96 protein-coding genes, 3 tRNA genes and 1 other RNA gene (2 of these 100 running past the window's edge) are annotated in these 115,343 nt (G+C 64.6%); 56 read left to right on the top strand and 44 right to left on the bottom strand.

Going from position 1 to position 115,343, the window contains the following annotated elements:
* Positions 1–284, top strand: partial view of an anaerobic nitric oxide reductase flavorubredoxin gene (norV, locus tag pbN1_RS15455; RefSeq protein WP_210147531.1) — the 3' portion only. 2,485 nt of this gene lie to the left of the window's left edge; only the last 284 of its 2,769 coding nucleotides appear in the window; the start codon falls outside the window, past its left edge; it ends in the stop codon at positions 282–284.
* Positions 285–509: 225 nt separating this feature from the next.
* The gene (locus pbN1_RS15460; RefSeq protein WP_169202002.1) at positions 510–974 is read left to right on the top strand and encodes an Rrf2 family transcriptional regulator; all 465 of its coding nucleotides are present in this window, start codon (positions 510–512) and stop codon (positions 972–974) included.
* Between the two features lie 46 nt (positions 975–1,020).
* Here the strand turns inward: pbN1_RS15460 and pbN1_RS15465 are convergent, their stop codons facing one another.
* Both pbN1_RS15465 and pbN1_RS15470 read right to left on the bottom strand, forming a co-directional pair.
* A complete protein-coding gene (locus pbN1_RS15465) occupies positions 1,021–1,857 on the bottom strand; it encodes a DODA-type extradiol aromatic ring-opening family dioxygenase (RefSeq protein ID WP_169202003.1) in 837 nt (278 codons plus the stop codon).
* A 229-nt stretch (positions 1,858–2,086) separates the two neighbouring features.
* Positions 2,087–2,163, bottom strand: a tRNA-Met gene (locus pbN1_RS15470).
* A 234-nt stretch (positions 2,164–2,397) separates the two neighbouring features.
* Here pbN1_RS15470 and aroD point away from each other — a divergent pair.
* On the top strand, positions 2,398–3,180 hold the full coding sequence (aroD, locus tag pbN1_RS15475; protein ID WP_169202004.1) for a type I 3-dehydroquinate dehydratase: 783 nt from the start codon (positions 2,398–2,400) through the stop codon (positions 3,178–3,180).
* A 59-nt stretch (positions 3,181–3,239) separates the two neighbouring features.
* On the opposite strand, the gene pbN1_RS15480 is transcribed toward aroD, so the two are convergent.
* A complete protein-coding gene (locus pbN1_RS15480) occupies positions 3,240–4,136 on the bottom strand; it encodes a ketopantoate reductase family protein (protein WP_169202005.1) in 897 nt (298 codons plus the stop codon).
* 219 nt (positions 4,137–4,355) lie between these two features.
* On the opposite strand from pbN1_RS15480, the gene pbN1_RS15485 reads away from it, so the two are divergent.
* The gene (locus pbN1_RS15485) at positions 4,356–4,718 is read left to right on the top strand and encodes a YajD family HNH nuclease (protein ID WP_169202006.1); all 363 of its coding nucleotides are present in this window, start codon (positions 4,356–4,358) and stop codon (positions 4,716–4,718) included.
* 74 nt (positions 4,719–4,792) lie between these two features.
* Entirely contained in the window at positions 4,793–5,572 is a 780-nt protein-coding gene (locus pbN1_RS15490; RefSeq protein WP_210147532.1) for an alpha/beta hydrolase, read from the top strand.
* Positions 5,573–5,613: 41 nt separating this feature from the next.
* Here pbN1_RS15490 and pbN1_RS15495 read toward each other — a convergent pair whose 3' ends face one another.
* Positions 5,614–6,156 (bottom strand): hypothetical protein, encoded by a 543-nt coding sequence (locus pbN1_RS15495; RefSeq protein ID WP_169202007.1) that lies wholly within the window; start codon positions 6,154–6,156, stop codon positions 5,614–5,616.
* Positions 6,157–6,447: 291 nt separating this feature from the next.
* On the opposite strand from pbN1_RS15495, the gene pbN1_RS15500 reads away from it, so the two are divergent.
* The gene (locus tag pbN1_RS15500; protein ID WP_168953731.1) at positions 6,448–7,332 is read left to right on the top strand and encodes a universal stress protein; all 885 of its coding nucleotides are present in this window, start codon (positions 6,448–6,450) and stop codon (positions 7,330–7,332) included.
* A gap of 99 nt (positions 7,333–7,431) precedes the next feature.
* Here the strand turns inward: pbN1_RS15500 and pbN1_RS15505 are convergent.
* The 12 genes from pbN1_RS15505 to pbN1_RS15560 form a co-directional block, all read right to left on the bottom strand.
* A tRNA-Thr gene (locus tag pbN1_RS15505) sits at positions 7,432–7,507 on the bottom strand.
* Between the two features lie 97 nt (positions 7,508–7,604).
* Positions 7,605–8,762, bottom strand: a complete 1,158-nt coding sequence (locus pbN1_RS15510; protein WP_168953959.1) for an HD-GYP domain-containing protein — start codon at positions 8,760–8,762, stop codon at positions 7,605–7,607.
* A 73-nt stretch (positions 8,763–8,835) separates the two neighbouring features.
* A complete protein-coding gene (locus pbN1_RS15515) occupies positions 8,836–9,615 on the bottom strand; it encodes a Crp/Fnr family transcriptional regulator (RefSeq protein WP_011235970.1) in 780 nt (259 codons plus the stop codon).
* Positions 9,616–9,617: 2 nt separating this feature from the next.
* Positions 9,618–11,483 (bottom strand): nitric oxide reductase activation protein NorD, encoded by a 1,866-nt coding sequence (locus tag pbN1_RS15520; RefSeq protein ID WP_169202008.1) that lies wholly within the window; start codon positions 11,481–11,483, stop codon positions 9,618–9,620.
* 1 nt (position 11,484) lies between these two features.
* Entirely contained in the window at positions 11,485–12,555 is a 1,071-nt protein-coding gene (locus pbN1_RS15525) for a 4Fe-4S binding protein (protein WP_211161403.1), read from the bottom strand.
* Between the two features lie 3 nt (positions 12,556–12,558).
* A complete protein-coding gene (locus pbN1_RS15530; RefSeq protein ID WP_169202009.1) occupies positions 12,559–12,966 on the bottom strand; it encodes a hypothetical protein in 408 nt (135 codons plus the stop codon).
* A 41-nt stretch (positions 12,967–13,007) separates the two neighbouring features.
* On the bottom strand, positions 13,008–13,808 hold the full coding sequence (locus pbN1_RS15535; protein ID WP_169202010.1) for a CbbQ/NirQ/NorQ/GpvN family protein: 801 nt from the start codon (positions 13,806–13,808) through the stop codon (positions 13,008–13,010).
* Positions 13,805–14,110 carry a cytochrome C oxidase subunit IV family protein gene (locus pbN1_RS15540; RefSeq protein ID WP_169202011.1) on the bottom strand — a complete coding sequence of 102 codons (306 nt, stop codon included), beginning with the start codon at positions 14,108–14,110 and terminating at the stop codon, positions 13,805–13,807. Before pbN1_RS15540 ends, pbN1_RS15535 begins: the two co-directional genes overlap by 4 nt.
* Positions 14,111–14,123: 13 nt before the next feature.
* Positions 14,124–14,720, bottom strand: a complete 597-nt coding sequence (locus pbN1_RS15545; RefSeq protein ID WP_210147533.1) for a cytochrome c oxidase subunit 3 family protein — start codon at positions 14,718–14,720, stop codon at positions 14,124–14,126.
* Positions 14,721–14,909: 189 nt separating this feature from the next.
* Positions 14,910–16,292 (bottom strand): cbb3-type cytochrome c oxidase subunit I, encoded by a 1,383-nt coding sequence (locus pbN1_RS15550; RefSeq protein WP_169202013.1) that lies wholly within the window; start codon positions 16,290–16,292, stop codon positions 14,910–14,912.
* Positions 16,293–16,329: 37 nt separating this feature from the next.
* Positions 16,330–16,755 carry a c-type cytochrome gene (locus tag pbN1_RS15555; protein WP_169202014.1) on the bottom strand — a complete coding sequence of 142 codons (426 nt, stop codon included), beginning with the start codon at positions 16,753–16,755 and terminating at the stop codon, positions 16,330–16,332.
* A 339-nt stretch (positions 16,756–17,094) separates the two neighbouring features.
* Entirely contained in the window at positions 17,095–18,627 is a 1,533-nt protein-coding gene (locus pbN1_RS15560) for a fumarate hydratase (protein WP_169202015.1), read from the bottom strand.
* A gap of 247 nt (positions 18,628–18,874) precedes the next feature.
* Here pbN1_RS15560 and acs point away from each other — a divergent pair, with 247 nt between their 5' ends.
* From acs to pbN1_RS15590, 6 genes are all read left to right on the top strand, one after another.
* Positions 18,875–20,854 (top strand): acetate--CoA ligase, encoded by a 1,980-nt coding sequence (acs, locus tag pbN1_RS15565; protein ID WP_169202016.1) that lies wholly within the window; start codon positions 18,875–18,877, stop codon positions 20,852–20,854.
* Between the two features lie 198 nt (positions 20,855–21,052).
* Positions 21,053–21,250, top strand: coding sequence for a hypothetical protein (locus tag pbN1_RS15570; protein ID WP_210147762.1), 198 nt, complete (start codon positions 21,053–21,055; stop codon positions 21,248–21,250).
* An 11-nt stretch (positions 21,251–21,261) separates the two neighbouring features.
* Complete coding sequence (locus pbN1_RS15575; protein ID WP_169202018.1) at positions 21,262–24,018, top strand: sensor histidine kinase; 2,757 nt, start codon at positions 21,262–21,264, stop codon at positions 24,016–24,018.
* Between the two features lie 29 nt (positions 24,019–24,047).
* Positions 24,048–24,419, top strand: a complete 372-nt coding sequence (locus tag pbN1_RS15580) for a response regulator transcription factor (RefSeq protein WP_011235953.1) — start codon at positions 24,048–24,050, stop codon at positions 24,417–24,419.
* A 3-nt stretch (positions 24,420–24,422) separates the two neighbouring features.
* The gene (locus pbN1_RS15585; protein ID WP_169202019.1) at positions 24,423–26,588 is read left to right on the top strand and encodes a 3'-5' exonuclease; all 2,166 of its coding nucleotides are present in this window, start codon (positions 24,423–24,425) and stop codon (positions 26,586–26,588) included.
* 67 nt (positions 26,589–26,655) lie between these two features.
* The gene (locus tag pbN1_RS15590) at positions 26,656–28,740 is read left to right on the top strand and encodes a sodium:solute symporter family protein (protein ID WP_169118117.1); all 2,085 of its coding nucleotides are present in this window, start codon (positions 26,656–26,658) and stop codon (positions 28,738–28,740) included.
* A gap of 54 nt (positions 28,741–28,794) precedes the next feature.
* On the opposite strand, the gene pbN1_RS15595 is transcribed toward pbN1_RS15590, so the two are convergent.
* Positions 28,795–32,769, bottom strand: a complete 3,975-nt coding sequence (locus pbN1_RS15595; RefSeq protein WP_169202020.1) for an EAL domain-containing protein — start codon at positions 32,767–32,769, stop codon at positions 28,795–28,797.
* A 462-nt stretch (positions 32,770–33,231) separates the two neighbouring features.
* Between pbN1_RS15595 and pbN1_RS15600 the strand changes: the two genes are divergently transcribed.
* Positions 33,232–33,645, top strand: coding sequence for a CopD family protein (locus pbN1_RS15600; protein WP_169202021.1), 414 nt, complete (start codon positions 33,232–33,234; stop codon positions 33,643–33,645).
* Here pbN1_RS15600 and pbN1_RS15605 read toward each other — a convergent pair.
* On the bottom strand, positions 33,640–34,143 hold the full coding sequence (locus pbN1_RS15605) for a DUF2231 domain-containing protein (protein ID WP_169202022.1): 504 nt from the start codon (positions 34,141–34,143) through the stop codon (positions 33,640–33,642). The two genes, pbN1_RS15600 and pbN1_RS15605, sit on opposite strands and share 6 nt — an antisense overlap.
* Before the next feature lie 36 nt (positions 34,144–34,179).
* Here pbN1_RS15605 and coxB point away from each other — a divergent pair, with 36 nt between their 5' ends.
* Genes coxB through pbN1_RS15625 form a run of 4 tightly spaced genes read left to right on the top strand, consistent with a single transcriptional unit; the run spans position 34,180 to position 38,664 of the window.
* Positions 34,180–35,013 carry a cytochrome c oxidase subunit II gene (gene coxB / locus pbN1_RS15610; protein ID WP_211161404.1) on the top strand — a complete coding sequence of 278 codons (834 nt, stop codon included), beginning with the start codon at positions 34,180–34,182 and terminating at the stop codon, positions 35,011–35,013.
* Positions 35,010–37,517 carry a cytochrome c oxidase subunit I gene (ctaD, locus tag pbN1_RS15615; protein ID WP_169202024.1) on the top strand — a complete coding sequence of 836 codons (2,508 nt, stop codon included), beginning with the start codon at positions 35,010–35,012 and terminating at the stop codon, positions 37,515–37,517. The genes coxB and ctaD overlap by 4 nt, the downstream gene beginning before the upstream one ends.
* Entirely contained in the window at positions 37,517–37,864 is a 348-nt protein-coding gene (locus tag pbN1_RS15620; protein ID WP_169202025.1) for a hypothetical protein, read from the top strand. Before ctaD ends, pbN1_RS15620 begins: the two co-directional genes overlap by 1 nt.
* Positions 37,855–38,664 carry a cytochrome c oxidase assembly protein gene (locus pbN1_RS15625; protein ID WP_169202026.1) on the top strand — a complete coding sequence of 270 codons (810 nt, stop codon included), beginning with the start codon at positions 37,855–37,857 and terminating at the stop codon, positions 38,662–38,664. Before pbN1_RS15620 ends, pbN1_RS15625 begins: the two co-directional genes overlap by 10 nt.
* Before the next feature lie 38 nt (positions 38,665–38,702).
* On the opposite strand, the gene pbN1_RS15630 is transcribed toward pbN1_RS15625, so the two are convergent.
* The 3 genes from pbN1_RS15630 to pbN1_RS15640 form a co-directional block, all read right to left on the bottom strand.
* Positions 38,703–41,243 (bottom strand): NAD-dependent epimerase/dehydratase family protein, encoded by a 2,541-nt coding sequence (locus pbN1_RS15630; RefSeq protein ID WP_169202027.1) that lies wholly within the window; start codon positions 41,241–41,243, stop codon positions 38,703–38,705.
* A gap of 500 nt (positions 41,244–41,743) precedes the next feature.
* Positions 41,744–42,082 carry a 4a-hydroxytetrahydrobiopterin dehydratase gene (locus tag pbN1_RS15635; RefSeq protein ID WP_169118108.1) on the bottom strand — a complete coding sequence of 113 codons (339 nt, stop codon included), beginning with the start codon at positions 42,080–42,082 and terminating at the stop codon, positions 41,744–41,746.
* Between the two features lie 233 nt (positions 42,083–42,315).
* Positions 42,316–42,810, bottom strand: coding sequence for a methyltransferase family protein (locus tag pbN1_RS15640; protein ID WP_169118107.1), 495 nt, complete (start codon positions 42,808–42,810; stop codon positions 42,316–42,318).
* A 315-nt stretch (positions 42,811–43,125) separates the two neighbouring features.
* On the opposite strand from pbN1_RS15640, the gene pbN1_RS15645 reads away from it, so the two are divergent.
* Positions 43,126–43,386: a hypothetical protein gene (locus pbN1_RS15645; RefSeq protein ID WP_169118106.1), complete on the top strand. Its 261-nt coding sequence runs from the start codon at positions 43,126–43,128 to the stop codon at positions 43,384–43,386.
* Between the two features lie 184 nt (positions 43,387–43,570).
* Positions 43,571–44,257: an SOS response-associated peptidase gene (locus tag pbN1_RS15650; protein WP_169118105.1), complete on the top strand. Its 687-nt coding sequence runs from the start codon at positions 43,571–43,573 to the stop codon at positions 44,255–44,257.
* Between the two features lie 155 nt (positions 44,258–44,412).
* Here pbN1_RS15650 and ssrA read toward each other — a convergent pair.
* Positions 44,413–44,740, bottom strand: a transfer-messenger RNA (tmRNA) gene (gene ssrA / locus pbN1_RS15655).
* Between the two features lie 341 nt (positions 44,741–45,081).
* Between ssrA and pbN1_RS15660 the strand changes: the two genes are divergently transcribed.
* From pbN1_RS15660 to bcsC, 9 genes are read left to right on the top strand one after another with little or no spacing between them, the layout of a single operon-like run.
* Positions 45,082–46,662: a BcsE family c-di-GMP-binding protein gene (locus tag pbN1_RS15660; protein WP_169202028.1), complete on the top strand. Its 1,581-nt coding sequence runs from the start codon at positions 45,082–45,084 to the stop codon at positions 46,660–46,662.
* The gene (gene bcsF / locus pbN1_RS15665) at positions 46,659–46,853 is read left to right on the top strand and encodes a cellulose biosynthesis protein BcsF (protein WP_169202029.1); all 195 of its coding nucleotides are present in this window, start codon (positions 46,659–46,661) and stop codon (positions 46,851–46,853) included. The genes pbN1_RS15660 and bcsF overlap by 4 nt, the downstream gene beginning before the upstream one ends.
* Positions 46,834–48,471 carry a cellulose biosynthesis protein BcsG gene (gene bcsG / locus pbN1_RS15670; protein WP_210147534.1) on the top strand — a complete coding sequence of 546 codons (1,638 nt, stop codon included), beginning with the start codon at positions 46,834–46,836 and terminating at the stop codon, positions 48,469–48,471. Before bcsF ends, bcsG begins: the two co-directional genes overlap by 20 nt.
* Complete coding sequence (gene bcsR, locus pbN1_RS15675; RefSeq protein WP_169202042.1) at positions 48,468–48,680, top strand: cellulose biosynthesis protein BcsR; 213 nt, start codon at positions 48,468–48,470, stop codon at positions 48,678–48,680. The genes bcsG and bcsR overlap by 4 nt, the downstream gene beginning before the upstream one ends.
* Positions 48,677–49,405, top strand: coding sequence for a cellulose biosynthesis protein BcsQ (bcsQ, locus tag pbN1_RS15680; protein ID WP_169202030.1), 729 nt, complete (start codon positions 48,677–48,679; stop codon positions 49,403–49,405). Before bcsR ends, bcsQ begins: the two co-directional genes overlap by 4 nt.
* Positions 49,375–52,005, top strand: coding sequence for a UDP-forming cellulose synthase catalytic subunit (gene bcsA, locus pbN1_RS15685; RefSeq protein ID WP_210147535.1), 2,631 nt, complete (start codon positions 49,375–49,377; stop codon positions 52,003–52,005). Before bcsQ ends, bcsA begins: the two co-directional genes overlap by 31 nt.
* Positions 52,002–54,263, top strand: a complete 2,262-nt coding sequence (gene bcsB / locus pbN1_RS15690; RefSeq protein ID WP_169202031.1) for a cellulose biosynthesis cyclic di-GMP-binding regulatory protein BcsB — start codon at positions 52,002–52,004, stop codon at positions 54,261–54,263. The genes bcsA and bcsB overlap by 4 nt, the downstream gene beginning before the upstream one ends.
* Positions 54,264–54,267: 4 nt before the next feature.
* Positions 54,268–55,383: a cellulose synthase complex periplasmic endoglucanase BcsZ gene (gene bcsZ, locus pbN1_RS15695; protein ID WP_169202032.1), complete on the top strand. Its 1,116-nt coding sequence runs from the start codon at positions 54,268–54,270 to the stop codon at positions 55,381–55,383.
* Positions 55,371–58,895: a cellulose synthase complex outer membrane protein BcsC gene (bcsC, locus tag pbN1_RS15700; protein ID WP_169202033.1), complete on the top strand. Its 3,525-nt coding sequence runs from the start codon at positions 55,371–55,373 to the stop codon at positions 58,893–58,895. Before bcsZ ends, bcsC begins: the two co-directional genes overlap by 13 nt.
* Here bcsC and pbN1_RS15705 read toward each other — a convergent pair.
* Positions 58,888–60,690, bottom strand: coding sequence for a GGDEF domain-containing protein (locus tag pbN1_RS15705; RefSeq protein WP_169202034.1), 1,803 nt, complete (start codon positions 60,688–60,690; stop codon positions 58,888–58,890). The genes bcsC and pbN1_RS15705 overlap by 8 nt on opposite strands.
* 157 nt (positions 60,691–60,847) lie before the next feature.
* Between pbN1_RS15705 and pbN1_RS15710 the strand changes: the two genes are divergently transcribed.
* Together pbN1_RS15710 and pbN1_RS15715 are read left to right on the top strand one after the other, a co-directional pair.
* Positions 60,848–62,269, top strand: coding sequence for a DUF2868 domain-containing protein (locus pbN1_RS15710; RefSeq protein WP_244856979.1), 1,422 nt, complete (start codon positions 60,848–60,850; stop codon positions 62,267–62,269).
* Positions 62,262–63,644, top strand: a complete 1,383-nt coding sequence (locus pbN1_RS15715) for a DUF3482 domain-containing protein (RefSeq protein ID WP_169202035.1) — start codon at positions 62,262–62,264, stop codon at positions 63,642–63,644. Before pbN1_RS15710 ends, pbN1_RS15715 begins: the two co-directional genes overlap by 8 nt.
* Positions 63,645–63,699: 55 nt before the next feature.
* Here the strand turns inward: pbN1_RS15715 and pbN1_RS15720 are convergent, their stop codons facing one another.
* The 5 genes from pbN1_RS15720 to pbN1_RS15740 form a co-directional block, all read right to left on the bottom strand.
* Entirely contained in the window at positions 63,700–64,794 is a 1,095-nt protein-coding gene (locus tag pbN1_RS15720; protein ID WP_169202036.1) for an FUSC family protein, read from the bottom strand.
* 108 nt (positions 64,795–64,902) lie between these two features.
* Complete coding sequence (gene lpdA, locus pbN1_RS15725; protein ID WP_169202037.1) at positions 64,903–66,732, bottom strand: dihydrolipoyl dehydrogenase; 1,830 nt, start codon at positions 66,730–66,732, stop codon at positions 64,903–64,905.
* Between the two features lie 12 nt (positions 66,733–66,744).
* Positions 66,745–68,469, bottom strand: a complete 1,725-nt coding sequence (gene aceF / locus pbN1_RS15730) for a dihydrolipoyllysine-residue acetyltransferase (protein ID WP_210147536.1) — start codon at positions 68,467–68,469, stop codon at positions 66,745–66,747.
* A gap of 21 nt (positions 68,470–68,490) precedes the next feature.
* Positions 68,491–71,166, bottom strand: coding sequence for a pyruvate dehydrogenase (acetyl-transferring), homodimeric type (aceE, locus tag pbN1_RS15735; protein WP_169204278.1), 2,676 nt, complete (start codon positions 71,164–71,166; stop codon positions 68,491–68,493).
* A gap of 421 nt (positions 71,167–71,587) precedes the next feature.
* Entirely contained in the window at positions 71,588–72,766 is a 1,179-nt protein-coding gene (locus tag pbN1_RS15740; RefSeq protein WP_169203933.1) for an ABC transporter substrate-binding protein, read from the bottom strand.
* A gap of 252 nt (positions 72,767–73,018) precedes the next feature.
* On the opposite strand from pbN1_RS15740, the gene pbN1_RS15745 reads away from it, so the two are divergent.
* The 10 genes from pbN1_RS15745 (at position 73,019) to pbN1_RS15790 (ending at position 84,610) form a co-directional block, all read left to right on the top strand.
* Positions 73,019–75,727: a PAS domain-containing sensor histidine kinase gene (locus pbN1_RS15745; RefSeq protein ID WP_169203935.1), complete on the top strand. Its 2,709-nt coding sequence runs from the start codon at positions 73,019–73,021 to the stop codon at positions 75,725–75,727.
* Complete coding sequence (locus tag pbN1_RS15750) at positions 75,702–76,337, top strand: response regulator transcription factor (RefSeq protein WP_169203932.1); 636 nt, start codon at positions 75,702–75,704, stop codon at positions 76,335–76,337. The genes pbN1_RS15745 and pbN1_RS15750 overlap by 26 nt, the downstream gene beginning before the upstream one ends.
* 122 nt (positions 76,338–76,459) lie before the next feature.
* Positions 76,460–78,100, top strand: a complete 1,641-nt coding sequence (locus pbN1_RS15755) for a methyl-accepting chemotaxis protein (RefSeq protein ID WP_244856981.1) — start codon at positions 76,460–76,462, stop codon at positions 78,098–78,100.
* 107 nt (positions 78,101–78,207) lie between these two features.
* Positions 78,208–80,079 carry a thiamine pyrophosphate-dependent enzyme gene (locus pbN1_RS15760; protein ID WP_169203931.1) on the top strand — a complete coding sequence of 624 codons (1,872 nt, stop codon included), beginning with the start codon at positions 78,208–78,210 and terminating at the stop codon, positions 80,077–80,079.
* Positions 80,080–80,084: 5 nt separating this feature from the next.
* Entirely contained in the window at positions 80,085–80,693 is a 609-nt protein-coding gene (locus pbN1_RS15765; protein WP_169203930.1) for an indolepyruvate oxidoreductase subunit beta, read from the top strand.
* Between the two features lie 62 nt (positions 80,694–80,755).
* Positions 80,756–81,628 (top strand): bifunctional methylenetetrahydrofolate dehydrogenase/methenyltetrahydrofolate cyclohydrolase FolD, encoded by an 873-nt coding sequence (gene folD / locus pbN1_RS15770; protein ID WP_169203929.1) that lies wholly within the window; start codon positions 80,756–80,758, stop codon positions 81,626–81,628.
* Positions 81,629–81,632: 4 nt separating this feature from the next.
* Positions 81,633–82,127 carry a 5-(carboxyamino)imidazole ribonucleotide mutase gene (gene purE, locus pbN1_RS15775; RefSeq protein WP_169203928.1) on the top strand — a complete coding sequence of 165 codons (495 nt, stop codon included), beginning with the start codon at positions 81,633–81,635 and terminating at the stop codon, positions 82,125–82,127.
* Positions 82,128–82,281: 154 nt separating this feature from the next.
* Positions 82,282–83,442, top strand: coding sequence for a 5-(carboxyamino)imidazole ribonucleotide synthase (locus pbN1_RS15780; protein WP_169203927.1), 1,161 nt, complete (start codon positions 82,282–82,284; stop codon positions 83,440–83,442).
* Positions 83,429–84,484, top strand: a complete 1,056-nt coding sequence (locus pbN1_RS15785) for an L-threonylcarbamoyladenylate synthase (protein ID WP_169203926.1) — start codon at positions 83,429–83,431, stop codon at positions 84,482–84,484. Before pbN1_RS15780 ends, pbN1_RS15785 begins: the two co-directional genes overlap by 14 nt.
* A gap of 50 nt (positions 84,485–84,534) precedes the next feature.
* Positions 84,535–84,610 (top strand) — tRNA-Ala (locus tag pbN1_RS15790).
* 237 nt (positions 84,611–84,847) lie between these two features.
* Here pbN1_RS15790 and pbN1_RS15795 read toward each other — a convergent pair.
* From pbN1_RS15795 to pbN1_RS15810, 4 genes are all read right to left on the bottom strand, one after another.
* On the bottom strand, positions 84,848–85,315 hold the full coding sequence (locus tag pbN1_RS15795) for a hypothetical protein (protein ID WP_169203925.1): 468 nt from the start codon (positions 85,313–85,315) through the stop codon (positions 84,848–84,850).
* Complete coding sequence (locus tag pbN1_RS15800; RefSeq protein WP_169203924.1) at positions 85,312–86,685, bottom strand: recombinase family protein; 1,374 nt, start codon at positions 86,683–86,685, stop codon at positions 85,312–85,314. The genes pbN1_RS15795 and pbN1_RS15800 overlap by 4 nt, the downstream gene beginning before the upstream one ends.
* The gene (locus pbN1_RS15805) at positions 86,682–87,125 is read right to left on the bottom strand and encodes a DUF2924 domain-containing protein (RefSeq protein WP_169203923.1); all 444 of its coding nucleotides are present in this window, start codon (positions 87,123–87,125) and stop codon (positions 86,682–86,684) included. The genes pbN1_RS15800 and pbN1_RS15805 overlap by 4 nt, the downstream gene beginning before the upstream one ends.
* Before the next feature lie 89 nt (positions 87,126–87,214).
* The gene (locus pbN1_RS15810) at positions 87,215–87,589 is read right to left on the bottom strand and encodes a hypothetical protein (RefSeq protein ID WP_169203922.1); all 375 of its coding nucleotides are present in this window, start codon (positions 87,587–87,589) and stop codon (positions 87,215–87,217) included.
* A gap of 120 nt (positions 87,590–87,709) precedes the next feature.
* On the opposite strand from pbN1_RS15810, the gene tnpA reads away from it, so the two are divergent.
* Genes tnpA through pbN1_RS15825 form a run of 3 tightly spaced genes read left to right on the top strand, consistent with a single transcriptional unit; the run spans position 87,710 to position 90,019 of the window.
* Positions 87,710–88,015 carry an IS66 family insertion sequence element accessory protein TnpA gene (gene tnpA, locus pbN1_RS15815; protein ID WP_169204298.1) on the top strand — a complete coding sequence of 102 codons (306 nt, stop codon included), beginning with the start codon at positions 87,710–87,712 and terminating at the stop codon, positions 88,013–88,015.
* Positions 88,015–88,374, top strand: coding sequence for an IS66 family insertion sequence element accessory protein TnpB (gene tnpB, locus pbN1_RS15820; protein ID WP_011236213.1), 360 nt, complete (start codon positions 88,015–88,017; stop codon positions 88,372–88,374). The genes tnpA and tnpB overlap by 1 nt, the downstream gene beginning before the upstream one ends.
* 28 nt (positions 88,375–88,402) lie before the next feature.
* A complete protein-coding gene (locus tag pbN1_RS15825) occupies positions 88,403–90,019 on the top strand; it encodes an IS66-like element ISAzo19 family transposase (protein ID WP_169204297.1) in 1,617 nt (538 codons plus the stop codon).
* A 100-nt stretch (positions 90,020–90,119) separates the two neighbouring features.
* Here pbN1_RS15825 and pbN1_RS15830 read toward each other — a convergent pair whose 3' ends face one another.
* The 5 genes from pbN1_RS15830 to pbN1_RS15850 form a co-directional block, all read right to left on the bottom strand.
* A complete protein-coding gene (locus tag pbN1_RS15830; RefSeq protein WP_169204277.1) occupies positions 90,120–90,560 on the bottom strand; it encodes a hypothetical protein in 441 nt (146 codons plus the stop codon).
* 127 nt (positions 90,561–90,687) lie between these two features.
* A complete protein-coding gene (locus pbN1_RS15835; protein ID WP_169204276.1) occupies positions 90,688–91,446 on the bottom strand; it encodes a hypothetical protein in 759 nt (252 codons plus the stop codon).
* Positions 91,447–91,656: 210 nt separating this feature from the next.
* Positions 91,657–92,391 (bottom strand): IS21-like element ISAzo4 family helper ATPase IstB, encoded by a 735-nt coding sequence (gene istB, locus pbN1_RS15840; RefSeq protein WP_011236010.1) that lies wholly within the window; start codon positions 92,389–92,391, stop codon positions 91,657–91,659.
* 22 nt (positions 92,392–92,413) lie between these two features.
* Positions 92,414–93,973 (bottom strand): IS21-like element ISAzo4 family transposase, encoded by a 1,560-nt coding sequence (gene istA / locus pbN1_RS15845; RefSeq protein ID WP_210147763.1) that lies wholly within the window; start codon positions 93,971–93,973, stop codon positions 92,414–92,416.
* A 343-nt stretch (positions 93,974–94,316) separates the two neighbouring features.
* Positions 94,317–94,697, bottom strand: coding sequence for a hypothetical protein (locus tag pbN1_RS15850; RefSeq protein WP_169204015.1), 381 nt, complete (start codon positions 94,695–94,697; stop codon positions 94,317–94,319).
* A gap of 40 nt (positions 94,698–94,737) precedes the next feature.
* Here pbN1_RS15850 and pbN1_RS15855 point away from each other — a divergent pair, with 40 nt between their 5' ends.
* The gene (locus pbN1_RS15855) at positions 94,738–95,055 is read left to right on the top strand and encodes a helix-turn-helix domain-containing protein (protein ID WP_169204014.1); all 318 of its coding nucleotides are present in this window, start codon (positions 94,738–94,740) and stop codon (positions 95,053–95,055) included.
* A 14-nt stretch (positions 95,056–95,069) separates the two neighbouring features.
* Here pbN1_RS15855 and pbN1_RS15860 read toward each other — a convergent pair whose 3' ends face one another.
* From pbN1_RS15860 to pbN1_RS15880, 5 genes are all read right to left on the bottom strand, one after another.
* Positions 95,070–96,542 (bottom strand): YfjI family protein, encoded by a 1,473-nt coding sequence (locus pbN1_RS15860; protein ID WP_169204013.1) that lies wholly within the window; start codon positions 96,540–96,542, stop codon positions 95,070–95,072.
* Positions 96,539–96,769, bottom strand: coding sequence for a helix-turn-helix domain-containing protein (locus tag pbN1_RS15865; protein WP_169204012.1), 231 nt, complete (start codon positions 96,767–96,769; stop codon positions 96,539–96,541). The genes pbN1_RS15860 and pbN1_RS15865 overlap by 4 nt, the downstream gene beginning before the upstream one ends.
* A gap of 90 nt (positions 96,770–96,859) precedes the next feature.
* Positions 96,860–97,819 carry a hypothetical protein gene (locus tag pbN1_RS15870; RefSeq protein ID WP_169204011.1) on the bottom strand — a complete coding sequence of 320 codons (960 nt, stop codon included), beginning with the start codon at positions 97,817–97,819 and terminating at the stop codon, positions 96,860–96,862.
* Between the two features lie 623 nt (positions 97,820–98,442).
* Positions 98,443–98,967, bottom strand: a complete 525-nt coding sequence (locus pbN1_RS15875) for a DUF3489 domain-containing protein (protein ID WP_169204010.1) — start codon at positions 98,965–98,967, stop codon at positions 98,443–98,445.
* A 28-nt stretch (positions 98,968–98,995) separates the two neighbouring features.
* A complete protein-coding gene (locus tag pbN1_RS15880; RefSeq protein WP_210147537.1) occupies positions 98,996–99,232 on the bottom strand; it encodes a hypothetical protein in 237 nt (78 codons plus the stop codon).
* Between the two features lie 108 nt (positions 99,233–99,340).
* Between pbN1_RS15880 and pbN1_RS15885 the strand changes: the two genes are divergently transcribed.
* The 9 genes from pbN1_RS15885 (at position 99,341) to ssb (ending at position 111,010) form a co-directional block, all read left to right on the top strand.
* Complete coding sequence (locus tag pbN1_RS15885; protein WP_210147538.1) at positions 99,341–99,661, top strand: HVO_A0114 family putative DNA-binding protein; 321 nt, start codon at positions 99,341–99,343, stop codon at positions 99,659–99,661.
* A gap of 11 nt (positions 99,662–99,672) precedes the next feature.
* Entirely contained in the window at positions 99,673–102,927 is a 3,255-nt protein-coding gene (locus tag pbN1_RS15890; protein ID WP_169204009.1) for a helicase-related protein, read from the top strand.
* 3 nt (positions 102,928–102,930) lie between these two features.
* Positions 102,931–104,775 (top strand): DUF1998 domain-containing protein, encoded by a 1,845-nt coding sequence (gene drmB, locus pbN1_RS15895; RefSeq protein ID WP_169204008.1) that lies wholly within the window; start codon positions 102,931–102,933, stop codon positions 104,773–104,775.
* Between the two features lie 2 nt (positions 104,776–104,777).
* Positions 104,778–105,974: a DEAD/DEAH box helicase gene (locus pbN1_RS15900; protein ID WP_169204007.1), complete on the top strand. Its 1,197-nt coding sequence runs from the start codon at positions 104,778–104,780 to the stop codon at positions 105,972–105,974.
* A complete protein-coding gene (locus pbN1_RS15905; protein ID WP_169204006.1) occupies positions 105,974–106,570 on the top strand; it encodes a hypothetical protein in 597 nt (198 codons plus the stop codon). The genes pbN1_RS15900 and pbN1_RS15905 overlap by 1 nt, the downstream gene beginning before the upstream one ends.
* 108 nt (positions 106,571–106,678) lie before the next feature.
* Positions 106,679–107,797 (top strand): ISAs1 family transposase, encoded by a 1,119-nt coding sequence (locus pbN1_RS15910; protein WP_169204320.1) that lies wholly within the window; start codon positions 106,679–106,681, stop codon positions 107,795–107,797.
* Between the two features lie 186 nt (positions 107,798–107,983).
* Positions 107,984–108,940 carry a hypothetical protein gene (locus tag pbN1_RS15915; protein WP_169204269.1) on the top strand — a complete coding sequence of 319 codons (957 nt, stop codon included), beginning with the start codon at positions 107,984–107,986 and terminating at the stop codon, positions 108,938–108,940.
* Positions 108,941–108,948: 8 nt separating this feature from the next.
* Complete coding sequence (locus pbN1_RS15920) at positions 108,949–110,511, top strand: NERD domain-containing protein (protein ID WP_210147539.1); 1,563 nt, start codon at positions 108,949–108,951, stop codon at positions 110,509–110,511.
* A gap of 46 nt (positions 110,512–110,557) precedes the next feature.
* Complete coding sequence (ssb, locus tag pbN1_RS15925) at positions 110,558–111,010, top strand: single-stranded DNA-binding protein (protein WP_169204267.1); 453 nt, start codon at positions 110,558–110,560, stop codon at positions 111,008–111,010.
* Positions 111,011–111,565: 555 nt separating this feature from the next.
* On the opposite strand, the gene pbN1_RS15930 is transcribed toward ssb, so the two are convergent.
* Positions 111,566–112,639: an IS630-like element ISAzo30 family transposase gene (locus pbN1_RS15930; RefSeq protein WP_169204322.1), complete on the bottom strand. Its 1,074-nt coding sequence runs from the start codon at positions 112,637–112,639 to the stop codon at positions 111,566–111,568.
* 184 nt (positions 112,640–112,823) lie between these two features.
* Between pbN1_RS15930 and pbN1_RS15935 the strand changes: the two genes are divergently transcribed.
* The 3 genes from pbN1_RS15935 to pbN1_RS15945 all read left to right on the top strand — a co-directional run bounded on the left by pbN1_RS15935 (position 112,824) and on the right by pbN1_RS15945 (position 114,331).
* On the top strand, positions 112,824–113,096 hold the full coding sequence (locus tag pbN1_RS15935; RefSeq protein WP_169203537.1) for a hypothetical protein: 273 nt from the start codon (positions 112,824–112,826) through the stop codon (positions 113,094–113,096).
* A gap of 95 nt (positions 113,097–113,191) precedes the next feature.
* Positions 113,192–113,437 (top strand): hypothetical protein, encoded by a 246-nt coding sequence (locus tag pbN1_RS15940; RefSeq protein ID WP_169203536.1) that lies wholly within the window; start codon positions 113,192–113,194, stop codon positions 113,435–113,437.
* Between the two features lie 18 nt (positions 113,438–113,455).
* Entirely contained in the window at positions 113,456–114,331 is an 876-nt protein-coding gene (locus pbN1_RS15945; protein ID WP_169203535.1) for a hypothetical protein, read from the top strand.
* Here the strand turns inward: pbN1_RS15945 and pbN1_RS15950 are convergent.
* Positions 114,300–115,343: the 3' portion of an IS4 family transposase gene (locus pbN1_RS15950; protein ID WP_169203534.1), read on the bottom strand. The gene runs 282 nt beyond the window's last position; only the last 1,044 of its 1,326 coding nucleotides appear in the window; its start codon lies off the right edge, out of view — the gene reads right to left on this strand; its stop codon occupies positions 114,300–114,302. The two genes, pbN1_RS15945 and pbN1_RS15950, sit on opposite strands and share 32 nt — an antisense overlap.

The following is a 115,343-nucleotide window of genomic DNA, read 5'->3' on the forward strand; positions in this document are numbered from 1 at the left end:
ATCCCCTGTCGCTGGCGGCCCAGGCACTGGCGAAAACGCTCGCCGGCGAGCCTACCGGACTTCGCCTGCCTGCGATGCCGACGATAGTGAAAACGCCCGCGATGCCGATCCAGGTCGGCGGCGTGACGGTTGCCGATGGCCTTCAGTGGACGGTGGATGCCGATGAAACCGGCCTGACGGGCAAGGCGGTCAACGACGAGGGCGAATTGGTGGGCTACGTCGTGACCGGCAAGCATCTCGGCAACGGCATGGCGCTGCTGCAACAGTTGCCGGCACTGCTCTGAGGCCCGTTAGCGCTATCGACGATCGCTGCGTCGCCTTCGGTGACGAGCGGAAACAGAATGCGGGCGGCTCGAAAGGGCCGCTCGCTTCCTCATAAGCTGCATGCCAGATACACCTATCGATGGCCACGTGCTAATCTGTCGCGTACGGCCGATTGCCCGGTCCGTCCCGTTTGGGTCTGCCAGCGGGAGGGGGGTAGAAGTGCCGGGACATGCCGAGAGCCCGCGATGCAACTGACCCGATACACCGATTACGCGTTCCGTACACTGATTTTTCTCGGACTGCAAAAACCCGCCGAACTGGTAACGATCTCCATCGTGTCGGAGCATTTCGACATTCCCCGCAATCACCTCGTCAAGATCGTGAACCACCTGGCCAGGCTGGGCTACATCGAAGCCCTCAGGGGAAAAGGCGGCGGCATTCGCTTGAATCGTCCGGCCACGAAAATCAACTTGCGCAGCGTGGTCGAGGCCGTGGAAGAGACGCTGACGCCGATAAACTGCCACGAGCCTACCTGCAGGATCCTGCCGTCGTGCCGGCTCGTGGGCATCATGGACGAGGCGCAGGAAGCGTTCCTGGCAGTGCTCGGGAAATACAGCCTGAGTGATCTTCAGCAAGATCCGCAACGTCTCGAAAAATTGCTCAAGTGGTTTCCCTCGCACGAAAGGAGTGCGCACGTGGCGCACTCATGAACCGGGCCTCGAAGCGAATCCCGTGGGTAGCAATCGTGTCGTTGCTTCAGCCGAACCGAAAAGCGGAAAGCGTAGTTTCGAGCACGCGATCCGAGAAGACGCGCTGACCGCCGTCCTCGCCCGCGGCACCGGCGACCACCATCAGCGGCAGCAGATGCTCTTCGGCCTGCAGCGGGTGCGAAAGACGTGCCGAAGGCGCTTGCGCCCAGTCGACCAACGCCTGATGGCGGTGCTGCGGCGCCGCCTCGACCGCCGCCGTGAGCCAGCGGTCGAACTCGTCGGAGACGGGCCCGAAACGGGGATCGCCATAACCGCGCATGTTGTGAAAGCTCATGCCGCTGCCGACGATCAACACCCCTTCGTCACGCAGCGCCGCCAGCGCCTGGCCTGCCTGCATATGCGCCAGCGGGTCGAGATCCCGGCGCAGCGACAGTTGCACCACCGGGATATCGGCAGTCGGGAACATCAGCTTCAGCGGAATGAACATGCCGTGATCGAAGCCGTGGTGGGCGTCTATTTTCGCCGGGAGCTGCGCCTGGCCAAGCAGCGCGGCAATCTGCCCCGCCAGGCGGGGCTCGCCAAGGGCGTCATAGCGCAGTTCGTATGTGTGGGCCGGGAAACCGTAGTAGTCGTAGATCAGCTCCGGCCGTACGCCACTGGTAACGCTGAACACGGGCTCCAGCCAGTGCGCTGAAACGAGGACCACGGCCTGCGGGCGTTGCGGCAGGGTGCCGGCCACGCTCTTGAGGAAGCCGGCCATCGCGTCCCATGCCGTGGGCGGGTTCCAGTCCATGAAGAAGCAGGGGCCGGCACCATGGGGAACGAACAGGGTCGGCATCCGGGAATCGACGCGCGCGGGGACGGCTTGCGTAGTCTCTGACATATGCGCCACTCTCCTGGGGAAACGCCAACGCTGCAAAGTACCACTTGCGGTGCCGTACGGTTGAATCCTGCTGGGGTGAAACTCATGCGCAATTCATTTGCGCATCGTCAAAGCCGTAGTAGTGCCAAATATCGCGCAAATCGGTGCCAATTATCGCGCGCCGCTACACAGCGAAGCCAAAAAGCAAAAACCCAACCACCGCGAAGTGATTGGGTTTTTTGTACTTATTTGGTTGCGGGGGCAGGATTTGAACCTGCGACCTTCGGGTTATGAGCCCGACGAGCTGCCAGACTGCTCCACCCCGCGTCGGAGAAACAGAACTATAGTCGACTTCATAGATGCCGTCAATGAATATTGCCTGAAAAATGCCGAGACAAGCTGCGGCCCCGGCTACAAGGAACGGGCTGGCGACGCTATGCTGTCGGCCGGCCGGGTTTGTAGTGCGTGAACTGTGTTTTCGGAAATTCCGGCATCCCTCCGTCAGGGGTTCGGCGGCGTGCCGGAACCTGGACCTGTTTGAGATTTCAAGGGAATCAACCCATGGCAATGACGCGGTCGCTCGAAGTGAAAGGCCAGCCGGTGGCCGGCGGCAAGGAGCCGTTGATCTGCGCGCCGCTCGTCGGCAGAGACGAAGCGGCGGTGCTGCACGAGCTGGAGGTGATCGTCGCGAAGCGGCCCGATCTTCTCGAGTGGCGGGTCGATTTCTACTCCGGCATCTCCGACGTTAACCGTGTCGTCGAGCTCGCGAAGAAGATCCGCACGAGTTCGGCCGGCATTCCGCTCATCTTCACGCGCCGCTCGACCCGCGAAGGCGGCGAGACGATCGGCATCTCCGAGGAGCAGGTGCTGTCGATGTACCGGGCGGTCGCCCGTTCGAGCGCGGTCGACTTCCTCGACTATGAGTTGAGCAGCGAGCCGGAGCATTTCGAGCAGGCCGTCGCGCTCGCCTGCGAGACCGGCACGAAACTCATCGCATCGTTCCATAACTTCCAGAAGACGCCGCCGGCCGACGAGATCGTCGCGAAGCTCGTCGCGATGGAAGAAGCGGGCGCCGACATCGCCAAGGTCGCGGTGATGCCGCAAGGGCTCGAGGACGTGCTGACGCTGCTGCAGGCGACACTGGAAGCGCAGAAGAAGATTCGGCTTCCGGTCATCAGCATGTCGATGGGCGCCTATGGTTCGCTGAGCCGCCTGTTCGGCTGGGTGTTCGGCTCGTCGGTGAGCTTCGCGGTCGGCCAGAAGGCATCGGCGCCCGGGCAGGTGCCGATCGAGGACCTGAGGACGGTGCTCGAAGTCCTGCAGCGCTCGCTCAAGGGCGAGTAAGCCGGAGGCACGGAGGGACTTTTTACGCGTACGCGTCGTGACGCCGGCTTTCCGGTTCTTCAGCCGGCTTGCCGCGCTTCGAGCAGCTTGACCAGGCTGTGCAGGACGCGATTGACTGGCGTCGCAATGCCGAAGGCCTCGCCCTTGCGCAGCACGTAGCCGTTGAGATGGTCGATCTCGCTGCGTTTGCCGCGCGCGAGGTCCTGCGCGGTGGAGGAAAACTGCGTCGGCATCGTGCGGGCGATATGCTGCACCGCTTCCCACGGATCCCCCGGCACATTCACGCCTTCGGCCTGCGCGACGGTGAGGCACTCCCGCATGACGTCACGCATCACGTCTTCGACCCCTTCGCCGCGCACGAGGCGACCGTAAGGCAGTTGCGTGATCGCGGACAGCGCGTTGTACGCGCAGTTGAGGATCAGCTTGGCCCATAGCGCGCCCATCACGTTGTCCGAGATCTGCACCGGCACGCCGGCCTCGGCGAACAGCTTCGCCAGCGCCTCGCTCGCGGCCGTTGGGCCGATCACGAGCTCGCCGCGTCCATGGTGCCTGACGTGGCCCGGTCCGGCCATTTCGGTCGCGACATAGACCACCGCCGGCGCGACCTCGCGTCCGAGCAGCGCCTGCAGCCGCGATGCGTTGTCGACGCCGTTTTGCAGGCTTAGCAGCAGCGCGGCGGGTGCAAGATGCGGTGCCATTTCCGCCGCTGCATCGGCGGTATCCGTCGACTTCACGCAGCACAGCACGAGTTGCGCCCCCCGCACGGCGCCGGCGTCGGTGCTCGCGCGCATCGGTACACGTGCCTGGAAGGTCTGGGTATCGAGGAACAGCCCGTCGCGCTGCACCGCCTCGACATGCGGCGCCCGGCCGATCAGGACCACGTCGTGGCCCGCACGCGCGAGCATCCCGCCGTAGTAGCAGCCGACCGCGCCGGCACCCATCACTGCAATATCCATCCTGCTCGCTCCAAAGTATCGCCTCGAACTGCGAGGCGTGTCTCATCATGGTTGTCGTAGCCGCTCATGGTAACGCCATCGCGTGCGAGGGCAGATTGGGATGGGTGAGCATCTTTGCTCCAGACAAGTCGATCGCCGGTCGTGCCTGGGGTATTTGAATCGCCTCGCTTGCCGCGCGACAATGTGCGCCGGCACGGCCATTTCGTGGGAGCAGTCGAGATGAGCAAACCGGATCACGAGCGGCTCGACCGGCTCGTCGCCGAGGCGCGACGCGCCAGGGAGCAGCGCGAGCAGGGGTATCGTGAGCGGGCGCTCAAGATCTATCCGTGGATCTGCGGCCGCTGTGCACGCGAATTCACGCGCGAGAACGTGCATCAGCTCACCGTGCATCACCGCGACCACAATCACGACCACAACCCGTCCGACGGCAGCAACTGGGAGCTGCTCTGCCTGTATTGCCACGATGCCGAGCATTCGCGAGTCCTGGATTGCGCAGGGCGCAGCGCGGGGAGCGAGGAGCTTTCCCCGGCCACGCACCAGCCGTTCGCGGATCTGAAGTCGCGGCTGAAGGGGCGTACGTAGCGCAGTCACGCGAGGCGCAACGCGTTGGCTGGCGCAGGCCGGGCTCGCACGAGGCGAAAGGGCTCTCCCGAACGATGCTGCGGCTCGCCATTGCCTCTCTGATCATGATTGCCGGGGTCACCATGTTCCAGGACCGTTGGCTTTATTTCCCCGACAGGGCCACGCTGAGTGAGGTGGTGTCCGACCGGCTGCGCGCGTGGCCGACGCCCGAGGACTTTCGCGGCCTTATCGCCGAGCCGGCGAGCCCCGCGCGCGGCACGGCAATCGTCTTTCACGGCAACGCCGGCCATGCCGGCCATCGGGACTTTTACGCGGCCCTGCTCACAAGGCTGGGGCTGCGCGTGATCCTGGCCGAGTATCCGGGCTATGGTCCGCGTGGCGGCAGGGTAGGCGAACAGAATCTGGTCGCCGATGCCGAACATACCATCGCGCTCGCCTATCGCCTGCACGGCGGGCCGCTGCTGCTCATCGGCGAATCACTCGGCGCCGGCGTCGTGGCGGCGACGAGCGCGAGCCAGCGCGACAGGATTGCCGGGCTGCTGCTCATCACGCCCTGGGACCGACTCGAGAACGTCGCGACGTTCCACTATCCGTGGCTGCCCGTGCAGTGGCTGCTGTATGACCGGTATGACAGCGCCGCCCATCTGGCGTCGTTCGGCCGCCCGGTGCTGGTGGTGGTCGCGGAGCGGGACAGCATCGTTCCCGCCCGCTTCGGCGCCGCCCTTTATCGGGCGCTCGGGAATCCCAAGCGGCTGGCGGTGGTGGAGGGCGCGGAACACAACGACTGGGTCGATCATGTCGATGAGCGCTGGTGGCGCGACGCGATCTCGTTCCTGCTCGAGGAATCGCGGTGATCGACTCCCGATGTGCAGGGCGAGCACGTGCCCGCTTCGGGTCAATCCCCGTTATCGCGGTGAACGGAGTCCGGGTCCGGGCCGCCTGAATCCGGCAACAGCGTTTCGAGCCACGCGTTCGCGCTGGTCGTGGTCAGCTTGAACCCGGCGTCCACGCGCAGCACGGCCAGTTCCTCGCCGGTGGCATCAAACGCTGCGAGCAATGCATGCGGGTCGAATTCGTCGGGGATGATGTCGAGCGTGACGCTGATCCGTCCGGAGGGGGTGTTCACCGTGACCTTCTTGTGGAACATCGCGTGCCGTTGCTGCTCGTGGCGGCGCAGGACCTCGGAGGCGGTCTTGACGAGCGTGTTGAACGCGTTGACGTCGAGCGGCTTCGGGTTCTTCTTGTCGCGCCCCATCGTCCACGGTCCGACCAGGGCCGGCTCGGGTTCGCCGTCCATGATCATCTCCACGGCCCATCCTTCGTCATCTTCGTTCTTGATGACGCGTGCAGTCCATCCGTCGTCACGCCACAGCCGCGGTTCCTTGACCGAAGGCGGCGAGTCGTCCTCCGCCTCGTCGTTGAATGCATTCGATGTCATCGGCCGATTTTACGTCCTGCGGCGCCTGGACGCGCGGTTCCCGCCGCTGATTGGCTCACACCGGTCCTTCGGCCGCAGCCAGCCGTGCCGAGCGCATCATCAGTTTCTCCAATTCCGCGACGCGTCACGGTCGCGAGCAGCACGAATCTTGGTCGTCGGAACTCCATCGTGCCGACGTAGGGTAATATCGTGGCCAGGTATTGACGCACTGCAGCGAGCGCAGGCCATGTCGAACGCAACGACAGTTATGCTCGCCGTATTGCATCTCTTGCCGAATGGAGGGCCGCGGTCATGAATCCCGTCAAGCGGCTGCTAGTCGCAACCGATCTTTCCGCTCCGGCGCGTCACGCCGCCGACCGCGCCGCGCTCGTGGCCCGCGAAGTGGGCGCGCGCCTTGATCTCTTCCACGTCGCGAATGTCACGGCGATGGAAAAGCTTCGCCTTCTTGTTGCGGAGGTCCCGGCCGAAATCGAACAGCGGGTGCTCGATGCGGCACGGGAAGAAATGCGTGAGCTGGCGGCGAATCTGCTGAAACATCACGGTGTTGCGGCGGGCGTCCAGGTCGCATCGGGTCCCCTGTTGCCGGAAATCATCGGCCATGCCGACACGATATCCGCCGATCTCCTCGTGCTCGGGGCACGCGGCAGCAGTTTCATGCGACACCTGTTGATCGGCTCCACCGCCGAGCGGATGGTGCGCAAGACGCGGTGGCCGATGCTCATCGCCAAGCAACCTCCCCACGAGCCTTACCGGACCCTGCTCGTGCCGGTCGACTTTTCGCCGTTTTCGTTGCGCGCGCTGCGCAATGCACAAGCCGTCGCTCCCGGGGCGGACGTCGTGTTGCTGCATGCGTTCGAAGTGCCTTTCGAGAGCAAGCTGCGATTCGCGGGTATCGAAGACGAGCTGCTTGCCCGTTATCGCATCGCCGCCCGACAGGAGGCGCTGGGGAAACTGCGCGAACTGCGCGACGAAGTGGGGTTGCCGCCGGAGCGCACGCGCCTGATCGTCCTCCATGGCGACGCGTCGCGGAACATCATCGAGCAAGAGCAGGAGCAGGATTGCGACCTGATCGTGATGGGGAAGCATGGCGAAAGCGTGCTGGAAGATTTGTTGCTCGGGAGCGTCACCAAGCACGTGCTGGCCGAGTCCCAGGGGGACGTGCTGGTGTCGGTCTGAACCGCGGCTTGCAGGAAAGAAGCGGCGGAGAGGGCTCAGGTTTCCGGCGCAAAAAAGCAAAAAGCCCGACCATGGGGCGGGCTGATGCCTTCATGCTGCTGGTGCCGACAATCTGACTCGAACAGATGACCTACCGCTTACAAGGCGGTTGCTCTACCAACTGAGCTATGCCGGCGCGGGCCGGATTATAGCGCAACTGCGGGGGTGGAGACGGGTACCCCGATCTTCCGGGTGCGGGGCGATTCATTGCTCCGGGACGCGGCAGCGGGGATCTAGTGAGTCCGGGTGTCGTCCTGGAAGCGGCGGTAGATCTCTTCCACTTCTTCGCGGCAGTCGAGCAGGGCCGCGACGGTCGGCGCATAGAGCTTGGCGCCGCCCATCCGGGCGATTTCGTCGAAAGCGTTGTCGAGCGTCCAGGCCGTCTTGTAGCTGCGGGCGCAGGCGAGGGCGTCGAAGACGTCGGCGGTTGCAACGATGCGGGCTTCGAGCGGGATGGCCTCGCCCGCCAGTCCGTTCGGGTAGCCGCTGCCGTCCATGCGTTCGTGATGGGCGCTGACGATGTTTCGCAGCATGCCGATGTTCTCGAGGCCGGCGAGGCTGAAATCATTGATCAGCCGTTCGGCCATCTGGACGCCCATCGCGACGTGCTCGCGCATCACGTCCCGCTCGGCGTCATCGAGCCGTCCGGGTTTGAGCAGAATGCTGTCCGGGACTCCGATCTTGCCGATGTCGTGGAGCGCAGCGAACAGGAAAACATTTTCGATGTAGTCGTCGGACAGGCCGTGGGCCGGAGCGAGTTCCCGGGCGATCACGCGAGCGTAGCGCGCCATGCGGTCGAGGTGGGCGCCGGTTTCGAGATCGCGCACATGCGCGAACTGGCTTGCAAGCCGCAGGCCGCCGACGAGCATCTGCACTGTCGCGAGTTCCTGCGTGACGATCATGCCGATGAGATGGCCGGAGAGAAGCAGATCGGCGACAACATCGTCCGGGAAAGCGTCGCGCGTGCGCGAATCGAAGAACAGAAAACCGAGCAGCTGCTCGTTCCGCATGATCGGGACGGTCAGGCTCGACCGGTAGCCTTCGTGGAGCAACCAGCGGGAATGCGGCGAATCGGGGCTGATCGCAGCGCTCAGGTCGTTGAGGACTCGGGCCTTGCCACTCTGGGCAATGGCGAGAAGCGAAGGCACGTCGGCGAGCGGGCACTCGTAAGCTCGCAGCGAGGTGCCGCTGTCGGTGCTGTCGACGAACGTGCGCAGCCGTTTCAGGTCTGGGTCGTAGAGCGCGACCGCGAGGCGTTCGATGAGCGGATGCCGCTCGTGGATACGCTCATGCACCCCGCGCATCTTTGCGGCTACCGAAGAGAAATGCAGGTTGCTCGCCTGGCGAGCTGCCGAGGCGGCGAATTCCTGCCAGCTTACCGGGGCGTCCATAACCTTGACCTCGCGACCCATTTCGGGAATTGCTGCTTCGCTGCCGGGAACGCAGTGTCAAGATCGACAGGAGCTAGAATTGGCCCTGCGTCGTGCGCAGCTTCTCGATATCCGGGATGTGAATCGTGCGTCCCTCGACACAGATTAACCCGGCTTCAATCAGTTCGTGCAGGATGCGGGAGAAATGTTCCTGGGTGAGGTTCAGGCGCGACGCGATCGTGCCTTTGCTGGTCGGGAGGCGCACCGACACGTAGCCGTTCGTCCTCGGTTCGCCGTCGATTTCCTCCTGGCGCAGGAGGTAGCCGACGATGCGCTCGCGCCCGGAGCGCAGCGAGTAGGTCTCGACGTCGGCGATCAGGTGGTGCAGGCGGTGGGACAGGCCGGCGATGATCTTGCGGCAGAACACCGGATCGCGGTCCATCTCGTCGAACACGACGCTCTTCGAGATATGCAGCAGCTTGCAGTCGGTCAGCGCCTGGGCCATCACGACGTAGGGCTTGTCCATGAACATCACCGCCTCGCCGAACGTCTGGCCCGGAAGGATGATCTCGATGACTTTCTCGTGCCCCTCGGCGGACGTGAATGCGAGCTTGACCTGGCCGGCCAGCACCAGGTGGAAGCCGTGGCAGGGGTCGCCCTTGTGGAACACCACGCAGCCCCTGTCCACGTTCTGCTCGCGCACGCCGTGAGCGAAGCGGGCGATCTCGGCGGGACTGAAGCCGCTGAGGAGCGGCACGTGAACGAGCAGTCTGCACAAGCGCTCAGTCTCGGCGTGCTCTTGCCCGATCGCGGGGCACGCGGTGGAAGAGAGGGTTTCGCCCCGGGTTCCGGGCGAACAGGCAATACGCGGCATGATTACCGTGTCAGTTGAGCGTAGAACAGCGGAAGTCGCGCCGGCAGTTCCTCTGGCTTGCGAATCACCGCGTAACCGGCCGGGCCGAAGAGGTGCGGCAGGTAGCCCGCGCCCTCGCGGTCGATTGTGACACAGAACGGAACGAGGCCCTGTTTGCGCGCTTCGCCGACGGCGACGCGAGTGTCCTCGATGCCGTAGCGTCCTTCGTACAGATCGAGATCGTTCGGCTTGCCGTCCGACAGGATCAGCAGGATGCGCCGGGCGGCCTGTTCTGTTGCAAGCAGCTGGCTTGCGTGCCGGAGCGCCGCGCCCAGTCGGGTGTAGTAGCCCGGCTTGATCGCGCTGATGCGCCCGCGGATGCGATCGTCGAAGCGGTCGTTGAAGTCTTTCAGCCGATGAAAGCGGACCTGGCTGCGCTTGACCGACGAGAACCCGGCCATCGCGAAACGATCCCCCGTCGCGCCGAGCGCCTCGCCGAACAGCAGCAGCGCGTCGCGGATGACGTCGATGACGCGCGCTTCGCTCGACACCCAGCTGTCGGTCGACAGCGACAGATCGGCGAGCACCATGCAGGCCAGATCGCGTTCGCGTTTTTCGAGCGACAGATACAGTTGATCGGACGGATTGCGTCCGACCGCGCGGTCGGTCTGCGCGCGGACCACCGCGTCGAGGTCGAGCTCGGTGCCGTCGGGACGCGCTTTCAGCCAGCGCCGGCCGGGCTGCAGCGCGGCGAACTGCTGGTGCAGTCGCCGCGCGGTGCGCCGCAGCGGTTCGGGCAGCGGGCAGGGCGGGGCGTCGCGCGCGGCAAGCTCGGCCAGACGCACGTGATCCTGCAGCAGCACGCCTTTGCGGTAGTCCCATTCCGGCAGCGGGATGCCGGCGCCGAGCACGATGTCGTCCTCGGCTGCCGAAGGGAGGTCGAGATCGAAGCGCACTTTCGACGCGACGCGGTCCGTATCCTGCGCGAGCGACAAGTGATCGAGGTCGCGCGCGGCGCTGGCGGCATTCGGGTCCGGCTCGTCGTCGGTCGGGCGATTGACACGCAGGAACTCGGCGACCGCAAGCAGGCTTTCGGCGCGGAAGAAAATCAGCAGGCCGTTCTTTTCCTGCGGCATGTCGACCTGCTCGGCACGGTGGGCGTGGCGCTCGTTTTCATCGAAGGACGGCGGCCCGCCGTCGGCGGTCTGCTCGGGGTCGGCGCCGGTGTTGCGCCGGCTCGCGGCGGTGCCGGACAGGGAACCGGTGAGCCACAGCAACACCGGCTGCGCGGGGGGCGTCCCGGACGGGACCGGCGGCAGCGCGCGGACGGTGCCCGGCGCTTCGAGCGCCTGGCGAATCGCACGTTCGCGTTCGGCTTCGGCGGCGGGGAGTTTCTCGGGACGCGGGCGCGTCGGCAGATAGGCGGCGACGAGGCGCCGGTAGCGCGGTTCGATCCCTGGCCACGCGTGCAGCGCCGCGCAGGTCGCGAACTGGTTGCAGCGGAAGTCGTTGTCGGCCTCGTCCGGCCCGCCCGCTTCGATGCCGTCGTGCGCGGCCGCGAGCGCGGCGAGCCACAGGTAGAGGTCGCGGTTCAGCGAGCGCTCGGGAAAGGCGTCGATCTCCGGCGGCAGCCGCAGCGTCGAGGCGTCCATGCGCGCGCGGGCGGCCCGCTCGCCGGCGCCCGCGATGCGTTTCAGCAGACTGCGGCGCGCGCCATGTTCGTCCTCGGTGGCGGCGGCGACGCGCAGGCCGGGATCGCCGCCGAGGGCGCGGAAGAACACGCCGGCGGTGCGCTCGATCTCCTTCAGCTTGACGACCGCCTCGGGGTGATTGCCCAGCGCGGTGCGGGTGACCCAGCGGTGCCAGAGTTTGCCAACGGCTTCTTCCATCCTATCGTTCCTTGCCGGAGCGGAACCCGGCTTCATTCTGGCGTGCGGCTTCGCTGCTCACCCACGCGAGCAGCGGCCCCCGGGGGTTGTCGCGCTGGCTCTGCTCGCAGGCTTCGACGCACTGCGCGCACTGCGTGCAGGTGAACATCAGGCGCTTGATGTTGCGCGGGGTCAGCCGCAGCGGACAGACCGCGTCGCAGGCGGACTGCCGGTCGGGCAGGCAGCTGGCGCAGTCGACGGCGCGCTTTCTCTGGAAACCGACGACCATCGCGTCGCGGTTGCTCATCCAGGCCAGGCTCTGGAACAGGCCGACCGCGCAGGCGTAACGGCAGAAGAGGTGACGGGCAAAAAGGAATTCCATCGTCAGCACGACGGTCGCCGCGGAGAGGAAGATCGTCTGGTTGCGCGTGAACTCGCCGCCGAAGAGGTTGCCGTAGACTTCGGCCGGAGGCAGCAGGTAACTCAGAAACACCACCGACCACAGGAATGCGAAGAACACTGCGGCCGGCACGACGACTGCCCACCAGCGTGCATCAGGGCGCCACGGCGTGCCGTCGGCCTTCCACGGCGGCAGCGGCTCCCGGACCCACACGCTCGGTTTGCCCGATGCGCGCTGCATCAGCTTGTTGATCGTTTCGACGACCGAAAAATGCGGGCACAGCCAGCCGCAGTAAAGTCGCCCCCACTTCCACGAGACCCACAGGAAAGCGGCCCCGCCGACGAAGATCGGCACGAACAGCCGGAACATCACGTTCGAACCGGCTTCGAGGGCGCTGATGCGGCCGGCGACGAAGTCGTCGAGCCCCAGGCGCCATTCCATGCCGAGCAGCCAGGCATGGCCGGCGACGAGGTCGTAGCGGAACAGGTCGAGCACCGGCCCGAGGATGAACAGCGTGAAAAAGCCGATCTGGAACGCGATGCGCTTTTTCTGCGTGCGGTTGTGCCCGGCCGGTTTCGCCGCGGCGATCGGGATGACCCGGCGCGACGGCTGGCGCGCGGCCACCGGCTTGTCGGGCTGCACCGGATCGGGCGACGTCTGCGGTGAAAGGGGTGAAAACTGCGGGGCGTTCATGGTCTATTCGACGAGCTTCGGGCCGATGAGGGGAAAACGGTAGGGACGGGCGAGCATTGCGCGGTTCAGACCGATCACGCCGAACAGGATCAGCATGGCGTGGAAGCAGACGAAGTACAGCACCCCGACGACCCACGACCACGGGTTCGTGAAGCCGCCGAGCAGGAACACCGCGACGCTGACCCCAACCAGCATGCCGCCGCCCCACAGACTGGCGACGACGGTCTGCTTGAGGTGATTGCGCGCGAGCGCCGGAGCGCTGGACCGATGCCGCCACCACAGCACGACGAGGATGATGAATGCGAGGCCGGGGGCGATCATCAGGTTCACGAGGAACAGCGCCTCGGCCGCCACCGCGAGCGGCGGCCCGGGCATGTCTTCCTTCAGCAGATCGTGTTCCGGCTCTGGCATCGCGTCGATTCCTTGCGCTCGGACCGGCTGCCGGCCTGGTTTCAGCGGCCGAAGGTCGCCGCCACGACTTCCATCAATGCTTCGGCAACTTCGGGGTCGTCGGTCAGGCTCTCGACGATCGCCGCGCGACACGCGGTGACCGGATCCATGCCGTCGCGCACCAGCAGCGCCGCATAGACGAGCAGCCGGGTGCTCGCCGCTTCCTCGAGGTCCTGGTCTTTCAGCGTGCGCAACGCGTGCGCGATCGACACCAGGCGACGCGCGAGATCGGGCGCGCAGCCGGCTTCGCCGAGCAGGATCGATTCCTCGCGGGCGCTGGCGGGGAAATCGAAGCGCAGGCTGACGAAGCGCTGGCGCGTCGACGGCTTCATGCCTTTCAGCAGGTTCTGGTAACCGGGGTTGTACGAGACGACAAGCATGAACGACGGCGGCGCGGACAGCAGCTCGCCGGTGCGGTCGATCGGCAGGATGCGGCGGTCGTCGGCAAGCGGGTGCAACACCACCGTGGTGTCCTTGCGCGCCTCGACGACTTCGTCAAGGTAGCAGATGCCGCCTTCGCGCACCGCGCGCGTCAGCGGACCGTCGCACCACACGGTCTGGCCATCGCCGATCAGGTGGCGGCCGACGAGATCGGCGGCCGTCAGGTCGTCGTGGCAGGCGACCGTGTAGAGCGGCAGGCCGAGCTTTGCCGCCATGTGCGCGACGAAACGCGTCTTGCCGCAGCCGGTCGGCCCCTTGATCAGCAGCGGCAGGCGGTTTTTCCACGCGTGCTCGAACACGCTGATTTCATCGCCGGCCGGTTCGTAGAACGGAATTTCCCTGAGGGACGTTTCCATCTTCATGCGGCAAGTCCTTTCCAGTAGGCCAGGCCGATCATCGAGCAGACCAGGAGCATCCAGCCGAGCGCGATCAGCGGCCACATCAGCGGCGCACGGCGCAACGCCATGTAGTCGAGAATGATCAGGGTGCCCTTGGCGAACGCGATCGTCATCAGGAGGGCGGTGATCGCAGGACCGGCATCGGCGCGTTCGCCGACCGTCCACGTCAGCATCGTGGCGAAGATCAGCGCTGCCCAGATGATCGCGGCGCGATTCGGCGTGCCGTGGGACGAGGCGTGCCGGGGGGAGGAAAGCGAGGATTGCATTGTCTTGGACCTCTCAGCGCATCACGTAGATCAGCGGGAACAGGATCAGCCATACCAGATCGACCATGTGCCAGTACGCCGCGCCGGTCTCGATCCCGTTCATGTTGTCGGGACCGTAGCGCCCGGTTCGAGCGCCGTTCCACATCGCCGCGATGATCACCATGCCGAGGATCACGTGCATGAAGTGGAAGAACGTCAGCGACAGGTAGAACATGTAGAACGTGCTCGACGACAGGCTGATGCCGGCACCGATCTTCTCCGCGTACTCGAAGATCTTCACGACGACGAAACCGGCGCCGCACGCGAACGCTGCGGCCAGCCACGGCGCGGCGCGGCGACTGAAGCCGGCTTCGGCGACCTGCACGGCGCGCACGACGAAGAAGCTCGAGGTCAGCAACAGCACGGTGTTGATCGCACCGGAGGTGCGGTCGAGCGTGAGCTGTTCGGCGTTGAAGAGTTCGACGTGATTGGCGCGCGTGAAGGCGTATACGACGAAGAACACGCCGAACGCCAGCAACTCGGCGAGGATGAAGAACCATATCGCGAGGTCGCCGGGAAGGCGTCGCGCCGTGGTCTCCGACGCGGAGTTGGAGGCGGGGAGGGGTGTCATCAGGGTTTGGCTGCTCGTATTCATGGGTCCAGTCTAGGGAGCGTACCCCTTCCGGACCTTGATTCTGGTTAATTCATTCCGCGGAGATGTAACGAGAACGATTTGCGTGAGCAGAAAGAAAAAAGGGCGGCTCGCGCCGCCCCGTGGTTCTGTCCTTCAACGCCGTCGAAGGACCGCTTTCGAGACTGCTCAGGGGGTGATCAGCGGCTTGCTTTCACCCTTGACGAAGAAACTCGTCACGTAGGTGACCAGGCCGACCGCGAACACCACACCCGCCCACAGGCGCATCCAGTAGAACAGCGAGATCTGGTCCTGCACCTGCATGAACGGCATCGGCGTGTCGGAGACGCGCTGCAGCCAGACCTGCAGGATGCCGGCGGCAGTGAGGAACAGCGTGATGAAGACCATCGAGATCGTCATCAGCCAGAAGCTCCACATTTCAACCACCTGGGCGCGCTGGCTGTTCGCCGCACGACCGCGCAGCAACGGCATCGCGTAGCTGATGATCGTCAGCACCACCAGCACGTAGGCGCCATAGAACGCCATGTGGCCGTGGGCCGCGGTGATCTGCGAACCGTGCGTGTAGAAGTTCACCGGAGCCAGCGTATGCAGGAAACCCCACACGCCCGCGCCGAGGAAGGCCATCACGCCGGTACCCAGCGCCCACAGCACGGCAGCCTTGTTCGGATGCTCGCGGCGGCGACGGTTGACCATGTTGAACGCGAAGACGGTCATCGCGAAGAACGGGATCGGTTCCAGCGCCGAGAAGATCGAACCCCACCACTGCCAGTAGCCCGGCGTGCCGATCCAGAAGTAGTGGTGGCCGGTGCCGATCAGGCCGGTGACGAGCGCCAGCGTGATGATCACGTACAGCCACTTCTCGATGACTTCACGGTCGACGCCGGTGACCTTGATCAGCACGAAGGCGAGCATCGCGGCCATGATCAGTTCCCACACGCCTTCCACCCAGAGGTGAACGACCCACCACCAGTAGAACTTGTCCTTCACCAGGTTGCCCGGGTTGTAGAACGAGAACAGGAAGAAGATCGCCAGGCCCCACAGGCCGAGCAGCATGACGATGCTGATCACCGTCTTGCGGCCTTTCAACATCGTCATGCTGATGTTGAAGAGGAACGCGAGCGTGACGATGACGATACCGATCTTCGTCAGCAGCGGTTGCTCGAGGAACTCCCGGCCCATCGTCGCCAGGATGTTGTTCCCGGTGGCCGCGGCGAGCGTGTTGTAGTCGACGAGCAGGTAGCCGAGGATCGTCGCCGCGCCGGCGATCAGGAAGATCCAGAACATCAGCAGCGCGAGCTTCGGGCTATAGAGTTCGGTTTCGGTTTCTTCCGGGATCAGGTAGTAGGCGGCGCCCATGAAGCCGAACAGCAGCCAGACGATCAGGAGGTTGGTGTGGACCATCCGGGCGACGTTGAACGGGATTTCCGGAAACAGGAAATCGCCGACCACGTACTGCAGGCCCATCGCCAGACCGAACACGATCTGGCCGACGAAAAGACCGATCGCCGCTATGAAATAGGGCAGTGCGACCGATTGCGAGGTGTATTTCATGGTGTGTTATCCCCTTGATGTTTTCGATTCGCTGCGTTCAGCCCTCGATGTTGGGAGGCCATTTCTGGGTGTTGATCTCGGAGGAGTACTTCAGGAAGGCCACCAGGTCGTCCAGTTCCTGATCGGTGAGATGGAACTGCGGCATCTGCCGGCGTCCCGGTGCCCCGGTCGGCTGTGACTGGATCCACGCCTTGATGAACTCCGGCCCGCGCCGCGGATAGACGTTCCCGAGTTCCGGCGCGAAGTACGCACCTTCACCCAGCAGGGTGTGGCAACCGATGCAGTTGCGCGTTTCCCATACGTGTTTGCCCGCCATCACCTGGGGTGTCAGGTTGGCGCTGTTGTCCGACTTGTGGAGGTTGGTCGTCGTGTCAACGGTCAACGCCACCAGAAGCAGGAAGAAGAACACTGTCCCGCCATAGAAGATGTTGCGAGCCATCGCCTTTGTGAAGGTGCCGCTCATGGTTTTCCCCTCATTGTTTTGTCATGCGTCCGAGTGATTGATGGATAACCCGAAGGTTAGACGCATTCTGAGCAGCAGGGGAAGGGGTCTCCATGATTTGAATCAAGTTATGAAAAACGGATTTGTTCTAGCAGTGCTGAGTATTTTCTTTTATATTCAATATATTATGTTAAAAACAACGAAATGGCTTGAGGTTTTTCGTCATTGTCAATAGCTTGCGCGCCGGGATTTCCTGAAAGTTCCCCTTCCATCAATTTCAGCCCCTGGCATGCGGGGCGACGGCGAAAAAAACCCGACCGGTTTCCCGATCGGGTTCGGCGCGACGAAAGGAGGCAGTGATCAGGCGGTGGCGACCGGGATTTTTCCGATCTTCGCCTGCCACGTTTTCGGGCCGGTTTCATGGACGCTGGTGCCGTTCGAATCGACCGCGACGGTGACAGGCATGTCCTGCACGTCGAACTCGTAGATCGCTTCCATGCCCAGATCGGCGAAGCCCGCTACCCGCGCGGTCTTGATCGCTTTTGCAACGAGGTAGGCCGCGCCGCCGACCGCCATCAGGTACGCCGACTTGTTGTCACGGATCGCGTCGATCGCTGCGGGACCGCGCTCGGCCTTGCCGACCATCGAGATCAGGCCGGTCTGCTCGAGCATCATGCGGGTGAACTTGTCCATGCGCGTCGCAGTGGTCGGGCCGGCCGGGCCGACGACTTCGTCGCGCACCGGGTCGACCGGGCCGACGTAGTAGATCACGCGGTTGGTGAAGTCGACCGGCAGCTTCTCGCCCTTTGCGAGCATGTCGGCGATGCGCTTGTGCGCGGCGTCGCGGCCGGTCAGCATCTTGCCGTTCAGGAGCAGCACCTGGCCGGGCTGCCACGAGGCGACTTCCTCCTTCGTCAGCGTGTCGAGATTCACCCGCGTCGCGACCTTGGTGTCGGCCTGCCAGGTGACGTCCGGCCAGTCCTCGAGCTTCGGTGCCTCGAGCTTCGCCGGGCCGGAGCCGTCGAGTTCGAAATGCACGTGGCGGGTCGCCGCGCAGTTCGGGATCATCGCGACCGGCAGGCTTGCAGCGTGCGTCGGGTAGTCGAGGATCTTGACGTCGAGCACCGTGGTCAGGCCGCCGAGACCCTGCGCGCCGATGCCGAGCGCATTGACCTTGTCCATCAGCTCGAGGCGCAGTTCCTCGACGCGCGAAAGCTGAGCGCCGGCAGCGGCCTTCGCGCGCAGTTCGTGGATGTCGACCGGCGCCATCAGCGATTCCTTCGCCAGCAGCATCGCCTTCTCCGGCGTGCCGCCGATGCCGATGCCGAGGATGCCCGGCGGACACCAGCCGGCGCCCATCGTCGGCACGGTCTTCAGCACCCAGTCGACGATCGAGTCGGACGGGTTGAGCGCGTAGAACTTGGTCTTGTTCTCGGAGCCGCCGCCCTTGGCCGCACAGGTGACTTCGACGTGGTCGCCCGGCACGATCTCGTAATGCACGACCGCCGGCGTGTTGTCCTTGCTGTTCTGCCGTGCGCCGGCCGGGTCGAGCAGCACCGAGGCGCGCAGCTTGTTGTCCGGATTGGTGTACGCGCGGCGCACGCCCTCGTTGATCATTTCCTGGACGCTCATCGTCGCGTCCCACTGCACGTTCATGCCGACCTTGAGGAAGACGACGGCGATGCCGGTGTCCTGGCAGATCGGGCGGTGGCCTTCGGCGCACAGGCGCGAGTTCGTCAGGATCTGCGCGATGGCGTCCTTCGCCGCCGGGCTTTCCTCGTGCTTCCAGGCCTCGCCGAGCGCCTCGATGAAGTCGAGGGGGTGATAATAGCTGATGAACTGAAAGGCATCCGCGACGGACTGAATGAGGTCTTCTTCGCGAATCACGGTCATGATGCGTCTCCAAGGTGGCGGGCAAGGGGCCGCAATTCTATCAGTCTGACGCCGGATGCGTGTTGCAGTGCAGGAAGAGACCCGATTTACGGCACCCGCAAGGCGTGTAAGTCCTGTGTAAGATAGTTGCTCTTAAATGCGCACCAGATCGCGGAGCCTTTCGCGAACGACAATACAGGCTGGAACCCACCGGCCGCCCCGCAACAGGGCAGCTTCAACCATTCAGAACAGTTGAGGAGAGGTGAATATGTCGAACGAACAGCAGACCCAGACGCGCATCTATAAGCCTTCGGAAGAGATGGTCAAGAACGCCGCGGTTTCCGGCATGGAAGCCTATCTTGCGTTGTGCAAGGAAGCGGAAGACGACTACGAAGGATTCTGGGCGCGCAACGCCCGCGAACTGATCGAGTGGAAGAAGCCTTTCACCGAGGTCCTCGACGAGAGCAATGCCCCGTTCTTCAAGTGGTTCGCCGACGGCCAGCTCAACGTCTCCTACAACTGCCTCGACCGCAACGTCGATAACGGTCTCGGCGACAAGGTCGCGCTGATCTTCGAAGCCGACAACGGCGAAGTCACCCGCGTCACCTACAAGGATCTGCTGTCCCGCGTCAGCAGATTCGCGAACGCGCTGCGCGGCATGGGTGTAAAGAAGGGCGACCGCGTCGTCATCTACCTGCCGATGTCGATCGAAGGCGTCGTCGCGATGCAGGCCTGCGCCCGCATCGGCGCGACCCACTCGATCGTGTTCGGCGGCTTCTCGGCCCAGGCGCTGCGCGACCGCATCAACGACGCCGGCGCCGTCGCGCTGATCACCTCCGACGGCCAGCATCGCGGCGGCAAGGCGCTGCCGCTGAAGCCGATCGCCGACGAGGCGCTATCGCTCGGCGGCTGCGACAGCGTCAAGAACGTCATCGTCGTCAAGCGCACCGGCGCTGCGACCGCGATGGTGCAGGGCCGCGACCAGTGGTTCCACGACGTCTGCGCGAACCAGCCGGATACCTGCGAACCGGAATGGGTCGATGCGGAGCATCCGCTGTTCCTGCTCTACACGTCGGGCTCGACCGGCAAGCCGAAAGGCGTCCAGCACTCGACCGGCGGCTACCTGCTGCACGCGATCATGTCGATGAAATACACCTTCGACATCAAGCCGGACGACGTCTTCTGGTGCACCGCCGACATCGGCTGGGTCACTGGCCACACCTTCATCACCTACGGCCCGCTCGCCTGCGGCACGACTGAGATCGTGTTCGAAGGGGTGCCGACCTACCCGGACGCCGGGCGTTTCTGGAAGATGATCCAGGACCACAAGGTCACGGTCTTCTACACTGCGCCGACCGCGATTCGTTCACTGATCAAGGCTGCGGACAACAATCCCGCGGTGCACCCGAAGAAATACGACCTGTCGAGTCTGCGCATCCTCGGCTCGGTCGGCGAGCCGATCAACCCGGCGGCGTGGGAGTGGTACTACGACAACGTCGGCGGCGGTCGCTGCCCGATTGTCGATACCTTCTGGCAGACCGAGACCGGCGCGCACATGATCACGCCGATGCCGGGTGCGACGCCGCTGGTGCCTGGTTCGTGCACGCTGCCGTTCCCGGGCATCCAGTGCGCAGTCGTCGACGAGACCGGCACCGAAGTGCCGAACGGGCAGGGCGGCATCCTCGTCGTCAAGCGTCCGTGGCCGTCGATGATCCGCACGATCTGGGGTGACCCGGAGCGCTTCAAGAAGTCATACTACCCGGACGACTTCAAGGGCAAGCTGTATCTGGCCGGCGACGGCGCGATCCGCGACAAGGACACCGGCTACTTCACGATCACCGGCCGCATCGACGACGTGCTGAACGTCTCCGGCCACCGCATGGGCACGATGGAAATCGAGTCGGCGCTGGTCGCGCACGAGAAAGTCGCCGAAGCCGCGGTCGTCGGCCGTCCGGACGACGTAACCGGCGAGGCGGTCGTCGCGTTCGTCGTGCTGAAGGGTGCGCGCCCGAGCGGCGAAGACGCGAAGGCGATCATCAAGGAACTGCAGAACTGGGTCGGCCACGAGATCGGGCCGATCGCGAAGCCGAAGGACATCCGCTTCGGCGAGAACCTGCCGAAGACCCGTTCGGGCAAGATCATGCGCCGGCTGCTGCGTCAGCTGGCGAAGGGGGAGGAGATCACCCAGGACACGTCGACCCTCGAGAATCCGGCGATCCTGGATCAGCTTGGCCAGCCGCTGAGCTGAACCCCTTGCCGGGCACGGGCCCGCAGAGGCCCGGCCCCGGCCAGAATAATGAGGCAGCCGCTCTGGCTGACATATGTGGGAGGAGGAGAAGGCGCGCGAAAGCGCGCCTTTTTTTTCAGCGTGCCGGTGCTGGCGGCGAAGGGCGAATTCCGCGTGCCGCTATAATCCGGTGGCCGTCGTCATCATGAGGAGTCCATGATGCGCAAGGGTCTTGCCGGACAGCGGCTGGTGGCGGTTTTCCTGACCGGCGTGCTGCTGTTCAATTATCCGGTGCTTTCACTGTTCGATCGGCCCGAGCCTTTTCTCGGCCTGCCGATGCTGTGGATTTTCCTGTTCGGGATCTGGGCGCTGCTGCTGATCGCAGTCGCGTGGATCGCCGAGCGTGGCGCACGCTGAGGAGCGACCGCATGCTCACCAGCACCGCCGTCGTCGTCGTCTCGTTCGCCTACCTGCTGCTCCTTTTCGCTGTCGCCTATTTCGCCGATCGCCGCGCGGAACAGGGGCGGTCGGTGATCTCGAATCCGTGGACCTACGCGCTGTCGCTCGGCGTGTATTGCACGGCGTGGACCTATTTCGGCAGCGTCGGTCGCGCGGCCTCGGGTGGCGTGTGGTTCCTGCCGATCTATCTCGGCCCGACGCTGGCGATGACGTTGTCGTGGATCGTGATGCTGAAGATGATCCGTATCGCGAAAACCTACCGCATCACGTCGATCGCCGACTTCATCGCCAGCCGCTACGGCAAGAGCCATCTGCTGGGCGGGCTGGTCACGATCATCGCGGTGGTCGGGATGATCCCGTACATCGCGCTGCAGCTGAAGGCGATCTCGAGCGGGTACGCGGTGCTCACCGGCGAGCGCGACGACCGGTTCTTCCCGCTCGCGCCGGATAGCTGGATCGGCGACAGCACGCTGTACGTCGCGCTGACGCTGGCGGTGTTCACGGTCCTGTTCGGCGCCCGCCACCTCGATGCGACCGAGCGGCACGAAGGCATGGTCGCCGCGATCGCGTTCGAGTCGGTGGTCAAGCTGCTCGCCTTTCTGGTCATCGGCGCGTTCGTCACGTACGGCATGTACGACGGTTTCGGCGATCTCTTCACGCGCGCGTTCGCCCAACCGGAACTCGCCGGGCTCCTCACCGTCGAGAGCGCCAGCGGCGCCGGCTATGGCGGATGGTTCACGCTGACCGTGCTGGCGATGCTGTCGGTGATCTTTCTGCCGCGCCAGTTCCAGGTCATGGTCGTCGAGAACGTGAACGAACAGCACCTGCGCCGCGCAATCTGGCTGTTCCCGACGTATCTGTTCCTGATCAATATCTTCGTGCTGCCGATCGCGCTCGGCGGCCTGCTGTTTTTCGGCAGCGGCGCGGTCGACCCCGACACCTTCGTGCTGTCGCTGCCGCTCGCCCATGGCCACAGCGCGCTGGCGTTGCTCGCTTTCGTCGGCGGACTGTCGGCCGCGACCGGCATGGTCATCGTCGAGACGATCGCGGTGTCGACGATGGTGTGCAATGACCTCGTGATGCCGCTGGTGCTGCGCAGCCGCAGCTTCAACCGTACGGCGCACGGCGATCTCACCGGGCTGCTGCTGGGAATCCGGCGCGGCGCGATCCTCGGGGTGCTGCTGCTCGGTTATCTGTATTTCCGCCTCGCCGGCGAAGCCTATGCGCTGGTCAGTATCGGCCTGATCAGCTTCGCCGCGGTCGCGCAGTTCGCCCCCGTGATGCTCGGCGGGATGTATTGGCGCGGCGGCACGCGCGAAGGGGCGCTGGCCGGACTGCTTGCGGGCTTCGCCGTGTGGGCCTACACGCTGATGCTGCCGTCGGTGGCGAAATCGGGCTGGCTCGATGCGGCATTCCTCGACCACGGCCTGTTCGGCCTCGCGCTCCTCAAGCCCGAGCAGCTATTCGGGCTGCGGGGGCTCGACAACATCAGCCATGCGCTGTTCTGGAGTCTCACGGTCAACATCGCCTGCTATCTTTTCGTTTCGCTGCTGCGCACGCCGACCGGGCAGGAGGCGAGCCAGGCGACGCTTTTCGTCGATGTCTTCCGGCGCGGCCGCACGTCCCCTGCGATGTTCTGGCGCGGCAGCGCCCAGGTGCGCGACCTGCTGCCGCTCGTGGCGCGCTTTCTCGGCACGGCCCGCGCAAAGCGCGCGTTCACCGACTATGCGCGGCAGCGCGGGCTCGCCGGCATCGACCAGATCCAGCCCGATGCCGGGCTCGTCCAGTTCGCCGAAACGCAGCTCGCCGGGGCGATCGGCAGCGCCTCCGCGCGCGTCATGGTGGCCTCGGTCGTGCAGGAGGAGCCGCTGGGACTCGACGAAGTCATGGACATTCTCGACGAGGCTTCGCAGGTGCGCGCGTATTCGCACGAGCTCGAGGAGAAGTCGCGGGCGCTCGAATCGGCCACCGCCGAACTGCGCGCGGCCAACGAGCGGCTGAAGGAACTCGACCGGCTCAAGGACGACTTCATGTCGTCGGTGTCGCATGAACTGCGCACGCCGCTGACGTCGATCCGCGCGTTCTCCGAAATGCTGCTTGACGATCCGGACATCGCTCTCCCGGACCGGATGCGATTTCTCGGCATCATCGTGTCCGAAACGGAGCGCCTCACGCGCCTCGTGAACCAGGTGCTCGACCTTGCCAAGATCGAATCCGGCCATGCGGAGTGGCACAACAGCGACATCGACATGCGCGCGCTCGTCGAGCAGGCCGTCGACACCACGGCCCAGCTGTTCCGCGACCGCGGCGCAACCGTCGAGCTGGTGCTGCCGGACGAAGCGCCGCACCTGAAAGCGGACCACGACCGGCTGGTGCAGGTGATGCTGAACCTGCTGTCGAACGCGGCGAAGTTCGTGCCGCAGGGCGCGGGCCGCATCCGAGTCGCGCTGAAGTCCGAAGCGGGGCAGGTGCGCGTCGAGGTGTCGGACAACGGGCCGGGCATCCCGCCGGAGTTGCACGGTGTGATATTCGAGAAATTCCGGCAGGGTGGCGACGAGCGTTCGCGGCCGCAGGGCACTGGCCTCGGGTTGCCGATCAGCCGCCAGATCGTCGAGCATTTCGGCGGACGGCTGTGGGTGGAGTCGCCGCCGGGGCACGGCACGGTATTTACGTTCGTGCTGCCGCTGCACGCTCCCCATCCCGACACGGTGGCTGTCGTGCAATGACATAGAATAGCCGGGAGAGAGGGAGAAGCATGGCCAAAAAGATACTGATCGCGGACGATGAACAGAACATCGTCATTTCGCTCGAATTCCTGATGAAGCGCGAAGGGTATGAGGTTTCGATCGCCAACGATGGCGAGGAGGCGATCGCGCGAATCCGCGCCGAGTTGCCCGACCTGGTGCTGCTCGACGTGATGATGCCGAAGAAAAGCGGGTTCGAGGTGTGCCAGGAAATCAAGGCTGATCCCGACCTGCAGTCGGTGCGCGTCCTGATGCTGACGGCAAAAGGGCGCGACACCGAAGTTGCCAAGGGGCTCGCGCTGGGGGCCGATGCCTACATGACCAAGCCGTTCTCGACGAAGGAGCTGGTGGAGTGCGTGCGCAGCATGCTCGCGGCGAGCTGACGGATGACGGCACGCACACGTTTCCTGCTGGCGGTGATCGTCCTGGCGTTGCTGATGACCGGACCGTTCGTCGTCACCGCACTGCTGGTGTGGCTGGAGACGGCAGGCAGCAGAGAACTGTTGATCGACGTGATCGCGCCGCACCTGCCGCTGGGCGCGCTGATGACCCTGATGGGCTTCGTCGTCGGCATCGCGGTGCTGCGCAACCTCTTTCGCCGCTACGTGCAGGGTCTTCTGAGAATGGGGGAGAACCTCAACCTGATGCTCGGCGCAAACCGTGAGTTTCGCGTCAAGGAGGAGGGGCCGCCGGAAGTGAAGGCGCTGGCACGCTACGTCAATGCCCTGGCCGAACAGCGCGACGCGCTGCTGCAGGACGTCGAGGCGCAGATCGCGCGAGCGAAGGAGTCGCTCGAGGAAGAGAAGAACCGCCTCGCCGCGCTGATGTCCGAGCTGACGCAAAGCGTTCTCGTCTGCAACCTCGACGGACGCATCCTGCTCTACAACAACCGCGCGCGCGCGCAGTTCCGCTCGCTGTCGCAGGCTCCGGGAGTGGCGAACGGCGGCGAGCTGATCGGGCTCGGGCGTTCGATCTATGGCGTGTTCGACCGCAACCTGATCAACCACGCGCTCGAAAGCATCCAGCATCGGCTGCGGCGCAGCAACGTGCAGCCGGTGGCAAAATTCGTCACCACGACGCGTGCGGGTCACCTGCTGCGGGCGCAGATGGCGCCGGTGCTGTCGGTGGGGCAAGAGGATGCCCCCGAGCGCAGCATCACCGGGTTCATCCTGATGCTCGACGACATCACGCGCAATTTCGAGAACGAATCGCGCCGCGACCAGATGCTGCACACGCTGACCGAGGGCAACCGCGCGGCGCTGGCGAACGTGCGGGCAGCGGCGGAAATGCTCGACTACCCCGATCTGCAGAGCGAGCTCCAGGAGCGCTTTCGCAAGGTCATCCGTGACGAGATCCGCGCGATGAGCGGGCGGCTCGACGAGACCGCGAACGAGTTCGCCGATGCCCTGAAGGCGCGCTGGCCGCTCGAGGAGATGCTCGGCGCGGACCTGCTTGCCGCGGCGCAGCGGCGCATCGTCAAGGTGCTGAAGGTGCCGGCCAAGCTCGAGGAGGTCGACGAGTCGCTGTGGGTGAAAGTCGACAGCTTCTCGCTGCTGCAGGCGCTGACCTACCTCGCGAGCCGGCTGTCGGACGAGTTCGAGATACGCGAGGTGCGTTTCCGGCTGAGCGGGGCGGGACGCCTGGTGCACCTCGACCTGATCTGGTCGGGGCAGGCGATGAGCACCGAGACGGTGATGAGCTGGGAGCTCGAACCGATGCGCTTCGCCGACGAGAACAGCCCGCTCACCGTACGCGACGTCATCGAGCGCAATGACGGCGAGATGTGGCTGGAGCGCGAGAAAGTGCGCCACCGCGCGTTTTTTCGCATCGTGCTGCCGGCCGCGCTGCCCCAGGAGGAGCTCGACCCGGCGGCATTTCTCAAAGGCGAGGGGCGGCCCGAGTACTACGATTTCGATCTCTTCAAATGGTCGGAAAAATCGCATGTGCTGGAGGATCGCCTGCTCAGCGAGCTGACCTACACGGTCTTCGACACTGAAACGACCGGGCTCGATCCGTCGAAGGGCGACGAGATCATCCAGATCGGCGCGACGCGCATCGTCAACGGCAAGCTGCTGCGCCAGGAATCCTTCGAGCAGCTGATCGATCCGGAGCGCGGGGTGTCGCCGGAGTCGGTCAAGATCCACGGTATCACGCCCGACATGCTCGCCGGCCAGCCGACGATCGCCAGGGTGCTGCCGGCATTCCACGCGTTTGCGCAGGACACGGTGCTGATCGCGCACAACGCGGCGTTCGACATGCGCTTCCTGCAGCTCAAGGAGAACCTGACGGGCCTGCGCTTCGACCAGCCGGTGCTCGACACGCTGCTGCTGTCGGCGGTGGTCCATCCGAACCAGGAGTCGCACCGCCTTGAAGCGATCGCCGAGCGCCTTAATCTGACGATCATCGGCCGGCATACCGCGCTCGGTGACGCGATCGTGACGGCCGAAGTGCTGCTGAAGCTGATCCCCCTGCTCGCGGAAAAAGGCATCCGCACGCTCGGCGAGGCGCGCCAGGCGGCCGAAAAATCGTATTACGCGAGGGTCAAATATTGAACCCCGGATGGGTGCCCGTGACGGTGCGCGGGTTGCAGGCCGGCCACTGGGCTGAAGCGGTGCGGTCTTGACCACGCAGTCCGCCTTTGGCCGCCGCCTGCGGCGCTATTACGGCTGGTACACCGGCAGCTTTCTCGCGTTCGTCGGGCTGCTTGCGATCGGCGAACAGTTCGGCATGTCGCCGGGGGTCATCGGGCACGTGTTCCTGTTCGCGACGATCGCGATCTATGCCGGCATCGGCGTGATGAGCCGCACCTCCGACGTGTCGGAGTATTACGTCGCCGGCCGGCGGGTTCCGGCGGTCTTCAACGGCATGGCGACCGCGGCCGACTGGATGAGCGCGGCGTCCTACATCGGCCTGGCCGGCACGCTGTACTTTTCCGGTTTCGAAGGCCTCGCGTTCGTCACCGGCTGGACGGGCGGCTTCGTTCTCGTCGCGCTGCTGCTCGCGCCCTACCTGCGCAAGTTCGGCCAATACACGATTCCCGACTTTCTCGGCGCGCGCTACGAAGGCAATGTCGCCCGCATCGTCGGACTCGTGGCGACGGTGCTTGCGAGCTTCGTCTATCTCGTCGCGCAGATCTACGGCGTGGGTCTGATCACGAGCCGCTTCGTCAGCGTCGAGTTCGAGATCGGCCTGTTCGTCGGCCTCGCGGGCATCCTCGTCTGTTCGTTCCTCGGCGGCATGCGTGCGGTGACATGGACGCAGGTCGCCCAGTACGTGATCCTCATCGTCGCCTACCTCGCGCCGGTGGTGATCCTGTCGTACAAGGTCACCGGCATACCGGTCCCGCCGGCAGTGTATGGCAGCGTACTCGACAGGCTTTCCGCCAAGGAGACCGAGCTGTTCGTCGAGCCGCGCGAAATCGAGGTTCGCGAACGCTTCGGCCAACGCGCGGCGGATTACGAAGCGAAGATCGCCGCGCTGCCGGATTCGCTCGAGGAAGAACGGCGTTCGCTGATCGAACGCCTGAACCGGCTGCGCATCGACAACGCCGCGGCGCGCGAAATCGCGCACGCCGAACGGGCGCTGCGCGACCTGCCGAAGACGCCCGACCAGGCGCGGGCGACGTGGGAGCAGGCGCGCGTCGAGGCCGCCGGGCGGTCGCGGCCACCGCCCCGTCACGCCGAGGCCCACCCCGGCGACACGCCGGAGCAAAAGCGCGTCGCGCGCAACAACTTCCTCGCGCTGGTGTTCGTCCTGATGATCGGCACCGCCGCCCTGCCGCACGTGCTCGTGCGCTACTACACCACGCCGGGGGTCGTGGAAGCGCGACGCTCGGTTTTCTGGTCGCTGTTCTTCATCTTCCTGCTGTACGTCACGGCGCCGGCCTACGCGGTGTTCGCGAAGTGGGAGGTCTACAACAACCTCATCGGATCGAGTCTTTCGCTGCTGCCGAACTGGGTCGCGTCATGGGGTAAGGTCGGGATGGTCGCGATCGAGGACATCAATGGCGACGGCATCCTGCAGCTGGCCGAACTGCGCCTGAACACCGACGTGATCCTGCTCGCGACGCCGGAGATTGCCGGCCTGCCGTACGTCGTGTCGGGGCTGGTCGCGGCGGGCGGACTCGCGGCCGCGCTGTCGACCGCGGACGGGCTGCTGCTGACGATCTCGAACGCGCTTTCGCACGACTTCTATTACAAGGTCGTCAATCCACACGCCTCGACGCAGCGCCGGCTGGTGATCGCGAAATCCCAGCTGCTCGTCGTCGCGGTGATCGCGGCGTGGGTCGCGTCGATGCGCCCCGACAACATCCTGTTCATGGTCGGCCTCGCGTTCTCGATTGCCGCCGCCGCGTTCTTTCCCGCGCTGGTGCTCGGAATCTTCTGGAAGCGCGCGAACCGCCCCGGAGCGGTTACCGGCATGCTCGCCGGGCTCGTGGTCACGCTGTACTACGCGGTGCGCACCCATCCGTTCTTCGGCGGTTCGATGGCGCAGGCCTGGTTCGATATCAACCCTATCTCCGCGGGCGTGTTCGGTGTCCCGCTCGGATTCGCGACGATCGTGCTGGTGAGCCTGCTGACCCGTCCGCCGCCCCCGGAGATCCAGGATCTCGTCGATTACGTGCGCTATCCGCGGCTCCCGGCGGACGACAGCGAGGCGCAGCCGGACTCCCTCGCAGCGCCGCGACGGCGAACTCAGAGCTGATCGGCGATCATCCCGCCGAGCGTCGCAGCGACGGCCGTCGATCGCGAACGGTTTTTATCGCGGCCCCCTTGCGCCGCGACCGCTGGCAACCAGCCATTCGGCCAGCGCGTCGGCCGGCATCGGCCGCGCGTAGTGGTATCCCTGCGCCTCGTCGCAGTTGAAGATGCACAGGAAGCGGTCGATATCCTCGCTTTCGACGCCTTCGGCGATGACCTGCAGCTTGAGAGTGCGCGCCATGCTGACGATCGCGCGCACGATCGCGGCGTCGTCCGGGTCGGTGGCGATGTCGCGGACGAAGGACTGGTCGATCTTGAGCTTGTCGACGGCGAAGCGCTTCAGGTAGGCGAGGCTCGAATAGCCGGTGCCGAAGTCGTCGATCGACAGGCGCACGCCGAGCGATTTCAGCCGTCGCAGCGTCTCGATGACGGATTCGGAGTCGACGAGCAGCAACGACTCGGTCAGTTCGAGTTCGAGCCGCGCCGGATCGAGGCCCGACAGCGACAGCGCCCGCACGACGCTGCGTTCGAGATCGCCGCGCCGGAACTGCACGGCCGACAGGTTGACCGCGACGCTCAGCTCCGGCAAGCCCTGCCGCGTCCAGCGGGCGGCCTGCATGCACGCTTCGCGCAGCACCCAGTCGCCGATCGGGACGATCAGGCCGCTGTCCTCCGCCGCCGGGATGAAGCGGCCCGGCGCGACCAGTTCGCGCTTGTCACAGTGCCAGCGCAGCAAGGCTTCGACACCGACGACATGACCGCTCGCGAGGTTGATCTGCGGCTGGTAATGCAGCAGGAACTCGTCGTTTTCGAGGGCGCGGTGCAACGCCGTGCGGATCTGCAGCTGTTCGACGGCGTCTACGTTCATCTGCTCGGTGTAGAAGCGCCAGGTGTTGCGGCCGGCGCGCTTGGCCTGGTACATCGCAGTGTCGGCGTTCTTCAGCAGGGTGTCGAAATCCTTGCCGTCGTCGGGCCAGATAGCGATGCCGATCGACATCGTGTTCGTCAGCTCATGGCCTTCGAGCTCGAAGGGCTGGGCCAGCGCGTCGAAGATTTTCGCGGTCGCGCTGTTGATCGCCTGCGGGTCGCGAATATCGGTAAGCGCGATCAGGAACTCGTCGCCGCCGAGACGGCTGACGGTGTCGGTTTCGCGCAGGCACTCGCGCAGCCGCAGCGCGACTCCTTGCAGCAGGCCGTCGCCGGCCGGGTGGCCGAGCGTGTCGTTGATGGTCTTGAAATGATCGAGATCGACGAACAGCAGCGCGACTTTCGCCTGCGCGCGCTCCGCCCATGCGGTGGCCAGCGCGAAGCGGTCGCGGAACAGCACGCGGTTCGGCAGTCCAGTGAGCGCATCGTGATGGGCGAGATACTCGACGCGCGCCTGGGCTTCCTTACGGTCGGTGATGTCGTGCACGAACGTGAGTACGTGTTTCTCGCCGTCGATGTCGATGTATTTGGACGACAGGCTGACCTGGCGCACCGCGCCGCTGCGGTCGCACCCGACAGTCTCGAAATCGAGCACCGAATCGTGCTGCCGGAGCGTTTCGAGCCAGCGCTGGCGGCTCTCGGGATCGGGCCACAGGTTGACCTCGACCGAAGTCTTGCCGATGAGGTCTTCACGTTTCCAGCCGAAGTGGATTTCGTACTTGTCGTTCACTTCGATGAATCGCCCGTCCTCGACGCGCGTGATCGCGATCGCGAACGGTGCTGCCATCATCGCGATGGCAAACCGTTCTTCGCTGTTGCGCAGCGCGGCTTCGGTGGCGCGCAACTCGGTAATGTCCTGGATCGCGCCGCACACGCGTACCGCGCGGCCTTCCCGGTCGTACTGGAGGTGACCGTTCGCGCGCGCCATGCGGAGCGCGCCGTCGGAGCGGATGAGGCGGAATTCGCTTACATAGGAACGATTGTTCCTGACCGCGCCCGCGAGGTCGCCGGCCACCCGCTTGCGGTCGTCCGGATGAACGTGAGCGAGGAAGGTGGCGCCGCTGGGAGTGACCTTGCCCGGCACGTGGCCGAGGAGGCGGTCGGTTTGTTCCCCCCAGTGAAGGACGCCGGCGGGGAGCTGCCATTCCCAGTACCCGACCTGCGCCAGCGAGGTGGCCTCGGCGAGCTGGCGGCGGCTCTCCTTGATGGGCGTGATGTCGTGAAAAATCTCGAACTTGCTGAGCGTGCCATCGGGATTGCGGAACGGCATGTCGAACAAGTCGTAACTGCGTCCGCTGGGCGCTGTCCATTCCGCGTGCACCGAGCTGCCCGCAAAGACAACATCGTTGTTGCACCACGTACAGGCTTCGCTGCGACCGTGGAGGTATTCGAAGCACTTGCGTCCGGCGGGCGCGCCGAACTGGCGTTCGAGCGCCGGGTTGAGATACTCGATGACGTGATCGGCGCCGACGATGTACGCGCCGTCGGGCAGCGCGTCGAGAATGCCCTGCAGGCGCGTGCGCTCGGCCGCGAGCACGGCGACTTCGGCCTGCGCGGTCTTCACGCGGCTGATGTCCGTATAAGTGAGCACGACGCCGTCGCGCACGCCGCCCTCGCCGTGAAACGGCAGCATGCGCTCCAGATACCAACGGCCGGTGACGTCCACCTCGCGCTCCACGCCTTCACCCGTGGCGGCGACGTGCTGCAGGTCGGCCAGGAAGCGTGATGCGTCACCGGCGCGGTAGGTGATCTCCGACAGCGGACGGCCTGCGTCCGAGGCGCGCAAGGCGAGAACGCCTTCGACGGCGGCGCTGAAGCGGCGCACGCGCAGCCCGGCATCGAGAAACACGGTGCCGATCTTCGTGCTCGCGAGCAGGTGATCGTAGTCGCGGTTCAGGTTTGCCAGCGCTGCATTGCGGTCTTCGAGTTCGCGGTTGAGGATGTAGAGGTCTTCATTGACCGACTTCAATTCCTCGTTGGCGCTCTGCAGCTCCTCGTTCGACGCGGTCAGTTCCTCGTTTGCGAGATCGATGTGCTCGTGGCTGCTCTTGAGCTCGACGATCATCTCGTGCAGCCGTTCGCGGGTTGCGAGCAGCTCCGCTTCGAGCTCTTCCGGCGTGCCTGCGCCGTTCGCGGGAAGCGCGTCGGGCAGCGCCGTCACCGCCGACACCGGGGGGATGCCAACGCTGCCCACGCGTGGCAGCGTGGCCGCCTGTTTGCGGTAAAGCTTGCTCGAACGATCGACCGGCATGAAGGCGCGCGCCGCGTGTTCGCCGACGGTTTCGCTCGCGCCGAGCATCAGCAGGCCCTGCGGCTTGAGTGCGAAGTGAAGCTGCGCCAGCGCCTTCAGCTGCGATCCGTTCTGCAGATAGATCAGCAGGTTGCGGCACAGCGCGAGGTCGATGCGCGTAAAGGGCGGATCGGTCAGGAGGTTGTGGCGGGCAAAGACGACATGGCGCCGCAACGTGCCATCGACGCGCCAGCCGTCGTGCGTGCGCTGGAAATAGCGCCGCAGCAGCGCTTCAGGGATGGCGCGTACTGCGTCGTCGCGGAACATTCCCTGCGAGGCGTCGCTCAGCACTCCAGGGTGGATGTCGGTGGCGAAGATCTTGACGTCGCCGGTGAATCCGAAGCGGCTCGCCGCGTCGAGCGCCAGCAGGGCCAGCGTGTAGGCTTCTTCGCCGCTCGCGCATCCGGCCGACCACAGCCGCAAGGCGTCAGCCGGATTGCGCCCGCGCAACATGTCGGGGAGCACTTCGTCGGCGAGCAGCGAGAACGCGGCCGGATCGCGGAAGAACTCCGTGACGTTGATCAGCAGATCGTGGCATAGCGCGTTGCGTTCGACGTCGTCCCGGACGATTTTCTCGTGATACGCGGACATCGTGTCGCAGCCCGCCAGCGTCATGCGCCGGCGCATGCGGCGCAAAAGCGTGCCGGTCTTGTAGTCCGAGAAATCCACCGCGCAGTGCCGGCGCAGCACGTCGATCAGCGCGGCCACGTCCGGGAGCAACGGGTCGCGCGGGGTGTCTTCCCACTGGGTTTCGGCGCAGGGCCGTTCGTCGATGCCATCCATGCGCCGCTCCTCGGCAATCTCCGCTTTGCTCACGCGCACGCTCCCGGGCCCTTCATCACGTCCGGACGACGGCCGTCCCTGTCGGGCGGAGGCGGCAGGGCAGAGGCCGGGTCCGGAGGTTGGGCCACACGCCCGGGAACGCGCTCAATGTTATGGCAGTAATGAATCATCATGCAGGATTGTGCTGTGACGGTAATAGGGTGCATCAAGTCAATTCCGCGCAGAACAGTCCGGGCGGAATCGGCGCTAGTGTGCGGTATTTTCTGCCCGGGCAGCGTTCAGGATTTGGCACCGGGACGAGTAATCCGGCCTTTTGTCCGCTCGGACATTTCTTTGCCGCTCCGGTTGAAATTTTTACAGCAACCGCTCGTGTGCTGTCTGTTGACGCTGCGCGACGCTCCGTACGACAGGCTCCGCCACAGGCCCCCGCTTTGCTTCTTTGCACAGGCCGGAGTCCACAGGGGCCGTGGCGAGGCTGTCGAACGGAGGCCGGGAATGCACTTGCTCAAGCTGCTTCACTTCGCGGCACTGCTGGCCTGGTGCGGCACGCTGCTGTACATGCCGGCAATGATCGCCGCGGGCACGCGTCACAACCAGCCGATGTTCTACCGCGACCACACCCACCTGATGCGGCTGATGTTCACGCTGGTTTCGTCGCCGGCGGCGCTTCTCGCGATCATTTCCGGCACCGTGTTGTTTCCCGGCGCCGCCGCGCTCGAACCGTGGCTGATCCTGAAGCTTTCGGTCGTCTGCCTGCTGGTGATTGGTCATGCATTGTGCGGCGTCCTGATCCTGAAAATCGAGCGTCGCCCGGAGGGAAGGATTCGCCGTCATTGCGCGATCCTCGGCAGTCTGCTGACTGTCCTGCTCGGCGTGACGCTGTGGCTGGTGCTGGCCAAGCCGCTATAGCGTGGTCGAGTCCTCGATGGCCGCCTTATGACCGAGTTCGACGCCGACCGCGTGTTCATAGACCAGCCGTCCGCCGAGATAAGCCGCGAGGCCGATCGTGCCGGCTGTCAGGACCGACAGGTAGAGTTCCCACGCCGTGAGCTGTTCGGCCCCTTCACGGTAGCGCATCGCCCAGTTCAGCGAAGCCAGCGAAAGCATCATCACGGCGATCACGGCGTGGCACCACGCGGTGATTTTTTCGCGGATGCGCTCGACCAGCAGCAAATCGGCGACACCGAGCAGGCTCGCGATCCAGCCGCCACCCGCGCCGACGCCGGCCAGCCACAGGCTGGCACGCGCCCAGAACGGATCGCCGCTCACGAGCCAGGCGATATCGGTGGCGACGAGCCCGATGAGCGCCGCGACCGGAAAGTGGATCAGCATCGGGTGAAGTGGGTGGCCGCGCAGCGCGGCGCGGCTGACGATCGACTCGACGCCGGATTCGGCGGGTACGGGCATTTTGACCTCGCGGGTGGGCGGGACGCAGCCGTGCCGATGCCATCGACGCCGGCCGCTGCCCTGTCGGTGCAATCGATGCTCCCGGTGCTGGCCGTGCCGTGGCTCGCCGCGTGCGAAGGTCCGCAGTCGATACTCGACCCGGCCGGCCCCGCCGCGCGCGACGTGACCCTGCTGTGGTGGCCGATGTTGATCGTCGCCACCTTCGTGCTCGCCGGCGTCACGGCCGCGTGGATCGTGGCGATGCTGCGCAGGCCGCGCGATTTCAGCCCGGAGGAGGCGAAACGGATCAGCCGGCGGTGGGTCATCGGTGGCGGAATCCTGCTGCCGACGGCGAGCATCGTACTCCTGCTCGGGTTCGGGGTTCCCGCCGGCGACCGCATGCTGCCGCTGCGCAGCGAGGCACCGCTGCGCATCGACGTGACGGGTCGGCAATGGCAGTGGGACGTCGCTTATCCGGGCAGCAGTGTCGTGCTCGTTGATGAGCTGCACTTGCCGGCGGGCCGCCCGGTGCATATCCACGTCACCAGCGCCGATGTCATCCATTCCTTCTGGGTGCCACGGCTCGGGCCGAAGATCGACGCGGTTCCCGGGCGTACCAACGTCCTGCGCCTGCAGGCCGACGAGGCGGGATCGTTCCGCGGCCAGTGCTCGGAATTCTGCGGCACGGGGCACGCGCACATGGTGCTGAGGGTGCAGGTGCATACCGAGGCGGGTTTTTCCGCGTGGCTCGCGGAGCGGACCGCAACTGCGCCCGCGGGCGGGGATGTCCCGGCCGGCACGGTCCCGGGCGGAGCACTCCCCGCCCCAGCAGCTCCGGGGGGCGCGCGGACCCCGCCCCGACTCGTCTCCGGCGCAGCCTTTCCGCCATGATCGAAGGCCGCCCCGACGAGCTCCACCAGCAGTTCGATGAGGTGTGGGGCAATCCCCGCGGCTGGCGAGCCGCGACGATCGTGAACCACACCCGCATCGGCCTGCTCTTCCTTCTGACGGGCCTCGGTTTCTTCATTTTCGGCGGCCTGCTGGCGATGCTCATCCGCGCCCAGCTCGCGCTGCCGGACCAGGCGTTCATGGACGCCGACACCTACAACCAGGTGTTCACGATGCACGGCACGGTGATGATGTTCCTGTTCGCCGTGCCGATGATGGAAGGTCTGGCGGTGTACCTGATCCCGAAAATGCTCGGCGCGCGGGACCTGGTGTTTCCCCGGCTGTCGGCGCTGGGTTACTGGTGCTACCTTTTCGGCGGGCTGATCCTCGCCGCGAGCCTGTTCCTGGAGCTCGCTCCCGATGCCGGCTGGTTCATGTACACGCCGTTGTCGAGCCTGCCGTACAGCCCGGGCGTGAATTCGGATTTCTGGCTGCTGGGGATCACGTTCGTCGAGATTTCCGCCGTCACCGCGGCGGTCGAACTGGTGGTGGCGATCCTGCGCGCCCGCGCGCCCGGCATGACGCTGCAGCGCATGCCGCTCTATGCGTGGTACATCCTGACGATGGCGATGATGATCGTGCTGGGTTTTCCGCCCCTGATCCTCGGCAGCATCCTGCTGGAACTCGAGCGCGCCGCGGGAATGGCGTTTTTCGACGTGGCCCGCGGCGGCGACCCGATCCTGTGGCAGCACCTGTTCTGGCTTTTCGGCCACCCGGAGGTGTACATCATCTTCCTGCCCGCGGCGGGCCTCGTGTCGACGATGCTGCCGGTGTTCGCCCGGCGTCCGATCGTCGGCTACCGCTGGGTCGTCGTCGCGGTGCTGACGACCGGCTTCATCAGCTTCGCGCTGTGGGTGCACCACATGTTCACCGTGGGCATCCCGCATCTGGCGCAGGCGTTCTTTTCGGCCGCGAGCATGCTGGTCGCGATTCCCACCGGTGTCCAGGTCTTCTCGTGGCTTGCCACGCTGTGGCTGGGCCGGCCCGTCTATCACGTGCCGATGCTCTGGCTCTTCGGCTTCCTCGTGATATTCGTCGCCGGCGGGCTGACCGGCGTGATGCTGGCGCTGGTGCCGTTCAACTGGCAGGTGCACGACACCCAGTTCGTCGTCGCCCACCTCCACTACGTGCTGGTCGGAGGAATGTTCTTTCCGCTGGTCGCGGCGGTCTATTACTGGCTGCCGCATTTTTCCGGCCGCATGCCGTCGCCGCGCCTCGGACGCTGGGGTTTCTGGCTGGTCTTCGGCGGCTTCAACCTCACTTTCCTCGTGATGCACTGGACCGGGCTGCTGGGGATGCCGCGGCGCGCCTACACGTATGCCCCCGGGCTCGGCTGGGACACTCCGAACCTGGTTTCCTCGATCGGCAGCTTCATCATGGCGATCGGCATCGCCACCGTGCTGGTCGACGTGCTGCTGCACTTTCGCTTCGGCGTGCGGGCCGCGCCGAATCCGTGGCACGCCGATACGCTCGAATGGGCCACGCGGCTGCCGCCGACCGCCTACAACTTCATCAGCCTGCCGAGCGTCGATAGCCGCTACCCGCTGTGGGATCGCCCGGACCTGGTCAAAGAGATGGCGCGCGGCGAGCAGGGCCTGGCGGCGATCGCGCACGGGCGCCGCGAAACCTGGGGCACCGATGCCGTGACCGGCGAAGTGCGCGAGATCATCCACTTGCCCGGCAACACCTGGCTGCCGTTCGCCGTCGCGCTGGTGCTGTCGGCGGTGTGCATCGGCCTGCTGGTGAAGGCGTATGCCGTGGCCAGCGTCGCGATCGTCGCGGCGGCGATCCTCGTGCTGCGCTGGTCGTGGGAAAACGGTGCCTACGAAGAGGGCGGCACGGCCGTTCCGATTTCTGCCGGCGACCCGCCGTTGCACTGGCGTACCCACAACGGCCCCGGACGCTGGGGCATGGGCGTGACGCTGCTCGCGGACGGCGCGCTCTATGCGGCGCTTCTCTTCGGCTGGTTCTACCTGTGGACCGTCGCTCCGCAGTGGCAGATGCCGGCGCAGTCTCCGCTCGACGCTCGCGGCATGCTCGCGAATGCGCTGCTGCTGAGCGCAGCAACGCTGTGGCTGCGGCGGGTTCTCGCGGCGCTGCGACGCGGCTCGGACAAGGGGCTGCGCGGGCAGCTCGCCGCGATCGCGGCGCTCGGCCTGCTGCAGTCGGCACACCTGTTGTGGCTGACGTACGCGTCGGATCTCGCGCCGAAGGCGACGGCCCACGACGCGGTGATCGCCGTCGTTCTCGGCTATGCCCTTTTCCACTGCGTTCTGGCGGGAGTCGCGACCGGGCTGCAGGCGTGGCGAGCCCATTACGGCTATGTCGACCGTGCGGCGCCGTACGAGCCGATCGTGCTGGGGCAACTCTGGTATTACAACTTCGGCGTGGTGTGGAGCGCCTACGTCGCCTTGGTGCTGTTTCCTTCGACGTGGGGAGGCGGCTGATGACGTGGCTTTACCATCCGCTCCAGATCCCGCTCGGCCTGATCGTGTGGGGCGTATGGTTCATCGCGCTGTACAGCGGCCTGTCGGTCGGTTGCGCCGTCGCGCCGCCGGACGCGGCAGCAGGGCCGTGGAACTGGCTCAACGTTGTACTGGGCGGCGCGTCGCTCGCGACGGTGGCGCTGCTGCTCGGATTGTCGGCGCTGTGCTGGCGGGCGTCGCGCCGGGTCGGCCAGAACGAGCGGGCGAAGCGCTTCATCGCACGAGTCGGTGCGAGCGTGCATCTGGTCGCAGCGCTGGCGACGCTGTTCATCGCGCTGCCGATCGTGGGCCTGCCGCCATGCGTCTGATCGCGGCGTTTGTTCTGGTGACGCTACTCGTCACGGTGCGGCCGGCCGCGGCGCACGCGCTTGCCGGGTCGCTGCCCGCAAGTTTTCCGCTGCTTCTGATCGCGGCGTTGCTCGGTGCGGCGTGCGGGCTCTACGGCCTCGGGGCGCGACGCGTGCCGCCGGGCCGGGTGCAAGCGACGTGGTTTTGCGCCGCGATGGCGATCGGCGCGCTGGCGGTGTTCGGACCACTGGACCGCTGGGCGGAAAACAGTACGGCGCTGCACATGGTGCAGCACATGCTCCTCATCGTCGTGGTCGCGCCGCTCGGAGCGCTGGCCGGCCCATTGCCGCAGTGGAGCGCCGCGACCGGAACGCTGTTGCGCCCGCTGTGGGGGGCGATCCAGCGCTGCGGTCGTCATCCGCTCGCGGCGGCGATGGTGCACGGCGTGCTGATCTGGCTGTGGCACGCCCCGCGCCTGTACCTGCTCGCGCTCGACGATCCGTGGTGGCACCTGGTCGAGCACGTGTCGTTCGTCGTGAGTGCGTGGCTCTTCTGGTGGGCCGTCCTGCGTGGCCGCCGGCTCGCTCCGGCGCTGCTCGCGATCCTGCTGACGCTGATCCACACCGGGCTGCTGGGCGCGTTGCTGACTTTCGGCAGGGTATCGTTCTACGGCGACGCACGCGCGCTCGAGGACCAGCAGCTGGCCGGGCTCATCATGTGGGTGCCGGGCGGTTTCGCCTATCTGGCCGCTGCTGGCTGGATCGTGTGGCGCCGGCTCGGCGAAGAAACCGCGCCTGCCGCGGTGCCGGCGCGGGATTGAAGGGGGAGGGCGTCGCCAGCTGTCGCGACCGAGCAGCGTCAGCCACCGGGCGTCGCCAGTCTCGACCAGCGCTCTCCCGCTTTCGCATAGCGGTCCCACGCGCCGTAGTGACTTTCGACTGCGCCGCGCGGCAAGGCCAGCGCGACCAGCAGCAGACCGATGATCGAAACCGTCGCGGTACCGAGGCCGGTATAGCCGTCGAGAAGCCAGGGCGCGAGCAGCAGCCAGGCGCCGAAAGCGGCATTGATGAAGCGCAACGGCCGCGCGACTTCGGCGAGCGCCATGATCGAAAAGGTGATCACCAGCGCGCCGACGACATGATCGTTGTCGGCCGCGGTGCCGGTCGTGTCGAACAGCAGCCGGCTGAGCATGAGGACCGCGCCGAGGACGATGCTGAGCGCCAGCGTCCACGGTACGGTCACGCCGCCCTTGAGCATTTCGCGCAGCACCACCGGAGCGCGTTCCTCGAAATTGTCCGAATAGTCCGCGCTGCCGCCCTCGATGGTGTCGCCGTGCAGCAGCACGTGCCACAGCCACTTCCCTTGCCGGCGGCGCTCCTTGAGAAACTGGAGAGTCGCGAGAATCTCGTCGAAGGAGTACGGGATTTGCAGCAGCATCGCCGCGGCGGCGACGAGGCACAGCGTGCACCACGTGCCGATCACGACCGGCTGGATGATGATGAAGAAAATGCTCACGGCGCCGAGCGGGACGATCAGCACGCCGAACAGCAGCACCAGCCACGGCAGCGTGCGCCAGCGCCGCTTGTCGCCGATGATGCCGGTGACGATCTCGAGCACATAGACGGCACCGCCGAGTCCGGCGTCGGAAACCGGCCAGGCTTCCGAAACGGAAGACGTGATGATGCGTTCGGTGCCGTCGCCGAAGAACGGATCCCACGCTGCGGGGATATGGCCGAGCTGGAACGCGGCCAGATAGCGCGAGATGAACAGGCCCACCAGGGCCAGCGCGATGATCGGGATGCGCTGGTTCCACGACGACGGGCTGTAGTCCCAGCCGGGAGGCGTGTCCGGCCCGGCGAGACGCGCAATCGGGCCGACGCCCGGTGTCGAGGGCACGCCGACCGCGAACAGGATCACCAGCGCGCCGACGAGCGTGTCGTTGGCATAGGCGACGGCGCTCGGGCTCCAGAACACCAGCGGCGCGAACAGCAGCCAGGTGCCGAGAGCAGCGGTCGCCCAGCGCGCCCACGCGATGCGCCGCGACAGCGAGGCCAGCGCGAAGGCGGTGATCAGCAGTCCGCTGACGATGTCGCTGGCGGTCATCCAGGTGTCGGAAAGGACGAGGCCGCGCTCGTTGGGGGCGATGAGTTCGCCGGGCTCCATCCAGCGATCGGCGAGCCCGAAGATGAACGGGCACGAAACGAGCCACAGGCCGAGCGCGGCGTTCGCGAAATGGCACCAGATCGTCTGCCGGTGTTCGCGCCGATCGAGCGCGTCGTATTCGGCGAGGAGCTGCGCCTCGGGCTGCGGCTGCGCGGCCAGATCCTCGAGCCACAGCGGCAGCGGAATGCGGTTCGCCTTGTACCAGGCGGCTGGGCTTTGCCTGAGCCGGCCGATCATTTTCGGTAGGACCCGACGCAGGCTGTGCTGCGGTCGCCAGCCGAGGAGCTCGGTCGCGCGCGAGATGTCGAGCTCGTAATGGTCGTCCGCGAGCCACACCATGAACGGCTGGATGAAAGGCTCGATGCCGCGGTCGATGGCGTCCGGGGTGACTTTTTCCACGACGTCCTGCGCCCACGCGCCGGTCGCCGCGACGGGTTTCGGTATCCGCCGCGTCCCCCACGGCTCGCCGTGGATGAGCTGCCCGATCAGGTTCTGCAGCGACTCGTAGCTTTCGGTCACCGGCTCGCCGATGAGCAGCGTGGTTTCGTCCTCCAGCCCATGGCGTTTCTCGACGACCAGCCGAAACGCCTGCGCGACGTCGTCCAGATGCACGAAGGCCTGGCCGTGGGCCGGATCGCCGGGGAAGACGTGGCCGAGCATCTGGCGCTCGTAGATGCGCTGGATCTGGTAGGCGAGGGACGGGACTTCGCAGTCGTCCGTGTAGACGCCGGCAATGCGCAGGATCACCGCCGGAATCCGCCCGCGCGTCGCGAGCACGGCCTCTTCGGCCTCGAGCTTCGATTGCGGATACGGCCACTTCGGCGCGAGATCGCTGTTCTCGTCGATCGGGACGCCCGGCTCGGTCGGCGCGTGGACCAGCATCGTGCTCGCGTAGACGAACTGATCGACGTCGAAATCCTGCAACGCCTCCAACAGCCGGCGCGTGCCCTGCACATTCACTTCGTCGTATTTCGGATCCGGCTGGCCGGAAAAATCGTAATAGGCGGCGAGGTGAACGACCGACGCGATATGCGCGCCATGGCGCTCGCGAAGGGTGCGACAGGCCGCCGCGAGCGCGTCAGGCGACGTGATGTCGACGTCGATGCAGTCGGCCGCCTGCCTGCAATCGCGCTCGAACCCGACGACGGTGAAGCGCTCGACGAGCACCGCACCGATCGCGCTGCCGAGCCGGCCTGCCGAACCGGTGATGAGTACCAGCGGTTTCGTTGACGCCATGAAATGCTCCTCACGATCGCACGCACAAGGCTCCGGGTTGCGGAAAAAAGAACGGCTTCGCCTTCAGCCAGGTATCGACCCGGGGGAAGCAGGCTGTCCCAGCTTTCCTTGAAGCTCGCGATGATGATGCCGGGTTTTCGGAATATCGAACGCTGCAAGGGAGATGCCGGGAAGAAGATTCGGTCCGTCGGGACGAGCCGGTGCGCCCGTGTGAGCGGAAAACGGACTGCCGCCAGTGCCGGGGATGCCCTACGCCGCCGCGACTGCAGGCCTTCGTCGGAAGGGGCTGTCGAGCGACAAAGCAATACTCCACCGGCCGCCTGTCGAAGACCAACGCGAACTCGGCCCAGGGGCTTCCTGTACGCGAGACCCGTGAGTCCGGCTGAAAAAACTACAGCGCGTTGAAACAATTTCCCGGTCGCCGCGGCAACGGTACGGGCGCTTGCGGCAAGGCCTTCACGAACGGCTGCGGCGAGGGGAAGACTGGAAGGGCCTTCGCGTCACGTTGGCGCCAGCCCGTCGGTCTTGGCCGCCATGATGAAATCGTTGTCGTGGAGGCCGTTTATCTTCTTTGTCTGCCACGTCACGCGGGCCCAGCCCCAGCCGAAGCAGATGTCCGGATGATGGCCCTCGGTTTCAGCCAGCTCGCCGAGCTTCGCGACGAAGCTCATCGCGTCCTTGAAGTCGCCGAAAGTGAAGCTGCGCTCGATGCAGCGTCCGTCGTCCGAAAGGGTCCAGGCCGGCGTCTGCGCCAGATAGCGCTGGGCCTGCGCCTTCGTCATCGGAGGCACGCCGCCGCGGCACGGCGTGCATGTCCTGGACTGTAGCTCGTCGCTCATATCGGGATTCCTCCAAAGGCGAGTTCGATCCGGGCGAACACAAACGCTGCGCATCCCGACGAACGATCCAATGTAGATCGTCCCGGAACAACGTTCAAATGCCGCAGCCGCCGAAGGCGGGAATGACGATGATGGAGGCGGCTTTGTCCACCGGAGTCCCTCGTGACCGGGCAGCGGCATGAGACCCGTACCCTCCGCAATATTTTCCGCAATCACCTGGTTGAAACTCGGATTCAGTAAATAAACGGAATCAATTTGCGCACCCGCTGTTGATATTCGATGTAGTGGGGAAAGCGTTCGATCAGCCAGCGTTCCTCGCGTCTCGACTTGATGTCGAAGAACAGCAACAGCCCGGCTGCGTAGATCAGGGTAAGCCATCCGTGGATAAACAACGCCCAGCCGACCGCCATCAATATCACCCCGCAGTAGATCGGATGCCGCACCCCTCGATACAGGCCGGTGATCACCAGGGTTGCGTGCTCCCTGGGATGGGGCAGGGGGGTGAGGTTGGAGCCGAGGTGCAGTGCCGCGGCGACTGACATCGTCAACCCTGCAGCGATCAGCAAGGCGCCAACGACTGACGTGACGACGGCTGCGGTTTCCGGCCAGGGTGGCAGGCCGGGGGCGGTTCTTGGCCCGAACAGGATGAGGGCGAAGAGGATTGCCTGCAGGACGACGAACCATTCGCCGCGATGGCCTCTCCACCAAGGTTGTTTTGAAGAATGCATGTTTCCTCCTCTGGTCCGTCCACTCCGCGGCTGAGCATCGAAGTCGCCCTTACCTCACTCGAGATGCAGGCCGGAGGCAACCGGCAGCTTGATGATGGTGTAGGATTCCGGCCCCATTCCGGGATACGCCGCGAATCGCCCGTCCAACCTCTGTCGGCAGCCATCGCGTCCGTCCTGACAGGCCATAATTACGACAATATTTCATCTTCGGGTTTTTTGGGCGGTTCGGAGATGACTCACTGCGCAAATCCGTGGGATTTCGCAGCGGATCAACAAACATATCGGGGTGGTGACCCCGGCGAGGGAGGTGAGGTGATGTCGGCAACCCAGTTCGACGCGGCTGCGCTCGTCAACCGGTCCCTTCGTTGGGAGAGCGATACGCGTTACTACATCGCCTTCGTGCACCAGGACCTCTTTGGCGATCTGGTGCTGTCGCGGTACTGGGGAGCCAAGGAAACGCGCCAGGGGGGTGAGCGGCACGAGCGCCTGACCTGCCTCGAAGATATCGAGGTGCGCCTGCAGGAGATTCTGCGGGTACGCGAGCGTCGCGGTTATCGACTCGTGCCGTCGCATTGAGTGGACACGCAGCGTCGATTATCAGTCGGGGATGATCAACGTGGAGAGCACATTCCAACAGGGGCGGCTTGTACGCGATGGTGCGACGCCGACCTGTCCAACTGGCGCCTGGAAGGCATTATCCGCCGGGCGACAAACGAACTACTATTGCCACTGACACCTCCTTCGGCAAAGGAGTCGCGGCATGTGTGGTCGCTACGCCCTCTATGGTTCGATCTCCCGGCTGCGCGAGCAGTTCGGCTGCGATATCGACCCGCTGATCCTGGACTTTCCTCCGCGCTACAACGCAGCCCCGATGCAGAGGCTGCCCGTCATCCGGCAACTGGCCACGGGCGAACGGGTGGCGCATTTGCTGCGCTGGGGCCTCATCCCGTCCTGGGCGAAGGACGAGACGATTGGCACGCGCCTCATCAACGCTCGCTGCGAGACCCTCGCCGAGAAGGCGAGCTTCCGCAATGCGTTCAAGAGCCGCCGCTGCCTCGTGCCGGCGTCGGGGTTCTACGAATGGAAGAAGGTTGCGGGCGGAAAACAGCCGTATTTCATTCGCCCGGCGAATGACCGCCTGTTCGCTTTCGCAGGGCTATGGGAGCGCTGGAGCAAGCCCGACGGCGAGACGCTCGACACCTTTACGATCATCACGACGGAGGCGAACGAGGCGCTGGGCGAACTGCACGACCGCATGCCCGTCATCGTGCCCGAGGATGATTACGACCTGTGGCTGAGCAAAGACACGCATCCGGAGCTGGTGCGCCGATTGCTCGTGCCGTACGACTCCGTTCTAATCCGGATGCACCCTGTGACGAAGCGCGTCGGCAACGTGCACAACGAAGGCCAGGAACTCGTCGCCCCGCTCGAAGACCGCGCCCCGTGAACGTTTCGGTGCGCTCCGACCCTGCATTGCCGATTGGAACGAGCGAGGGCAGGAAGGGCAGCGGCCCTGATAGGCGCAACCCTTGTCGCAGACAGGATCACGGGGAAGAAAGGCAATCAGGTGGCAACCGAGCGCTTGGCCAAGCGCGGTGAACGTGAAGCGGGGGCCGAAGCCCCCGCCCGCCGTCTTTGGTAACAGGGCTCAGGCAGCCCCGGCTGTTGCCTTAAGCGGCTACAGCGAAACGCTCATCGTTGGCGTTTGTGGATTTGCGCGGATTACGTCCGTCGCCTCTCGGGTTGCCTGCTCACCATTGCCCGCCCTGTCGAAACCGGTGCACCCCCACACTGGACACTCTCGAGAATGCCCACTGTGGAGGTGGCGGGAATCGAACCCGCGTCCAGAACGTCTCCGGGTTGCCGGAATTACAACCATGTTTTGCACTATAAGGGCAGTGCCCCTCCGATTTCAAGTGTACTGGGGGTTTTTTTACACGCCAGCGCGCCAGTACCTTTGTTCCACGGCGTTGTAATTGAAGCAAGTCAATCACGCCCCTCCTGCCCTTTTTCCGAAACAGGGAGTTGTGAATGTTTTTGTGGGCAATGACCAGAAACCTGAATTAATTCACGCTTCAGGCATTTTTCCGTTTAATGGGCATATTTACAAATGGTAACATTTGTCATGTTTATCAGGATTTTGTGCCCACATTGCTCCCGCCTCTTCGCCGCACGGCGGCGAATGCGTCGCCGTCTTATGGATCACGCCAGCCACCTCCCGCTTCGCCTTGCACATCGGCCGCAGTCACTGCCCTATCGTCGGCTGGCTCGATGCAACGATGTGCCCGGCTTGGCGATTCTTCCAGGGAGGCCCGTCTGAATCGTGTCACCCTTGCCATCCCGTCTTTCCGGGAGTGCCAGACGCGCCTGCGTCAAGGTGGGCTGTATTGGCTGACGATCGATCGGGAAGATGACGCGAGGCGCCTGATCCGGCAAGTGCTGGCGGGTTTGCCCGAGCAGATGCCGGCCAGCCTGCTGTGCTGCGGCATCGAGCCGCAGGAACTGGCCGACGGCCTCGATAAGCAGACAGGGCCGGACGAACTGGCGCTGTTCGACGTCTCCCGGAGCCGGCTGCGGGAGACGCTCGATCATCTGCCGTCCGAACTGACGCGCGCCGGTATCGGTGCCGCAGGCGGCTTGCTGCTGCTTGCGCTGCCGATCGAGGGCTGGCTGGATTATGACTCCCGTCAGCTGCATGCCTGGTGCCGATGGATGCGCGATTGGCTGGCACGACGGCGCTGCACGCTGCTGCTGGTATGCCACGGCGAGGCGTCGCAGGTGTATCGCGAACTGGCGTCGGCAAATGAACTGCTGTCCGGCCTGGCGCGGCTGTATCGTGGCGAAGGCGCCATTCGCTACCTGCTCGATTTCTGGCACAGCGAGGTTGGCGTCTGCGCCGAGCAGGCATTCGAACTGGTCGTCGATGGCGAAGGATTCCGCCGGGTGACGAAGGCCCAGGTTCAGCCGCAAGACGTGGTCGTCGACGATGATGATCTCGTACTGGCGCAGCGCGAGGTGCTCGGTAGCGCGTCGGCCTCATCCGGTCGCTGGCAATTCTTCGCCAGCCGTGCCGAACTGCTGCAACGGGCTGTCGGGGCGCGTGCGGCCAGCGTGCTGATGGCGATCGACGACATCGGCGAGGTGGATGAAATCGCGCAGCAGGTGCACAGGCTGCGCCAGCGCAGCGGCAACGCACTGAAGATCGTGTTGCGCGAAATGGTCCCCGGGGTGCGGTATCGCGACGAGCGCCTGCTGCTGTCGTCCGGCGCCACCCTGGTCGTGCCGCATGGCATGCCGCTGCCCGGTTTTCTCAGCCTGCTCGAAAGTGTCCAGGGGCAAATCTGGCGGCGCGCCCTCGCGACCGATTTCGACTCCCTGCTCGACCGCTTGCGGCCGCCGCAACTGCGGGGTTTGCTCGCCCCGCGCGATTTCCTTGCTGCGCTGGAGATGATCCATGCCGGCGAATTCGGCGAACTCGTGCACCAGTTGCTGAGATTGCGGCCGCATCCCGGCCTACGGATCGCACAGTGCCTGAGCCAGATCCGCTTGCGGCGATTCGGTGATATCGCCTGTGTCGTCGACGGCGTCCTCTACCTGTTTCTGTTCGCTTGCCGCGATGATGGCCTGGAGCCGGCGATGGCCAACATCTGCCGCCTGCCGTGGCGGGAACTCTTCGAGGGCTGCGAGCGGCTTGACAGCATCGCCACCCTGCGGCGCGACGCCTTCGTCGACACCGCTGCGACGATGGCGGCGGTTGCCGAAGCTGACGAAGCCATGGAACCGGCTGCCGTGGGGCGGGCACCCTTGCAGTTGCGTCCGGCAACCTTGCATCTTGCTGAGCGCTGCACATGAACTACGCCGAACTGCTCCAGGTCGTCGCCGTGGTCTGCGTGTTGACGACGGCGCTGGTCCTCCTCGCCGGCGAGTTGCGGCGCACCCTGCGCGAATGGATCGAGCGCTGCCTGCCGCCCCGTCATCTGCGTGCCAGGGGGGTGCGGCGCCGGCAGGCCGGGACCGCGGAGAATGGAGACGCCCATGAATGAGCGTAAGACCGGCAAGCCGGGCCTGGCGTGGCCGGGGCTGGGGGGCTGGAACCTGTATTTCCTGGCCAAGTTCATCCTCGTGTGGCTCGGTTACTTGAATTTTCAGGCCGTACCCAACCTGGTATTCGCCGCGGCCTTGCTGTTACCGGTGTCGTCGGCGCTGCTGCTGCCGCGCAAGCTGCTGGCGCTGCCGGCGGGCGTGGCGCTCCTTTATCACGACACCTGGTTGCCGCCGTTCGCCCGCCTGCTGGCGCAGCCCGGAGTGCTCGATTTTTCTGCGGAATATCTGCTCGAACTGGCCGGACGCTTCATCGACTGGACGCTCATCGGCGTGCTGTTCGTGTTCGTGGTGGCGGCGCTATACCTTTCGCGCTGGCTGCGTCTGACCACGTTCACTCTGGTCGGGCTCGGGTGGCTGGCCAGCGGCGGCCTGGCAGACATGGCGGGGCAGCCTGCGGTTGCCGCCGTCGCCCGCGAGCAGCCGCGCCACGCGATACCGGCTTCGCCGGGCCGGGAAGCCGACAGCGCCACGCTGGACGAATATCTGCAACGGTTCTACGGCGACGAGGCAGGGCGGCGCACCGAATTCCAGCCGCCCCCCGCGGCGGCCGCGCCCTTCGACCTGTTGCTGGTGAACATCTGCTCGCTGGCCTGGGACGATCTCGAGGCTGTCGGCATGAAGGACAACGCCTTGTTCCGGCAGATGGATATCGTCTTCGATCACTTCAATTCGGCGACGTCCTACAGCGGGCCGGCGGCCATCCGCCTGTTGCGCGCCAGTTGCGGTCAATCCTCGCACAGCGGCCTTTACGATCACGCCGCGAACCAGTGTCTCCTGTTCGATAACCTGCGCCGGCTGGGTTTCGACAGCGCACTGGCGCTGAACCACGATGGCAAGTTCGACGATTTCCTCGGCGAGGTGCGCCGCCAAGGTGGCATGCCGGCGCCGGCGCTCGATGGCAGCAGTTTCCGCCGCGCGCTGGTGAATTTCGACGGTTCGCCGATCTGGCGCGACCGCGAGGTGCTGGAGCGCTGGTGGCAGCATCGCCAGGGGCAGGATTCCGGGCGCGTGGCTCTGCTGTACAACACCGTCACACTGCACGACGGCAACCGTCTGGTGCGCGCCGACGGCGGCACTCAACGCGTCGATTACCGGGCGCTCGCGCAGCGGTTGCTCGAAGACCTGAACGCCTTCATCGATCAACTCGAGCGCAGCGGCCGGCGCGTGGTCCTGGTCATCGTCCCCGAGCACGGCGCCGGGCTGCATGGCGACCGCATGCAGATTGCCGGCATGCGCGAGATCCCCAGCCCGTCGATCACCCACGTGCCGGTGGGGATCAAGCTGATCGGCATGGGATCGGCCGCGCGCGACGAGCCGCTGCATGTCGGCGCGCCGAGCAGCTATTTGGCATTGTCGGAAATCATCGCGCGGCTGTCGATGATGGCGGCGGTGGACGACGGTGCCGGCATCGACCGGCACGCCTTGGTAGCGGACCTGCCGCAGACGGCCCCGGTGGCGGAAAACGCCGGCACCGTGGTGCTGGAATACGGCGGGATGTCTTACGTACGCATTCAGGAGCAAGGTGAATGGCTACCCTACCCGCATCGTTCGCAATGAGCACGACGGCACACGACCTGGACGATTCGTCCACGGCCGACGACATCGGCCGCCTGCGGGCGGCGCTGCAACTGCCGGAATTCGATTACGTCGGCCTTGGCATGCGGGCGGAAATGCTGCGCGCGCTGCGACGCTGGCCCCTGCTCGATGAACTGGATCGCAGCGACGCCCTGCCGACGACGCACGACCGGCAGGAGGTGGCGGCGTGACCTCCGTGTCGATGCGCGGACTGCGTGGCGGCGTCGGCAGCACTTCGCTGCTGGCCGCCGTTGGCCATGCGTTGCACAGCCTGGGCGAGCGGGTGCTGCTGGTCGATGTCTGCCCGGAGAACCTGTTGCGGCTGCATTTCAACCTGGGCTGGACGGAGAGGAGGGGGTGGGCGCGCGCCACTCTCGATGGATGGCCGTGGGAGGAACAGGCCTGGAGTCTGGGGTCGAACCTGTTCCTGCTTCCATACGGCGAGGTGAACGAGGCCGAGGAGACCGCCATGGAGCGACGGCTGGGTGCCGAGCCCGCGCTGTGGCGGCGCCGCCGGGCCAGCCTAGCGGAGCATTTCGACTGGCTGCTGTTCGATCTGCCGCGCGGCCATCCGGCTCATGCCGCCAGCGTCGGTCCGTGCGATCTGCCGATCCGGGTGGTGGAGGCCGATGCCGCCTGCCATGCGCTGCTGCAGCGTCGGCCAGAGCGGTCCTGCGACCTCATGCTCGTCAATCGCTACGATCCGCTCTGCCAGTTGCAGCGCGATGTGCTGCTGCTCTGGAAGCAGCGTCATGGCGGCCGGCTGCTGCCGGTAAACGTCCATGCCGATGCGGCAATGCGCGAGGCGCTGGCCTGCAAGGCCCCGGTCGGTCACTACGCCCCAGCCAGCCTGGTGGCGAAAGACGCCCTCAGCGTGGCCATCTGGTGCCTGGCGCAGCGGGCGAGGGCAGCGTGACGCTCGCGTGCTGCTTTCCTTATCGTCGGCTGCGCCATCGGCATGGCTGTTCGGCCGTGGCCGCGCTGCTGCTGAGCATGATCAACCTGCTGGCCTGGCTCGTGCTGCGTCTGGAGTCGCATGCCTGGCGTGCGTTGCTCGATGAGCGACAGCGCTGGTATCCGCAACTGGCGGACAAGCGGCCGAGCCCGGGCGACCCGTTGCGTTACGCCGTGCAGACGTTATGGCTGCTGATGATCCGCCCGGCCGCTCCGGTGCATTCGCCGCACCGGCGCTGGCTGGCTGCATGGTCGAGTGTGGGGCGGGCCTGCGGGCGCCTGTTCGCTGACGTCGGGCAGATACCGCCGCGCGTGCGGCGCAGTACCAGGTTGCGCCGCGGTGCGGACTGGCTGGAGCGAATCGGCCCGCGCCGCCGGCTACTGCTGTACGGCGTTATCGGCATCCTCGCCGCCGGCCTGGCGCTGCTGTGCATCACCGAACCTTTCGATTACCTGGCCCAGTCGGTGTTCGTCCTCCTGCTGTGGACCTTGGCCATGGTGGTCAGGCGCATGCCGGGGCGCTTTCCCACGCTGCTGCTGCTCGTGCTGTCGGTGATCGTGTCCTGCCGCTACCTGTGGTGGCGCTATACCGCGACCCTGAACTGGAACGACGCCCTCGATCTGGCCTGCGGGCTGATCCTGCTGGCGGCGGAAAGCTACTCCTGGCTGATCCTGATGCTTGGCTACATCCAGACCTGCTGGCCGCTGGGGCGCCGTCCCGCGCAGTTGCCGCCCGACACCCGGCAGTGGCCGAGCGTGGACCTGTTCATCCCGACCTACAACGAGGATCTCGACGTGGTACGCACTACTGTCTATGCGGCGCTGGGGATCGACTGGCCGCAGGAGAAGCTGCGCATCCACATTCTCGACGACGGCCGGCGCGACAGTTTTCGCCGCTTCGCCGCCGAGGTCGGCGTCGGATATCTCGCCCGTCCGGACAACCGCCACGCCAAGGCGGGCAACCTCAACCACGCGCTGAGCCATACCGACGGCGAACTGGTGGCGGTGTTCGACTGCGACCACGTGCCGGTGCATTCCTTTCTCCAGGTTACCGTGGGCTGGTTCCTGCGCGACCCGAAGCTGGCGCTCGTGCAGACGCCACACCATTTCTTCTCGCCGGACCCGTTCGAACGCAATCTCGGCATCTTCCGCCGCCAGCCCAACGAGGGCGACCTGTTCTATGGCCTGGTCCAGGATGGCAACGACATGTGGAACGCGGCGTTCTTCTGCGGTTCCTGCGCGGTGCTGCGCCGTTCCGCGCTGGAATCGGTCGACGGCTTCGCCGTCGAGACGGTGACCGAGGATGCGCATACCGCGCTGCGCCTGCACCGCAACGGCTGGAACTCGGCCTACCTGCGCGTCTCGCAGGCCGCCGGTCTGGCCACCGCAAGCCTGCCTGCCCACGTCGGCCAGCGCATCCGCTGGGCGCGCGGCATGGCGCAGATCTTCCGTATCGACAACCCCCTGCTGGGCAAGGGACTGAACCTGTTGCAGCGCCTTTGCTACGCCAACGCCATGCTGCACTTTCTGTACGGCCTGCCGCGGCTGGTGTTTCTCACCGCGCCACTGGCGTTCCTGCTGTTGCATGCCTACATCATCTATGCGCCGGCGCTGATGATCCTGCTCTACGTCCTGCCGCACATGATCCATGCCAGCCTGGCCACCTCGCGCATGCAGGGCGCTTACCGGAAAACCTTCTGGGGCGAGGTGTACGAGACGGTGCTGGCCTGGTACATCGCCTGGCCGACGACGGTCGCCTTGTTCAACCCGAAGAAGGGCAGCTTCAATGTCACAGCCAAGGGCGACCTGATCCAGGAAGACCAGTTCAACTGGAAAATCGCCCTGCCGTGTCTTGTCCTGGCGGCGCTGAATTTTCTCGGCCTCGGCTTTGCCGTCTGGCGCCTGTCGTACGGTTCGACCGAGGAGATCGCCACCGTGATCGTCAGTTCGCTGTGGGTGGGCTACAACCTGCTGATCATCGGTGCCGCCATGTCGGTGGCCGCCGAGGCGCGCCAGGTGCGCCAGAGCCATCGAGTGCAGACGCCACTGACGGTGGCGCTGCGCCTGCCCGATGGCCATCTTTTCCCTGGCGTCCTGGCCGACTACTCCGTCGCTGGCGTCGCTGTCAGGCTGCAGGTGCCGCTGCCGCTGCCGCTGCCGCTGCCGCTGTCGTCCGGCATCGAAGTGAACCTGCTGCTGCGCCGCGGCGAGCGCGAATTCGCCTTTCCGGGCATCGTCCGCCGTTACGACGGCGATCTGCTCGGGATCGGCTTCGAAACGCTCTCGTCCCAGCAAAAGATCGATTTCGTCCAGTGCACCTTTGCCCGTGCCGACGCCTGGCTGGACTGGCACCACGAATTCGGCGGCGATCGGCCCCTGCGCAGCTTCGCCGACATCCTGAAGCTGGGCTGCGAAGGCTATCGCCGGCTGTACCTGCACCTGCCGCGCCCGTTGCGCGCACCGCTGCGCCACTTTGGGCGTCTGGGGCGCTGGTTGGGCAGCTACTTGCCGCGCAATCCCTTGCCCCTGCTTTCCTCTCCTTTGCCGACCGCCGGACCATGAACCGCCATTTCCGCAAATTCCTGTTTGGCGGCCTCGCGCTGCTGCTCGCCGCCGGCGCCTTGGCCGCGACTGCGTCCCCTGCAACGGCCGCAACCAGGTCCGTGACGCCACCCCAGCCTCCGGCCTGGCAGACGACGCGTACCTTCGCCCGCCTCGGCCGTCCGGATGACACCCTGCTGCTGGGCATCCGCAACAGCGACCAGATCGAGTTCGGCCTGCGCCGCGACCGCATCGCCAACGAAGCCGGCCTGCGGCTCCAGTACACTCCCTCGCCGGCGCTGCTGCCGACGCTGTCGCACCTGCGCATCTACCTCAACGATGCGCTGATGAGTGTGCTGCCGATCGAGAAAGAACACCTCGGCCGGCCAGTGCATCAGCAGGTCGCACTCGATCCGCGGCTGCTCGCCGACTTCAACCGTGTCCGTATCGAGTTCATCGGCCATTACACCGACATCTGCGAAGACCCTGCCCACAGCGCCTTGTGGCTCAGCGTCAGCCGCGACAGCAGTGTTGTCGTGCGCGAGCAGGCGCTGGTGCTGCACAACGACCTGGCGTATTTCCCGGCGCCCTTTTTCGACGCCCGCGAGACCGCGCGCCTGGTGGTACCGATCGTTTTCGCCGCTGCGCCCGGTCTCGGCGAGCAACGCGCGGCGGCGATCCTGGCCTCCTACTTCGGCAGCGAGGCGGGATGGCGCGGGGCGAGCTTTCCCGTCCTGTTCGATCGCCTGCCCGAGGCAGAGGCAGGGAAGGCGCCGCAATCCGCGATTGTCTTCGCCAGCAACGACCGCCGCCCGGCGTTTCTCGCCGATACGGAAAAATATCCGCCGGTCGATGCTCCGGTGGTGGAGCTGATCGATCATCCGCACGACCCCTACGCCAAGATCCTGCTGGTGCTGGGCCGCGACGCCGACGATCTGGCCTCCGCGGCCACTGCCCTCGTGCTGGGCGGAGAGCTGTTCCGCGGCGCGCGGGTGACGGTGAACCGGGTGCAGCGGCTCGAACCGCGCAAGCCTTACGATGCGCCGAACTGGATGCGCACCGACCGGCCGGTGCGTTTCGGCGAACTGATCGACTACCCCGGGCAGTTGCAGGTCAGCGGGCTGCAGCCGCGGCCGGTGGTGGTGGACGTCAACCTGCCGCCGGACCTGTTCGTCTGGCGCAACCAGGGGGTGCCGCTGCGCACGGTGTACCGCTACACGGCGCCGAACCTGAGCGACGAGTCGCGCCTGAACGTCAGCATCAACGACCAGTTCATCAGCAGCCTGCCGCTGCAGAGCAGCGAACAGGGCCGCGTCCGCCTGGAAGAACTGCGCCTCAACGTCCTTTCCGGCGATGCCGGCGCCTTCAGCGACAAGCTGCTGGTGCCGGCGCTCAAACTGGGCGATCACAACCGGATCCGTTTCGATTTCAACTTCGCCAGCGTGCTCGCCAGCGCGCAGCGCGACCGCTGCCAGACGATGCTGCCAGTGGATATGCGGGCCATCATCGACGAGGAGTCGTCGATCGACCTGTCCGGCTATCACCATTACATCGGCATGCCTGACCTGGGCGTCTTCGTGCGCAGCGGCTTCCCCTTCAGCCGCATGGCCGATCTTTCGGAAACGCTGGCGGTGGTGCCCGCCGGGGCCGGGGCGACGCAGGTCGGCGTCCTTCTTGACGTGGTGGCGGGGATTGCCGCGCGTACCGGCTACCCGGCGCTCGGGCTGCGCCTGAGCGACGACTGGCGCACCGCCGCGGCGACCGATGCCGATCTGCTGCTGCTCGGCCGCCTGCCTGACGAACTGCGCGACGATCCCGACCTCGAGTTGCTGCTCGAACGTTCGCGCGACTGGTCGCTGCGGCCCGGCGCCACCCACACCGTGGCAGCGGAGAGCCGGGTCGACATCTCCGCGGGGGCGCCGATCGCCGCCATCGTCGGCATGCAGTCGCCGTCCCACGCGCAGCGCAGCGTCGTCGCCCTGCTCGCATCGGAGGCGGGCGATTACGAACTGCTGCGGGCCGCCCTGGCCGATCCGCAGCGGCTCAACGCGGTTGCCGGCTCGGTGTCGCTGATCCGCAGCAGTGGCGTCGTCAGCCAGGCTGCCGGCGAGCGCTACTTCGTCGGCAGCCTGCCCTGGTGGCTGCTGACCTGGTTCCACCTGTCCGCGTATCCGGTGCTGCTTGCCGTGCTCGCCACAATCAGTGTCGCGCTGGCCGCCTTCCTGCTGTGGCGCGTGCTGCGCTGGGCGGCGCGCCAGCGCCTGGCCGGGGACGCCTGAGCGCATGCGCAGCTTTGCGGTGTGTCTCTTCGCCCTGTTGCTGGGCGCGCCGGGGCGCGTCACCGCAGCGGCGGATTGCCCGTGGCCGGCGTGGGAATCGTTCAAGCAGGCGATGGTGAGTGCGGACGGACGTGTCATCGACCGCTCCTCGCCACGCCTGATCACCACCTCGGAAGGGCAGAGCTACGGCCTGTTCTTTGCCTTGCTTGCCGACGATCGCGACAGCTTCGCCCGCCTGCTGCAGTGGACGGGAAACAATCTCGCTGCCGGTAAGCTCGGCCATCGCCTGCCGGCCTGGCAGTGGGGACGCGCCGACGATGGCGACTGGCGCGTGCTCGACGACAACAATGCCAGCGACGCCGACCTGTGGCTCGCCTACAGCCTGCTGGAGGCCGGTCGCCTGTGGCGGCGGGCGGACTACGCCGCGCTGGGGCAGCAGTTGCTCTGGCGCAGCGCAGCTCAGACCGTGCGCAAGCTGCCGGGGCTGGGGCTGATGCTGCTGCCTGGCGACTACGGCTTCGACGGCACCGAAGGCTGGCGTCTCAATCCCGGCTACCTGCCGCTGCAGCAACTGGCGCGTTTCGCCCTCGTGGATACGGTCTGGGGCGAACTCGCCGCCAACACCCGCCGCCTGCTGCTGGCGGGGGCGCCGAAAGGCTTCGCCCCCGACTGGCTGCAGTGGAAAACGGGGCAGGGCTGGGCGGCCGATCCGGAGCATGGCGCCGCGGGAAGCTACGATGCCATCCGCGTCTACCTGTGGCTCGGCATGCTCGCCGACGATGCGCCGGAACGGGAGCGGTTGCAGGGGCATTTCGCGCCGATGGCGCAACTGATTGCGCGCCTCGGCCAGCCGCCGGAACATATCGATGCGCGCAGCGGCGACCATCGGGGAGTCGGCCCGGCAGGTTTCTCTGCCGCACTGCTGCCCCTGCTCGCGGCGACCGGAGAGGGGGGGGCGCTGCAGGCGCAGCGTGGCCGCCTGCAGCGCACTCCGCCGGCCCCGGATGCGTACTACGCCCAGGTCCTGTACCTGTTTGGCTGGGGCTGGGATGAAGGACGCTACCGCTTCGACAAGGACGGCCGGCTGCTGCCGGCCTGGATCGACAGATGCAAAGATTGAGCGGGTGGGTGCTGCTGCTCGGCAGCCTGTCGGGGCTGGCGCTGGCCGAACCGCTGGACCGGGTCGAACAGCAGCGCTGGCTGCTGGAGCAGGTCAGGATCGGCGAAGCGCAGTACCGCGAGGAACTGGTGCGCGATTCGCTCGCGCGGCTCGAACGCATCGCCCCGGATGACCCGGAAACCCTGTTCGCGACCCTGCGGCTGTCGCTGCGAAAGCGGGATGCCGGCCAGGCCGGTCGCCTGCTCGAGCGCCTGCGCCGCCTGGCACCGGATTCGCCGCTGCTGCGGCACGGTGAAGTGCTGCTGCGCCTGCATGATGCCGCCAGCCAGCGCACGCTGCAGCAGGCCCGGTTGCTTGCCGCCGGCGGCCGGCGCGTGCAGGCGCGCGCGCTCTACGAGCAGCTGTTCGGTACCGAGCCGCCGGACTTGGCGCTCGCGCTGGAATACTGGCGCCTGCGTGCCGCCATCGATGTCCAGCCGTGGCAAGCGATCGAACAGTTGCGCGCGCTGGACCGGCAATACCCGGGAAACGTCGCCCTGCGCCAAACCCTTGTCGACCTGCTGTTCGCCGCCCGACACAACGAAGAAGCGTTGCGGGTGCTCGGGCAACTCGCGGCCGATCCGGCCGCGCGCGATGCCGCCGCGCAAAGGGAATTCGACTACCTGGCCGAATTGCCGGTCAGCCGCGACAGCGCCCGGGCCTGGCAGCGGTTCCTTGCGCGCTACCCGGATTCGTCCCGGCGCGGCGACGCGCAAACCCGTCTCCAGGCCCAGCAGCGGCTGCTTGCCAACCCGGCCTGGCAAGCCGGGCAGCGCGGCAAGCGGCTGCTGGGGCAGGGAGAGATTGCCGCCGCCGAGATGGAATTGCGCCGGGCGCTGCGCCGTTATCCGGAGGACGCCAGCCTGCACGGCGAACTCGGTTATGCCCTGCTGCGGCTGGGGCGCCACGACGCGGCGTATGCGGCCTTGCGCCAGGCCCTGGCCATGGAGCAGGACGACTCGGCGATCAGCCGGTGGCGCGACCTGATGATCACCAGCCGCTACTGGATGCTGGTGAAGCAGGCCGACCAGGCGCTCGACGCCGGTGATTCCGCCGCCGCGCATCGACTGTACCGCGAGGCCCGGGGGGTGAAGCCGGGCGATGCCTTCGCCCTCGTTGGCCTGGGCCGGGTGGCGCAGGCACAGGGCGACGATGCCGAAGCCGAACGCCTGCTGCTGGAGGCGCATCGGCTCGACCCGGCGAGCGGCGATGTCATTCGCGGCATGGTACGGCTGTACCGCGATCGGCAGCCCGAGCGCGCGGAGGCCTTGCTCGCCGGCCTGCCGATAACCCTGCGGGGCGAATTCGCCGACTCGTTGCGCGCCTTGCGTCGCGAGCGCTTCGAACGCGAGGCCGAAGCCGCCCGCGCCCGGGGGGATCGGGAGCGCGCCGTGGCGCTGCTCGAAGAGGCCGCGGTTGCGGCACCGGACGATCCCTGGCTGGTTTACCGCCTCGCCAACGCGCAGCGCGAACTCGGGCGCGATGCCGCTGCAGAAGCCGGCTTCCAGCGCCTCCTGCAGCGCCAGGGTGACGATCGCCAGGCACGCTACGCGCACGGGCTGTACCTGTCGAGCGCCGGGCGCGATGAAGAAGCGCTGGCATCGCTGGGACGGCTTTCCCCGGCCGCCTGGGACGAGGACATGCGCATACTGGCGGCGAGGCTGCAGCGCCGGCAACTGCTGGCACGCGCCGCAGCGTTGCGCGCCGCCGGCCGCGAGGACGAAGCGGCGGCCTTGCTGCTGCGCGATCCGCTCGACGAGGATCTGTTGCGCGTCGCCGAGTGGGCCGCGGAGCGCAACGCGCCTGCGCAGGCCCAACGCTACTACCGGCAACTGCTGCAGCGCGCGCCCGGACATGCCGAGGCGCGCCTGGGGCTGGTCGAAAGCCTGATCGCCGGCGGCCGCCCCGATGAGGCGCATGCGTTGCTGCGGCAGGGGCCGCTGCAACTGCCCTCCGGAGCGCTGAATGCACGCCGGCGCCTGGCCAACGCCTGGATCGCCCTGGGCGCAAAGGACGAGGCCGGCATCCTGTTCGATGAACTGGTGCAGGAGGGGCAGTGGGACCCGTTGCTGCTGCGCGACGCGGCGCGCCTGTTCGCGCCGCAGCAGCCCGGGCGCGCGATGGGACTGTATGCCCAGGCGATGACGGCGGCCGGTTTGCTCACGCACGCGCAATCCGAGTCGCCCGACCCGCGCGCCTTGACCCGCGCCAGCCGCGCCCGCGAAGAGGATGGCTGGCTGGTCGGCAGCCTGCGTAGCGACGTCGACGCGCTCTACCAGCGACGCAATCCGACCGTGCATGTGCACCACGAGTATGCTTGGCGCAGCGACGATGCGACGCCGGGCATCTCCGACCTGGCGGCGCAGACCAGCATCCTCCAGGTCGACCTGCCTTTCGCGGATGGCGACGGTTTTCTGCGCGCCGAACGAGTGGACCTCGATGTCGGCAGCTTCGACACCGACGACAGTGGCCGGCACCACGAAGAATTCGGTTCCTGCGCGCTGCAGTGGCGCCACCGGGAGAGCGGGGCTGCGTACCCGGCCGGCTGCCGGGACGGTGCCCAGCGCGCTCGCGGCACCGCCGTGGCGCTGGGCTGGAGTGGCCAACGCTGGAGTTTCGATGTCGGGCATTCGCCGCAGGGTTTCGAGGTCGGCAACTGGCTGGGCGGCGTCAGCCATGAGGGCGACTGGGGTGAGCTGGGCTGGACGCTGACGGCGTCGCGCCGGCCGCTGAGCAATTCCCTGCTTTCTTATGCCGGGGCGGTGGACCCGCAGACCGGCATCCGCTGGGGCGGCGTCACCGCGAACGGCTTCACCCTCGGCCTCAGCCACGACCAGGGCGGCGCCGGCGGCGCCTGGGCCAGCCTCGGCCTGCACCGGCTGCGCGGCGAGAACGTTGCCGACAATCAGCGCGGTACGGCGATGGCGGGCTACTACCACCGTTTCCTCGAACGGGTCGATGAGCGCCTGCGCGCTGGCGTATCGGTGATGTACCGGGGCTACCGGCACGACCTCGGCGAATACACGCTGGGGCAAGGCGGCTATTACAGCCCGCGCCACTACTACTCGATAGGCATCCCGCTCAGCTACGCGCGGCGCAACGCCGATTGGTCGGTGCAGTTCGAAGGGTCGTTCGGCTGGTCGCAGGCGCAGTCGAAGGATAGCGAACTCTATCCGCTGCGCAGGATGATGGCGAAGCTGTTCGACGGCAGGAATCCGGACGACTACGTGCTGGAGGAAGGGCGCCTGATCAACCCCGGCGACAGCGGCGGCGGCACCAGCCTGCGTCTGCAGGCCAGCATCGAGCGGCGGCTGTCGGATCATCTGGTGCTCGGCGGCCATCTTTCGTGGCAGCACAGCGAAGACTACGCGCCGAGCCGTGCCATGCTTTACCTGCGCTATACCCTCGAACCCTGGCAAGGCAGCCTGCCCCTGCCAGTAGGGCCGCTGACGCCTTACGCCGATTTCAGGTGAAGCCGCCCATCCCGGCCGCCACCACCTTGTTCTTCCCCGTTTCCTTCGCCTCGTACATCGCGGCGTCGGCGCGCTTGAGCACTGCATCGAGCGTTTCACCCGGATTCCATGCGGTGATGCCGGCGCTGAAGGTGATCAGGATCTTCTTGTCGTCGGCAAGGAAGAACGCGCGGGTGAGTTCGCGCTGCAGGCGGACGAGCGCGGCGTGCGCCTGGTCGAGGTCGGTATCGGGGTAGAGCAGGATGAATTCCTCGCCGCCGTGGCGGGCGAGGGTGTCCTGCGGGCGGAGGTTGGCGCGGACGATACGGGCGAGGTGCACGAGCGCGTCGTCGCCGGCCTGGTGGCCGTGGGTGTCGTTGATTTTCTTGAAGTTGTCGATGTCGAGCAGCGCGACGCTGAGCGTGTTGTGGTGGCGCCGCGCGCGGCCGGCTTCCTTGTCGAAGGTTTCTTCAAGGCCGCGGCGGTTGAGCAGGCCGGTGAGTTGATCGTGGCGCACCAGGTGGCTGCTCTCGTCGAGCGCGCGCTGCATTTCGGCCATCTGCGCTTCGGCTTCGCGGACGCGTTCGCGGGTCGCGCGCAGTTCGTCGCGCGAGCGGCGGGCTTCGTCGCGAATCGCCAGCGTCTCGCGCATGACTTCGTCGAGCACGCCGCCAATCTCGCTGATGTCGCGCGCCGCCGAGATCCTGTCGGCGCACTCTTCGATGCGGTCGTGATAACTGCTGGTGGTGTCGGCGAAGCTCGCGAGGTGGTCGACGAAACCGGCGAGCATCTTCTTCAGCGAACGCTGCGCTTCAGAATGGTTGTGCTTGAGCTGGCTCTGCTTGAAGATGATTTCCTTCAGGCGGCGTTCGGCGTCGTCGATCATGCGCAGGCTGGTCGGGTTGCCGACGATGTCGCGCAGCGTGTCCATCTGGCCGTGCAGCCACTGGTCGTCGATGACGATCTGGTCGATGTTCTCGAGCAGAAGGCGCAGGAGATTGAGCAGGCCGGTGTGCACTTCGGCGCGGTCACCGGCGAGCATTTCCAGCCGGTAGGCGAACTTGCGCAACTGCTTGGCGATGGCCTGCAGCGCCCCGGCGTCCTGTGCGCGCCGGACCGAGGCGGAGAACTCGGCCGCGTCGCGGGTGAGCTCGGGCTGGTCGGCGAGGAACACCGGAGCGATCGATTCGAGCGTCAGGAGCAGGAGTTCGCGCAGCCCCGCGAGCAGTCCGCCCGTTTCGCTGGCTGCGACGAGGCGGACTTCGGGCGCCGCTGTTTCCGCTGGCTTGGCGGCAACAGCTTGCACCGGCATGTCGGGCGGCGACGTCGTTCCGGGCTCCGCCGGGGCCTGGCTCCAGGAACGGACGAGTGCCTGCAGGCGGGCGTGAAGCGTTTGCGGGTCGCTGGCCGCGAGCACGCGTTCGAGCGATTCGCGCTTGCGTGCGACGGTCCAGCCGGCCTGGCGGCTTTCCCACTGGCGCAGCAGTTCGGCGATCAGCTCGTTCCACGCCGGTGGCCGTTCGGCCTTGAGACTGTCGTAATACTCCGCCAGCGCCTGCCGGGCGACGTCCGCCTTGCCGACGGCCAGCGCCTGGTCGAGCAGCCGGGCGAGCCGCGCGCGCTCGGAAGTGTCGCGCGGAAGCTGGCGGGCGAGGGTGCGGACGAATTTTTCGGGGAACGGTTCGTCGGGCGCGGGAATGCCGGAGACTTCGTGATACAGCGTGCGGAAGTTGTCCGGCGTGGGCGGCAGGCGGCGCGATGCGAAAAGTCGCAGGACTTCGCGGGCGATATCCGAAGGCTGGGTCGGTGCGGGCATCGTCAGCGTCTTTCATCCGGTTTGGGTCCGCGGATTATGCCTTGTCGTTGAGCACGGACCAAGGTGAGAAAGGCGCGCCGACGGCGCGCCAGGGGGGATCGCGGGCGCCGATCCGCTATCCTGTCGTCCTGATCGTGACCCGGACCCGATTTCGCGCATGCCTGCCCCCGATTCCACGCGACTGACAGCCTTCGAATCGCGCTGGCTGGCGGAGGCGCTCCGGCTGCGCGAGGAGGCGGCCGGCCCGCTCGACGACCGCGATGCGGTAGCCGCGGTGCGCGCGATCGACGGCGGCGTCGAGGAGCGGATCGTGCGCCGCGCACTGCTGCTGGGCGAGCACGAGGGAATGGCCGGGATGATCGCGGCGTGGCGCGCGCGCTCCCGGCTGGTGTTGATGCTGGCGTCGGCCGTCGCGCTGGCGAGCGGGTTCGGCGCCGCGCTCGCAGTGCTGGGCGACGGCACGCGTGCGGTCAACGTCGTGTGGACGCTGGGCGGCCTGCTCGGCGTGCATCTGCTGAGCCTGCTGCTGTGGGCGCTCGGATTGTCGCTGGGCGGGCGGGATGCGGGCGGTGCACTCGGGCGCGTCTGGCTGTGGCTGTCGACGCGGCTGTCGCCGGCCGGTCCCGCAGCGGGGTACGTCGCGAAGGCGCTCGCGGGCCTGCTCGGGCGCGCGCGGCTGTTGCGCTGGTGGCTCGGGGCGGTGACGCACGGATTGTGGTTCGCTGCGCTGTGCGGCGCGCTGCTCGGCCTGCTGGCGACGCTGTCCGCGCGGCGCTACGGCTTCGCCTGGGAAACGACGATCCTGTCGGCGGACGTGTTCGTGCATCTCGTGCGCATCGTCGGCTGGCTGCCGGCGCAGGTCGGCTTCGCGGTGCCAGACGCGGAGCATGTGCGCGCGAGCGGCGTGGCCGCCGCCGTGGACGAGGCGGCGCGCATCGCGTGGTCGTCGTGGCTCCTGGGCTGCGTGACGATGTACGGCATCGTGCCGCGGGCGCTGTTGTGGGCGGTGTGTCTCGTCCTGTGGCGTGTCGGGCGTGCGCGCCTGCGGCTCGACCTGGCATTGCCCGGCTACGCGGTGCTGGTCGCGCGGCTCGCGCCGGCGAGCGAGCGGATCGGCGTCACGGACGCCGATCCAGGGCACTTCGCAGGGCCGCGGGCGGACGGCACGCACCCGCTCGGCAGCGGGGCGCCGCTGGCGGTCGGACTCGAACTGCCGGCGGGCGCGGGATGGCCGTCAGCGCTGCCGGCCGGCGTGCGCGATGCGGGGGTCATCGACAGCCGCGAGCAGCGCAAGCGCCTCGTCGCCGAGCTGCAGGCCGACCCGCCAGCGCGGCTGCTGGTCGCGTGCGACGCGCGCCAGACGCCGGATCGCGGCAGCCTCGAACTGATTGCCGAGCTGTCGCGCCACGCGGGCGACTGCCGGGTATGGCTGACAGGGGGCGATGGCGCTGGCGGGCATGCGCCACACTGGCGGGAGTCGCTCGATGGCATCGGCATGGAGGCCGAGCGGGTCATCGGCACTCCGGCGGACGCGATGGACTGGCTGCGCGGCGCGGGGACGGGAGCCGAAAATGACTAGACCGCTGCGCATCGCCGTCGTCGGGCACACCAACACCGGCAAGACGTCGCTGATGCGCACGCTGACGCGCGACACCGGTTTCGGCGAGGTGTCGAGTCGGCCGAGCACGACTCGTCACGTGGAAGGCGCGCGGCTGCTGGCCGACGGCGAGGTGCTCGTGGAGTTGTACGACACGCCGGGGCTCGAAGACCCGATCGCGCTGCTCGAGCGGCTCGAGGCGATCGAGGCGCCCGGCGGCGAACGGCTCGACGATACGACACGGATCGAGCGCTTCCTCGCGACCCCGGTGGCCGGTCACCGCTTCGAGCAGGAAGCGAAGGTGCTGCGCCAGATGCTCGCGAGCGACGCGGCGTTCTATGTCGTCGACGTGCGCGATCCGGTCCTGGCGAAGCATCGCGACGAGCTCGCGATCCTCGGCGGCTGTGCGATCCCGCTGCTGCCGGTGCTGAACTTCGTGCGCGACCCGGCGGCCAATGAATCCTCGTGGCGCGAGGCGCTCGCGCGGCTCGGACTGCATGCGGTCGTGCGCTTCGACACGGTTGCACCGGAGCGCGACGGCGAGCGGCGCCTGTACGAGAAGCTCGCGACGCTGGTGGACACGCATCGACCCGGCCTCGATCGGCTCGTCGCATGCCGGGAACGCGAGGCGCAGGCGCGGCATGCGGCGGCGCTGAGGCTCGTCGCCGGGCTGCTCGTCGACGTCGCCGCGGCGCGCGTCGCCGTCGCGACTGAAGCGCAGGCGATCGAGCGCGCGGTCGCGGCGCTGCACGAGCGCGTGCGGCGGCGCGAGCAGGCTTGCGTCGACGCGTTGCTCGCGCTCTACCGGTTCCGCCCGGACGACGTCGATGCGGGCGATCTGCCGCTGCTCGACGGTCGCTGGGAGAGCGATCTCTTCAACCCGGAGACCTTCCGCGCGATGGGCGTGCGGCTCGGTACCGGCGCGGCGGCAGGAGCGGCCGCCGGGGTCGGCATCGACCTGATGCTCGGCGGGCTGACGCTCGGGGCCGCGGCCGCGCTCGGCGCGCTCGCCGGGGGCGGCTGGCAGGCGGTGCGCCAGTTCGGCAACCTTGTCGTCGAAAAGCTGCGCGGCCAGCGCGAGCTCAGCGTCGACGACGCGATCCTGCGCCTGTTGGCGTTGCGCCAGCTGCGCCTGCTCGACGCGCTCGAATCCCGCGGCCATGCCGCGATCGCCCCGATCCGGCTCGTCGATCCGCACGTGCGTCAATGGCGCGAGGGCGCGATTCCCGAGCTCGTGCTGCGGGCGCGAGTGCATCCGGAGTGGTCGAGGCTGTTCGCGGCGAGCGGCGACGACGAGGCGCGCGACGAGGCGGTTGGGGTGCTCGCTGCCTTGCTGTCCGAAACTGCCGGAACGTGAATGCGGGCGGGGCTCCGGGGTTGCGGGTACGGGCGGATGCGGGCCGCGCGAGTTCTCAACGCACGAGGCGAGCTGGGATCAGGCGTCGTATCTGCTGCCCCATGACCGCCCTGAAGCGCAGATCGTGCAGGCAAACCCCGCCCGCCAGCCCGACGAGGCAGCCGAGGACGGTATCGAAAAAGCGCGCCTCGATCAGTGCTGCCGGCGACCCGCTCCCCAGCGTCGCGGCTTCGGCCAGCAGGATCGTCAGCGGGGTGATGAAGATCGCCGCGAACCCGTAGTGCCTCACGACCGCCGTCTCGATCACGAAGGCCAGTACCATCATCGCCAGTGAGATACTCCATTTGTCCAGCGGCAGCAGCAACAGGCCCCACGACACGAGCAGGCCGATGCTGGTCCCCACCACGCGATGCAGTTGCTTGTTCCACACTGCGCGTAGCGACGCGCCCTGGATCACGGCGAGGCAGCTCACCGGCACCCAGTAGGGGCGTTCGAGCTGCAACACCTGCGCCAGCGCGAGCGAGATGCCCACGAACACGCCGATCACCACCGAATCGAAAAGCACGAAATCGAAGGTCGGCAGCGGCAACGGGGCTGCCGGGTCGGGCGCCTGCACGTGTAGTGCGTACAGGCTGTAGAAAAACGCAATCAGGCAGGCGAGCAGCGCACCCATGAAGATCAGCCCCACCACCAGCGGCACCTGCAGCAGCGGTGTCGGCGAATACGCGCCGATGGCGGCGGCCATGATGAAGAACAGGCTGCCGGGTGGTCCCAGCGCATAAAAGCGGCACAGCATCGTCACCAGAATGGCGATGAAGACCAGCGCCAGCATCATCAGGGCCGGCACGAAATGGCTCAGCACCCCCAGCGCGTAGCAGGCGGTCATCGCGAAGGCACAGGCCATCAGCGACACCATGCGGTGATACAGAGGGGTGTTCGGGGTATATAGGAACACCAACCCGCCCAGCGACGAAATCAGCCCGTAGTCCAGGTGATCGAACCACGCGCCGACCAGCAGCGGCAGGCCCGTGGCCAACGCCGCCGCGAACGGCATCTGCCACAGCCGGTCGCTGCGATTGACCGTCGTCAGATGCTGCCACTCGGTCCGCAGCACGTTCTTCAGCCTGGACCCCGGGTTGTTCGGAGTCATGTTCCTTGCTCCAGTATCGGTTTTTCCCGCAGCGAGTTTAAATCCTCGCTGGTGCCGCAACAAACAGGGGCGCTGCGGCGCCCCCTGTGCTCGTTGCGGCGATGATGCTTACTTCCTGCGCATCGGCGGGATGTCAGTGCAGCTGCCGTGCGCCACTTCGGCCGCCAGGCCGATGGTCTCGCCCAAGGTCGGGTGCGGGTGGATCGTCTTGCCGATATCGACGGCATCCGCGCCCATCTCGATCGCGAGGCACACTTCGCCGATCATGTCGCCGGCCGACGGGCCGACGATCGCGCCGCCGATCACGCGATGCGTCTCGGCGTCGAAGATCAGCTTCGTGAAGCCGTAGTCGGCGCCGTTCGCGATCGCGCGACCCGAAGCGGCCCACGGGAACTTCGCGGTCTCGATCTTGCGGCCTTCTTTCTTCGCCTGCTCTTCGGTGTAGCCGACCCACGCGACTTCCGGGTGCGTGTAGGCGACGCTCGGGATCACCGTCGCGTCGAAAGCGGCTTTTTGCCCGGCCGCGACTTCGGCTGCGACGTGCCCCTCGTGCACCGCCTTGTGCGCGAGCATCGGGTTGCCGACGATGTCACCGATCGCGAAGATGTGCGGCACGTTCGTGCGCATCTGCCCATCGACCGGGATGAAGCCGCGATCCGTGACGACGACGCCGGCGTTCTCCGCGCCGATCTTGCCGCCGTTCGGGCTGCGCCCGGCCGCCTGCAGGATCATGTCGTAGCGCTGCGGGCCTTGCGGGGCGCTTTTGCCACCCTCGGCACCTTCGAATGTGACCCACAGCCCGTCGTCCTTCGCCTCGACGGCGACGGTCTTCGTCTTCAGCATGATGTTGTCGAAGCGCTGCGCGTTCTGCTTCTCCCACACCTTGACAGCGTCGCGGTCCGGGCCCTGCATCAGCGCATCGAGCATCTCGACGACATCGACGCGCGTGCCGAGCGTCGAATAGACGGTCGCCATCTCGAGGCCGATGATGCCGCCGCCGATGACGAGCATCTTCGCGGGCGCCTTGCCGCCGGATGTGCGCAGTTCGAGCGCGCCGGTCGAATCGACGACGCGCGGATCCTTCGGGATGAACGGCAGATGCACCGCGGCTGAGCCGGCGGCGATGATGCACTGGCCGAAGCGCACGACCTTCTTCTCGCCGGTCTTGTCCTGACCGCTGCCGGAGGTCAGCTCGACTTCGACGTGGTTCGCGTCGAGGAACGTGCCGAGGCCGCGCACGACCTCGACCTTGCGGCCTTTGGCCATGCCGGCGAGGCCGGCGGTGAGCTTGCCGACGACCTTGTCCTTGTGCGCGCGCAGCGCGTCGAGGTCGACGGCGGGCTTCGCGAACGTGATGCCGGCCGCCGCCATGTGCCCGGCTTCGTCGATCACTTGCGCGACGTGCAGCAGCGCCTTCGACGGGATGCAGCCGACATTGAGGCACACGCCGCCGAGCGTCGCATAACGTTCGACGATGACGGTCTTCAGGCCCAGGTCGGCGGCGCGGAACGCGGCCGAGTAGCCGCCGGGGCCGGCGCCGAGCACGAGCATGTCGCACTCGAGGTCGGCCGAACCGGCGTAGGCGCCGGGCCTCGCGGCGGCGGTCGGCGCCGGCGTCGCAGCCGGGGCGGATGCGGGCGCCGTGGCGGCCGGGATGGCCTTCGCTTCGCCAGCGCCGGCCGGTGTGGCGCCCGCGCCTTCGGTCTCGACCTTCAGCAGCACCGCGCCTTCGCCGACGCGGTCGCCGACCTTGACGAGCACTTCACGGATGACGCCCTCGGCCGACGACGGCACGTCCATCGTCGCCTTGTCCGATTCGAGCGTGCAGATCGACTCGTCGACCTTGATCGCATCACCGGCCTTGACGAACAGCTCGATGACGGGGACATCGGAGAAATCGCCGATGTCCGGGACTTTTACTTCAACAATCTGGCTCATGTCGCGGCCTCCTTACAGCATGACCCGACGGAAGTCGGACAAGAGTTGGGCGAGATAGACGTTGAAGCGCGTCGCGAGCGCGCCGTCGATGACCCGATGGTCGGCAGTCAGCGACATCGGCAAGGTGAGGCGCGGCACGAACTGCTTGCCGTCCCACACCGGCTTCATCACCGACTTGTTGACGCCGAGGATCGCGACTTCCGGCGCATTGACGATTGGCGCGAAGTACGTACCGCCGATGCCGCCGAGGCTCGAAATCGTGAAGCACGCGCCGGACATGTCGGCGGGGCCCAGCTTGCCGTCGCGCGCTTTCTTCGCGAGCTCGCCCGACTCCGCGGCGATCTCGAATACGCTCTTCTTGTCGGCGTTCTTGATGACCGGCACGACGAGCCCGTTCGGCGTGTCCGCCGCGAAGGCGATGTTGAAGTACTTCTTGTAGATGAGGTTGTCGCCGTCGAGCGAAGTGTTGAACTCGGGGAACTGCTGCAGCGCGCGCACCGATGCCTTGATGATGAACGCGAGCATCGTCAGCTTCTTGCCCGACTTCTCGTTCTCCTTGTTGATCGCGACGCGGAAGGCCTCGAGATCCGTGATGTCGGCGTCCTCGTGGTAGGTCACCGCCGGGATCATCACCCAGTTGCGCGCGAGGTTCTGGCCGGAGATCTTCTTGATGCGCGACAGCGGCTTCGCTTCGATCTCGCCGAACTTCGAGAAATCGATCTTCGGCCACGGCAGCAGATCGAGCCCGCCGCCGAGACTTACGCCGGCACCGGCCGCCGCTGCCTTGCCCGGTATGATGCCGCTTTGCATCGCGCCCTTGACGAACGTGGTGACATCCTCGCGGACGATGCGGCCTTTCGGTCCGGTCGCGCGGACCTGCGCGAGATCGACGCCGAGTTCGCGGGCGTAGGCACGCACGGATGGGCTCGCATGCACCCTGCCGCCAAGGGCCACCGCGGACGGGGCGCCGGCAGCCGCCTGCGCCAACGCAGGAGCGGACAGCTTCGACTGCTCGAACGCCTCGGGTGCATCGGCGGGCGTCGCGTCGGCGGCTGCGATGCGGGCGGCGGCGGGCGTTGCAGCGGGAGCGGGTGCGGCAGCCGCACCAGCCGCGCTGTCGACGACGATCAGCACCGCGCCTTCGGAAACCCGGTCGCCGACCTTTACCTTCACTTCCCTGACGACGCCGGCGGCCGATGACGGCACGTCCATCGTCGCCTTGTCCGATTCGAGCGTCGCGATCGAGTCCTCGACCTTGATCGTGTCGCCGACCTTGACGAACAGCTCGATCACCGGGACGTCCGAGAAATCGCCGATGTCCGGAACTTTCACTTCGGTGCTGCGGCCGGCCGCTGCGGGGGCGGGTGCGGGGGCCGACGCAGCGGCGGCGGGCGGGGCGGACGCTTTCGACTGTTCCAGCGCGGCGCCGGAATTCGCAGGCGTCGCCTGCGCCGCCGCGCTGCCGGCGGCTGCCGGTGCCGCAGCGGTTCCGGCGCCGGCTGCCTCGACCTTGATCAGCACCTTGCCTTCGGCAACGCGGTCGCCGACCTGCACCAGCACTTCGCGCACGACGCCGGCGGCGGTCGAGGGCACGTCCATCGTCGCCTTGTCCGATTCGAGCGTCGCGATCGGGTCCTCGACCTTGATCGTGTCGCCGGGCTTGACGAACAGCTCGATCACCGGCACGTCGGCGTAATCGCCGATGTCCGGGACTTTCACTTCAATGAGTTCGCTCATGTTGTTGTCTCCCTGGGGCGCTCAGACGGTCATCGGGTTCGGCTTGTTCGGATCGAGCTGGTACTTCAGCAGCGCGGCGGCGACCTTGTCGCGCTCGATCAGGCCGTCGTCGGCGAGCGCCTTCAGCGCGGCGACCGTGATCCAGCGGCGATCGACCTCGAAGAAGTGGCGCAGCTTCTCGCGCGTGTCCGAACGGCCGAAACCGTCGGTGCCGAGCGTCACGTAGGTGCGCTTGACGAAGGGGCGGATCTGCTCGGCGAACATCTTGATGTAGTCGGTCGCAGCGATCACCGGGCCGCTCGTGTCCTTGAGGCACTTCTCGACGTGGCTGACGCGCGGCGCATCGAGCGGATGCAGCATGTTGAAGCGATCGACGTCCTGGCCGTCGCGGGCCAGCTCGTTGAAGCTCGGGCAGCCCCACAGGTCGGACTCGATGCCCCAGTCGTTCTTCAGCAGGTCGGCCGCGGCGATGACTTCGCGGAATATCGAACCGGAACCGAGCAACTGCACGCGCAGCGTGTTCGTCGACTCGCCGCCCTTGCGGAACGCGTACATGCCCTTGACGATGTCGGCTTCGGCGCCGGCCGGCATGTCGGGATGCTCGTAGTTCTCGTTCAGCACGGTGATGTAGTAATAGACGTCCTGCTGTTCGGCGAACATCCGGCGCATGCCGTCCTGCACGACGACCGCGACTTCGTACTGGAAGGTCGGGTCGTAGCTGACGCAGTTCGGGATCATGTTCGCGAGCAGCAGGCTGTGGCCGTCCTCGTGCTGCAGGCCTTCGCCGTTGAGCGTCGTGCGCCCGGATGTGCCGCCGATCAGGAAGCCGCGCGTGCGCTGGTCGCCTGCCGCCCAGCACAGATCCATCGTGCGCTGCAGGCCGAACATCGAATAGAAGATGTAGAACGGGATCATCTGCACGCCATGCACCGAATAGGCGGTGCCGGCGGCGATCCAGTCGGCCATCGCGCCGGCTTCGTTGATGCCTTCCTGCAGCACCTGGCCGGTCTTCGATTCCTTGTAGAACATCAGCTGGTCATGGTCTTCCGGCACGTAGTTCTGGCCTTCCTGGTTCCAGATGCCGTACTGGCGGAACATGCCTTCCATGCCGAAGGTGCGCGATTCGTCCGGCACGATCGGCACGACATGGCGGCCGATCTGCTTGTCCTTCATCAACATGTTCATGATGCGCACCACCGCCATCGTCGTCGACAGCTCGCGGCCCTCGCCGGAGGATTTCAGCAGCGCGGCGAAGGTGGCGAGCGGCGGCACCGGCAGCGTTTCGGCGCGGCGCGCGCGCGCCGGCAGGAAGCCGCCGAGCGTCATGCGGCGTTCGAGCAGGTATTTCTGCTCGGGCGAATCGTCGGCGAACTTGAGGTACGGCACCTCTGCAACCTGGTCGTCGGGCACCGGCAACTCGAAACGGTCGCGGAAGCGGCGCACCGCGTCGGTGTCGAGCTTCTTCTGCTGGTGCGAGATGTTCATCGCCTCGCCGGCCTGGCCCATGCCGAAGCCCTTGATCGTCTTCGCCAGGATCAGCGTCGGCTGGCCCTTGTGCTCGACCGCCGCCTTGTACGCGGAGAAGATCTTGAACAGGTCGTGGCCGCCGCGGTTCAGGCGCCAGATCTCGTCGTCGGTCCAGTCGGCGACCATCGCCTTCAGTTCCGGCGTATTGAAGAAGTGCTCGCGCACATAGGCGCCGTTCTTCGCCTTGAAGGTCTGATATTCGCCGTCGACGCATTCCATCATGCGTTTCTTCAGCAGGCCCTTGGTGTCGCGCGCGAGCAGCGAATCCCAGTGCGTGCCCCAGACGACCTTGATGACGTTCCAGCCGGCGCCGCGGAACTCGGCTTCGAGCTCCTGGATGATCTTGCCGTTGCCGCGCACGGGGCCGTCGAGGCGCTGCAGGTTGCAGTTGATGACGAAGATCAGGTTGTCGAGCTTCTCGCGCGCGGCCATGCCGATCGCGCCGAGCGACTCGACCTCGTCGGTCTCGCCGTCGCCGAGGAAGGCCCACACCTTGCGGTCCTTCGCCTCGATCATGCCGCGCGAATCCATGTACTTCATGAAGCGCGCCGCGTAGATCGCGCACAGCGGCCCGAGGCCCATCGACACCGTCGGGAACTGCCAGAAGTCGGGCATCAGCCACGGATGCGGGTACGACGAGATGCCCTTTCCGTCGACTTCCTGGCGATAGCCGTCGAGCTGCGCCTCGGTGAGGCGGCCGAGCATGTACGCACGGGCATAGACGCCGGGCACCGAATGGCCCTGGAAGAAGATCAGGTCGCCACCATTGTCTTTCGTCGGCGCACGCCAGAAGTGCGAAAAGCCGACGTCATAAAGGGCGGCGGCCGACGCGAACGACGCGATGTGGCCGCCGACGTTGGTGTGCTTGTTCGCGCGCACGACCATCGCCATCGCGTTCCAGCGGATGTAGGAGTGCAGCTTGATCTCCATGTCCGGGTTGCCGGGGTATTTCGGCTGCTGGCTGGCGGGGATCGTGTTGATGTACTGGGTCGTCGCGGAATAGGGGATGTCGATCCCTTCCTCGCGGCCGGCCTCGATCATTTTCTCGATCAGGAAGTGGGCCCGTTCGGGGCCTTCGTTGGCGACGACGCCGTGTAGCGCATCGAGCCATTCCTGGGTTTCCTGGCTGTCCTGGTCGGGCTGCAGGATCACGTTCGATGTAGCGGCCATTCTCTGTCTCCTCATCGATTGAGGTTTGCGGTTTTCGCTCTTGTGGAGCGGTCGGGGCGGAAGCGTGGATCGCCGACCCCTGCGTCTGATCGGCAAGTTTCACATGATAAAATGTGTTTTCGTGATGTGCAATAAAGGCGCAGCAAATTTCATGGCGAGTGGTTCGCGGCGGGGATCTTGCAAACAGGATTGCAGGCAATTCGTCGCGGGAAGCGGATGGACAGGTCGAACGTGTTTCGCGGCAGCGCGGGGCGAAGCTGCCAAGCGAAGGGGCCGGCGGAAGGGGGCGCTGCGGCGCGGAGTCGCGCAAAAGTGCGGGACGGCGGAGGGTGCGGAGCAGCGGAAAAAAATCGGCCGGGGGAGAGGGAGGGAGGGAGAGGTCCCCCGGCCGATGGGTAAAACGGGAGAGGAGGCGCCCGGCTCATTTGCCTGACGCTCTGCGCCGATCCTCGTCGTAGGCGAACACCACTTTGCCGTTTCGCACCTCGCCCATGAATATGTCATGAACGCTGGTGATGGTCTCGTGGTTGTCCTTCGAGAAGGGCTGGTGATAAGTCATGATGACTCCCTCGACCTTCTCGCGCAGTTCTTCTAGCGCCTCGCGTATCCGGTCGCCTTCCGTGCTGCCTGCCTGCCGGATTGCGGCGGCGAGCAATAGGAGGGAATCATACCCTTGCGCGGCGGCTGGCGGCACCGGGATGCGCTCGCTGCCGCTGGATTTTTTCCAGGCGCCGAGGAACGCGCGGCGCCGCGGCGTCGTCGGCTCGGCGATGAAGGTCTGCGGCATCCGCGCGCCCTCGGCGTTCGGCCCGGCGTTGTCGATGAAATTCGACATCGCCAGCGTCCAGCTGCCGATCAGCGGCACGCGCCAGTTCATCCGCGCCATGCCGTTGGCGATCTGCGCGAGTTCGGGGCCGATGCCGTACGTGAGGATCGCTTCGGCGCCGGCCTCGCGTGCGCGGCGCAGCTGCGTCGTCATGTCGGATTCGCGGATCTGGAAGCGTTCGACCGTGACCGGATGGACGCCGCGTGCGGCGAGCGCCCGCTCGAGGTCCTCGCGGCCGAGCTGGCCGTAATTGGTCGCGTCGTGGAAGATCGACACCCGCTTCAGGCCGCGCCGGTCGATCGCCTCCATGACGATCATCGCCGCCTGCAGGGTGTCATTCGCCGAGATGCGGAAGACGAAGTTGTCCGGATATTGCGGCGGCACGAACTGCTTCGTGATGACCGAGCCGGTCGCCACCGACGTGATCACCGGGATGCGTGCGTGCTGGTACGCGCGCTGGCTCGCGAGCGCGACGCCGGTGTTGACGATGCCGAGGCCGGCGACGACGTGCTCCTTCTCGATGAGCTCCTGGACGACCTGGGCGCCGCGTTCGTTGCGTGCCTCGTCGTCGCGTTCGACGAGTTCGATCGGCCGGCCGAGGACGCCACCGCCGGCGTTGATTTCAGCCGCGGCGATGCGGATCCCTTCGCGCATCGAGATGCCCATCGGGCTCGAGCCGCCCGTGAAGGGGCCGGACACGCCGATCCGCAGCGGTGGCGCGGCGTGGACCGACAGGGCGAGCAGGCACAATAGGGCAAGGATCAGGCGTGGCACGCGAAAGTCCGCCAGGGTTGTCGTCGAAGGCGCAATTTACGCGGCATGCGGCTGGGCAAGAATTGGCGAAAACCCGCAGCGCCGGATCGCGCCGTCCCGGGCGCGGGCCTCCTGAATCCGCTCGAACGGTAGGGGAAAGACCCGATGTCGCCGATGACGCGCCGCGGCAAGAATGCTCTCGAGCCAACGGGCGACGCTTTCGCTGCCGTGCGCTTTATTCCGGAACTGCCGCCTGCCCTGGCCTTCGCCTTCATGAACGACATCGATTCGCCCCGTTTCACGCGGGCCCGCTGGTACTGGACCGCGCCGTACGTGGCCGTGGGCGTGTTCGCGCTGACGATGCTCGCGCTGGTGTGGCTGCTGCAGACGCGCGAAGCCGAGAGCGAGCGCAACGCGGTGGCGCGCGACGTTCAGTGGGCGGAGCAGACGATGCGCCTGCACATGCAGGGCACCGAGGAGTTTCTCGGGCAGCTCGCGCGCGACCTGGCCGCCGACGCGCTCGGCATGGACGGCTTCCAGGTGCGCGCGAACCAGCACATCGCGAACAATGGCGAACTGGTGAACATCGTGTGGGTCGGCCCGGAGGAGGCAGTGCGCTGGTCGGCGCCGTTCGACACCACCGACTGGCTCGTCGGCGATGGGTTGTCCGGCCTGCAGACGCAGGCGTTCTACCGCGCGCGCGAACTTTCGCGACCGAGCTACGGCGCGCCCTACGCAAATCCGCGTGACAAGGTGGTGCTCGAAGTCTATGTCCCGGTGCGGCGCGGGCGCGAATTCCTCGGTGCGGTGGTCGGCGTGTATTCGATCGACCGCATGGTGCGCCACCTCGTGCCGAGCTGGTTCGCCGAGAAATACCGGCTCGCGCTGATCAGCGACAAGGGCGAGAGCCTCGCGGTCAATTCGGGCGTGCGCGATCTCGACGAGAGTGTGTCATACCAGATCCCGCTCGATCCGCCGGGCAACGGGCTGACGTTGCGGGCCACCGCATTCCGCACCGGCAGCCGGCTGCCCCAGGCCTTGCCGACGGCGATGATCCTCGGCCTGTCGGTGATCGTGCTGTGGAGCCTGTGGCTGCTGCGCACCCACGTGCAGCGTCGCGTACAGGTCGAGAAGGAGCGCGACCGCCTCTTCAACCTGTCGCTCGACCTGCTGTGCATCGTCGGCCTCGATGGCGTGTTCCGCCGCGCGAACCCCGCGTTCGAGCGGATTCTGGGCTACGCGCCGGACGACCTGCCCGGCCACCCGCTGCTCGATCTGGTGCACCCCGACGACGTCTCGGATACCGTCGAGCAGATGCGCCGGCTCGCGGGCGGCGAGCCGGTGAGCCTGGAGAACCGTTGCCGCTGCATCGACGGCAGCTTCAAGTGGCTGGCGTGGAGCATCAACCCGGTGCGCGAGGAGAAGCTCGTCTATGCCGTCGCGCACGACATCACCGGCCGCAAGGCGGGCGAAGATGCGCTGCGCGCCGAGTCGTCGTTCCGCAAGGCGATGGAGGAGTCGGTCGTCACCGGGATGCGGGCGATCGATCTCAACGGGCGCATCATCTATGTGAACCCCGCGTTTTGCCGCCTGGTCGGTTTCGAGCCCGACGAGCTCATCGGCGCGTCGCGGCCGTTTCCGTACTGGCCGCCCGAAGACCTGCAGCTGTGCAGCGACAACCTCGACCTCACGCTGCTCGGGCAGGCGCCGCGGGCGGGCTTCGAGATGCGCATCCGGCGCAAGAACGGCGAACGCCTCGACGCGCGCTTCTACCTGTCGCCGCTGATCGACAACAGCGGCACGCAGACTGGCTGGATGGCCTCGGTGACCGACATCACCGAGCCGAAGCGCATCCGCGCGGCGCTCGAAGCCGCACACGAGCGCTTCGAGGCGGTGCTCGACGGGCTCGAAGCGGCGGTGTTCGTCGCCGACGCGGGCACCGACGAAATCCTGTTCGCGAACCGCGCATTCAAGAACATCCACGGTTTCGACGCCGTCGGGCGGACGGTGCGTGGCGTCGCGGTGCCGCAGCCCGAGCGCGGCGACTACCGGCTCGATCCACGCGCCCTCAAGCCGGCCGACGTGCCGCGCGAGCTGTTCGACGGCGAACTGCAGCATCCGCTGTCGGGGCGCTGGTACCACGTGCGCGAGCGCGCGACCCGCTGGGTCGACGGCCGCGTGGTGCGCATGGGGATCGCCACCGACATCACCGAGCGCAAGCAGACCGCCGAGATCTCGCGCCAGCAGGCCGAGCGCCTGCAGCGCACGTCGCGCCTGATCACGATGGGCGAGATGGCGTCGACACTCGCGCACGAACTCAACCAGCCGCTGGCGGCGATCGCGAACTATTGCATGGGCTGCGTGACGCGCATCCAGTCGGGGAATGTCCGCGGCGAAGACCTGCTGGCGGCGATGCAGAAGGCGAGCTTCCAGGCCGAGCGGGCCGGCAAGATCATCCGCCGCGTGCGCGAGTTCGTGAAGAAGAGCGAGCCGCGTCGCAGCGCGGTGCAGATTTCCGAAGTGCTCGATGACGCGGTCGGGTTCGCCGAGATCGACGCCAAACGGATGAGCTCGCGCATCGTCGCGGACGTCGCGGCCGGACTGCCGGCGGTGTTCGCCGACCGCATCATGATCGAGCAGGTGGTGCTGAACCTGGTCAAGAACGGCATCGATTCGATGGCCGAGCTGCCGCGCGACGAACGCGTGCTGGTCGTGCGCGCGCGCGCGCTCGGACCGAGCGCCGTCGAAGTGTCGGTCATCGACCGCGGCCACGGCATCGGCGAGGACGACCGTGCACGCCTCTTCACGCCGTTTTACACGACCAAGGCCGAAGGCATGGGGATGGGGCTGAACATCTGCCGTTCGATCATCGAGTTCCACGATGGACGCCTGGTGGTCGACTCGAACCCGGATGGCGGTACCATCTTCTCCTTTACGCTGCCTACGGAGGTTGCCAGTGAGCGAGTCGTCCGGCGTGCCTGACCAGAACATCTACATCGTCGATGACGACGAGGCACTGCGCGATTCACTCGTGTGGCTGCTCGAATCGAGCGGTTACCACGCGATCGCATTCGAATCGGCGGAGCAATTTCTCGGCGCATACCAGCCGGCGATGACCGGCTGCCTGGTGCTCGACGTGCGCATGCCGGGCATGAGCGGTTTCGAACTGTTCGAGGAGCTGCGCCGACAGCGTTCGACGCTGCCGGTGATCTTCATCACCGGGCACGGCGACGTGCCGATGGCGGTGTCGGCGGTCAAGAAAGGCGCGGTCGATTTCATCGAGAAGCCGTTCGGCGACCGCGACATGCTCGGGCTGATCGAACGGTGTCTCGCCGCCGAACAGGAAAGCCGCGGCAAGCGCCGGCTCGAAGCCGACACTGCGCGCCGGCTCGGCAGCCTGACCCAGCGCGAACGCGAAGTGCTCGACCTGATCATCGCCGGCAAGCTCAACAAGCAGATCGCCGACGTCCTCGGCATCAGCATCAAGACCGTCGAAGTGCATCGCGCAAGGGTGATGGAGAAGATGGGCGCCCACTCGCTCGCCAAACTGGTCCGGCACGTCATTTCCGCCGAGCCGGACGCGGCGCCCTGAGCGGTTTCACTCCCGGGAAGCCGCCGGCAGGCCGGCGCGGGCGGCGCCGCCTAAAGTTTCGCTGCGCCAGTCCGATAAGAACCCCATCGGTTTCCGCTTCAATATTTCCCCCGGGGTGTTTCGTGCCAAGTTTTTTTCGTCTGAAAGTGGGCACTCGCCTGCGTCTCATCGTCCTGATCGCGTTCGGGCTGTTCGCCGTGGTCATGTGGCAGTCGCTCAGCTCTCTTGGCCAGGTGATGCTCGACGAACGCAAGAGCAGCACCCGGCACGCGGTCGAGTCGGCGCACGGCGTGCTCGAGCATTTCCAGCGGCGCGAGCTTGCCGGCGAGATGACCCGCGACGAGGCACAGGCCGCGGCGATGGCCGTCGTGAAGAACATGCGTTACGGCGACGGGGAGTATTTCATCATCCTCGACATGCATCCGCGCATGCTGATGCATCCGGTCAAGCCCGAGCTCGATGGCATGGACCAGCGGGAGTTTGCCGATCCGAACGGAAAGCGCATGTCCGTCGAGTTCGTCGAAGTCGTGAAAAAATCCGGCGCCGGTTACGTCGACTACGTATGGCAGAAGGCGGGCAGGAGCGATCCGCAGCCGAAGGTCACCTACGTGCAGGGGTTCGCGCCGTGGGGCTGGATGATTGGCAGCGGCGTGTATGTCAACGATGTCGATGAGACCTTCTGGCAGCACACGCGCTACACCTTCGCCCTTGGCGCCCTTGCGGCGCTGCTGGTGATCCTGCTGTCGTGGCGCATCGGGCGCGGAATCCTGCGCCAGCTCGGCGGCGAGCCGTCGGACCTGCAGCAGGTGGCCGGGCAGATCGCCGAGCGCGACCTGACTTCGCACGTCAAGGTCGCGGCGGGCGATACGCGCAGCATCACGTATGCGATGGAGCAGATGCAGTCGCGCCTTGCCGAGGTGATCCGGCGGGTGCGCGACAACGCCCGCGACGTGACGGCGGCGGTGCGCGAAGCGGCCGACACCGGGCGCTCGATCCACGAAGCGTCGATGCGCCAGTCGGAAGTCGCGGGCGGCACTGCGGCGGCGATCGAGCAGATGGCGGTGAGCATCGCGCATGTGTCGGAGAACGCCGAAGAGGTGTGCGGCAACTCGCAGCGCACGGTGGAAGTCGCGCTGCGCGGCGAAGGGCTTGCGCGCGACGCGTCGGATGGCATCGCCCAGATCTCCGCCACCGTCACCAGCGCTGCGGCGCAGATCCAGGTGCTGCGCGACCGCTCCGGTGAAATCGGCAAGATCGCCAACGTGATCCGCGAGATTTCCGACCAGACGAACCTGCTCGCCCTGAACGCCGCGATCGAGGCCGCGCGGGCCGGCGAACAGGGACGCGGCTTCGCGGTCGTCGCCGACGAGGTGCGCAAGCTCGCCGAGCGCACCGGCGCAGCGACGACGCAGATCTCGCAGGTCATCGTCTCGGTGCAGGCGGAAACCGAAAGTGCGGTTGCCAGCATCGAGCAGATCGTATCGAAGGTTGATTCGGGCGCGCGCCTGTCCAAACAGGCCGCTGACGCGCTGCACGAGATTCGCGAGGGTGCACGGGACACGCTGGTGCGCCTGGAGGAAGTGGTGTCATCGATGAAGGAGTTGTCGTCGGCGAGCAACAGCGTCGCGACGAACATGCAGGAAGTCGCCGAGGTCGCCGAGCGCAGCAGCGCCGAGATCCGCGGCAGCAACGAGTCGACGGCGCGACTCAGGCACAGCGCCGAAGCGCTGGAGCAGCTGACGACCGGATTCCGCATCGGCTGAGTTTTTCGTGTCCGGCCGCGGCAACGTTGCGCCGCTTGATCTGGATCAACGGAGTAAAGTCGACCGATCGGTAAGCTTTGCGCTCCACAATCCCCGGGGTCGATCCGATGTCTGCGTCCCAGCCCGTGCCGGCAGCGGCCCGGCTTTTCCTGTCCGGTAACGAAGCGGTGGCGCGTGCAGTGTGGGAGGCCGGCACGCGTGTTGCGGCCGCCTATCCCGGCACCCCGTCGACCGAAATTCTCGAGGTGCTGGCGAAGTACCCCGACCTGTACACCGAATGGTCGGTCAATGAGAAGGTCGCGCTCGAAGTCGCGCTCGGTGCGTCGATGGTCGGCGCGCGCGCGTTCTGCGCGATGAAGCACGTCGGCCTGAATGTGGCGTCCGACGCGCTGATGACGATGACCGTGACCGGCACCGAGGGCGGGCTCGTGATCGCCGTCGCCGACGACGTCGGCATGTCGTCGTCGCAGAACGAGCAGGACTCGCGCTACTGGGGACGCTTCGCGCATCTGCCGGTGCTCGAGCCGGCCGACTCGCAGGAGGCCTATGCGATGACGCGTGCGGCGTTCGCGCTGTCCGAGCGCTTCCGCACGCCGGTGATCCTGCGCCTGACCACGCGCATCTGCCACGTCAAGGGTGTCGTCGTCGCCGGCGAGCGCGAGGCGGTCGAGCCCGGTGGCTTCACGAAGGACCCGCGCCGCTGGGTGATGGTGCCGGGCAACGCGAAGCCGCGTCTGCCGCTGATGTTCGAACGTGAAGCCGCGGTGCGCGCGGAGGCCGAGAATTCACCGTTGAACTTCCGCGTCGACGGCAGCGACCGGCGCATCGGCTTCGTCACGTCCGGCCCGGCGTTCATGCACGTGCGCGAGGCTTTCCCCGACGCGCCGGTGTTCAAGCTGGGTCTCTCCTGTCCGCCGCCGATTGAAAGCCTGCGAGAATTCGCCGCCACCGTTGATAGCCTGCTGGTCGTCGAGGAGACCGAGCCGCTGCTCGAAACCGAGCTCAAGGCCGCCGGCATCGCATGCCACGGCAAGGATGTGCTGCCGCGTACCGGCGAACTCGCGCCCGACGCGCTGCACCTCGGCGTCGCCCGGTTGCGCGGCGAAGTCGTCGCCGAGCCCGAGCACGTCGTGCCGCAGCAAGTGTTCCCGCGTCCGCCGACGATGTGCGTCGCGTGTCCGCATCTCGGCGTCTATTACACGCTGTCGCAGATGCGCAACGTGATGATCGCCGGCGACATCGGCTGCTACACGCTCGGCGCCGGCCATCCGTGGAACGCGCTCGATTCCTGCATCTCGATGGGTGCGTCGATGGGCACCGCGCTCGGCATGGACAAGGGCCGCGGCAAGGTCGACGCGAACAAGAAGGTCGTCGCAGTGATCGGCGACTCGACCTTCATGCACATGGGCATGCAGGGCCTGCTCGACATCACGTGGAACCGCGGCAACGTCACGGTGCTGCTGCTCGACAACCGCGCCGTCGGCATGACCGGCGGGCAGGACAACCCCGGCAGCGGGCGCGACCTCCACGGCGAGGAAACCACGCGCGTCGATTTCGCCAAGCTGTGCGAGGCGCTCGGCGTGAAGAAGGAGCGCATCCGCGTCCTCGATCCCTACCAGCTGCCGGTGCTGTTCAAGGCGCTGCGCGAAGAGACGAAGATCGAGGAGCCGTCGGTCATCATCACCGATCGCCCGTGCGTGCTGATCGACCATTACGTGCCGACGAAGCCGTACCTGGTGAAGGAGGATCGCTGCACCGGCTGCGGCAATTGCGTCGATGTCGGCTGCCCGGCGATCCACGTGATCCGTCGCGACAAGGAGGTCAAGGCGTCCGGCAAGGAAGTCGACCTGTCGTTCGTGCGCATCGACACCTCGGCCTGCACCGGCTGCGGTCTATGCGTGCAGCCGTGCGCGCCCGAGGCGATCATCCACGCCGAGCCCGTGCAACCGCTGCAGCCGATGCAGTTCGTCAGGAAATGAGCGACATGTCGAAAGTCACCAACATTCTCGTGTGCGGCGTCGGCGGGCAGGGCGTCATGACGGCGACCGAAATCCTCGCCGAAGCGGCGATCTCGCTCGGTTTCGACGTCAAGAAAACCGAAGTCGCCGGCATGAGCCAGCGCGGCGGCGTCGTCACGTCGCACCTGCGCTTCGGCCCCGAAGTGCTGTCGCCGCAGATTCTTCCCGGCGAGGCCGACATGCTGATCGGCTTCGAGTCGGCCGAAGCGCTGCGCTGGGGTCACATGCTGCGCCCCGGCGGGGTGGCGCTCGTCAACAGCGGACGCATCGTGCCGCCGGTCGTCAATATCGGGCTGTTCGACTATCCCGAGCAACCGGTCGCGCAGATGTGCGAACTCGGCCTGCGGGTGCACGACTTCGACGCGACGGCGCTCGCGGTGCAGCTCGGCAACATCCGGCTCGGCAATACCGTGATGCTCGGTGCGAGTTCGGACTGGCTGCCGTTCCCGGCGGAAGTGTTGCGCGACGCGGTGCTGGCGCGCTTCGGCAGCCGCAAACCGAAGCTCGTCGACGTCAATCGCGAGGCGTTCGAGGCCGGCCGGCGGGCGGTAGCGGGAGAAACGCTCGCCGCGTGAGCGTCGCACGCGCACAAGCCCCTGATCGTGCGATAAAATCGCCGGTTTTTGGGATAACGACGATGACCGCTCGCATTCTTGACGGCAACGCCCTTTCCGCACGCGTCCGCGGCGAACTCGCCGAGCGCGCCGCTGCGCTTGCCGCCCGGGGCGTGCAGCCGTGTCTCGCGGTGCTCCTGGTCGGCGCGAATCCCGCGTCGGCAGTGTATGTCCGCAACAAGGTTGCCGCGTGCGAGAAAGCGGGCATCCGTTCGCTGCGCTTCGATTTCGCCGCCGATGTCGATGCTGCCGAAGTCATGGCGAAGATCGCCGACCTCAACGCCGACCCGGCCGTGCATGGCATCCTCGTGCAGCTGCCGTTGCCGAAGCAGTTCAATGAAGCCGAAGTCCTCGAGGCGATCCGCGTCGAAAAGGACGTCGACGGTTTCCACGCCGAGAACGTCGGCCGCCTGTCGCAGGGCCAGGAAGCGTTCCTGCCCTGCACACCGCACGGCGTCATGAAGATGCTCGAAGCCGGGGACGTGCCGGTGCAGGGCGCCGAGGCAGTCGTCATCGGCCGCTCGAACATCGTCGGCAAGCCGATGGCGATGCTGCTGACCAACGCCGGCGCGACCGTCACCGTCACCCACTCGAAGACGCGCGACCTGGCGTTCCACACCCGCCGCGCCGACATCCTCGTCGCCGCGATCGGCAAGCCGCGCTTCGTCACCGGCGACATGATCAAGCCGGGCGCCGTCGTCATCGACGTCGGCATCAACCGGCTGACCGAAGGCCCGGATGCCGGCAAGCTGTGCGGCGACGTCGACTTCGAGTCGGCAAAGGAGGTCGCGTCGCTGATCACGCCGGTGCCGGGCGGCGTCGGCCCGATGACGATCACGATGCTGCTCGCGAACACCGTCGAGTCGGCCGAGCGCGTCGCGCGCAGCAAAGGTTGAGACGATGAGCGACAAACCCCTCGTCGGGATCATCATGGGCTCGAGTTCCGACTGGCCGACGATGCAGGCGGCGGCGAAGATGCTCGCCGAATTCGACGTGCCGTACGAGGCCCGCGTGGTGTCCGCCCACCGCACGCCCGACCTGATGTTCGTCTATGCCGACAGCGCGCGCGAACGCGGCCTCAAGGCGATCATCGCCGGCGCAGGCGGCGCGGCACACCTGCCCGGCATGGTCGCGGCGAAGACGACGCTGCCCGTGCTCGGCGTGCCGGTGCAGTCGAAGGCGTTGTCTGGGCAGGATTCGCTGCTGTCGATCGTGCAGATGCCGAAGGGCATCCCGGTCGCGACTTTCGCGATCGGTGAAGCCGGTGCGGCAAATGCGGCGCTTTTCGCGGTCGCGCTGCTCGCCAACGAGGACGCCGCGCTCGCCGAAAAACTCGCTGCGTTCCGCGCCCGCCAGACGCAGGCGGTGCTCGACATGACCCTGGACCAGGTATGACAGCCCCCACGCTTGCGGCGATAGCATTTGCGCGCAGGGCCGGCTTTGCACAGCCGGCCCGTTCCGCGGGAGCGGAGCAGTGCTCCGCGAATTCCCCGCTCCGCCCCCCCGGGGGGGCGAACGCCCTTCTTGGGACGGCCCGGCGGAGGGCGCGATGATCCTCCCCCCCGCAACCCTCGGCATGCTCGGTGGCGGCCAACTCGGCCGCTTCTTCGTTTCTGCCGCCCACGAAATGGGTTACCACGTGTGGGTGCTCGATCCGGACCCGCACAGCCCGGCCGGTCTGATCGCCGACCGCCACCTCGTCACGGCTTACGATGACTACGCCGCACTCGACGAACTCGCCGCGGCCTGTGCCGGGGTGACGACCGAGTTCGAAAACGTCCCGGCCGCGACGCTCGATTACCTCGCCAAATTTCTTCCGGTGCACCCTTCCGCGAGCGCCGTGGCGGTGTGCCAGAATCGCATTGCAGAGAAGACTTTTCTCGCCGACAACAGCCTGCCGCACGGCCCGTTCGCAGTCGTCCGCAGCGAGGCCGAGGTCCGCGATGCTGGTACCAGCCTGTTCCCCGCTGTCCTCAAGATCGCGCGCTTCGGCTACGACGGCAAGGGGCAAGCGCGTGTCGCGAACCGTGATGAAGCCTTGCACGCGTTCCACCAGTTCGGCGGCGAAGCCTGCGTGCTCGAGAAGATGCTGGACCTCGACTGCGAATTGTCGGTCGTCCTCGCGCGCGACGAGGCGGGCAATGTGCGCTCTTTCGACCCGTCCGAAAACCGCCACCGCCACGGCATTCTCGACATCACCATCGCGCCGGCCGGGGTCGCCCCGGCACTCATCGCGCAAGCCCGCGAGGTCGCCGGACAAATCGCCGGGAAGCTCGGCTATGTCGGCACGCTCGGCGTCGAGTTTTTCGTCTGCCGCGGCGCACTTTACGTGAACGAGATGGCGCCGCGCCCGCACAACAGCGGCCATCACACGATCGATGCCTGCGTCACCAGCCAGTACGAACAGCAGGTGAGGGCGCTGTGCGGGCTGCCGCTCGGCGAGCCGCGCGCGCACAGCGCCGCGGTGATGGTGAATCTGCTCGGTGAGCTCTGGTACGACGGCGCGCATGCGGGCGGCACGTACCGCGAGCCGGATTGGTCCGTGCTCCACGCGGTGCCCAATCTCCGACTGCACCTGTACGCGAAGCATCACGCGCGCGCAGGACGAAAAATGGGGCATTTCACCGTGATCGGCGACGGCGCCGAAAAAGCGCTGGCCGTGGCGCTGCAGGCGCGCACGGCGATCGGCATACGCGATGAGGAGCGCTGACGTCGCTCCAGCGGTCCCGGACGACGAGATCCGCCGCGCCGCCGAGTTGCTGCGCGCGGGCGAACTCATCGGGATGCCGACCGAGACGGTCTACGGGCTCGCCGCCGATGCGCTCAATGTTGCCGCGGTCGGCAGGATCTTCGCCGCGAAAGGCCGCCCCGCCGACCACCCGCTGATCGTCCACCTGCCCGACGCCGGTCATCTGGCGCGCTGGGCGCGCGAGATTCCGGACGACGCCTTCGCGCTCGCCCGCGCATTCTGGCCCGGGCCGCTGACACTGATCCTGAAGCGTCAGCATGGCGTGCCCGATGCCGTCACCGGCGGCCAGGACACGGTCGGCCTGCGCGTGCCGGACCACCCGGTCGCGCTCGCACTGCTGCAGACTTTCGATTCCGGCATCGCCGCGCCGTCCGCCAACCGCTTCGGGCGCATCAGCCCGACGACCGCTGCGCACGTGCGCCAGGAGCTCGGCGACAAGGTCGCGCTGATCCTCGACGGCGGCCCGTGTGCAATCGGCATCGAATCCACGATCCTCGACCTGTCGCGCGACGTACCGGAGATCCTGCGCCCCGGCGCGATCGCCGCCGAAGATATCGCCCGCGTCATCGGCCGCCATCCCCGGTCCCGCGCGACGGCGGCCGACGAGGCCAGCCCCACGACCGACAGCGATGGCGGCACTGACGGGGGCGAGCCCCGCGTGTCGGGCTCGCTCTCGGCGCATTACGCACCGCGCACGCCGCTGCAGGTCGCACCCGCCGCGAACCTCGTCGAACTCGCGGCAACGCTCGCCGCCGAAGGAAGCCGCGTCGCCGTTCTCGCGCGCCGCTGCGACGACCCGCAGGATGCGCGCCTGATCTGGCGCGCCGCGCCGATCGACGCTGCCAGCTATGCGCACGCGCTCTACGCGAACCTGCGCGACCTCGACGCCTGCGGCGCCGATTTCATCGTCGTCGAAACCCTGCCCCCAACCGATGACTGGCAAGCGGTCAACGACCGCCTCGGCCGCGCCGCGGCCGGCTCCGGCGACGCAGACGAAACCTGAAAAATCCCTTTCAAAATGAAAACAGCACCGCTATAATCCGCCGCTCTTGAGGGCCGATAGCTCAGCTGGGAGAGCGCTGCGTTCGCAATGCAGAGGTCGAGGGTTCGATCCCCTTTCGGTCCACCAAAACATCATAGCCCGGACATGCTCCGGGCTTTTTTGTACCCGCCAAGGCCCAGTACTGGCGGGGTTTCATGGGTAATGCGAACTTCGTTGATCGCTGGAGGGCGACGATTTCGCCCCTCTCCCCGCCCGAATCTCTCTCTTTTCTCTGTTTATGCCTAGCCCGGTCTTGGGCCAAGACCCCGTAACCATGCGGGTTTCCGGGCGGTGGTTTTCACCACATTGCGCCTACCAAACGGATTACAAACGCTTTGCCAGCGCACCAATCACCTGCCGCTGCGCGCTCCAGTCATCCGGTAGTGAGTTCTCGACGAAGAATTGTAGCGACAGTCCGACTGGCTGCCGGCCACGGGCAATGTCCTCGACCAAGTCTGGCGCCAAACGCCCCAACTTGAGCATCTTCTGCATCCTGGCATGACCGACCTTCTCGGCCTTGGCCAGTTCAGTCATGTTCTTCACCCGACCGGAGTCGATGAGCGCCTGCCAGAAAAACGCCCGGGCCAAGGCACTCATCAGATTTTCATCGACCGAGAACGCCTGCCCGGGATGCATTGGCGTCGCCATGCGTCCTGGCGTCGTTGGTTCGACCACCACCTTTCGTGCCTTGTGCCTGACGAAGCGCACCGGAATAAAGGTGGTCAGTTTGATGCCATCCTCCAGTTTCAACGAGTTCGATTGCGCCAGTCCGGTCTGCTGTAGTCCTCTCATGCCATTGCCTCCATTTCTCTTTCACGCAGTTCGGCGCCGATGCTGTTCGGTGCCAGTTCCTTCATCAGCGCCGACCAACCAGTCGGATGCCATTCGATGTCGATGCCATCGTCCCGTAACTGCACTTTGGTAATCAGCAGGCGCACCAGCCGGCAGCGCTCCTCTGGAAACAATTCATTCCAGACCGCCGACAGATTGCGCATGGCCAGCACGACGAACGGTTCCTGCGCGGTAGCATCCAGTTTCTGGACCTCGTCCCATACGGACTGAATCATCTCCGGCGACTGCAATGCGGATTTGACCTGCTCCAGCACCAAGGCCTCAATCTGCCCGGCCGGCACGATGCCGAAGGGGTTGGTGCCGCGCCCGAGTTTCTTGTCCGAGTACGGCAGGTAGTAGCGGTAGCGCTTGCCAGTTTTCTTCTTGGTCGCGGTGGGCAGCATCCGGTCGCCGTTGGGCGCGAACAGCAGGCCACGCAATATCGATTCGTTGTCGTGGCGGGTCATCGTCTGTGAGGCACGCAAGCCGGCCTCGACGGCCAGGATGGCTTGCGCCTGATCCCAGAGCGCCTGATCGAGGATGGGCTCGTGCTGGCCAGGGAAGGTTTTACCCTTGTGGCTGATCATGCCGAGGTACAAAGGATTGCGCAGGGTCTTGTAAAGATTCTGCTTGGTGATCGGCCGGCCAGGTCTGAACGTGCCATCGACGGTGGTCCACGCTTTGGTCGTAATTCCTTTGCGGTTGAGTTCTCGCGCCAATTCCGTGGTCGACCGCAACTCCACGAAACGCTGCCAGATACCTCGCACGATCTCGGCCTCCGCCTCATTGATCACCAACTGCCGTTGGTTGACGTCATAGCCCAGTGGCGGTGTGCCGCCCATCCACATCCCCTTCGCCTTGCTGGCCGCAATCTTGTCCCGAATACGCTCCCCAGTGACCTCGCGTTCGAACTGGGCGAAGGACAGGAGGATGTTGAGCATCAGCCGCCCCATTGATGTTGCCGAATTGATCTGCTGGGTGACGGCACTGAAACTGACGCCGCGCTGATCGAACAAATCCACCATCTTCGAGAAGTCAGTCAGATTGCGGGTCAGTCGATCAATCTTGTATACGACGACGATGTCGACCTTTCCGGCATCAATATCGGCAAGCAAACGCTTCAGCGCAGGCCGGTCCATATTGCCGCCAGAGAAACCGCCATCATCATAATCATCGACGACGGGAATCCATCCTTCAGTCCGTTGGCTGGCGATGAAGGCCTGTCCTGCCTCGCGTTGTGCGTCGATGGAATTGAAGGATTGGTCGAGACGTTCGTCGGTCGAGACGCGGCAGTAAACGGCACAGCGCTTGCGGGTAACGGGAGCGTTCATTTCTTCCCCTCCTTCGGTTTGACGCCGAAGAACGCAGGCCCCGACCAGTTAACGCCGGTGATGTGCCGCGCCACCGCCGACAGACTCTTGAACACCTTGCCGTTCAGATCGTAGAGTCCCATCGGCGTGACCGTGACACGATATTCGTTGGATTCGTACTCGCGCAGAAGCACGGTACCCGGCATCAGATGCACTTCCGCGCGCCGCTTGCCGAACACCGACTGCGATTCACCGAGGCGCACTAGCCGCCGCCGGATATCGGGATCGACGCCGCCGTGGGCGGCCTCCTGAATCTTGTAGGCGACACGGGACGTAACGTAATCGCGGTTCCAGGTGCCAGGACGTCGCGGAAAATGGACGTCCCACAGCGCCCACAAGTCCTTCATCGGCATCGTGGGCAGCGCCGCCAATTGGGCGGCAATGGTAGGAGGTTTTGTCATCGGGAATCTCCGGTCGGTGAGGAAGTTGCATGAACGCTTCTTCCTGGGCAGAAGCCAAGTCATAAAGCGCTCAATGCCGGGGCTGATGTTTAGTCTTGATCCGTCTGGTAGGTGACCCGGACGCCCGTCCAGCGGTCATTGATCGCCATGAAGGTGATGCTGTTTTCCCAGCGGCCACAGGCAATATCGGTGTCCTCGGCATCGCAGGGCATGAGCCAGCCCTTGATGCCACTCGGCAGGCTGAGCAGGCTTTCCGGCCGCGAGATCAACCAGCAGGCGCCGCCAAATGGGTCTGGCGTTAGAAACATCTCGGGCAGGGCGGCAGGAAAGTTTTCCGGGTCAAAGATCGGGCGCCAAAAAAGCGGCTGGCCACTATCGAACCAGGACCTGACGGTGCGTTCCATTTGCGTCAGGTCGCCAGCGATGGGTATCCATTGGTAATCGGGGTGGTCAGTAGTTTTCATGAGAGATGACTTTTCAAATCAAGGGATGGACGTGGGTAAGCGGTAACTGACCGGCGTTATTCCAGGGCACGTGATCGACGTGGACAATTGCCTCCAGGTTCAACAATGGAGGGATCGTTCATGGCAGGGGTGCTCAAGCGCAAATGGCGCCGGCGCAGCCGAGAGGAGTGGCAGGAGGTGTTCGCCCGCCACGGTTCGAGCGGGCTGAGCGTGGCGGCATTCTGCGCGCGCGAGTCGATCAGCGTCTCGAGCTTTCAGCGCTGGCGTGCGATCGTCGGGCCGGTGTGCGGCAAGGCCGTCGCGGTGGGGCCGGCTCGGCAAGAGGCGTTCGTCGATCTGGGAGTGCTGGGTTCGGGCGGCGCTTCGCGCTGGGAGTTGAAGCTTGACCTGGGTGACGGCGTGGTGCTGCACCTGGTGCGCGGCTGATGTTCTTTCCCGAAGGCGCGGTGCGGGTGCATCTGTACGGGCGCCCGGTCGACATGCGCAAATCCTTCGACGGCTTGTATGCGCTGGCGCGCCACGGCGTGGGACAGGATCCGTTGTCGGGGCATCTGTTCGTGTTCATCAACCGGCGCGCGACCCAGATGAAGGTGTTGTACTGGGACCGCAGCGGGTTTTGCATCTGGGCCAAGCGGCTCGAGTCGGGTCGCTTCGTGTCGGACTGGTCGCGGGCGACGAGCCGCGAGATGGACTGGACGGGGCTGAAGCTGTTGCTCGAAGGCATCGAGCCGGCACGCTTCAAAAAGCGCTTCGCGCTGCCCGCAAGTCACCGCAAACCCGCATGAATGCTGGCTTTTTTGGTAAAATGACGCCATGCCTCCGACGCCTTTGACGCAGCTGCCGACCCGTGAAGAAGCCGCCCGGTGGACGGCCGATCAGGTCGTCGAACTGGCGGGCGCGCATCTGGCGCAGCAGCGCCAGTTCGAGGTCATCAAAGGCGAATGCGAGGCGATGCGCCACCAGCTCGACTGGTTCCGGCGCCAGCTCTTCGGGGCGAAGAGCGAGAAGCGCCTCGTGGACGCCAACCCGCATCAGATGAGCCTGGGCGAGTTGCCGGTGCCCGAATCCTCGCCGCCGCCCCCCGGTCAGGACATTGCCGCCCACACCCGCCGGGCCCGCACCAGCGACTGCGCCAAGGGCGACGCATCGGCGCTGTTCTTCGACGAGGCCCGCGTGCCGGTCGAGACCATCGAGGTGCCCAACCCCGAGGCCGAGGGGCTCGCCCCCGACCAGTTCGAGGTGATCGGCGAAAAGGTCAGTCACCGCCTGGCGCAGCGCCCGGGCAGCTACGTGATCCTCAAGTACGTGCGCCCGGTGATCAAGCGCCTCGACACCCAGGCGATTTCCTGCCCGGCGGCACCCGGGGGGGTGATTCGCGGCAGCCGCGCCGATGTGAGCTTCGTCGCCGGGCTCATCACGGACAAGTTCTGCTACCACCAGCCGCTCTACCGCCAGCACCAGCGGCTCGGCGACAATGGCATCAGGGTGTCGCGCCCGTGGCTCACGCAGCTCACCCACGGGGCGCTCGCGCTGCTCGAACCGATCTTTACGGCCCAACTCGACTCGATCCGCGCGAGCCGCATCAAGGCGATGGACGAGACCCCGATCAAGGCCGGCCGTGCGGGCCCCGGCAAGATGAAGGGCGGCTACTTCTGGCCGGTCTATGGCGAACGTGACGAGATCTGTTTCGTCTATCGCGAGAGCCGCAAGGCGCAGCACATCGAGCAGATCCTGGGCACCGACCCGCCGCCCGAGGGGGCGGTGCTGCTCACCGATGGCTATGGCGCCTACGAACGCTATGCCGAGAAGTGCGGGCTCACGCACGCGCAATGCTGGGCGCACTCGAGGAGGAAGTTCTTCGACGCCCAGTCGGTCGAGCCCGAGCGCGCGGGCCGGGCGCTGGAGATGATCGGCAAGCTCTATGCGGTCGAAAAACGCATCCGCGAGGCCACGCTCGTCGGCGAGGCGTGCCGGGCGTACCGGATCGAGCATGCACAGCCCGTGGTCCACGAGTTCTTCGCCTGGGTCGATGCCCAGTTCGACACCCACGGCTTGCTGCCCAGCTCGCCGCTCACCACCGCCATGGCTTATGTGCGGGAGCGCCGGGCCGCCCTCGAGGTGTACCTGCGCGATCCTGAAGTGGCGATCGACACAAACCATCTCGAGCGGGCGTTGCGCGTGGTGCCGATGGGTCGTCGCAACTGGCTCTTTTGCTGGACCGAGGTCGGTGCCAAATACGTCGGTATCGCGCAGAGCCTGATCGCCACCTGCCGGCTGCACGACATCGATCCGTACGACTATCTGGTCGATGTGCTGCAGCGTGTCGGCCAACACCCCGCTGCCGACGTCGCGCAACTCACCCCCCGTCTGTGGAAGCAGCACTTCGCGGCCCACCCGCTGCGATCCGATCTCTTCGAAATCTCGAAGTAGGCAAGGACGCTCGTCAGTTACCGCTTACGGACGTGGTACCCGGGGGGTGGTAACCGGTAACCCGGGTGGTAACCTCATTTCGCGTTCTGTCGGTAGCGGATCAGCGGGCTGGCGCCCCCCGCATGGCTTTGCGGCGAGGAAGGACCCGTCGAATAATTCGGCGCTGCAACTTGTTGAACTGCTTCATTTGCAGCCTGGCCGACTTACGCATGATTCGCGTCAGCCGGATGCCGGCGACGATCAGCCGCCATTGCCAAGGAATGTGGCGGGCAATGCGATGGGGCCGGAAGATGGCGGTCGGCTGCGGCTGCTGCATGGGAGGCCCGCCATCCCATTCCGCGACTTGGACTGTCACCATCGTCACGGCCGGCTCAATCAGTGGCGAAGACCGAGGTATTGGAATGGGCGGCAGCATCTCGGCCAGCAGTTGCTCCCGTTGTGCCGGCGGCATCTGGCGAAGGACGGTCTCAACCTGATTGAACCGCTGCTGCAACGACGCGAACGGATTGGTCATATCGAATTGGCTGGGTTTGATTTCCATTGTTCTCTCCTGAGATGGAAGTGCTGGTGGGTAGGACGGGACACCGGGAATGACAGAAACACCCTGCTTGTCAGGTGCCTCTGCCATTGGCGGCGATGCCTCAACTCGCCGCCGTCCCCTTGCACGGTCAGGCGCGGAGCATTTCGTCCTCCAGATCGCTGCGGGCCGATTCCACCAAGTCACGCGGAATCTCAATCTCGAACCGGGTTTCCTTATGGTCGTAGTGGCTCTGGCGGCGGGTGGCCGATGCCCGCGCCAATTGCTTCATCACCGGCATCAATTGCTCGTAGAGCTCGATCTCAGCGATGACCGCCCGGCAATTAATGAACCGCTGCTCTGCCTCGCGAATCGCTTTGGGCAGGTCCGCCAGCTTGGCGGTCAGCCCATCGCGTTTCCCTTGCAGGTCTGCCAGCGATGTTTTGCCCAAGCGCAGTTCGGCCTCAGCCTTGGCCAGTGCTTCCGGCACGGTGAATTCCTCCTCGGCATCCAGCATCGTCTGCGTGGCCAATTGGGTTTCTGTCGCAATGCGGGCTTCGGCGGCCACGATGCGTTTGCTGACCTTGGCGATCAGGCTGTCGAGGCGCTCGATTTCTCCGGTGGCCGTGCGCTTTCTGGCCAGCAACTCATCGAGGGTTTGCGTGGCCTGAGCAAACTGCTCGGGGGCCTTGGCAATCCGCTGGGGTGAGGTAATTCGGCTTTGCAACTGGCCGATATTTCCTTTGATGTGACTGACCAGGTTGCGGGCCGCACTGACCGCATACGAAGCTTTGCTCTCCTCAGTGGTGGAGGAGAATTTGGAGCCGCGTTGAAACAGTTCGTGATGCCAGCGCTCCTTCTGCTCACAATCGGCTTCCGCCTCCCGGAGTTCATTCTGGGCGGCCGTCAATTCTGCGCATTCCGACGAACGTGACCGCCTGCACCGACGAACGTGACCGGTGGGGTCTGCGCGCGAAGCGTGGTGTTCAGATTCTAACCGCGTCGGTCACGATGACGCTCGATTCGAGGCACGGCGCAGGCTTATCCACAGGCGGCCGCCAGCGCGCCTCATACGCTGGCGGGCGGGCGCCTGTGGGTAAGGCGTCTCGCGCGCACGGCCTCATGCCTTTTCCTTTCTTCTCATCGACTCGCCCTTGAGGGCGAGCTTGTGCGCGGCGTGCACGACGCGATCGAGGATCGCATCGGCGAAGGTCGGGTCGCCCAGGTAGGTGTGCCAGTGCTCGATCGGCAGCTGGCTGGTGATCACGGTCGAACGCGTGCCGACGCGGTCGTCGAGCAGCTCCAGCAGGTCGCTTCGCTCCTGCGCCGACGGCGCGGCCAGGCCCCAATCGTCGATGACGATGAGATCCATGCGCGCGAGCTGCATCAGGCGTCGGCTGAAGCTGCCATCGGCATGCGCGATGCGCAGCTCTTCGAAGAGCCGCGGCAGACGCACGTAGTAGGCCGCGAGGCCCTGCCGGCACGCCGCGTTGGCGAGCGCGCAGGCGAGCCACGTCTTGCCGCTGCCGGTGGGGCCCGTGATGAGGCAGTTCTGGTGGTGGCGAATCCACTGGCCGGTTCCGAGCGCGGCGATCTGACTGCGCTCGAGGCCCCGGCCGGCGCGGTAGTCGACGTCCTCCAGGCAGGCGGCAGCGGCTTTGATGCGGGCGGCCTTGAGCAGCCGATCGATGCGTTTGCCGTCGCGCAGCAGGATCTCGCGATCGATGAGCTGGGCGAAACGCTCCTCGAAGCTGAGCGCGGTGATGGCGGGCTGGGTGAGCTGCTCCTCGAAGGCGCGGGCCATGCCTTCCAGGCGCAGGGTGCGCAGTTGTTGCAGGCTGTGTTGCATCAGCATCGATGTTCTCCGGTGGGTGGAATCAGTGGTAGTAGCGCGCCCCGCGCAGGTTCTCGTGAGCGGCCGGTAGCGCGAGCTCGCTTTGCTGCGCAGTGGATGCGGGGAGCGGCGCGCGGTCGAGCCCGCTCTTGAGGATCGAGGCGACACTGCGGTAACGCATCGCCCCGAGGGTGACGGCGCGGGTCGCCGCGGCTTCGAGGCGTTCGTTGCCGTATTGACGACCGAGGCGCATCAGCCCGAGGCACGCCCGGTAGCCCTGCTCGGGGTGCGGCATGCGTTCGAGTTGGTGGCTGACCACCTGCTCGGTGTGAGGCCCGACCGTGGCGCCCCAGGCGATGAGTTTGCCCGGGGACCACTGACGGTGCGCCTGATGCGATGCGGGCATGTGCTCGGTGAGCGTGGTGAAAGCCCCGTGCCGGTGGCTTCTCGCATGCACCGCAACGCGACGGCCTGCGGCAAAGCATTCGATGCTGCTCGCGGTGATGCGTAACTCCACCGGTTGGCCGGCGAGCGCATACGGCACGCTGTAGTAATGCCCGTCGAACTCGACGTGGTAGTCGATGTTGGGCTTGGCCCGTTTCCATTGGGCGAACTGGAACGCGGTGGCGGGCAACGGGCGCAGCGCCGGCCGATCGAGCGTCTCGAACGCTTCGTGGCGCGAGCCTGGCAGGCGCCGGAAGGCACGCGTGTTCAGCGGCTCGAGTAACGCGGCGATCGCCTCGTTCAACTCCCCCAGCGAGAAGAAACGCTGATGCCGCAACCGCGCCAGAATCCAGCGCTGCACGATCTGTACGCCGACTTCGACCTTGGACTTGTCCTGCGGCTTGTAGGGGCGCGCGGGCAGGATCGCCACGCCGTAGTGCGCGGCGAACTCGGCGGTGGTGCGCTGCAGTTGCGGCTCGTAGCGGTCGGCTTGGCCAACGAGCGAGCGCGTATTGTCGGGCACGACGAGCTCGGGCACGCCACCGATGAAGGTCAGCGCCCGGGCAAGCGACCCCAGCCAGTCGGCCTGCGACTGCGTCGCCGTGGCGCAGGCGAACGTATAGCTCGAGGCGCCGAGCACCGCGACGAAGATCTGCGCGCGCGAAATCTCGCCCGTGTCGGCGTCGACGATCGGCACCGTGTCGCCCGCGTAATCGATGAAGAGTTTCTCGCCGGCGCGGTGCACCTGGCGCATCGAGCGCTTGAGCGTGCGGGCGAACGCGCGGTACAGGTCGCAAAAGCGCGAGTACTGATAGCTCGGCCCGTCGGCCGTCTGCACGTACTCTTCCCACAGCAGCGCCAGCGTGACGTTCTTTCGCTTGAGCCCCTGATGCACCGCCGCCAGATCCGGCGGCACATTCGCGACGCTCGCGCCACGTCCACGCCGGGCGACCCCCAGCACCCGGCGCAACTCGGCCTCGTCGGCCGCCGACAACTCGGCCCACGGCCGGCCGCACTCCTCGGCCGCCTTCACATACTTGGCGACCACTCCTTTGGAAATCGACAGCGCGCGGGCAATGCGCTCATGCGACAGCGCGCAGTCGTATTTGAGCCGTAACAGCTCCCTGATCTTGTGCATGGCAATCCGCTCCGCCGGCATTCCCGTCTCCGCGCAAAGCGCGCGAGGGTAGCCGGCCTGACAAACGACGTTGCCACGCTTGGCCTCACAAACCCGTTCCGATTTGATCGTGACCGACGATTCCGACATCGTGACCGCCCATTCCGACAACTCGCCGAAATCGGTCACGATCAAATCGGAATCCGCGGTCACGACCCGCGGATTCACCGGTCACACTATTTCGGAATCAGCGGTCACGTTGGGTCGGAATCCGCATCAATTCGGCGTGGAGCTTGTCGTAGTCGGCCTTGACCTTGTCGTAGTAAGCGGTGGATTTCTTGCTGAATGGATTAATTTTCATGAGTGAACCTCCGTGGTTGATAAATCAGGGATGTTGTTTGGCAGCAGTGGCCGGCACCGTCAGGAACTCCACCGGGTAGCGGGCATCGCCCGGCATCACCGTGGTGCTGATGTAGCTCTGGGGGCCGGTCTGCTTTTTGACGGTGACGGGCTCGCCCGGGGCCGGCCGATAGCGGCAGGTTGGGTACCAGCCATCGTTGTCGTGGATGATTTGCGGACGGGCAGGTGCTGCCTGAGCGAGATTCACTCGGGCAGCGCTGATCCCCACCGTGGCGGCGGTGGGTTGGGTGGCCGCCGGCTTGGCTGCGACCGTGAGGGTGGCAGGGAGCGAAACCTTCGGCGCGCTGCCGAAGTGCTTGGCCCAGAGGGGATGCAGATTGGGATCGTTATTCACGATGATCTCCATGAGGCGTACCACCCTCTGCGCCGGGTGGCGTGGCGTTGGAATGAAAGCGGAGGAGTTCTGGCCAGCGCTCGAAGCCGCGCCGTTGATCGGGCTGATCGCCATAGGGGGTGAAGCCCTCGCAGCGGCGTGGCAGATCCCGGGTCGGCTGGTAGCCGCGATTGGCGACCACCGGTTTGTTCTTCGGGCCGGCAGCCCGGCAGACGCCGCTCATCGCCAGTTGGCTGCAATCGGTGCAGCAGATGCGGTCATCAAAGGGGGCGAGCGGATTCGCAGAATTCGCATTGCTTCGCACAAGTGCAAACTCAGTCGTGGTGCGGTCTTTCGCGGGATTCGCAAGATTCGCAGCGAGGGGGCGTGAGAACTGGAAAGCCATCACAGCGCCACCAGTTCGTAGGCTTCGCGAGCCGTCGGATGCGCGGCGATGGCGACCCAGCCGTGATGCGCCAGCAACTGCATGACTTTTCTGGCGGCACCGGCGCTGCGGATGGCCGACGGGCCGTTGCGGTAGATGTCAGCCAGCGGGATCGCCCGCCCCGGTCCCATCTTGTCGCGCAACCAGTTCAACACCTCCTGGGCGAGATTCAGTTCCGCCGATACTTGGCCGGCACCCCACAGGCGGGTGGCTTCGGCCAGGTAGTGCTGCATCAGTAACGCGGCACGGTCGATGTGTTCTTCACGGATGCCGGTATCACCCTCGAACACTGCGAAGGTGCCGGCCATCCGGGTAATGTGCTCCGGTGCCTTCGAGGCCAGCGAACGGATTGGGACAAGATCGCCATCCCCACCCAAGGCTTTCTCGATGTCGTTGTAGAGGGCCACCCATGCCTTTTTGGCCGATGGCGTCAGGACGATGCTGGGCGGATCGAGCTCATGGTTGTCGGTGATCGGCCATTCCTGCTCCAGCAATGCATCCATTCGCGCCGTATAGGCGTGGTACTCCGGTGTGCGCCCAAGATCGGTCTCGACGTACTTGCGCTGACCGGCAGTGGACTGTGGGAAGCTGACCAGGCAACGTGCCAGGAATCCCTGCTCGCGGGCCAGCGGATCAGCCAGCAGCAGTGAGGCCACGGCGGGTTGCACCATCAGGTGCAGATTGAGGCGCCGCCCGTAGTAGCTGCCAGAACCATCGCCGACGCGAACCCGGTCAAATTCCCCACGATCCCATAGGCGAGACAGTGTGGTCAGGGTGCCCAGTCGCTTCTCGGCACTCATGGCGTAGCCGCCGAGAAACTGCCCGCCCTCATCATTGACCAGCCCGATGGCCGGCATGCCGACGATCAGTTGTCGATGGATGGCCTCGGTGCTCGGCTCCGAGACGATGAACAGCGGCATGACCGGTGCCTTGGGCTTGTTGATCTCGCCGAGCTTGGCCTGTTTGGCCTCACCGCTCAGTTTCTTGTCAGCAAGGATGCGTTTGGCGGCGGCTTCGTAGATTTCGGCAGATTTCTCGTAGGCCTCCCGATTGACCGCGAATTGCTGCATCAAGACGCGTTGACGGGCACGCACACCGGCCAATGCCCAGCCATCCGCCGCGGATTTACGTTCGCCGGATTCGCCCAAGGTGAGGAAGAACTCCGATAACGGGGACACCCGGCCATCGACGATCACGTTGGCATGGGGTTGTGCCACTTGATTCATCGCGGCCAGGATGGATTGGCCGATCAGCGCGACCGGTGCCTGAATGATTTCGTGCATTTTCTGCACGACGCCGGTACCGATGGGGCCGAGGGCTTCTACCGGGTATGGAGTCGGCGGGTCGAATTCCCTTGATAGCGGCAGCGGATCAGGGCGTTCTTCCTCGGCCCAGGGCGGGCGGGAAGCTTGTGAAGGGCTGGCCACCGTCATACCTGCCCGGTGCGGTCTGCCAGGTGCCCATCGATGAACGCGGCAATATCCTGGCGGCGATAGCGAATGCAGCGGCCGACACGAACAAAGGGAAGATGCGGCCGACCCTTGACGCGCCAGGTAGCGAGTGTGGCCGGTTGAATATTGAGAAGAGATGCCGCCTCGTCCTCGGTAAGGAGGATGGTGACTTCTGCCGTAAGACTACGGCGACCGTGATCGATGCCCATCTGCCTGCACTGCCTTTCATCGAGAGACGCATATCAGCGTCGATGAAGGTCAGGCTACAGAGGGGGGTCGGATGAATAGCGCTAAGCGTCCTAAAGCTTGGCCAGCTTGCGTTTCAGGCTGTCCATGGCGATGGACTGTTCCCGATTGGCGACAACATCGAGGTACCAGAGACGGCCATCCATAACCTCCTGGATACGGACGCCCTCAATATCCTCCCCTGCCACCGCTTCAAGGTGACGGAGAACATCTGCAAGCTCGGTACTTCCAGCCTCTCTGGCAATTACGGCAAGGGCGCGGGTGAGTCTGCCGACGGCGCCCTTCAGGCGGCCTTGCCTGAACTGCCCGACCTCTGCCTTGGCTGTACGTGCCTTGCGCTGCAAAGTAGCCAACTGCGATTCGGCCTTTTTTAGCGCAGCAGGATCGGGAACGTTGGCGGCAAAATTCGCCATGAGCATAAATTTCTCGGCGGTGCCCGTCCGGTCAGCAGCATCGCGCCAGAGTTCACGTTCCCACCCTGCGATATCGGAACGTAGCCAATGAATGTCCTCAGCGTCGTTGTAGCCGATGCCTGATTGCTGCATCTCATCCTCAATGCCGGCAGCGATTTCGCAGTAGGTTTCCGCTGTCAGCCGAGCTTCGTTGATGGCCATCAACGCAAATATCTGGGCGTCAGACAGGGTGGGCGGGTCACGTGGGATACGCGCTGTCCAGAGACTGCGGGCTGCTGCGATGTAACTGCCGTGGTGTTCGGCGTGCTGGTGGATGGCAAGGTTGGATCGGACGATGCCGATGGCCGCCTGCTGTGCCCAGTCGGTGCAGCCTGCCGTGGTCAGTGGTTCGAGGAAGGCCCGGGCGTTAAAAACGACAGCGTCGAGGCGGTCGAACTCGGCGGTGATTTGCGGCCACAGCCAGCAATGACCGTGAGTGATGCGCAAATCGTTGAGGTCGCCCGTCAGCGGATTGAATGGCATGCCCTCCTCGATAGCACTATCGCCCTCGTCGCCGGAGGCGCTGGCGGATTGCTCATCGGGTGTGGGAGGGGTTGCCATTTACGTTTTCAGTTCTCGTGTCTACGAATCGTGCGAATTCCGCGAAAATCCTTGTGCCATATGGCTCCGCGCCAATGCGAAGCCGTGCGAATCGTGCGACAGGCCGGGCAAGGGTTCGCAGCTTTCGCATTCGATGTGCAAGCCGCCCTCCCTGTCGCCAAGCCAACTTTCGCAACTTTCGCAGGATTCGCATGGGTCATTTTACGTAGGTGTCTTGAGCAGGTCACCTGCTGATGCATTGACCATCACGACGATCACCTCCGTCATGCGTGCATCGTCGGTGATGACGGTGGTGATCACTCTTGTTGCTATGCTCGCCAGGAGGAGGTATGCCCAGGCGAAAGGGGTCCTTCCTGGCGATAAACCCATGCGGGGGGCGCCAGCGCAGCATTGCGCTACCGTCAGAGTGCAAACCAAGGTTTGCAGGGTTTGCGGTTTGCGCCCGCCCAAGGGGTGTGCGTTGAATCCCCCCCCCTTTGAAGCGAAAACGGCTATCCATTTCCAAGCCAGTGCTGACGCGGCTTTCAGCCGATTTCAGGGCCGAAAATCGGCAAAACGGCTACCGAGAAAATTGGTCGTAGAAAAGGGTGTCCGTTCAATAGACACCCTTTGGTGGTTTGCTGTCAGGCGATGCGATACACCCGTTCGCCGGTGGTGCACTTCTCCGACACGATTTTCAGGCCGAGCTTTTTCTTGAGCGCTCCGGCGAACGTGCCGCGTACAGTGTGTGCTTGCCAGCCGGTGGTTTCCATGACCTGCCGAATCGTCGTTCCATCGGGACGTTGCAGCATTTGTACAACTGCGGCCTGCTTGCTGTTCTTGCGGGTGCGCGGTTTGGTGTCGGTGCGATCTTGCGCCCAGTTGGCCTCGGCGGCCGTCACGGCGGCCTCAATCTCGGCATCCGGGGTAACAGGCGCAGGCAAGTTGCGTTTGCGCCCAACGACAGCGTAGGCCGCGTCGGTCAGGTGGTACGCGACGTGGTCGGTGTGTTGAAACTTGGTGATTAGGTCACGGGCGAGCAGACCATCGATGACGGCGGTTTTAGCGCCGCCGCGCAGGTTGGTAGGCAGCGGTTCAATGTTGCCATCCAGGCGGGCGGCAGCGGATTGGATAACGGTGGTTTGGGTGGCTGTCAGTTTGACGTTCATGATCATCTCCGATGGTTGGTGGGCGGCGTCACTCACCATCGCCGTCGAAGATCGCCAGCAACTCGTCCAGTCCGGACTCCACCCGCCCGAGATCGCCGACGTGGCCCCAGTTGATGGCATCGGGGTCGCGACCGAAGTGGTCGTCGGCGAGTTGCTGCAGCCGTTCCAACTTGGCGTGGATGGCGGCAGTGCGGGCGAGGTAGGCGTCGGGGGCGGTTTGCTTGGTGTTTATCGTTGGCTCCGTGATGTGATTGACGCCCCCCATGAACGCGCTGTTCGATCAGAAAGCCAAGCTCGCTCAACAATAGCTGGCTGCAGTTGTGCCACATTGATAAAATGAACCACTTATGCCATGCCGATCAGGAAATCCGAAATGAAGCGCTGCGTCGTTGGTATTCGCCGCCCCGGTGACCCGGAGCCGCCGTCGGGCAAGAGCATGCCAACCGTCTGGTTCCCATCGATGGCCACGATGGCGGCGGTGCTGTCCGAGGACAACCAGACTTTGCTGCGCCTTATCCGCGACAAGCGACCCAAATCGCTGACTGAGCTCGCTGAGCTCACTGGGCGACAGGTGCCAAACCTGTCACGCACGCTGCGGATGATGGAGGGTTACGGCTTGGTGGAATTAAAAAAAACCGTGCGCGAAATCGAACCCATCGTGCTGGCGACCAGTTTCAAGATTCTGATCGGTTGAGGCAGTTTGTAATGACGACCCAAAGTGTCTCGCAGGAAAACATCTTCGTCGAGCCCCGAAAGCGCCTGATTGATTGGGTGCGCAAGCAACTGATCGGGCCACCCGATCCGGTGGAAGATGGTCCGGATATTGTTGGCGTGTTGCCTACAGAACGTTTCCCCGGTGGGGCACTGTATCCCATTTCTCCCGCCGGCGAAGGCATCGATCCCGGTACAGACGATGGTGGCGAGGATGATTCCCTACCCAACGGAACAGGTGAAACAAAGGAAGAGCCAGCGGTTGTGCGGCGATACATACCTCCATCATCTCTTGGCTTTTCGTTTTTCATCAAGGGAGAAAATGTTCGCTTTCAAGTTTTGTGTAGTGCTGTCCAGTACATAAGTACCGTGCGAGCTCCGGATGGGCGGTTTAAGAATGAATGGACACGCAAAATATTGGGTTCAAGTGTTCATGAAAACGAAGAGTTTGAGAACGTTGCGTGCCCACTGAAAAATTTACGCCAGCGCTTTGAAAAGCTTGACGGCAGCGCGCGAGTGGACGTCGAGTGGCGTCGCTTCGCCGACGGCTGGATTGCCACGATTTCCCTTTGCAATTCCAATGAAATTGGAGACGAAATAAAGAACGGGAAAGAGTTTGTCGAGGAACGTGCTGAAAAGACGTTATTCGAAGCGTCTCTTCGCTGCGTAATCGACGCTGGTGAAGTTGGCGCCTATCCTCGCGTGGATCGAAGTCTGCTCGACGAGGAAGAGCAAGAGATCGAACTGCAATACTCCCGGCGGCATGTCTATGCCATCGGTCACGGCTGTGCTGCAGAATGGAAAGTCGAAAGCGGCAAAGTGATCGAGATTTACTCGGATACCATGCCTGCGGTAGAAGTGCCGCAGATGACTGCTGACACGGGCGCGCGCGGCGATTCGGTTTTATCGCTTGCAAGGCTGTCTGCTATAGGCGACATGAATGCAGGCATTCAGCCTGAACTCACTGCTTTCGTGGATGGATACGCCAATTGGGTTTCCGAACAAAAGTGCAGCATCTCTGAACAATCAGCGGACGATCACGCTGCGGCAAATCGCATAGTGGATCGCATGCTCGTCGCAGTATTGCGCATGCGCACTGGGCTGGATCTGCTGAGCAAGGATGCGCGGGTTCGACTGGCCTTCTCGCTGGCAAATCGTGCCATGCTGGATCAGATGCGTCAGAACGACAGGCTGCAAGGCAAGCCCCGCGGTGACGATGCCTACCGCTGGCGTCCATTCCAGTTGGCGTTTTTGCTGACCACGCTGGAATCCGCCGCAAATCCAGAAAGTGACTTCCGCGACACGCTTGACCTTATCTGGTTTCCGACCGGCGGCGGCAAGACGGAGGCATATCTCGGCTTAATCGCATTCCAGATCGCACTGAGGCGCCTGCGTTACCCTGATACAGGGGGCGGGACGACGGTCTTGATGCGTTACACCTTGCGCCTCTTGACGCGTGATCAATTTATCCGCGCCACGCGCCTGATTTGCGCGCTGGAATTGATTCGTCGCGAGCGCGATGACCTCGGCACGGAACCGATCTCTGTCGGCATGTGGGTTGGCGATGCCACCAGTCCGAATACCTTCCAGAAGGCCACGGAACTTGTGGCAAGGGCCTGCACTACTGGCGACAAACCCGCACTGGTGCTCGACCACTGCCCTTGGTGTGGCGATGATTTTAAGGCGAAACACAATTACGACAGCACGGAACAGCGTTTTCATTTCCTATGCAAAAATTCAGATTGCAGCTTCGGCGCTTCTGTCACGGGCAGGCTGCCGTGCAACGTCGTCGACGAGGCCTTGTATGCCGAACCGCCGACCATGTTGGTCGCCACCGTGGACAAGTTCGCCCGGCTGGCCTGGGAAGAGCGTGCCAATGCCTTCTTCGGCAGTACGCGGCATTTGCCGCCAGAGCTCATCATCCAGGATGAACTGCACCTGATTGCGGGAGCACTCGGTTCAGTCGCGGGGCTTTATGAAGCGGCCGTAGATACCGTCGTGCAATCGCGTGGCTTGTATCCGAAATACATTGCATCAACCGCCACCATCCGCATGGCGAGCCAACAGGTCAAACGTCTATATGGCCGTGACGTGGCCGTATTCCCGCCACCAGGCATGAGCTGCGATGACTCCTTCTTTGCCAGAACCGTGCCTTTAACGCAGCGCCCAGGCCGAATTTACGTCGGCTATCTGGCGCCCATGCTGAACCGCCAAGCGTGTATGGCGCCGCTCGCCGCCGCCCTCCTTCTAGCCCCGAACGCCTTGTTTGGAAGCGAACAGGATCAGCGTGAGCTACTGGACGCGTGGTGGACGCAAATGGTGTATCACGGCAGCTTGAAGGGCGTGGGCAACAGTCATACAGCGTTTGCCAGTGCCGTTCGGGACTTCGTGCGGTTATTGAGTCCGCATTCGGAAAAAGACCAACAGGCACAACCCGACATCGAGCAACCCAATTGCTCGCAAACTGGCGAGCAGAAAGGAAGTAGCAAACGGACGACACCCAGCATTGCCCAGCTAACCAGTCTGCAAACTGCCGAGCAAAATGCAGACATTTTCGCCAGGCTGAACAGGGAATGCGATGAAGATGGCTGCCTGGATGCGGTGCTGGCCACCAATATGATTTCAGTCGGGTTGGATGTGGGGCGACTCGGCTTGATGATCATCAACGGACAGCCTCTGACCACTGCGGAATACATCCAGGCCAGCAGCCGCGTTGGGCGCAGCAAAGTTCCCGGAGTGGTATTCGCCAATTATTATCGCGACCAGGCACGCAGCCTGTCGCACTACGAGAGCTTCCGTCCGTATCACGACGCGTTCTATCGCTTCGTTGAACCGACCAGTGTCACGCCCTTTACCTATCAAGCGCGGATGCGCGCCCTGCATGCGGCATTGGTCATCGTCATTCGCCATTCTGGGAGAGGGATGCTGTGTAACGACAATGCGGGAGATTTCAATCCGAGTGATGCATTGATTGCCAAGGTCATTGATCGCCTGAAGCGACGTTGCAGGCAATCCGTTTCAGAGAACCCTGGTGAAGTGGATGCGCATATCGACGCCCTCGTCGCGGATTGGCAGAACGAAGTCGAGCGTTGTCGCGATTCTCGCAGGAAATTGGAATATCAGGTTCCGGATAGAGATACCGGGCGTGATCGTTTGCTCTACAACCACGATGACCGGATTCGTGGTCTGTGGCCGACATTGCAATCGTTGCGCAATGTCGAAAACAGTGCCCTGCTCAAGGCTCTCTAATCCATGTCCAAAGAATTTATTCAAGTACGATTGTCGCATGTGTTGGGCCAGAGCGGCGTCGGCGCGATTGTGCGCGGAGCGAATGGCCTCGTAGTGGTTCAGGACACCCGCGAGTGGACCGATCGCCACGGCGAACCTGCCGGCAAACTGATTCCATACGTTGAGCGCGTCCGTGCTGCGTTGGATTTGCAGGCGCTGCGCGAGCCGCCTGTTGCTAAGGAATTGGCCAATGGTCAAATCGATGGCACCTGTGTGCCGGCAACGCGGTTCCCGTCCTGGATGCGTTGCCCTAGTTGCGGTGTGCTCTATCTGCGCCCGTGGAAAGAGGCCCCTGCGGACAACGCACTTCATTGCCATTGGGAGAAGTGCAAGAGCAAGCCGAGGCTGGAGCAGGTCACCTGGGTCTTGGCCCATCCAGCGGGGTACCTGGCCGATGTGCGATGGAAATTTCTTGCCCATCGGCATGCAAGCACTCCAGCCCAGAAAAACTGTCAGCTACGCGACAAGCTTAAATTGATTGATCGTGGCTACGATCAGCGTGTCTTGCGCTGTGATCGTGAAATGGGCGGGTGTGGCGCTGAGACCCTGTTTCGCGGCGATGAACGACTACCATTCGGCCAGCAACGCATGCAGCCATGGACAAGGGAAGATATCGCGCCGCCAGATGTCGCTCCCCCCGGTGACTCCGATGAGGGCAGGCAAAACCTAGCCCAGGTGCTTGCCATTAATGACACGCGCGCCTATGCTCCCAAAGTGGTGTCCGTGCTGATCATTCCACCGGAATCCCGCGTTCGCAAGGGCACAGTTGTCGATCTCCTTTATCGGAATTCGGCCGAGCGTAAAAAACTTGATAGCGCCAGAACACCATCAGATAAAAAGCGTGCCATCAAAAAGCTGGCAACCGAGTACCGATGCCAACCACAGGATATTGAAGCAGCATTATCCGATCTTGATCGCGGCTATCCCTTGTATGGCGAAAACCTCACGCCAGGACAATTACGGGAAAGCGAGTTCGAGGCCTTTCTGGAAGTCCTGCCAGATCAGCGCGATGACGAAGACCTGGTCACGCGAAACAAAAGTAACGAATGGCACGCATTGGAAGCGGCCAATGACCTGAGCGCAGAATCAAAAGCCATTGTCCGCTGCGTTCAGCATCTTGTTCGCGTGGATCGACTCAAGGCAGTAAAGGTGTTCCGCGGATTTAGTCGTCTTGGCGGCGAAGTCACGGTCCTGCCGGACATCGTTGGGCAGCCCGACTGGCTACCAGCCATTGAATTGTATGGAGAGGGTATCTTCATTGCACTGGATGAAGGCAGGCTGGGATGTTGGGAGCAACAACCGGCTGTGCTTGCGCGACTGGAGAATCTGCAACGTCGATTTGCCCAATCCGGACGCGACGAACCCAACCCGTTGACTCCCCGCTTCATGTTGCTGCATACGCTGTCTCACCTGCTGATGCGGCAGATCGAATCCGAAGGTGGCTATCCGGCGGCATCACTTATCGAGCGCATTTATTGCACCCACGCGCCGGAGCGCATGGCCGGCATTCTCATCCATGTCGCCGTCCCTGACATCGCTGGCTCGTTGGGTGGCTTGGCGGAACTGGCCGAACCAAAGCGGTTTCTGGGCATCCTCTCCCGCGCTCTGGAACATGCCGGTTGGTGCTCGCTCGATCCGGTCTGCAGTGAACACGATGGGCAAGGGCCAGGTCTACTGAACCGGGCCGCCTGCCATGCGTGCACGTTGGTGCCAGAACCCGCTTGCGAATACGGTAATACGTTGCTGGATCGCTGTTTCATCAAAGGCGATGACAGTCACGGACTGCCTGCATTCTTCGGAGCGCCGTGACCATGGCTGTAGACCGCACTCGCCGCTTTATCCTGCCCGGCATTCAGGACCTCAATAAAGATCAGGACGAGGCGCTGGCTCTCCCCTTGGAGGGGCAGCATCTCATCATTGGTGGGCCAGGAACCGGCAAGTCGGTGGTGGCATTGCTTCGGGCACGAAGACTTGCTGTAGACCAAAAAAAATATCGAATCCTTGTCTACAATCATCTGCTGAATGGTTCGAACAGACACCTGTTCGGTTCCACCCAACCATTGGTCTCAAATACGTGGGAAAAGTGGTTCAGGGAAATGTACAAGTACATCTTCAATCAAACAGTCCCTACAATTCCCCAAGAAAATCCGGGTGCCTATAAACCGATTGACTGGAAAGCTGTCGAGAAAACATCTGACATCCAAGACGGGGCTGAATTACCTCTGAACGGAAGCCTCTTCCTGCTTATTGATGAAGGGCAAGACATGCCCCCCCAATTCTATGAAACGCTTTGGGATTGGGGGCTTAGGAACTTCTATGTCGTGGCGGATCAGAATCAGCAAATGCACCCTGATAAATGCAGTTCACGCCAAGATATCGAGGATGCTCTGGGAATTTGGGTAAAAGACACTCTGGAACTTAAGTCCAACTATCGAAATACCCGTCCGATCGCGCAGTTGGCGCAGCACTTTTATCCAGACGATCCTGCCAGTCCAAGGCCAGACCTGCCCGATCCAAAACCCACTGCCACATCGCCGGAACTCTGGACGTACGGCGCCATTGACCAGCCATCATTGAATGAAATCGTTGAGCGAATCCTTCAGTTGAGTGATCGTTTCCAAAGCAAACTAATCGGAATAATCACCCCTGACAACGGAGTTCGTGAAAAGTTTTATGATGCCCTCGCCAAGGCCAATCCAAGGCTGGACAATGGTAAGCCACCTATACAAACCTTTGCTTCGGGACAGCAAGAACCGCTGGATTTTGGGCAAGGTGGAATCATGATTATCAACGCGCAATCCTGCAAAGGGCTTGAGTTCGATATCGCCATTCTTGCCAATATCGACCAGCACAAACCAAAACAGGATATCCATACGCTGAAATCGCGCTTCTATGTGATGGTGGCGCGCGGCCGGGAGCAGGTCATCCTGCTGCGTACCGGAAATACTTGCCCAGTCGTGGAAAGTCTGCTTCCCACTGACTCGACCATCCTCGCCAGGAAAGAGTAATGAACACTACAAACTCTAAGGAAATTAGCACACGGAAAACCGCGCAGACATGGTATCTGGTTAGCAACCATCTGAACTTGCTGTATATGCTGGCTGCCGGTCTGGTGATGGAGCCTTCCGGATTCCGTGGAAAGCACTATGTCGATTCGTTGGGCGCAATTCCCGGTTGGATCCCCTTGTTCCGCAATGAGATTCCGGCCGAGGCGCTTGAACAAGCCGTCAGCGAGCGCAAGCACCTGCGTCCCTGCATTGTATCGTTTGATCTGTCAGGCGTTTCCGGTCCTGTGCAGGTGTTGTCCCGAGAAGGAAAAATTCGAAATACCGACTTCCCTAAAGTACGGTTTGGGAAAGAGGATATCGCCATTCTCATACGAGCGCCTTTGCCGCTGACTTTGTTTTCCCGCATCTGTTTTCTTACGGATGAAGACAGGCAGGTATTCGAGACTGCAGCCAAGGATGTTTCCAATGTGGACTTGAGGCCATATCGTATCGAAATCGAAAACTCGATGCTTCGCAACACAAATGACGCTGCCTGGCCACCAGGGCTTCCGCACTCGGAAAGCATTTTCCCTGATGGCATAGCACTTTCAAAATAGTCGTTAACCTTCAACATCTTATGCATTCATCTTGTGAGCCCTGCAAAAATCACGTCTACTCTCGTCTTTTGGACGAAGAGCGTGAGTGCGACGCAAAGGGTATCCCTGATGAGCTGTCTGACCGAAATCGATGATCCGCGCAAACCGAGCAACGGCACCCTGCATGACTTCCGGGAGATCCTGGTGATCATGATCGCGGCCGTGCTCTCGGACTCCGACACCGTCGAGGACATCGCCTTCTGGGCGCGCAAGAAGGAAGCGTGGCTGCGCCGCTTCCTCGTGCTCAAGAACGGCATCCCGTCCGAGGAAACCTTCCTGCGCATCCTGCGGGCGCTCGACCCGAAGCAGTTCGAAGCGGCCTTCCGGCGCTGGGTCGGCGGCGTCGTGGGTGCGCTCAACGACGATGCGGCGCTGAGCGGCACGATCGCCATCGACGGCAAGACCGTGCGCGGGTCGGGCAGTGGCGGCGAAAGTGCGATCCATATGGTCAGCGCCTTCGCCACCGATCTGGGGCTCGTGCTCGGTCAGGAGAAGGTGGCGGCCAAGAGCAACGAACTCACCGCGATCCCCGAACTGCTCGATGCGCTGTCGATCAAGGGGCTGCTCGTCAGCATTGACGCCATGGGTTGCCAGAAAAGCATTGCCAAACAGATCGTTGCGAAAAAGGGCGACTACCTGCTGATGGTCAAGGGCAACCAGCCCAAGCTGCTTGAGGCGATCGAGACCGCCTTCATCGATCAACACGCGGTCGAGTCGGTCGACCATGAGTATCTGGTCGAGCGCTCTCATGGCCGCACCGTCGGGCAGATCGCCTCGGTGCTGCCGGCCAAGGGCATCGTCGATCCGGCCGAGTGGCCCAAATGCACGACGATCGGGCATATCGACTCCATCCGAGTCATCGGTGACAAGGAGTCCGGGCTCGAGCGTCGCTACTACATCAGCTCTCGCGCGCTCAGCGCCGAGGAGCTGGCTGCAGCGGTGCGTGCGCACTGGGGCGTGGAAAACCGGCTTCACTGGGTCCTCGACGTCAGCTTTGGCGAGGACGCCAGCACGTTGTGCAAGGACAATGCGCCGCAGAATCTCTCGCTGCTCAGGAAGATCGCGCTCAACATCATCCGCGCCGACAAGACCGACACGAGCAAGGCCAGCCTTCGCCTCAAGCGCAAAGGGGCAGCGTGGGATGACGATGTGAGGGAAAACATGCTGGGGCTTCGATCAATATGCTAGGCGAGTGCGGAGGCCCTGGCCTGGCCACCGATACAAACAGGTAAGCCCCGGCGTCGGAATACCCGTCAAAAGGAATCCAACAGCCAGCAAGGTAATTTGCTTGAGGGGGCGGCGGATACACCGCAAGTTTCGGAGCCCCCAATTAATCGCCACATCTCTGCGCAGGCTTTGGGTGGATTACTTGCCATGCTATATCACGGCGCTAACCGTAGCGAGTTGGGGGTGGAGGTTTTTCAACTAATAACAGAATCAGCGCCCAATGCAGATTGCACCTCCATTCAAGATCCGATATTGGCCGAGTTGCCGAATTGGCTGAACGGAGGTGGAGTTTCGGAGCACTCAAACACTCCAGCCAGACTGTATTGGGGGGCAATGGACGCTCTTGTTGCGGCACAGGAAGAAAAACATTCATCACAACCTGTGGACGCGGTACTGGAATACCTCGATGCTCAACTCTCGCAGTTGACGGATGAGAAATACAGGTCCCGTCTGGAGCGATTGATCGCAGACATGCGTGGCTTCCTCGGCCTTGGTGGTGGAACAATTACTGAACTTTTCGAGCGCAACAAAGGCTCCCTGTCACGGCCCTTGCTATTGTTCTGCTTGCGCGAACATTGCGTAAATCTGCTTGAATTCTCGCACCCTCTTTTGAGCGACGCCGAGTATTTGCTTGCAGGCATTCTGTTCGGTGTGAGAGATGGTTGGCTGAGGCTGCCTTGCTTGATACGCAACCAGGCTCTGTCTGCCTATGTCATGTACCACATGTCAAATGTCGCACATCTAAAACAAGGGGACGTTTTATCACTCCCGGAAACGCCAAGCCCGCAACCTCTGCGCTCTCTCTTTCCCTACGAGACAGATGAATGGCACAAGAACCAAACGAACGCTGCCCTTGAAATCGCCAAAGGCAGCAAGTGGCGGGATTGCATCGAAATGATCGTTGCCTCGGCTGACGGTTCTCCTCTGGATGAGCCGAAGCAGGAAAACGGAAAATTCATTTTTCCCGGTGAAACGACTTCAACGATAGAAATCAGGCATCAAGCCTTTTTAAATCGTATTGGAGAATGGCCACCAATTGACGCGGAGTTGGAGTCCAAGATAAGGGTTAGTTTGAATTCCAAGATAATAGAGGCGCTGAACTAAGTATGAGGATGATTCCCCGCGAGCCGCTGCACACCGAAAGTAATGCGGAAAAGCAGGTGTTTGACCAACTGCGAGCAGCATTTTCCGGGCCAGGCCAAACGGGCTGGTTTGCCATGCACTCGCTCAATCTCCCCCGGCACGAATACAAACGATTCGGCGAGATCGATTTTATCGTATGCGGCCCCGACGGTCTATTTGTGCTGGAGGTCAAGGGCGGCGGTGTATCGTGCCGTGATGGCGTCTGGGAAACAAGAAACAAACATGGGGCCACGCGACTAAAGGAATCTCCCTTCAAACAGGCCGAAGGTGCTCTGCATGGCTTGAGAAAAAAACTCCCTCCTCAATTCGAACATGCATTTGTTTTAGGTTACGGCGTTGTGATGCCGGGTGTAGAAAACCTGCCTGAAAGCGCTGAGTGGGACCGCACAGTATTAGCGGACGCCAAAGACTTCAAACAGTTCGAGAAGTGGTTGAGTCGACTCATCAAACATTGGCATGCGAAAGATGCCCGTAAACCAAGAGCAACTTCCGATCAACTGAAGCATCTGCAGCAACTTCTGCGCCCCGATTTCGAAGCCGTAGTTCCGTTGCACGTCACCGCCGGTGCGGTCGAATCCCGGATCGCCCGACTGACGGAAGAGCAACTACGGCTGATCGATGCCGTTGAAGCCAACGATCGCGTTATCTGTTCAGGCGGTGCGGGAACAGGGAAAACGATGCTCGGCCTTGAGTTGGCGAAACGCTGGACTGCTGCCGGAATGAACGTTGCCATGACCTGCCATTCGCCTTGGCTGAAGAGCTTTTTGGACCGCAACCCTCTGGCTGGTCTAACGGTTTGCTTATCCGATTCCATCCATCTTGCAGCAAGAAGATATGGCATCGAGAAGTTTGACGCCGTGGTCGTCGATGAAGGGCAAGACATCTTGAACATGGAGAGCCTGTCGAAGGTGGATGCGTACCTGAAAGGCGGACTTGATAAGGGGCGCTGGTGTTTCTTTCACGACATAAATAATCAATCTGGATTATGTGGTGCATATGTGCCAGATGCCTATGAATACTTGAGCATTTTTGCGCCGACAAAAATACCGCTAAGAACGAATTGTCGAAATTCGCTGCCAATCTTAAATCGGATTCAAGATGCACTTCAGGCTGACATGGGTAATCCGGGTGTGGGAGATGGCCCATCTGTTCGTGAATCTTTTGCAAGCGATCAGCAAAAAGCAATTCAATTTGTTGAGAATGAACTAAAAACTCTCACAGAGGAAGATGGGTTTATGTATGGCGACATAGTCATTCTGTCGCATTTGCCATTCGAAGAGTCTTTGGCTTCATTCTTGTCTCCCCGTTGGCACAAATCGATTTCCATTCTCGATGGTGCATCACCGCTCAGTTCAGACCGGCAGTCCATCGGATTTGCCCAGATCCCTGACTTCAAAGGGCTGGAGAGTGAGGTCATCGTCCTTATCGATCTACCCGCACCTGGCTCCCGCGCAGATCTGCGCTCGCTCCACTATGTGGGGATGAGCAGAGCGCGTGCGATGTTAAGCATGATTACTGTTGCTAACAGATAACGAATCTTATCTCGAACGTATTTATTTATATTGATGGAGAAATGCATTGGCTTCCGTTAACAAAGTCATCCTGATCGGCAATCTCGGCGCAGATCCCGAGCTCCGGAGTTTTCCGAACGGCGACAGGGTATGCAACCTCCGCCTGGCCACGACGGATTCGTGGAAGGACAAATCTTCGGGGGAGAAACGCGAAACGACCGAGTGGCACCGCGTAGTGCTGTACCGAAAGCTCGCCGAGATCGCAGGTCAATATCTCCGCAAGGGATCACAGGTATACGTCGAAGGCCGTATCCGTACGCGCAAGTGGAAAGACAAAGACGGTCAGGACCGCTACAGCACAGAAATCGAGGCCGACGAAATGACTATGCTGGGCGGTAAGGGTCAAGGGACTGCTCCCTCCACCAGTTCCGGCACGAGCGCAGAAGCTTGGCCCGATGAGTTCGGCGGAACAAAAGGAAGAACGAAACCTCCAGAATGGATCGACGACCTACCGTTCTGAAGGCAATCACTTGCGATGAAAAAGGAAACTGAAGTGACGAATATTCCTCGGAGACAAAACGACCAGCAGGCCATGCTACCGGGTGTGATGGGATACAGAATCGCGAAACGAGTTCAGCGAACGGCAGGCACCCGCAGCGTTACTCATTGGTTCCAATAGCAAGTCGTTCGGTAGTAAACTGCACGCCACCAACACATGAGGCCAGCGTTCGCGCTGGCCTCAGTCATTTCTGCCGCAAACGCCAGTGTTGGCGCGGGTTTCAGCCCGTTGCGGTGGCACGCCCGGGCAAACCGGACGTCATTTTTCGCCCGCTGGCGCGGCGAATCCTCTCTTTTCTCCGTTTCAGCTGTGGCTGGTCGCGGCAGTCACCCGTTAAAAATCAATGGGTTGCAGGGTGGCGTTTGCGTCAACGATGCGAGCCGGTCGGATGCGAAGGGCGAACTTGCGCTGATCGGACGCTGATCGGCCAGTCGCCACCCGATCCAGATAGCGGCCATCCGGATGAAGCTGTATGCTCTCTGCCTATGTGCCAGATTGGGCGCATCAGATTACTACTCATGAGGCGGAAATATAGGCGACACTGGGATGCTTGAAGAAAGAGCGCACCAAGGCGGGATGCTTGCCGATATCGGCCAACTGGTCATGCACACGTTCTTGCAGGGTCTCGCCTTTTTGCAGGGGCCGGCGGGCGTTGCCGGTACGCTTGGCGTGGCTCCACACCAGTTCATCCGGATTCAGGTCGGGGGCATAGCCCGGCAGGAAATGCAGCGTCAGCTTGCCTTGCGTGCTGGCGACATACGTCTTGACCCCCGCCTTCTTGTGGGCGGGCAGTCCGTCGAGCACCAGGTGCAATGGCTTCCTGCGGCGGTGCATCAGCTTCCTGAGCAAGTCCACAAACAGTTCGCCGTTCAATGCCCCAGGGTAGATGGCGAACCAGAAGCCGCCCTTCATGCTGACGGCCGAGGCCGCACTGATACTTTGCCGCTGCCCGGGCACCGCGACCACCGGTGTGCGACCCTTGGCGCCCCAAGTCCTGCCCTGCACGGCGTCGGCGCGAAAGCCGGATTCGTCCCAAAAGAGAATCTCGGCTTTCTCTTCCCTGGCGCGCCGCATCAGCGCCGGATAGGTCTCGTGCTGCCAGCGCTCAATCGCCGCCGGATCACGCTGGTAAGCGCGCTGCAGCGGCTTTTGCACCGTCAGGCCCAGTCGCGCCAGCAGCGCACCAATCGAGGACAGGCTCAGGGTGATGCCAAATTTGCTCTGCACCAAGTCCCGTACCAAGCCCCGTGTCCACAGCCCGGTGTCGAAGCCATGTTCCATCGGCGAGTGCCCGTCGATCCAGCGCAATACCTGCCGCGCCTGCTGCGCGGTGAGTTTCGGGGGCCGTCCAGTGATCGGATGCGACGCCAGCGCCCGCAGCCCATGGCCGCGGCCCGCCGCCGCTTTCAGCCAGCGATAGATCACGCTGCGATGAAATCCGTAGCTGGCGATCACCTGGCTCGGCGCTTCGCCTTCCCGCACCCGCTCAATGGCCATCCTACGAATCGTTTCCAGCGTCCCGTGATCCAGTTTTCGTCCGTCTCGTTTCATCCTCATCGGATCGCCAGGACGGCGAAAGTTCCCCACCATGTCGCCTTACTTCCCGCCTTCTGAGTAAGCTGTCGGCTGCTGCTATTCCTGTCTTGTTATATTGCCTTGCGCGTGGTCCCTGCATCTAAACAGTAACTTGCAGGACATGTTATCCGGCATTCCGATGTTATGCAGCAGAACTGTCGCCAGAAAACAAAGTTAGAAATCGGTTTATGGAGAACATATGAGCGAAAGTCAAAATGCGGAAGATCCTTGCGACTGCTATGAGCCAGATTGCCCAGAGTGCAGTCAACGAGCAGCCGATCAAGAGGAAGAGAGGGAAATGTCCGAGCACTATCGTGCGATAGAAGAACAAGAGGAGCGTGATTTCCAGCGCTCACTCGAAGGTGGCGATGATGATGATTGGGATGAAGAAGATTTGCATGGATCTCACCCAATTGACGAACCTGACGAAGCTGACGAAGCTGACGAAGCTGACGAAGAAAACGAAGATTAAGTGCTCTAACTATTCGTCGCAGCCGACCGCCTACGGCGGCGGCTGAACTTAGGCGTTGAGCGCCTCAAATTACGTTCGTTCATCAAAGACACGCCATGAAGTCATCATTTGACCTAGATCCTTCAACCAATCTGCGCACGGCATCCATCGTTTTTGAAATGGATAGCGGTGACCGTTTCTTAGTAGATGCGGGCCCCGGAGAAAATGCGTGGGAAGCACTTCAACGCTATATCTGTAATCGCACCCAGCAGACTTGCCAAGTTCATATCGTCGAACCCGGCAAGACTTATACCGTCACTTTTCCTGACGGCACAACAAAAACTGTTACTGCGATTATCTAGGGTGGAGGGTTGGCAATAATGGGGCTGTTCGACAAGAAATTATCGTTCGGCGCTGTGAAGGACGCGGTGAAGAGCGCTTCGATTAAGGTCTCGGAAACTGTCCAGCACGTTGATGTTAAAGGCACGATTACCCACGTAACGGAAACCGCAGCCTCCATCACGGAGCGCACTACCGACGCCACCAAGATGGCTTATGCCGCCACTAAAGAAAAAGCCGTCAACGCGTACGAGTCAGTATCTGAAGAGGTACGTAGCTTCGACTACACCAAACTGCGCAATGCAGAGTATTACCAAGAGCGTTACGGTCACTACACAGACTTAGGCTCAAAGAAAGTCTCGGAATACTTTCGCGCCACCTTTGAGGTCGACAAGTCCACCATGGAAATGGTCAATGATGTGCGCAGCCGTCTGCCGGTACCGGCAAGAACGGTCGATGACATCTTCGAGCAGTGCAAGCGCGAAGCCGTGCGCCGGGCCATTGCTGCCTTCGCACTCAGTGGCGTCGTCCAGAATATTGATGACCGTAGCGAGGCCAAGTACGCCAACCTGTCTGAGTCGTACAACGAATTCAGGGAGCGCTCGGGATTCTCAATGACCGATGATCCAAACTTCGCTGCCATGAAAGACATTCGTTATGAAGCAAAGCGAAATATACCGAGCCAACTTGAGGATGGCTACAACAAGGCCCAGCACCTTGATCCCTACAACGCTGATATCGAGCACGTCGTTGCAAAAAAGGAGTTCTATGACGATACGCTTCTTCGCGTAGGGACAACCGATGACGAGTTCTACTCGCTCATCAACTCGCCGGAAAACCTCGTTTTTGCCGAGAGCTCGTTTAACCCATTCCATTACACACATTTCATTCATCATGCTGATCACGCGCGTACTTGAGCCCCGCCGCGAAATCCATGACGCGCTGAAGACCGATCCAGATCGTCTTCACGCCGGGCTCGCCGTCGCCCTTGCGCCCGAGAAAGCCGCCGAGCATGGCCACCAGGCGCACCGTCTCGTTGAGCGCAGGCGGTTTCTCAGGAGGACGCTGCTTGTTCAGGATGAAGGCCGCCTGCCATTCATCACGCTCGAAGAGCAATTCGGCTTCGAGCTCGGGGCAGGTTCGGCCCAGTCGCATCAGCCGGGCAATGCGCCAGGCCACCACCATGAACAGCGCCAGCGCGCGCTCCAGGCGCGGCACCGTCGCCAGTTGCAGCGCCTCGACCTTGCAGCCGTTCTTGAGCACGTGGAAGAAGAGTTCGATCTCCCAGCGCGCCCGGTACCAGTCGATGAGTTCGCTTGCCGCCTCGAAGCTGGCCGCCTCGCGGTTGGTGAGCAGCCGCCATTCGACCGGCTTCACGCCGGCCGGTGCACCGATCTCACGGGCGATCACGCACGTCGCCTCGAGGTGATCGCGGGGCCCGGCCTTGAGCTTGACGCGCGAGGACCAGACTTGCTGACGCACCTGCCGCGCCTTTTGCCCCTTGCGCGAAGGGATCGTGAAGCTGATCTCCCCCAACGGTTCTGCGCCCAGCACGCGGGGCCAGAGCTTGTCGCCGCCGGGCAGCGCGCGGTTGTGCTGCGAGCGCAGCAGCCAGTCGGCCGGGCAACCCAGCTCGCGCGCCCGCGCCATCAGCGCGACAATATCGGCTTCCCGATCCGCGACATACACCAGGCGGGTGGCGGGCAACGCTGCCGCGCGTTCGGCGATCCGCTCGTAGCCTTCGATCCAGCGCACGCTCTCGGTGAGGCCGCTGCGCGTGCCATCGTCGGCCTTCGGTTCGCGCGCCCACATCCACGCATCGAGCACGCCCAGGGGCTCGCGCGCCGGCGACACGGCGTAGGTCGGATGCAGGTACATCCCGCGCTGCGCTTCAAACGACAGCGGTCCCAACCCCTCGATCGCCTGGCC

It is taken from the genome of Aromatoleum bremense (assembly GCF_017894365.1).
Taxonomy (GTDB): Bacteria; Pseudomonadota; Gammaproteobacteria; order Burkholderiales; family Rhodocyclaceae; genus Aromatoleum; species Aromatoleum bremense.

What these genes read in the sequence shown, in the direction of transcription:
- pbN1_RS15460 (WP_169202002.1), top strand. Translation starts at nt 510, where the DNA reads ATGCAACTGACCCGATACACCGATTACGCGTTCCGTACACTGATTTTT.
- pbN1_RS15465 (WP_169202003.1), bottom strand. Translation starts at nt 1,857, where the DNA reads ATGTCAGAGACTACGCAAGCCGTCCCCGCGCGCGTCGATTCCCGGATG.
- aroD (WP_169202004.1), top strand. Translation starts at nt 2,398, where the DNA reads ATGGCAATGACGCGGTCGCTCGAAGTGAAAGGCCAGCCGGTGGCCGGC.
- pbN1_RS15480 (WP_169202005.1), bottom strand. Translation starts at nt 4,136, where the DNA reads ATGGATATTGCAGTGATGGGTGCCGGCGCGGTCGGCTGCTACTACGGC.
- pbN1_RS15485 (WP_169202006.1), top strand. Translation starts at nt 4,356, where the DNA reads ATGAGCAAACCGGATCACGAGCGGCTCGACCGGCTCGTCGCCGAGGCG.
- pbN1_RS15490 (WP_210147532.1), top strand. Translation starts at nt 4,793, where the DNA reads ATGCTGCGGCTCGCCATTGCCTCTCTGATCATGATTGCCGGGGTCACC.
- pbN1_RS15495 (WP_169202007.1), bottom strand. Translation starts at nt 6,156, where the DNA reads ATGACATCGAATGCATTCAACGACGAGGCGGAGGACGACTCGCCGCCT.
- pbN1_RS15500 (WP_168953731.1), top strand. Translation starts at nt 6,448, where the DNA reads ATGAATCCCGTCAAGCGGCTGCTAGTCGCAACCGATCTTTCCGCTCCG.
- pbN1_RS15510 (WP_168953959.1), bottom strand. Translation starts at nt 8,762, where the DNA reads ATGGACGCCCCGGTAAGCTGGCAGGAATTCGCCGCCTCGGCAGCTCGC.
- pbN1_RS15515 (WP_011235970.1), bottom strand. Translation starts at nt 9,615, where the DNA reads ATGCCGCGTATTGCCTGTTCGCCCGGAACCCGGGGCGAAACCCTCTCT.
- pbN1_RS15520 (WP_169202008.1), bottom strand. Translation starts at nt 11,483, where the DNA reads ATGGAAGAAGCCGTTGGCAAACTCTGGCACCGCTGGGTCACCCGCACC.
- pbN1_RS15525 (WP_211161403.1), bottom strand. Translation starts at nt 12,555, where the DNA reads ATGAACGCCCCGCAGTTTTCACCCCTTTCACCGCAGACGTCGCCCGAT.
- pbN1_RS15530 (WP_169202009.1), bottom strand. Translation starts at nt 12,966, where the DNA reads ATGCCAGAGCCGGAACACGATCTGCTGAAGGAAGACATGCCCGGGCCG.
- pbN1_RS15535 (WP_169202010.1), bottom strand. Translation starts at nt 13,808, where the DNA reads ATGAAGATGGAAACGTCCCTCAGGGAAATTCCGTTCTACGAACCGGCC.
- pbN1_RS15540 (WP_169202011.1), bottom strand. Translation starts at nt 14,110, where the DNA reads ATGCAATCCTCGCTTTCCTCCCCCCGGCACGCCTCGTCCCACGGCACG.
- pbN1_RS15545 (WP_210147533.1), bottom strand. Translation starts at nt 14,720, where the DNA reads ATGACACCCCTCCCCGCCTCCAACTCCGCGTCGGAGACCACGGCGCGA.
- pbN1_RS15550 (WP_169202013.1), bottom strand. Translation starts at nt 16,292, where the DNA reads ATGAAATACACCTCGCAATCGGTCGCACTGCCCTATTTCATAGCGGCG.
- pbN1_RS15555 (WP_169202014.1), bottom strand. Translation starts at nt 16,755, where the DNA reads ATGAGCGGCACCTTCACAAAGGCGATGGCTCGCAACATCTTCTATGGC.
- pbN1_RS15560 (WP_169202015.1), bottom strand. Translation starts at nt 18,627, where the DNA reads ATGACCGTGATTCGCGAAGAAGACCTCATTCAGTCCGTCGCGGATGCC.
- acs (WP_169202016.1), top strand. Translation starts at nt 18,875, where the DNA reads ATGTCGAACGAACAGCAGACCCAGACGCGCATCTATAAGCCTTCGGAA.
- pbN1_RS15570 (WP_210147762.1), top strand. Translation starts at nt 21,053, where the DNA reads ATGCGCAAGGGTCTTGCCGGACAGCGGCTGGTGGCGGTTTTCCTGACC.
- pbN1_RS15575 (WP_169202018.1), top strand. Translation starts at nt 21,262, where the DNA reads ATGCTCACCAGCACCGCCGTCGTCGTCGTCTCGTTCGCCTACCTGCTG.
- pbN1_RS15580 (WP_011235953.1), top strand. Translation starts at nt 24,048, where the DNA reads ATGGCCAAAAAGATACTGATCGCGGACGATGAACAGAACATCGTCATT.
- pbN1_RS15585 (WP_169202019.1), top strand. Translation starts at nt 24,423, where the DNA reads ATGACGGCACGCACACGTTTCCTGCTGGCGGTGATCGTCCTGGCGTTG.
- pbN1_RS15600 (WP_169202021.1), top strand. Translation starts at nt 33,232, where the DNA reads ATGCACTTGCTCAAGCTGCTTCACTTCGCGGCACTGCTGGCCTGGTGC.
- pbN1_RS15605 (WP_169202022.1), bottom strand. Translation starts at nt 34,143, where the DNA reads ATGCCCGTACCCGCCGAATCCGGCGTCGAGTCGATCGTCAGCCGCGCC.
- coxB (WP_211161404.1), top strand. Translation starts at nt 34,180, where the DNA reads ATGCCATCGACGCCGGCCGCTGCCCTGTCGGTGCAATCGATGCTCCCG.
- ctaD (WP_169202024.1), top strand. Translation starts at nt 35,010, where the DNA reads ATGATCGAAGGCCGCCCCGACGAGCTCCACCAGCAGTTCGATGAGGTG.
- pbN1_RS15620 (WP_169202025.1), top strand. Translation starts at nt 37,517, where the DNA reads ATGACGTGGCTTTACCATCCGCTCCAGATCCCGCTCGGCCTGATCGTG.
- pbN1_RS15625 (WP_169202026.1), top strand. Translation starts at nt 37,855, where the DNA reads ATGCGTCTGATCGCGGCGTTTGTTCTGGTGACGCTACTCGTCACGGTG.
- pbN1_RS15630 (WP_169202027.1), bottom strand. Translation starts at nt 41,243, where the DNA reads ATGGCGTCAACGAAACCGCTGGTACTCATCACCGGTTCGGCAGGCCGG.
- pbN1_RS15635 (WP_169118108.1), bottom strand. Translation starts at nt 42,082, where the DNA reads ATGAGCGACGAGCTACAGTCCAGGACATGCACGCCGTGCCGCGGCGGC.
- pbN1_RS15640 (WP_169118107.1), bottom strand. Translation starts at nt 42,810, where the DNA reads ATGCATTCTTCAAAACAACCTTGGTGGAGAGGCCATCGCGGCGAATGG.
- pbN1_RS15645 (WP_169118106.1), top strand. Translation starts at nt 43,126, where the DNA reads ATGTCGGCAACCCAGTTCGACGCGGCTGCGCTCGTCAACCGGTCCCTT.
- pbN1_RS15650 (WP_169118105.1), top strand. Translation starts at nt 43,571, where the DNA reads ATGTGTGGTCGCTACGCCCTCTATGGTTCGATCTCCCGGCTGCGCGAG.
- pbN1_RS15660 (WP_169202028.1), top strand. Translation starts at nt 45,082, where the DNA reads ATGCAACGATGTGCCCGGCTTGGCGATTCTTCCAGGGAGGCCCGTCTG.
- bcsF (WP_169202029.1), top strand. Translation starts at nt 46,659, where the DNA reads ATGAACTACGCCGAACTGCTCCAGGTCGTCGCCGTGGTCTGCGTGTTG.
- bcsG (WP_210147534.1), top strand. Translation starts at nt 46,834, where the DNA reads ATGGAGACGCCCATGAATGAGCGTAAGACCGGCAAGCCGGGCCTGGCG.
- bcsR (WP_169202042.1), top strand. Translation starts at nt 48,468, where the DNA reads ATGAGCACGACGGCACACGACCTGGACGATTCGTCCACGGCCGACGAC.
- bcsB (WP_169202031.1), top strand. Translation starts at nt 52,002, where the DNA reads ATGAACCGCCATTTCCGCAAATTCCTGTTTGGCGGCCTCGCGCTGCTG.
- bcsZ (WP_169202032.1), top strand. Translation starts at nt 54,268, where the DNA reads ATGCGCAGCTTTGCGGTGTGTCTCTTCGCCCTGTTGCTGGGCGCGCCG.
- bcsC (WP_169202033.1), top strand. Translation starts at nt 55,371, where the DNA reads ATGCAAAGATTGAGCGGGTGGGTGCTGCTGCTCGGCAGCCTGTCGGGG.
- pbN1_RS15705 (WP_169202034.1), bottom strand. Translation starts at nt 60,690, where the DNA reads ATGCCCGCACCGACCCAGCCTTCGGATATCGCCCGCGAAGTCCTGCGA.
- pbN1_RS15710 (WP_244856979.1), top strand. Translation starts at nt 60,848, where the DNA reads ATGCCTGCCCCCGATTCCACGCGACTGACAGCCTTCGAATCGCGCTGG.
- pbN1_RS15715 (WP_169202035.1), top strand. Translation starts at nt 62,262, where the DNA reads ATGACTAGACCGCTGCGCATCGCCGTCGTCGGGCACACCAACACCGGC.
- pbN1_RS15720 (WP_169202036.1), bottom strand. Translation starts at nt 64,794, where the DNA reads ATGACTCCGAACAACCCGGGGTCCAGGCTGAAGAACGTGCTGCGGACC.
- lpdA (WP_169202037.1), bottom strand. Translation starts at nt 66,732, where the DNA reads ATGAGCCAGATTGTTGAAGTAAAAGTCCCGGACATCGGCGATTTCTCC.
- aceF (WP_210147536.1), bottom strand. Translation starts at nt 68,469, where the DNA reads ATGAGCGAACTCATTGAAGTGAAAGTCCCGGACATCGGCGATTACGCC.
- aceE (WP_169204278.1), bottom strand. Translation starts at nt 71,166, where the DNA reads ATGGCCGCTACATCGAACGTGATCCTGCAGCCCGACCAGGACAGCCAG.
- pbN1_RS15745 (WP_169203935.1), top strand. Translation starts at nt 73,019, where the DNA reads ATGAACGACATCGATTCGCCCCGTTTCACGCGGGCCCGCTGGTACTGG.
- pbN1_RS15760 (WP_169203931.1), top strand. Translation starts at nt 78,208, where the DNA reads ATGTCTGCGTCCCAGCCCGTGCCGGCAGCGGCCCGGCTTTTCCTGTCC.
- pbN1_RS15765 (WP_169203930.1), top strand. Translation starts at nt 80,085, where the DNA reads ATGTCGAAAGTCACCAACATTCTCGTGTGCGGCGTCGGCGGGCAGGGC.
- folD (WP_169203929.1), top strand. Translation starts at nt 80,756, where the DNA reads ATGACCGCTCGCATTCTTGACGGCAACGCCCTTTCCGCACGCGTCCGC.
- purE (WP_169203928.1), top strand. Translation starts at nt 81,633, where the DNA reads ATGAGCGACAAACCCCTCGTCGGGATCATCATGGGCTCGAGTTCCGAC.
- pbN1_RS15780 (WP_169203927.1), top strand. Translation starts at nt 82,282, where the DNA reads ATGATCCTCCCCCCCGCAACCCTCGGCATGCTCGGTGGCGGCCAACTC.
- pbN1_RS15785 (WP_169203926.1), top strand. Translation starts at nt 83,429, where the DNA reads ATGAGGAGCGCTGACGTCGCTCCAGCGGTCCCGGACGACGAGATCCGC.
- pbN1_RS15795 (WP_169203925.1), bottom strand. Translation starts at nt 85,315, where the DNA reads ATGAGAGGACTACAGCAGACCGGACTGGCGCAATCGAACTCGTTGAAA.
- pbN1_RS15800 (WP_169203924.1), bottom strand. Translation starts at nt 86,685, where the DNA reads ATGAACGCTCCCGTTACCCGCAAGCGCTGTGCCGTTTACTGCCGCGTC.
- pbN1_RS15805 (WP_169203923.1), bottom strand. Translation starts at nt 87,125, where the DNA reads ATGACAAAACCTCCTACCATTGCCGCCCAATTGGCGGCGCTGCCCACG.
- pbN1_RS15810 (WP_169203922.1), bottom strand. Translation starts at nt 87,589, where the DNA reads ATGAAAACTACTGACCACCCCGATTACCAATGGATACCCATCGCTGGC.
- tnpA (WP_169204298.1), top strand. Translation starts at nt 87,710, where the DNA reads ATGGCAGGGGTGCTCAAGCGCAAATGGCGCCGGCGCAGCCGAGAGGAG.
- tnpB (WP_011236213.1), top strand. Translation starts at nt 88,015, where the DNA reads ATGTTCTTTCCCGAAGGCGCGGTGCGGGTGCATCTGTACGGGCGCCCG.
- pbN1_RS15825 (WP_169204297.1), top strand. Translation starts at nt 88,403, where the DNA reads ATGCCTCCGACGCCTTTGACGCAGCTGCCGACCCGTGAAGAAGCCGCC.
- pbN1_RS15830 (WP_169204277.1), bottom strand. Translation starts at nt 90,560, where the DNA reads ATGGAAATCAAACCCAGCCAATTCGATATGACCAATCCGTTCGCGTCG.
- istB (WP_011236010.1), bottom strand. Translation starts at nt 92,391, where the DNA reads ATGCTGATGCAACACAGCCTGCAACAACTGCGCACCCTGCGCCTGGAA.
- istA (WP_210147763.1), bottom strand. Translation starts at nt 93,973, where the DNA reads ATGCCGGCGGAGCGGATTGCCATGCACAAGATCAGGGAGCTGTTACGG.
- pbN1_RS15850 (WP_169204015.1), bottom strand. Translation starts at nt 94,697, where the DNA reads ATGGAGATCATCGTGAATAACGATCCCAATCTGCATCCCCTCTGGGCC.
- pbN1_RS15855 (WP_169204014.1), top strand. Translation starts at nt 94,738, where the DNA reads ATGAAAGCGGAGGAGTTCTGGCCAGCGCTCGAAGCCGCGCCGTTGATC.
- pbN1_RS15860 (WP_169204013.1), bottom strand. Translation starts at nt 96,542, where the DNA reads ATGACGGTGGCCAGCCCTTCACAAGCTTCCCGCCCGCCCTGGGCCGAG.
- pbN1_RS15865 (WP_169204012.1), bottom strand. Translation starts at nt 96,769, where the DNA reads ATGGGCATCGATCACGGTCGCCGTAGTCTTACGGCAGAAGTCACCATC.
- pbN1_RS15870 (WP_169204011.1), bottom strand. Translation starts at nt 97,819, where the DNA reads ATGGCAACCCCTCCCACACCCGATGAGCAATCCGCCAGCGCCTCCGGC.
- pbN1_RS15875 (WP_169204010.1), bottom strand. Translation starts at nt 98,967, where the DNA reads ATGAACGTCAAACTGACAGCCACCCAAACCACCGTTATCCAATCCGCT.
- pbN1_RS15880 (WP_210147537.1), bottom strand. Translation starts at nt 99,232, where the DNA reads ATGGGGGGCGTCAATCACATCACGGAGCCAACGATAAACACCAAGCAA.
- pbN1_RS15885 (WP_210147538.1), top strand. Translation starts at nt 99,341, where the DNA reads ATGAAGCGCTGCGTCGTTGGTATTCGCCGCCCCGGTGACCCGGAGCCG.
- pbN1_RS15890 (WP_169204009.1), top strand. Translation starts at nt 99,673, where the DNA reads ATGACGACCCAAAGTGTCTCGCAGGAAAACATCTTCGTCGAGCCCCGA.
- drmB (WP_169204008.1), top strand. Translation starts at nt 102,931, where the DNA reads ATGTCCAAAGAATTTATTCAAGTACGATTGTCGCATGTGTTGGGCCAG.
- pbN1_RS15900 (WP_169204007.1), top strand. Translation starts at nt 104,778, where the DNA reads ATGGCTGTAGACCGCACTCGCCGCTTTATCCTGCCCGGCATTCAGGAC.
- pbN1_RS15905 (WP_169204006.1), top strand. Translation starts at nt 105,974, where the DNA reads ATGAACACTACAAACTCTAAGGAAATTAGCACACGGAAAACCGCGCAG.
- pbN1_RS15910 (WP_169204320.1), top strand. Translation starts at nt 106,679, where the DNA reads ATGAGCTGTCTGACCGAAATCGATGATCCGCGCAAACCGAGCAACGGC.
- pbN1_RS15915 (WP_169204269.1), top strand. Translation starts at nt 107,984, where the DNA reads ATGCTATATCACGGCGCTAACCGTAGCGAGTTGGGGGTGGAGGTTTTT.
- pbN1_RS15920 (WP_210147539.1), top strand. Translation starts at nt 108,949, where the DNA reads ATGATTCCCCGCGAGCCGCTGCACACCGAAAGTAATGCGGAAAAGCAG.
- pbN1_RS15930 (WP_169204322.1), bottom strand. Translation starts at nt 112,639, where the DNA reads ATGGTGGGGAACTTTCGCCGTCCTGGCGATCCGATGAGGATGAAACGA.
- pbN1_RS15935 (WP_169203537.1), top strand. Translation starts at nt 112,824, where the DNA reads ATGAGCGAAAGTCAAAATGCGGAAGATCCTTGCGACTGCTATGAGCCA.
- pbN1_RS15940 (WP_169203536.1), top strand. Translation starts at nt 113,192, where the DNA reads ATGAAGTCATCATTTGACCTAGATCCTTCAACCAATCTGCGCACGGCA.
- pbN1_RS15945 (WP_169203535.1), top strand. Translation starts at nt 113,456, where the DNA reads ATGGGGCTGTTCGACAAGAAATTATCGTTCGGCGCTGTGAAGGACGCG.